This window comes from Paramagnetospirillum magnetotacticum MS-1, assembly GCF_000829825.1.
GTDB classification, from domain to species: domain Bacteria; phylum Pseudomonadota; class Alphaproteobacteria; order Rhodospirillales; family Magnetospirillaceae; genus Phaeospirillum; species Phaeospirillum magnetotacticum.
Window position 1 is genome coordinate 1 of the sequence record NZ_JXSL01000027.1, and the last position, 114,666, is coordinate 114,666.

Here is a 114,666-nt window from a genome sequence, read left to right on the forward strand (position 1 = left end):
ACGGGCGATACGGTCCGCTATCACCTGATGGACGCCAGCGGCAATCAGGTGGATAGCCTGACCACGGCCCACGGCACGGTCAGCATCAATACCGCCACCGGCGATTACACCTTCACCCCCACCGGCGATTCCAGCCTGGGTGTCGGCCAGACCCTGGGCGACAGCTTCAAGGTGGTGGCCGTGGACAATCACGGCGCGGCCTCGGCCCCCAGCACCGTGGCGGTGACCATCACCGGTTCCAATGACGGCCCGACCGTCAGCGTGGCCAACGTCACCACCGCCAACGACCATACCGCCATCACCGGCCATGCGAGTGGCGCGGATGTGGATACGGGCGATACGGTCCGCTATCACCTGATGGACGCCAGCGGCAATCAGGTGGATAGCCTGACCACGGCCCACGGCACGGTCAGCATCAATACCGCCACCGGCGATTACACCTTCACCCCCACCGGCGATTCCAGCCTGGGTGTCGGCCAGACCCTGGGCGACAGCTTCAAGGTGGTGGCCGTGGACAATCACGGCGCGGCTTCGGCCCCCAGCACCGTGGCGGTGACCATCACCGGTTCCAATGACGGGCCGGTGGTCGATCTGGTATCGGGTGGTCACGGAACCGAGGACAACGCCATTCGCGGCGCGGTCAGCGCCCATGACGTGGATACGGGCGACAGGCTCAGCTACTCGCTGGTCGACAGCCATGGCAACGCGGTCGCAAGCCTTGCCACCGACCACGGCACGGTCAGCATCAATCAGGCGACGGGTGAATATACCTTTACGCCCAATGCCAATTGGGCGGGCAACGATAGCTTCAATGTTCAGGTGTCGGACGGCCATGGCGGCACCTTGACCCAGGCGGTCAACGTGCATGCCGATGCCGTGGCCGATGCCCCGACGCTCAGCCTGCAGTTGGGTGGCGGTTCGGCGGTGACCCTGCCCGGCGTGTCCGAGCATGTGACCATCGATACTTCCAACATGCATGCCACCAATAGCGGCTTTACCGTTTCCGCCCTGAATCTGGACGGCAGCGCGGGGAATCTTTCGACCCATAGCGGGCCGGCCGGGTTCGGCGTTACCGGAAACGCTTCGGGCGACCAGACGGAATTGGGCCAGTCCGGCGGCCATTCCGAGAAGATCGTCGTCAATTTTGACAATGACGTTTCCTCGGCCAATGTCTCCTTCGCCTGGCTCAACAACCAGGAACACGCCCATTACGACCTGTATCAGAACGGCGTGAAGGTGGGCGAGGGCACGGTCACCGGCATCACCGACAACGTCGATCCGGCCATCAGCCTGACCGCCGCCAATGGTGGCAGTTTCGACCAGATCGTCTTCTCGGCGCCCAGCGGCGGCGACAACGACTATCTGATCCACTCCATCAGCTACGACGTGGCCGAGCCGGGTGAGAGGGTGGTCAATTATCCTCTGAACGTATCGTCCGGCTTGACAGATACCGATGGTTCGGAGCGCTTGGCGGTGACCCTGAACGGTCTGCCCGAGGGCGCGGTCGTTATGGATGCGAACGGCACTGTGGTCGGCACCAATACCGGTAACGGGACCTGGTCGCTGCCCGGTGGTCATATCGATGGCCTGACCCTGCAGGTGCCAGCCGATTCCCACGCCTTCACCCTGGGGGCCGTGGCGACCTCCACCGAATCCGATCCCAACGCGGCTTTGGCCACGGCCAGTACCTCGGTCAGCGTCGCAGTGGCGGCTTTCGACCATGCGCCGGTGGCCGGAGACGACAGTCATATCGATAATATGGCTCAGGGACCGGCCCTGTCGGTCGCCATGGGAACCACCGTGGACGACGTGCATACCACCACGACCACCACCACCGTGGTGACCGGCAATCAGGTGAGCTGGGGCGGCCTGGACTCCATGTCCGACCCGACCACCGCCACGCCGACCACCACCGTGTCCAACGACCTCAACACGGCCAATAACGGCACGGCCAATGCCGATGTGATCAGCGTCGGCCATGACAACAATGCCAGCATCAGCACCGGAGCCGGTGACGATCAGGTGACCATTGGCCACAGCGTCAATTCCAAGATCGACCTGGGCGCAGGGACCAATGCCCTGGACGTTGGCGCCGACGTCAACGCCTCGGTGGTTGGCGGAGCGGGCAACGACACCGTCCGGGTGGGTGGTGCGCTGAACAGCAATATCGATCTGGGTAACGGTGATAATCGCCTGCAGGTGGGGGGCGATGCCAGTGCCTCCATCAGCACCGGTTCGGGCAGCGACGACGTCAAGATCGTCGGTAGCCTCAACAGCAATGTCAGCCTGGGATCGGGCGACGACGACCTTCAGATTGGCGGTTCCGCCAATGCCAGCATCGATGCGGGCGAAGGCAATGACCGGGTCCTGGTCGGCCGTGATCTTAGCTCCACGGCCAATCTGGGCTCTGGTGACGATTATCTGGAGGTCAAGGGCAACGACTGGGCATCCATCAATGCTGGTGCTGGCAACGACACCGTCAAGATTGGCGGGGCCATCAGCGCCAATGTGGATATGGGTTCGGGTGACGACCACCTGACCATCACCGGCCAAAATCTGTGGGCGACGGTGAGCGGCGGGTCGGGCACCGACTCCATCGAACTGACCGGCGTAACCAAGGCGCAGTGGGATGCCAACGTCAACGGCATCAAGGGCTACGTCAAGGACTTCGAGAACATCAAGTTCTCCGACGGGCAGGTGATCGGCGACGCCACGGCCTTCCAGGCCACCACCACGGTGACCACCACCACCACGACCCATAGCTACGAGACGCCCATCACCGTTCAGGCGACTCTCAACGACCGCGACGGCAGCGAGACGCTGTCGCCGGTGACCATCGCCAATATCCCGGCGGGCGGCCATCTGGAACTGAACGGTCAGGCTCTGACGCCGAATTCGGACGGCAGTTATACGCTTAACGTGTCTTCGGGTTCGCCGGTGACGGTGACCCTGGTCACCGACGCGCCGGTGTCGGCCAATAGTCTGAACCTCACCACCACGGTGCATTCGACCGAGGCCCATGGCGGTGACGTTTCGGTCACCACCCTGGTGGGCGTGGGCAGCAATGCTGGCGAGACCGTGGTCGATGACCGCATCGCCACCGGTACCGACCACAAGGTTGTGATCAACGCTTCCGACCTGCTGGCCAACGACACCGATGCCGATGGCGATGCCCTGAGCATTACCGCGGTCGGCGGCGCCCATCACGGTACGGTCAGCATGGATAATGCCGGTCACGTGACTTTCACCGCCGAAGCCGGTTTCAACGGAACCGCCACCTTCGACTACACGGTCAGCGATGGCCACGGCGGCACCGATACCGCCACCGTTTCCGTGAATGTGGTCGATCCCAATCACGCGCCGGTGATCGACGCCGCCCATACCACGGCGACGCTGAACATCGACGACGCCCATGCCAACACCACCAATATCGGCCAGGTGACCGCCACCGACGTGGACGGCGACACGCTGAGCTACTCGGTGCTGGCGGGCGGGACCCATCACGGCAGTCTGGTTCTGGACGCCAATAGCGGCTCGTTCTTCTACAATGCCGACGATACCAGCTGGAGCGGCACCGATACCTTTACCGTCCAGGTCAATGACGGCGAGGGCGGCACCGCCACCCAGAGCGTATCGGTTCATGTGACCGGCGGGTCCCAGGGCGGCAAGAGCGGCGGCGGAACCGGCAGCGGTCATGCCGTCGGCTGGGGCGATGGCGGCGGCCGCGATGAGAGCTGGGGCGCCAACGGATCCTGGTCCATCGATGCCATCTCCGGCGGCGGCTCCAATGGTGGGCATGTCGTCCATGCCAGCGACAACGGCACGGATTGGAGCAGCAGCTGGAGCGCCTTGGACGTCGGAAATGGCGGCCATGCGGGCACCGGCGACCGCTTCAGCATCGCGGGCGATAACCGCCATGACGAGTTCTATAACGGTCATAGCGGCGACACCCTGATCGGGGCGGCTGGCAACGACTACATGTCCCTGGAAGGCGCTGACGGCAAGCAGCATATCAGCGGCTACGACCACATCCAGATGGGCGATGGCGACAACGCCATCCTGGACATGACCACCAGCCACTACGATTACGGAAACCTGACCGTGGCCGGTGGCACGGGCCACGACGTCATCTGGTCGGCCAGCGGCGACGATCTGCTGGTCGCGGGCAATGGCGGCGACACCATCCATGGCGGTGCCGGCAACGACACCATCGTGGCGGGCGCTGGCAGCGATAACCTGATGGGCCAGGATGGCAGCGACACCTTCATGTTCGACTTCGGCGCCGGTCACGACATCGTCAATGGCGGTGCCGGGGCAACCTGGACCGACACTATCGACCTGTCCACCGACATGCATGACGGTGCCAGCATTACCATCACCACGGCCGACAACCATAGCTGGACCGTGGCGTCGGACGGCGATCATCACGCCGCAGGCGCCATCGAGCTTGGTCAGGACAAGGCGGGCACCATCACGGTGCACTCCAACCATGGTGATACGCAAATCGAGTTCACCAATATCGAGACCATCAAGTATTAAGGATGGGGTGAACGCGTTATCGGGCCTGCCCGCCTTGGCCAAGGCGGGCAGGCCCATTTTCGTGGGGGCGGGGAGGGGGAATGGACGAGGATAGGGCATCGGGCGCGCCGCAGATCCGGGGATATCGGCTCCACCGATTGGTGGCGGTGACGGATTTTTCGGAGATCTGGCTGGCCGAGGATCTGGCGCTGCGCCGGGCCGTGGCGATCAAGGCCTTCACGCCCAAACCCGACGAGAACGGCATCATCGCGCCTTTTCCCATCGCCGAGTGGCGGCGCCGCTTCTACCAGGAAGGCCGGTTGCAGGCCGGATTTGATCATCCCAATATCGTGCCGGTGATTCGCTTCGATCACGCCGAAGATGGACGGCCGTGTCTGCTGATGCAGTATCTGCCCCAATCCCTTCGCGATGAAATCGGAGCCGATATCTTTGACGGGCGCCCGGTGGAGGATGGTGTTCCCGCCTGTTCCGCTTCGCCCGCCCGGACCAGGGAGGTTTTGCTGCAGGTGTTGGCGGGGCTGGTGGAGATCCACCGGCGTGGAGTGGTTCACCGCGATCTCAAGCCGCGAAACCTGCTGCTGATGGGCAGCGACGGCGCGCGGGTGAAGATCACCGATTTCGGCATGGCCAAGCCGCCGGACGAGCCCGATGCGCCGGGAACGGAATGGTTCGGCACCCGCGAATATATCAGTCCAGAACAATACGCCAATGCCAGCCGGGCCACCGACCGCTCGGACATATTCTCGCTCGGCGTGATCGGCATCCGTATGCTGACCGGCCATTTTCCAGACCGTCGGCGGCTGGCGGCGGTGGACGGAATCCCGTCGGACTTCGCCGATCTTCTGGCCCAGTGTCTGGAGTCCGATCCCGCTGGGCGGCCCGATGCGGGCCGAATGCTGGCCCGTCTGGCGGCGATCACCTTGCCTAATGCGCCATCTCGGGCGCATGATGGGTTGCTAACCCAGGCGGCCGGATTGCCATGATTTCCTCCATAGCCTCGACGACACTGCTCAGTGGCCTTGCCACCCAGTCGCGGGTTGCCCAGACCGCCGCCGACAATATCGCCAATGTCACCACGCCCGGCTATCAGGCCGAGAGGGGGCAGGTGGTGTCGGTCAGCCCGGCCGGGGCCTCCTATGTGCCGCTGCCGCCGGAGGGCGAGGTGGATCTTGCCCGCCAGGTGATCGACCTCGATCAGGCGAAGCAAGCATATGTCCTGGCCGCCCGGACCTTTTCCAGCATCGCCAAGACGGAGAAGGACGCCCTGAACGTCCTGGCCTGATCCCATTATCTGCCATACGGAATTTCTCCCCCATGACCCATAAGCCCAAGGCCTATCTCGCCGGTCCGGCGGTGTTTCATCCGGCGGCGAAGGCCCTGCTCGACTATCTGGCCGAGATGTGCGGCCAGCACGGTATGGAAGGCGTGGCGCCGTTCGAGCCCGAGGCGGAGCATTCAGCCCTGCCGCCAGCCGAACTGGCGGCCCTGATCCGCTCTGGCAATATGGCGCGGATCAAGGAATGCGATGTGGTCATCGCCTGCGTTTCGCCCTTTCGCGGGCCCGGGGCCTGTCCGGGAACCACCTGGGAGATGGGCTATGCCGAGGGGCTGGGCAAGCCGGTGGTGGCCTGGTCCGAGGATATGCGCCCCTACAAGGATCGGGTCCCCCACGACCAGGATGAGGATGGGCGTTCGTTCTGCCGCCAGCACGGGATGCTGGTCGAGGATTTCGGTCTGGCGGAGAATCTGATGTATGCGGCTGGGCCTTGCGTGGTTCAGCCGGATTTCGAGGCGGCGCTCAAGATTGCGGGGGAACTGGCAGGCTCTCATCGGCCAGCGGCAGGGTGAAGCGGAAAACGCTTCCCGCGCCGGGATTCGATTCCACCCAGATATGACCGCCCAGGCGGGTGATGATCCGCTTGCAGATGGTCAGTCCCACACCGGTTCCGGCATAGCTGGAATGGGGGTGAAGGCGGCGGAACAGCTCGAACACATCCTGCTCCTTGGGATCAAATCCGATGCCGTCGTCGCTGACCGAGAACAGCCACTGGCGGTCTTGGCGCACGGCCGCCACCTGGATGTGGGGGGCACAGCCCTCCTTGCGGTATTTGATGGCATTGCCGATCAGATTCTGGAAAACCTGGATCAGCATGACCGAATCGGCGGTGACGTTAGGCAGGGGGATGACCGTGATCTCCGCCCGGCTGGAATCGATGGCTTCGCGCAGATTGGTTAATGCGCTTTCACAGGCGGACATGGCGGAAATTTCCGCCATCCGCCCTTCGCTGCGGCTGATGCGCGAATAGGCCAGCAGATCGTTGATGAGCTGATTCATGCGGATGGCGCCGCCGGTGACCAAATCCAGGTACTCCCGCCCGCGATCGTCAAGCCCCTCTCCGTAATCGCGCTCCACCAGTTGGGCGAAGCAGGCGATGGTGCGCAGCGGTTCTTGCAGATCGTGGGAGGCCACGAAGGCGAAGCGTTCCAGCTCGGCATTGGCCTCGGTGAGGGTTTCCACGGTCTTGGCCAGATTCTCCGCGTGCAGACGGCCGTTTTCCTCGGCCCGGACGCGATCGGTGACGTCGCGCACGATATGAAAGCCGCCGCAGGGGCGGCCATCGGCTCCGGCCAGGGAGCCATAGCTGGTCTCAAACCAGCCCGTATCGCCGTCCGCGCTCAGAGATTGCAACTGGACGAAGGACTCTCCGGCCAGGGTCCGGTCCCAGCATTCCGAGAACAGGCGAAGGCGGTCAGGGGCTTTGGCGAAAATCTCTTCGAGGGGCATGCCGATCTTGACGTCCGTCTGGAAGAAGCTCCAGCACACCGACTGATAACGGGGATTGAAGGCAGTCAGCCGTTTGTCCCTGTCCCAGGCGGCGATCAGATCCTGAGAGTCCCGCATGATGCCCGACAGACGGGCGTTGAGTTCGGAAAGATCGCGGTTGCTTTGTTCCAGCGCCCTGCCGCGCCGGTTCAACTCGCCCTCCCAACGGCGGAGCAGCACCAGCAGCATGACGGCCGTCACCAGAATAAAGGCGCAGCCCTTGGCCAGTTCCAGCAGGGAGGCCAGCCCAGGAGGCTCGCCCACGCTGATCCACACAGCCAAGGACGACAGGAAAATCCAGCTTAGTCCAACTGCGGCATAAATGCCGGTAATGCGCCAGGCAACTCGCACGGCGGGCAATCCTCTGGGAAAGGAGAGGAGCGGGAAGGACGATGCTACCAGAGTACGAAGATGACAGCACGGACGCGGAGTGTACGGGATTGGCCGACCTAAAAGAAGTAAGTAGTGTCACTGTATGGCAATGTACGTATATTCTTAAGTGTATTCAAAAATTCATCATATCATGCAAAACGAGCATGCCTTATTGGATCTAACAAAGGTTGTGCCTGAGTGGTTTTGGTCGTCATGCTGCGTTCCTAGTTGGGGTGAACAACAGTTTGTTGTCTCAAATAGAACCGCAGGAGGACGCCGTGAGGCTCGCCAATATTGGGGTAACGTACAAAATCATGGTTCTGGTTGCCGTCATGGCGCTGATGACTGGGGTCGTCGGCTCTATCGGCTACAGCAATGTCGGCAAGCTCGGGGCGCTGACAAAGGATGTGGATATGCTGGGTGACCTTGCCCTCAAGGCGTCTCGGGTCAATCAGCTGGTTCTAACCCTCAATCGTGCTGAATACCGATTGGGGATGGATCCCTCCGTTGAAACCATGAAAATCGTTCAAGATGCATCCGCCGGGTACAAGGCTCAGTTCGAAGCAGGTATTGCCGAATTGAAGGCCGATGCCTCCGATCAGGAAAAGGAACTGCTGCGCAAGGCCGAGGAGGATTACAAGGCTTATCTCGCCGAGTTGGAGGACACTTTTGCCAAGGTCCGCCAGCACGGCCGCGACGTTGATTCAAACGAGGCGCGCAGCGTCATCATCAGTTCCGTGACGTCGAGCCGGCCGGTTGCCGACCGGCTTCAAGCTTCCATGAGAGCCATAGGCGACCATTTCGACGCTAGGTCAACGGAGGGGGTGGCTAACGCCAACAAGGTCGCGGATTTCGCAAGAACCATGACATTGCTGGTGGCGCTGATCGGCATCTCGCTTGGTGCGCTTTTCGGCTTTTTGATCGGGAATTTCGGCGTCAGCGCTCCTATCGGAAAAGGGGTCGATTGCTTGCGTCAACTGGCCGAAGGAAATCTGGATATCACCATCTTTGGCGTTGGCCGCAAGGATGAGATCGGTGACATGGCCAATGCCGCCCAGGTGTTCAAGGATAACGCCATCCGCGTTGCCGCCTTGCGCAAGGAGCAAGAAGACGCCAAGGCGCGGGCCGAAAACGAGCGCCGGAGAGGCATGCTGGAAATGGCCGATCAATTCGAGAATGCCGTGATGGGGCTCGTCAAAGGCGTTTCGGCCCAGGCGAGCCAGATGCAGGGAGCATCGCAGGGCTTGTCGTCCTCGGCGCAGCAGAGTCAGGCTCAGGCCACGACGGTTGCCGCCGCCGCCGAACAGGCTACCGCCAATGTCCAGACCGTGGCCAGTGCGGCCGAGGAATTGTCTTCCTCCATCAGCGAGATCAGCCGTCAGGTCGCCGAGGCGGCCAGGATTTCGCAAATGGCCTCAGAAGAGACCGACCGAACCAACCAAATGGTCCGGGGATTGGCCGAGGCCGCGGATAGGATCGGTCAGGTGGTCAGTCTGATCACCGATATCGCTTCCCAGACCAATCTTTTGGCATTGAACGCCACCATCGAGGCCGCGCGGGCGGGCGAGGCAGGAAAAGGCTTCGCCGTGGTCGCCAATGAGGTGAAGCACCTGGCTACGCAGACGGCACGGGCCACCGAGGAAATCAGCGCTCAGATCGGAACGGTGCAGGAGGAGACGCGCCGCGCCGTCGAGGCTATCCGCAGCATCGGTTCCGTGATCGAGCAGGTTCGTCAGATTTCTTCCGGCATTGCCTCGGCTGTCGAGGAGCAAGGCGCCGCCACCCAGGAAATTGCCCGCAATGTTCAGCAGGCAGCCCAGGGAACACAGGAGGTGTCCTCAAACATTATCGGCATCACCGAGGCCGCCAATGCCACAGGCGCGGCGTCACAACAGGTTCTGGCTGGAGCCGGAGAACTGGCTCGGAATTCCGAACATCTGCGCAGCGAGGTCGGCCGTTTCCTCGACGGCGTCCGAGCCGCTTGATTTCCGATGGTTTCCCTATCCCGGCGAAGGCGAGGAAAGCCTTCGCCGGGATATACGGTCCTTGGTTCAGTCCTGTGGGCGAGCGGCCGATCCCGTCGATATAAAACATGATGATCCAGATCACGCACCGCATCCAAATCGACGAGAAGGAAATCGAGGAGAGTTTCGTCCTCTCCTCGGGGCCGGGCGGGCAGAACGTCAATACGTTCAGGGGCTCATAGCTAGGCCAAGGAGAAATCGCAAAAATATCTATTGAGAGGTGCAAACACATGGTATTCACCGTGTGTTAGCTGCGGATACTGACACGAGGAAATATGTGATGCGGCGCGTCACCTTAATGGTATTGGCAATGCTGTCGCTAACGGCATGCGATCCTGCCGTCAATCCGGTTATGGCGTTGGGTCAGAATGTCAATAGCGGCACCGTTCCGCTCCAAGAATATAAAGTATATTTCAAGGAGCCTGTGTCTGAAGTTTATAAGGCAACATTAGTTGCTGGAAATAGAAATGAGTTAAATGTTATTGATGATGGTGGCGGCAATTTTGTTGTCATTGTGCACTATGATTTCAGTATGGTGAAGAATGTTTGGGGAGGTCAATTCAGAGTTGGGCTTGATAGCATTGGTGGAAAAACAAGGCTAACGGCAAGCTTCTATGAGAAGAGTAAATATGTAACAAATTCCGTGTTAAATCCATTTGTTGAAGATATTAACTTCATTCTCTCATCTTCAGGTGTGGTGGGTGATCGAAAGTCGGGGGCGCGTTGATATGCTGCGGGCAGGCGCGCGGTGGGGGGCTGCCGTAGGAGTGATTGCGCTGTTTCTGGCGGGGTGCGTTGCGCCTGTGGCCAGGGGGAGTGCCGATGCGCCGCAGGCTATTGTGGTCGTGGCGCCGATCAAATCCAGTGATGGGGCTTATGTTTCCCCGATCAAGGCTGACGGTACTTTGGCGCAGTGGGTTGCCGAGGGTATAGGGCGTGTGGGCGAGTTCAAGCAATACGAGGACGGAAAGCGCGTCAGAGATTTCTTGATGCCGTCTGGCCCGAGTATAATCATCGGTGGTTACGCTGACAAGCGGGCGCAGGAACGAGTGGTGGAATCGTTTGGTGGTTGGGACTATATCAGGAAAACTTCTGATATATCTTTTAATACATTAGATGATCTTCGTGAATTTATTTCTTCATTTAAAGAGCGCGGCGTATATCAATCCGCGCGGGTGGCTGCCTCGTGGCTTTATCCCGAATTTTCAGCCTGCGGTCGAAAAACGTCTTGCTGAAGTAGATTCGTGTGTTTGATGCTGATCCCATGATCCAGATCACGCACCGCATCAGCATCGACGAGAAGGAAATCGAGGAGAGCTTCGTCCGCTCCTCGGGGCCAGGCGGGCAGAACGTCAACACGCTTGCTACGTCATAGCTAGACACATCACCAGCCAGTGGACGAACTCCCTGCGCCGTCGATATAAAGCCGGATGATCCAGATCACGCACCGCATCGCCATCGACGAGAAGGAAATCGAGGAGAGCTTCGTCCGTTCGTCCGGTCCAGGCGGCCAGAATGTAAATAAAGTCGAGACTGCGGTTCAGCTACGCTTCGACGCCCGCCGGTCACCGTCGCTGCCTGATGATGTGAGCGTGCGGCTTCAGAAGCTGGCGGGAAGCCGTCTGACCTTGGATGGCGTGATCATCATCATCGCCCAGACCCACCGCAGCCAGGAGCGCAACCGGGCCGAGGCGCTGGAGCGGCTGGTGGAGATGATCCGCGAGGCCGCCAAGCCTCCACCGCCCAAGCGCCGCCCCACCAAGCCCACCAAGGGGTCGCAGGAACGTCGGCTGGAAAGCAAGGGGAAGCGCGCTGTCACCAAGCGGCTGCGCTCGGAACGGCCGGAATAGGGGGGGCTGGTTTGCCGATTCTCGATACCTTTTATGCCAAGGGCGCGACCAGCCAGGCGGCCTATCGCAGCAAGGACGAGGCGGCGTTCTGGGTCAGGGCGCGGCGCAACCGCCTGCTGGCCGGGTGGGTTTGCGATCTGACGGATGAAGACAGCCAGAATTACCATCGCCTGCTTCTCGATGCCGATTTCGCCAGGGTTTCCACCTCGGCGACCGAAGGATTCCTGATGCTGAAGATCCGCAACGACCTTATGGGCTTTGGGATCTTTCTGTCCCCGATCCAACTGCAGGATGTCTGTCGCGGGTTCGAGCAACAGGCATTGCTGGACCTGGGATCGGTGTGAGGGGTTGGTGCCTTCCATTCTTTTCGTCATCCCCGCCTGCGCGGGGATGACGATCTTTTTGCGGGAATGCCCCCTTTATCCAATTGCCATTCAAACGCTCATCCCATCCGCTTGACTCTACAACCCCAGTAGTCTACAGATTAGTGGTGTTTAGAAAGAAACACACGAAAGTCTGTGTGGAACTGGAGGGTGCGATGATCGGATTTCATGAGGATGAGGCGCGGCGCTTGGCTCTGGCCACCCTGTTCGCGGTGGTGCTGGCCTTGGGGCTGGCGGCGATGATGCCCGGCGCCCAGGCCGCAGAAAGCCGTACCCTTCTCAACGTCTCCTACGATCCCACCCGTGAGCTGTACCAGGCGCTGAACGAATCCTTCGTGCGCCAGTGGAAGGCCAAGAGCGGTGAGGACCTCAAGATCAACCAGTCCCATGGCGGTTCGGGCAAGCAGGCCCGTTCGGTGATCGACGGGCTGGAAGCCGATGTGGTGACCCTGGCGCTGGCCTATGACATTGACGCCATCGCCGATAAGGCCAAGCTGCTGGATACGGGCTGGCAGAAGCGGCTGGCCTATAATTCAGCGCCTTACACCTCGACCATCGTCTTCCTGGTCAGAAAGGGTAACCCCAAGCAGATCAAGGATTGGGGCGATCTGGTGAAGCCCGGCGTTTCGGTGATCACCCCCAATCCCAAGACTTCGGGCGGGGCGCGCTGGAACTATCTCGCCGCCTGGGGCTATGCGCTGGACCGCAACAACGGCGACGCTGCCAAGGCCGAGGCCTTCGTGGCCGCCCTGTTCAAGAATGTGCCGGTGCTGGATTCGGGTGCGCGCGGCTCCACCGTCACTTTCGCTCAGCGCGGTCTGGGCGATGTGCTGCTGGCTTGGGAGAACGAGGCCCATCTGGCCTTAAAGGAGTTCGGATCGGGCTTCGAGATCGTCACGCCGTCGCTGTCCATCCTGGCCGAGCCGCCGGTGGCCGTGGTCGACAAGGTGGTGGACAAGCGCGGCACCCGCGCCGTGGCCCAGGCCTATCTCGAATACCTCTACACCAGTGAGGCCCAGGAGATCATCGCGCGCAACTTCTACCGCCCTCGCGACCCGGACGTGGTGAAGAAGACCCAGGGTACCTTCGCCCCCGTCAAGCTGTTCACCATCGACGACGTGTTCGGCGGCTGGACCAAGGCCCAGACCACCCACTTCGCCGATGGCGGCGTGTTCGACCGCATCACCGCGAAGAAGTAGGAGCAGGGCGCGTGGCCACCCTTGTCCTGAAGTTTTCCCTGCCGCGCAGAGCACCCAGCGTCATTCCAGGCTTCGGCCCGACGCTGGGTCTCACCTTGGCCTATCTGTCGCTGATCGTGCTGTTGCCGCTGGCGGCGCTGGTGATCAAGGCGGCAGGGACGACCTGGGCTCAGTGGGGTGTGATCTTAAGTGATTCCAGGGTGCTATCGGCGCTGAGCCTGTCTTTCGGTGCCGCCCTGGTTGCCGCGCTGATCAATGCGGTGTTCGGGCTGCTGGTGGCCTGGGTTCTGGTGCGCTATCCCTTTCCGGGGCGCCGTTTCGTCGATGCCGTTGTCGATCTGCCTTTCGCCCTGCCGACCGCCGTGGCTGGCATCGCGCTGACCGCCCTTTATGCGCCCAATGGCTGGCTGGGCAGTCTGCTCGAGCCCTTGGGGGTGAAGGTGGCCTTCACGCCCTTGGGCGTGGTGGTGGCCATGGTGTTCATCGGGTTGCCCTTCGTGGTGCGCACGGTGGAACCGGTGCTTCACGATGTGGACATGGAACTGGAGGAGGCGGCCGCTTCCCTGGGCGCAGACCGGTTGCAGACCTTCGTGAAGGTGATCCTTCCCTCCATTCTGCCCTCCCTGCTGACCGGTTTTTCCCTGGCCTTGGCGCGCGCGGTGGGCGAGTACGGCTCGGTGATCTTTATCGCGGGCAATCTGCCCGGCATATCCGAGATTGCGCCTTTGCTGATCGTCACCAGGCTGGAACAGTACGATTACGTGGGCGCCACCGCCATCGCCACCCTGATGCTGGGGATATCCTTCTCTTTACTGCTGGCGGTCAATCTGTTGCAGAAATGGCGCCGTGGGCGCATGGGGGGCTGAGGCCATGAGCATGAACGCGACCCGAGAGCCCGCATGGGTGCGGTGGTGTCTGACCCTGCTGGCCCTGGCGTTTCTGGCCCTGTTCCTGGCGGCCCCCCTGGCCGCCGTGCTGGCCGAGGCCTTCGCCAAGGGCTGGGGCGCCTATCTGCGCGCGCTTTCCACCGACGATACTTGGTCGTCCATCCGCCTGACCTTGCTGGTGGCCGCCATCTCCGTGCCGCTCAATATCGCCTTCGGGCTGGCGGCCAGCTGGGCCATCGCCAAATTCGATTTCGGCGGCAAGAGTCTGCTGATTTCGCTCATCGAGCTGCCGTTTTCGGTGTCGCCGGTGATTTCGGGTCTGATCTATGTGCTGCTGTTCGGGCTGCAAGGCCTGCTGGGGCCCTGGCTTCTGGATCACGATTTCAAGGTTATCTTCGCGGTGCCGGGCATCGTTCTGGCCACAGTCTTCGTGACCTTTCCCTTCGTGGCGCGTGAGCTGATTCCCCTGATGGAAGAGCAAGGACGCGAAGAGGAAGAGGCGGCGCTTACCCTGGGTGCTTCGGGGCTTGCCACCTTCTGGCGGGTGACGCTTCCCAATGTCCGCTGGGGATTGCTGTACGGCGTCTTGCTGTGCAACGCGCGGGCCATGGGAGAGTTCGGTGCCGTCTCGGTGGTTTCCGGCCATATCCGCGGGCTGACCAACACCATGCCGCTGCACGTGGAGATCTTGTACAATGAATACGATTTCGTCGGCGCTTTCGCGGTCGCCTCTCTCCTTGCCGTTCTGGCCCTTGTCACGCTGGTGCTCAAAGCAGTACTCGAGTGGTGGCACCGGGACGAACTTGCCGCCATTGGCCATTGAAGGGTCGGACATGATCGAGGTTGAAAATATTTCCAAGCGCTTCGGCAATTTCGCCGCGCTGGATCAGGTGTCGCTCAGGGTGGCTCAGGGCAAGCTGGTGGCGCTGCTGGGGCCGTCGGGCTCGGGCAAGACAACGCTTTTGCGCATTCTGGCCGGTCTGGAACAGCCCGATGACGGTCGTGTCCGATTGGGCGGCGTGGACGCCACGGGGCTGGGAACGCGGGACCGCAGGGTGGGCTTCGTCTTCCAGCACTACGCCCTGTTCCGTCATATGAGCGTGGCCGACAACATCGCCTTCGGCCTGCGGGTGCGGAAGGGTGCCGACCGCCCGTCCAAGGCCGCCATCACCGAGAAGGTCCACACCTTGCTGGAACTGGTGCAGTTGGAAGGCTTGGCCGGGCGCTATCCCAGCCAGCTTTCGGGCGGCCAGCGCCAACGCGTCGCCCTGGCCCGCGCCCTGGCGGTGGAGCCGCGCCTGCTGCTGCTGGACGAGCCCTTCGGTGCACTGGATGCCCAGGTGCGCAAGGATCTGCGCCGCTGGCTGCGTCATCTGCACGACGAGATGGGCCTGACCGGGGTTTTCGTCACTCACGATCAGGAAGAAGCCCTGGAAGTGGCCGACGAGGTGGTGGTCATGAACAAGGGCCGCATCGAGCAGATCGGCACGCCTTCGGAAATCTATGACAGCCCCGCCACGCCCTTCGTCTATCGCTTCCTGGGCAATGTCAACGCGTTGCCCTGCCGGGTGGCGGGTGGGCATGCCCAGTTGGGCGGCCTGCATGTGGGCGAAAGCCGGGCGGATGGCCCCGGCACCGCCTTCGTGCGTCCCCATGACGTGGAAGTGCTGGAACTCTCTCCCGACGCTCCCCAGGCTCGAATCCGTCAGGTGATGGTGCTGGGCCCGGTGGTGCGTGCCGAGCTGGAACTGCCCGACGGCACCATTCTGGAAGCCGAGGTTTCGCGCGACATCAAGGACAAGCTGGGCCTGCGCCGGGGCCTGGAGGTTTCGGTCTTCCTGCGCAAGGCGCGGGTTTTCGTGGGGGAGAACGTCTGAGGCGTTTCGGGGCCGTTCCGCCTACTTATAGAGCCCGATATAGGTGATGACGCCCTTGTCGGGGACGTTCTTCACATAGGTGATCTTGGGTTCGATGCGGTTGCTGGCCGGATTGAGCCAGTGGTATTCCACCCAGCCCTCGCCCTTGTCCCGGGCCACCTGGATGATTTCCTGGACCAGCAGCTTGCCGTTGCTGTCCTTGACGTTGAGGACGGACTTGCCCTCGTTCCGGGGATTGGGCGGATAGATCAGCCAGGTGCCGTTGGCGTCGATGACGTTGACGTAGATCTCGCCGAAGCGGAACTCACCCTCGCGATGGAAAGCCTCTTTTGCCTTTTCGACGCCATTGGCGGCGACCAGGGCGGCGGCCTTGATCGTCAGGGCCTGGATCTGATCCTGGGTGGGACGCTCGGCGGCCAGAGCGGACGCGGCGAATCCGAGGGCGAGGGGCAGGACAAGCAGAAGGCGGCGGCGCATCAGGAAAATCCCAGTTCGGTCAGGGTGGAGGTCAGGCGGTCGCGCGACATGGGTTTGAGCAAGACGCTGTCAAAGCCGCAATCCAGGAATTCCTGAACCTCCTCGGGCATGGCATGGGCGGTGTAGGCGGCGATCTTGACCCCTGGGCCGCCCAGGTTCTCCGCGCGGATACGCTTGCAGACCTCCTGGCCGCTCATGGTGGGCATGCTGACGTCGAGCAAGATCAGCGACACGGTATTGCTACTCAGGAAGCTGAGCGCCGCCTCGCCGCAATCCACATCCGAAACCGTCCAGCCAGCCTTGGTCAGCAGGCGGGTGGCCAGGATGCGGTTGACGTCGTTGTCATCGACGACCAGGGCGTTTTTCATGAGGAGCTCTCGGGCTGGTGAAGGGGCAAGGTGAAGTGGAAGACGGTGCCCTTGCCGACGGTGGACTGGACGCCGATGGTGCCGCCCATTAATTCGACAAGGTGCCGTGCCAGGGTCAGTCCCAGGCCGGTTCCACTATGAGAGCGTGTGAGGAACGAATCAACCTGCCGGAATTTCTCGAAAATGGCATGGAGCATTCCCTCGGGGATACCGGCGCCGGTATCCGAAACGCGGAAGATCAGATGGCCGGGCTCCAACTCGACGCTCAACGAGACTTCGCCTTTTTCCGTGAATTTGACGGCATTGGACAACAGGTTGTGGATGATCTGGCGCAGCCGCAGAGGATCGGCCCGGATGGTTTCAGGGCAATTGTCGCTGACCTGGCTGGACAGCGTGATTCCCTTAGCCTGGGCGGCGGAGTGGTGAACCGAGGCGGCCTCGGCCACCAGGGGGGCCAGCTTCACGTCCTGTACCGCCAAGGTCATGGCGCCAGCCTCTATCTTGGCGATGTCGAGGATGGAGTTGACCAGTTCCAGCAGATGACGGCTGCTCTTTTCGATGATATCGGCGTTTTCGCGGGTCTCGTCGTCGGCGGCTTCGTCGCGGATCAGCTCGGAAAAACCGATGATGCCGTTCAAGGGCGTGCGTAATTCATGGCTCATATTGGCCAGGAATTCGCTTTTCATGCGGCTGGCTTCCTCGGCCCTTTTGCGTGCCTCGTCCAGCCGGACGAAGGATTCGCCGATGCGGTCGGCCATCTGGTTGAAGGATATGGCCAGGCTGGCCATTTCGTCGTGGCCCTGGACCGGCAGCCGGTATTCGGTTTCCTGCTCGCTGAAGCGATGGATGCCGCCCACCACGGCGGTGATGCGCCGGGTCAGGAACGAGGCCATCCACACGGCGATGCCGACCACCAGGGCGATCATGATCACGGTGGAGATGGACAATTCCCGCGCCAGACTTTCCACCTGGGAGGTGATCAATGCCATCACCGCGTTGTACTGGGCCTCCAGATCACGGTTGCGCAGCGCCAGGATCTGGTCGGTATGCTCCTTCTCCCTGGAGGCGGCGGCGTGGAAGTCGTCCACATTGGCACCGATGGTGACGAAGCCGAAGCCGCGCTGCGACTTTCCATAGGGGCCGGTATAGTAGGGAATGGTCGCCGCCGTGGTCAGCTTCCACAACCCGCTCCACGAGATCTCGAACGATCCCGATCCGCCCTGGCTGGTGAGATCCATCCAGCCGGTGCACTGGGGCGCGTGGTTGAGGTAACGGCAGTCCAGGCCCAGCAGACCCTGCTTGACCAGTTCCGGGGCGCCCTTCTTCTTCAGGGATTGATCGAGGAAGGTTGGCGCGGTCTTGAGGAACTCGCCGATGGGCTTGCCGCTCTCCTTCCACTGGGCGTAGAGCCCGGTATCGAGCCACGGCACCGCCGGTTCGCCCGTCCGAGGATCGTATCCGGTGATGAAATAGTGGCGGGGATGAACCACCGAACGGCCCTTGTAGTCCCAGATGAAGGCGTAATTGCCAGACGCCGCGTCGGCGATGGGGGAATAGCGGTCATTGGTGGGCAGGATGTGGTCGGTGAATTCCATCAGGTGGTCGTGGTCAAGCGCCAGGCTGACCCAGCCCACAGTCTTGCCGCCGCGCACCACCGGGCTGACCCAACGCACCAATCCGCGAAAGCGGGTGCCGACGGGATTCTCGGTACCGGCGAAGGCGGCCTTTTCCGGGGCGAATTCGATGTTCTTCGCCGCCGCCGCCTTGGGGGTGAAGGGGCCGATGATGGGGGACGGCACATAGGCGCCGATCACGTCGGAGACGTAGATATTGTCAGGGCCCAGATCGCGAAGCGCGCTGAAATAGGTCTCGGCCTTGACGAAGGTGTTTTCACGCCGCGATACGTCGCGAAGCTCCGGGCTGACCAGATCCGAGGTGGTGACCTTGACCTTCTCGCGGCCATCCAGGCCGATGAAGGTCATTTCGAGAAAGAGGGGCCGCTCCACCTTCTGGCCGCCTTCGGTGACCGGGCGGTAGTTGAAGTTGCGCCGGTTTTCCTCGATGGAGGACTGGATCGGAGGCGCGTCGTAATGGGGGACCGCCTCGGGGCCGGGCACCCATTTGGTGCCGTCCGGGGTGACGACCCAGGGATAATGGCGCTCGATCAGACGGCTGCGGCCCTGCAGGAAGCGGCGATAGGCTTCCTCGCTGGGCTCGATCAAGGCCGCCGAGCGGATGTCGCCGTCCCGGTCGTAGAGAAAGGTGGCCACATTGCGCGCGGTGTCGGTGGTCAGCCGTTCCAGGCTTTCCCTGGCCGCGTCGTCCAAGGCCTTGATGGCCGAGTTGGTGGTACTGCTGACCACCAGTTCGGTGGTCTCGCGCATGGCCCGAGTCATGCCGGTGACGTTCTCGGAGACCCGTTCCGCCAGCCATGCCTGCCCCCGCCAGGCGAAACCCGCCAGGACCAGAAGCGGGATCACCTTGATCAGGACGAAGATGAGGATGAGTTTGGCACGAATGCCGAAATGGACGAGAAGGGGCATGACGATCCGGTCGTTGCTGCGGTCTTGCCGGGAAAAGCCCCAAACCTTATCCCGAATAGGCGAACTGTACAACTTAGGTATGTTGTTTTCCAGCCTGTTAATTGTATGAGCCCAAGGATGAAATTGGTGGTTGCCCGAAAACGCGGCTTCATTAGGATGTGGCGCTTGGAAGGGCGACACAGTCTCTATTGAAGCAGGCGGCATGAACCGACGGGTGGGGGAAATCGTAGGGCAGGTTCTGGCGCGTCTTCGCCCCAAGGCGAAGTCGCTGATCATTACCGTCTATGGCGATGCCATTTCGCATCATGGTGGCAGCGCCTGGCTGGGCAGCGTCATCAATCTGGTGGAGCCCTTGGGCCTGAATGAACGTATCGTGCGGACCTCGGTGTTCCGCCTGTCCAAGGAGGCATGGCTTTCCTCCATGCAGATCGGGCGGCGCAGCTATTACCGTCTGACCGAGATGGGGCGCCGCCGCTTCGAGGCCGCCCACAACCGCATCTATCACTATAACGGCAAGCCCTGGGACGGTCGCTGGACCCTGGCGGTGACCAATATCGACGGCATGGATGCCGAACGCCGGGATTCCCTGCGCCGCGATCTCGGCTGGCTGGGTTTCGGCCAGCTCGCCAGCGGCGTCATGGTCCATCCCGATCCCGATCAGAGTGCCGTGCGCCAAGCCCTGGCCGAGGCGGGGGTTCAGGACCGTGCCGTGATGATGACCGCCGCGGCCGAGGATTGGGTGACGCCAGAGGCGTTGCGCGACCTGATCCATACCTGCTGGGACCTGGAGCGGCTGGCCAGTGATTACAACGAGTTTCTCGATACCTTCCGTCCCTTGTGGCAGGTCCTGTCGGGTAATGGCGATCTGGATCCCCAGATGTGCTTCGTGGTGCGCACGCTGTTGATGCACGGCTATCGCCGCGCCTTGCTGCGCGACCCCATGTTGCCCGACGAATTGCTGCCCGCCAATTGGCCGGGGACCTCGGCCCGTGTTCTGTGCCGCAATCTCTACCGTCTGGTCCAGGCGGCGGCCGAAACCCATGTCATGGGCATGCTGGAAACCGCCGAGGGCCCTGTGCCCGAGGCCCATCCCGCCTATTACACCCGCTTCGGCGGACTGCAATCGGCCGACTGAACTTTCTTGAGTGTCATCCCGAGCGAATGCGAGGGATCTCATTCTGGAACGGCTTTTCCATATGGGCGCCAGAGATCCAAGCGGAGATTCCTCGCTTTCGCTCGGAATGACATATCGTGGAGAGATTGTTTGCTAGGTAAACAATCTTGTTGCCAAAGTCGTTGACCTAGTCAACAATGCCCGGAAATGGAATGAGGGTATCGCCATGCCGGGGAGTCAGGCCAAGTCCATGGAGCGCGAGGAGGGGGCGGGAACCTCCTTCGGTCCCATGACCGAGGAACTGGGCTTTCATCTGCGCCGAGCCCAGGTGGCGGCGTTCAAGCATTTCGCCCAGAGCGTCACGGCGGCCGAAGGCATCACGCCGGGCCTTTACGGCATGCTCCAGGTGATCGCCAACAATTCCGGCCTGACCCAAAGCGCGCTGGCCGAGGTGATGGAGGTGGACCGCTCGTCCATCGTCAAGGTGGTCAATGCGCTGGAGGACAAGGGGCTGATCCGCCGCGACGCCGCCCCCAACGACCGCCGCTCCTACCATCTGCGCATGACCGCCGAGGGCAAGCTGGCCCTGGCCCGTATCGAGGCTGCGGTGGCGCGCCAGGACCGTGAATTCTCTGCCGGGCTGTCCGACGACGCCCGCGCCCTGCTGATCAGCCTGCTCAAGCGTTTGACCTGATAACAAAAGACCAAAAGCTTCCGAGGGAGGAAGACCGTGAAAAGCATCCTGCGATTGACCCTCAACGGCCGCGCCCGCGAGGATCTGGTGCCCGATAACATGCTGCTGCTGGACTACCTGCGCGAGGTGACCAATCTCACCGGCACCAAGCAGGGATGTGATGGCGGCGAATGCGGCGCCTGCACCGTGCTGGTGGACGACCGTCCCCGGCTGGCCTGTTCGACGCTTGCCCATCAGGTGGCGGGCAAGAGGGTGGAGACGGTTGAAGGCCTGGCGACCCAGGGCACCATCTCCAGGCTTCAGGCCGCCTTCCACGAGAAGCTGGGCACCCAGTGCGGCTTTTGCACGCCCGGCATGCTGATGGCCGCCGAGGCGCTGCTGCGCAAGAACCCCGATCCGTCCCGCGATGAGATCAAGGCCGCCCTGGCGGGCAATCTGTGCCGCTGCACCGGCTATGTGAAGATCATCGAATCGGTGGAAGAGGCGGCCCATGCCCGCTCCTGCATGGAGGCCGCCCAATGAGCCCGAAATTCCCGAAGAACGGCACGGTCGGCGCCCGCACGCCTTTGGTCGATGGTGTCGAGAAGGTGACCGGCAAGGCCAAATACACCGCCGACATCGCCGCCAACGGCGCCCTGGTGGGGCGCATCCTTCGGAGCCCCGTCGCCCATGCCCGTATCATCTCCATCGACACCTCGGCGGCCGAGGCGCTGGACGGCGTCCATGCCGTCTGCACGGGCGCTGAAACGCCGGTCCCCTATGGCGTGCTGCCCATCGCCGAGAACGAGTATCCGCTGGCCCGCGACAAGGTCCGCTATCGCGGCGATCCCGTGGCCGCCGTCGCGGCCGTTGATGAACTGACCGCCGAGAAGGCGATCAACCTCATCAAGGTCGAATACGAGGTTCTGCCCGCCTATATGACGCCCAAGGCGGCCATGAAGGAGGGGGCCGTCGCGCTCCACGACGACAAGCCCAACAACATCCTGCGCGAGGTCCATGCCGAGTTCGGCGATGTGGAGGCGGCCTTTGGCGAAGCCGATCTGATCCGCGAGAAGGTCTACACCTTCGCCGAGGTCAATCATGTCCACATGGAACTCAACGCCACCCTGGCGGAATACGATCCCGTCCGCGACATGCTGACGCTCAACACCACCACCCAGGTGCCCTATTATGTGCATCTCAAGGTGGCGGCCTGCCTGCAGATGGACTCGGCCCGTATCCGGGTGATCAAGCCCTTCCTCGGCGGCGGATTCGGCGCGCGTACCGAATGCCTGCATTTCGAGATCATCGCCGGTCTGCTGGCCCGCAAAGCCAAGGGTACGGTGAAGCTGGTCCAGACCCGCGAAGAGACCTTCATCGCCCATCGCGGCCGTCCCTGGACGGAAGTGAAGATGAAGATCGGCCTCATGAAGGATGGCAAGATCGCCGCCCTGGCGCTCGAAGCCACCCAGGCGGGCGGCGCCTATGCGGGCTATGGCATCATCACCATCCTGTACACCGGTGCCTTGATGCACGGCCTCTATCACATCCCGGCCATCAAGCATGACGCCTGGCGCGTCTATACCAACACCCCGCCCTGTGGCGCCATGCGCGGCCACGGCACGGTGGATACGCGCGCCGCTTTCGAGGCCCTGCTCACCGAAATGGGCGAGGAACTGGGCATCGGTTCGCTGGAAATCCGCCAGATCAATCTGCTGCCCCAGATTCCCTATACGACCATGTATGCTCAAAAGGTCATGAGCTACGGCGTGCCGGAATGCCTGGAGAAGGTCAAGGAAGCCTCGGGCTGGGCGACCCGCAAGGGCAAGATGCCCAAGGGCCGGGGGTTGGGTATCGCCCTGTCCCACTTCGTCTCGGGCACCTCGACCCCAAAGCACTGGACCGGCGAGCCCCATGCCACCGTCAATCTGAAGCTCGACTTCGATGGCGGTATCACGCTCTTGACCGGGGCCGCCGATATCGGCCAGGGCTCCAACACCATGGCTACTCAAGTTGCGGCCGAGGTGCTGGGCGTGCGCATGAGCCGCATCCGGGTGATCTCCGCCGACTCTGCCCTGACCCCCAAGGATAACGGGTCGTACTCGTCGCGCGTCACCTTCATGGTGGGCAATGCCTCCATCTCGGCGGCGGAGGAGTTGAAATCCATCCTGGTCAAGGCGGCGGCCAAGAAGCTGGACGCCAGAGAGGAAGACATCGAGGTTATCGACGAAGTGTTCATGGTGGCGGGCAGCCAGGATCCCGGCCTGACCTTCCAAGAGGTGGTCAAGGCCGCCTTGATCGATACCGGCACCATCACGGTGAAGGGCACCTTCACCTGCCCCATCGAGTTCCAGGGCGACAAGAAGATCAGAGGCAGCGCCATCGGCGCCACCATGGGCTTTTGCTATGCCGCCCAGGTGGTCGAAGCCAGCGTCGATGAGATCACCGGCCGCGTCACCGCCCACAAGGTGTGGGTGGCCGTGGATGTGGGCAAGGCGCTCAATCCGCTCGCCGTCGAGGGCCAGACCCAGGGCGGCGTATGGATGGGCATGGGCCAGGCCCTGTCCGAGGAAACCCGCTGGGACGATGGCCGCATGATGCACGGCAACATCCTGGATTACCGAGTGCCGACCATGGCGGAAAGCCCCGATATCGAAGTGATCATCGTGGAAAGCCTGGACCCCAACGGGCCCTTCGGCGCCAAGGAGGCGTCCGAGGGCATGCTGGCCGGTTTCCTGCCCGCCGTCCACGAGGCGGTCTATGAGGCGGTGGGGGTGCGCTCTGTCAAATTCCCCTTAAGCCCAGAGACCATCACCGAACTGCTTGACGCAAGGGATGCTGCAGAATGAACATCCTTCCCGATTTCCGCACAATTCGCCCCGCATCCCTGGCCGAAGCAGTGGCCGCCCTGGCCGCTCCGGGGGCCGAACCCTTGAGCGGCGGCACCGATCTTCTGCCCAATCTGCGCCGCGGTTTGGGCAAGCCCGAGACTCTGGTGGATCTCACCGGCATCACCGGATTCGCCGCCATCTCGGTGGGAGCCGACGGGTCCTTGCGTATCGGCGCGGGCGCCACGCTGGAAGACATCGCCGAGGATGCCCGCATCCTGGCTTCCTGGCCGGCCATCGCCCATGCCGCCAGTCTGGTGGCGGGGCCCAGCCACCGCGCCGCAGCGACCTTGGGCGGCAATCTGTGCCAGGACACGCGCTGCGTGTTCTATAACCAGTCCGAGTGGTGGCGGTCCGGCAATGGCTTCTGCCTCAAATACGAAGGCGACAAGTGCCATGTGGTGGTCAAGTCTGACCGCTGCTATGCCACCTATCACGGTGACGTGGCTCCGGCCCTGATGGTGCTGAACGCCACGGCCGAGATCGTCGGCCCCAAGGGCCTGCGCCAACTGGCCATGGCCGATCTATTCAAGGAGAGCGGCGCCGAACACCTCGCGCTGGAATCGGGTGAAGTGTTGGCTGCCGTTTTGGTGCCGCCCGCTAGCGGTTGGGTCGCCGCCTATTCCAAGGTCCGCGTCCGGGACGCCATCGACTTTCCCCTGGCCGGGGTGGCCGTGGCGATGAAGCGTGATGGCAACGCCATCGCGGGCTTGCGGGTCGCCATCACTGGCACCAATTCGGCGCCATTGATGGTTGCCACCGATGCCTTGTGGGGCCGTTCCTGGAACGACGAGACCGCCGAGGCTCTGGTCCAGGCGGTGCGCAAGGTCTCCAACGTCTTGAAGACAACGGTCGCCGGGGTCAAATACCGCCGCAGGGTCCTGCTGGCGGTGGCCCGCAAGCAGATGGACGATCTCTGGAACGGGAAATAGCCCCATGTGCCTCGACGCCATCAAATGCGACCCCGCCGATATGGCCGCCGATGATTGCGAGGTTCTGGCGACCGCTTTGAAGTGGATGGATGGGGGGCGCCGGGTGGTCATGGCCGTGGTCATGGCCACCTGGGGCTCGGCGCCTCGGTCCATCGGCTCCTATATGGCGGTGGACGCCGACGGCACCTTCGCCGGATCGGTCTCGGGAGGCTGCGTCGAATCCGCCGTCATCTCCGAGGCGCGCGATCTGGAGGAAGGTGAGGCTCCCCGGTTGCTGTCCTTTGGCGTGGAGGACGAAACCGCTTGGGCCGTCGGCTTGCCCTGCGGCGGCAATATCCGGGTGGCGGTGTTCCATCCCGAACGCGATCTCCTGGAAGAGGCGGTGCGGAGCCAAGCATCGCGCAGGCCCACCGCCCTGGTCCTTGACCTGAACAGCGGCGCTCAGGCGCTGGTCGGTGATGCGGGGGTGATCGGTCCGCTTTCCCTCGACGAGACACGGTTGGTGGCGGCCCAGATGCATCTGGGCCAAGGCACCTGCGGCGTGGTGGCCGACGAAGTCTTCGTGCGCACCCACGAGGCGCCCTGGACCCTGATCGTCGCGGGCGCCGTCCATATCACTCAGGTGCTGGCCGGGATGGCGCGTCAGGCAGGTTTTGCCGTCACCGTGGTCGATCCCCGCCGCGCCTTTGCCGACGAGGCGCGCTTTCCCGGCACGACCCTCATTTGTGGCGAGCCCGACGAGGTGCTGGCTAGTATCACGCTCGACCGCCGCAGCGCGGTGGTGAGCCTCACCCATGTGCCACGCCTGGACGACGCGGCGCTTAGGGCGGCATTGGGCTCGGAGGCCTTCTATATCGGCGCTCTGGGCAGTACGCGGACCCACGCCAAGCGCTGTCAGCGGCTGGAAGATCTGGGACCGGCGCTAAAGCGTATCGCCGCTCCGGTGGGCTTCGACATCGGCGCGCGCACTCCGGCCGAAATCGCGGTGTCCATCCTGGCCGAGCTGATCGCAGCGCGGCGCGGCAAGCCCATGCGGGTCCGGGGCTGATATTCATTCGCGAAAACCAAAAGGCCCCCGGATTTCTCCGGGGGCCTTGGCATTTTCACCCTTAGGCGAAGGAATTAGCCGTTGACGGCATCCTTCAGACCCTTACCGGCGGTGAACTTCGGGGCCTTGGAGGCCGCGATCTTGATGGTGGCGCCAGTGCGGGGATTGCGGCCTTCCTTGGCGGCGCGCTGAGTCACCGAGAAGGAACCGAAACCGACCAGGCGGACATCGTCGCCGGCCTTGAGCGCCGAGGTAATGGCAGCAAAGGTCGCGTCGATCACATTGTCGGCGGCAGCCTTGGACAGACCGCTGAGCTCGGCAACCTTGTTCACCAGATCCTGCTTGTTCATGAGACCCCCAATGGAATTGTCGTTAGCGGTTGAAAATGACACGGCCATGGCGAACGTCAACAATTCTGTTGCATGCCGACGCCTCGGCCGAAACCCGAACCCCAGGCGGAGGGCCCACTTCATGGGGGCTTCCGGCCAACGGGGAGTTAAGCAATGTGTCCGTTTTTGCGCAACAATACAACCGTCCTGTCCCGAATTGCTGGGGGTTTTCCCCAGGATTTATCAGGCGCCGAACACTTCATCAGGTATGGACCCTAGCTCCGAGGCATTCTTGCATAGGTCGGCCAGATGCCTGGATTCGGGCAGCATCCAGTCGCGCACGAATTCGGCCACGGCGCGGATGCGGGCGGGATGGGCGGCATGCTCGGCCTTGGCTTCCAGCCGCGCCCAGGCAGAGCCGAAGGCCAGCAAGCCGGTGAGCCGCAGATAGGACGTGGCGGTCAGGCCGATATCCTTGCGCGACTGCATGACGGTTCCGGCGTCCATCCAGGCGGACAATGCCTTGTCCAGGGCACCCGCGAAGGCCGGGGAGGCGAGGCGCATGGCGTCTTCCACCTCGGCCTTGAACTCGGCCAGAGCCCGGCCATTGTCCAGGCGGATGACCCGTCCGGCCACTGTGGCGGCCTGAATGCCGTTGGTGCCTTCGTAGATGCGGGTGATGCGGCCATCGCGAAGGATCTGTTCCACCCGGTATTCGCGCAGGAAGCCATAGCCGCCATGCACCTGGATGGCGTGGTCGGCGGCTTCCATGGCGGCTTCGGTGGCGAAGGCCTTGCAAACCGGGGTCATCAGTTCCATCAGGGCGGGCTTCTCGCCCAGTTCCAGGTCCACCAGGGTGCGCATCACCATGGCGCGGCAGCCCATGGCCAGCGCCATCTGGGTCAGCAGCATGCGGCGCACGTCACCATGCTTGGCGATGAAATCGGGACCGGCATCCTTGCCCGCACGGCCCTGTTTGCGTTCATTGGCATAGGCGAGCGAGCGTTGCAGCGCCACTTCGGCCAGACCGACGCCTTGCACGGCAACGTCAAGGCGCTCGGCATTCATCATGGTGAACATGCGGGCCAGCCCTTCGCCGGGCGCCCCGATGATCTCGGCCTTGGCCCCGTCGAAGGCCACCTGGCAGGTGGGCGAGGCATGCATGCCCATCTTCTCTTCTAAGCGAACCACCTGAATGGCATTGCGCGTGCCATCGTCAAGGTGGGAGGGGCAGAGAAACAGGGACAGGCCCTTGACGCCCGCGGGCGCATCCGGGGTACGGGCCAGGACCAGATGCATGATCTTGCCGCCCGTGAGGTTCTGGTCGCCGCCTGAAATGAAGATCTTGCCGCCCGAAATGCTCCATGAGCCATCGGCCTGGGGGCTGGCCATGGTGCGCACCAGGCCGAGGTCGGAGCCCGCCTGGGCCTCGGTCAGGCACATGGTCGCCAGAACCTCACCGGCGGCGAGGCGGGGAATCCATGCGGCGCGTTGCGCCTCGGAGCCGCTGGCCGCCAGGGTCCGCATGGCGCCATGGGCCAGCGACAGCACCATCTGATAGGTGATGCAGGCCCCCGACAGCATCTCGGACAGGGCCGAGGCCAGGATATGGGGCAGACCCTGGCCGCCGTCCTCCTCCGGCACGGCGAGGCCCTGCCAGCCGTCGCCCGCGAATTGGCGATAGGCCTCCACGAAGGGCTGGGGCATGACCACGCGGCCATCCACCAGCTTTGTCCCTTCGGTGTCGCCCAGCGGGTCCAGCGGCGCGATGACCTCATCGACCATGGCGGCCGCGTGGGTCAGTACGGTCTCGGCCGTCTCGTCATCCCAATGGGGCAGGCGGGACGCCTCGGCCCCGTGACGCAGAGCGAACAGCAGGTCGGGAAGGGGGGTGCGGTAATCGATCATGGGTGTCTTGTCCCTGGGCTTTCTCTCCCGTCATCCCGGCCTTGAGCCGGGATCCAGGGGGAGCGGCTCCTGGATCCCGGATAGCGCTGGCGCGCTTCCGGGACGACGAATTTCATATGAACCGGGGTGATGCTTAAACCTACCCCATCCGGATCACATCGGGGTCGTCCCCCGGGGCGTAGAGCTTTTCCACCAGATGGGCGCGATTGGTCAACACGGCCCGCTGGTTGATATAGCCCTTGTCGGTGATCTCGTTGGCGTCGATGGAGGGCGGGGCATCCATCAGCAAGGCGCGGGTGATGCGGTGCGAGGTTCCCTTGCCCTCGGCGGCCAGGGCCTTCATGGCGGCCAGCACCTTTTCGCGGACTTCCGGGCGCTTCATCAAATCCTTGAGTGGCGTGTCGGGGGCCGCGTCGGGGCACAGGCGCAAACATCCGGGCAGACTGGCGAAACCCAGAAGTCCCACCGATTCACGGTCGTGACCGGTGATTACCGCGTCCTGAAGAACCGGCGCGGCGGCGTCGATGGCCGACAGGCGCAGCGCTCCCACATGCACCCAGGTGCCCGAGGTCAGCTTGAAATCCTCGGCCACCCGGCCGTCAAAGACGATGCCCTTGGACGGATCATCGGGATCGGCCAGCTTGCCGGCATCGCCGATCATGTACCAGCCGTCCTCGTCGAAGGCCTTGGCGGTCAGGTCGGTGCGCTTGAAATAGCCCGGCGTGATGTTGGGGCCCTTGATACGCATCTCCAGCTTGCCGCCATTGGGGATCATCTTGATCTCGCAGCCAGCGGCGGGCAGGCCGATGATACCGGCCCTGGGAATGTCGAAATGAACGGTGGTGATCATGGGCGAGGTCTCTGTGGACCCCCAGGACGACACCATGCGCACCTTGTGCCCCAGCGTGCGGATGGAGAGCTGCTCCATCTTTTCCCAAAGATTCTGGGGTAGCGCCGCACCGGCATAGAAGATGATCTTCAGGTTCTTGAAGAAGCTGTTCCTGAGTTCGTCATCCTTCTCCAGCATGGGGATCAGCATGTCGAAGCCGCGCGGCACGTTAAAATACAGCGTCGGCGAAACCTCCTTGAGATTGGCCGCCGTCTTCTCCACCAGACCGGGCATGGGCTTGCCCTCGTCGATATAGAGCGTGCCGCCGTGGCGCAGCATCATGTTGAAGTTATGATTGCCGCCGAAGGTGTGATTCCAAGGCAGCCAGTCCACCAGCACCGGATGGCTTTCCAGCAGGAAGGGCCAGGCCTGACGGATGGCCTGCTGATTGGAGCACAGCATTTTCTGGGTATTGATCACGCCCTTGGGCATGTCGGTGGAGCCCGAGGTGAACAGGATCTTGGCCACGGTGGTGGGCCGCACATTGGCGAAGGCGTTCTCGACCTCCGGGCCGGGCGTGGCGGCCAGCAGCGTGTCGAAGGTTACGCCGCAGGCGATGGGATTGACGCTGGTCACCACCTCGACGCGGGCCAGTTCGGGGATCACCAGGGCATCGGCGAAGCGGGCGCCGTCCGCGGCATAGACCAGGCCGGGCTTCAGCAAATCGGCGATGTAGCGCAGCTTGGAGTGGTCCTGGGAGATCAGCGAATAGGCGGGCGAGATGGGCGCCACCGGCACGCCCACATGCATGGCGGCCAGCGCCAGAAGAGCGTGGTCGATGCTGTTGTCCGACAGGATCATCACCGGCCGGTTCTTGTTGAGGCCCCGGTCCAGCAGGGATTGGGCGATGGCTTCGACCTTCTTCAGGGTCTCGCCCCAGCTGACCTTGCGCCAGCCATCGGCAGCCCTTTGGGCCAGGAAGGTCTGGTTGGGGATGCGCTCGGCCCAATGGACCAGCAGGTCGCCAAGGCAGCGCGAATAGGGCTTCAGGCTGTCAGGCGAGCGGATGATGAATGCGCCGTCTTCCAGCTTTTCCACTTCCACCCGCGCGGGTGCGAAATTGATGGGTGCCCAGGCAACCGAATTCATGAGAAACCTCCCTAGCCGCCTTTAAAGGACCGCTCTTCTTGTCTTCCCTGCGGGGTCTTCTACAGGCCGAGATAGGCCTGACGGACTCCGTCATCGTTCAAAAGGCCGCTGCCGGTGCCCGAAAGCACCACGCGGCCGTTTTCCAGCACATAGCCTCGGTCGGCCAGCTTCAGCGAGGCTGATACGTTCTGTTCCACCAGGATGACCGTCATGCCCTCGGCGTGCAGGGTCTTGATGATCTTGAACATCTCGCTGACCACGGCGGGCGCCAGGCCCAGCGAGGGTTCGTCGAACATCATCAGGCGGGGTTGGCCCATCAGGCAGCGGCCGATGGCCAGCATCTGCTGTTCGCCGCCCGACAGCGTTCCGGCGGCCTGATCCGAGCGCACCTTGAGCTTTGGGAACATCTCGTAGCAGCGTTCCAGCGTCTCCTTGCGCTTGGCCTTGGCGCGCGGCAGAACGGCGCCCATGTCCAGGTTTTCGCGCACGCTCATACTGGGGAAGATCTGGCGGCCTTCGGCCACCTGGGCCACGCCCAGATCGCAGATGATGGAACTGGCCCGGCCGGTGATGTTCTGGCCCTCGAAGGAGATGGTGCCGCGCGACGGTCTCTTCATGCCAGCGATGGCGCGGATCAGCGAGGTCTTGCCCGCGCCATTGGCGCCGATGATGGCCACCACCTCGCCCTCGGCCACGTCGAGGGACACGCCGTCCAGGGCCTGGGCGTCGCCGTAATGGAGGTCGAGATCACGGACTTCCAGCATCATTCGTGATCCTCTCCCAGATAGCATTCCAGCACCTTGGGATGGCTGGTGACTTCGGCCGGAGTTCCCTCGGCGATTTTCTCGCCGTGATGGAGCACCACCACATGGTCGGACAGCGCCATGACGGCGCGCATGACATGTTCGATGAGCAGAATGGTCAGCCCGGTTTCCTTGTTGAGGCCGGTGAGGATGGCCACCATGCGGTCGCATTCCACCGGACGCAAACCCGCCATCACTTCGTCGAGCAGCAAGAGCTTGGGCCGTGTGGCAAGGGCCTTGGCCACTTCCAGGCGCTTGCGGTCGGGCAGGGTCAGGGTCTGGGCCGGGTCCTTGGCCCGATCACCAAGTTCGAGCAGATCGAGGATGGCGCGCGACGCGGCGCGAGCCTTTTCCACATCGCCATTGTCGTGGCGCAGCGCGCCCACCATGACGTTCTCTTCCACGGAGAGGCCAGCGAAGGGCTTGACGATCTGGAAGGTGCGGCCCACTCCGGCGCGGCAGATGGCCGCCTGGCCCAGCCCGGTGATGTCGTGGCCATCCAGCACCACCTTGCCGTCGCTGGGCGGAAGGGCGCCCGCGATCAGGTTGAAGGTGGTGGTCTTGCCCGCGCCGTTGGGGCCGATCAGGGCGACGATGTCGCCACGGGGCACGGTGAACTCGACCTGATTGACGGCCCGCAGACCGCGGAAGCTCTTGCCCAAATTCTCGACACTGAGCATGGGAGTGGCGGCGGTATTCATCGTCCGTCTCCCTCCAGGCGCAGAGCCTTGCGCAGCCACGGCCACAGCCCGCCCGGCTTCAAGACCAGGATCAGCATCAGACAAATGCCGTAGGCGATCTGCTTGACGCCGTCGATACCGATATGGGCGCCCAGGATGGTCAGGCCCTCGCCCAGAGCGGTCAGCACCACGGCGCCCAGGATCGGCCCGAACAGGGTGCCGATGCCGCCGATGATGGTCCCCAACATCAGCTCGATGGAGCGATGCATGGAGAAGATGCTCTCGGGATAGAGATTGTTGTTGAAGAAGGCCAGGAACATGCCGCCCAGGCTGGTCATGGCCGCCGAGATCAGCACGGCGATCATCTTGTTCTTGAAGACATCGATGCCCAACGCGTCGGCGGCGTCCTGATCCTCGCGGATGGCCTGCCAGTAATAGCCGATGCGGCGCATCAGCAGCGTCCGGCAGAACCAGAAGGCCGCCGCCGTCATCCCTAAGATCACGTAGTAGAACATGGTGGTCGAGCCGCGCAGCAGCCACAGATTGTTCGGGCTGTTGTTGGGGGCGGGCGGCAGGAACAGGCCCGAGGAAGCTCCCACCCAGCCCCAATGGTCGAACAGAACACGGGTGAACTCGGCGAAGGCTATGGTCAGCAGGGCGAAATAGACGCCCATCACCTTGAAGCGGAAGCCCAGCGTACCGATCACCGCGCCCACAGCGGCCGAGACCGCCATTCCGGCGAAGGCGCCGATCCAGGGCGGCGTGCCGTAATGGACGAACAGCGCTCCCCCGGCATAGGCCCCCAGGCCCACATAAAGGGCGTGGCCCAGGGAGAACTGCCCGGCGAAACCCATCATCACGTTCCAGCTCATGCCCAGATAGGCCTGGAGCAGGACGGTGATCAGGATCGACAGCACGTAATCGCCCGCCGTGAGCGGCGCCAGGGCGAGAATGGCCAGCAGCCCGAGGAGCAGGACCGCGCGGCGGTCTTGGAAAAGGGCGCTCATGGCTTCTTCCCCAGGATGCCTTGCGGACGCAGCAAGAGGACCAGGATCAAAAGGCCGAAGCTGAACATGCTTTTCAAGGAGGGCGCGATCAGCACGCCCGACAGGGCCTCGGACAGGCCCACCAGAATGCCGCCCAGCAGGGCGCCGCCCAGGCTGCCCAGGCCTCCCAGGATGACAATGATAAAGCCCAGCAAGGTGTAGTCGGATGATAGATGGGGATGCACGTCCACCAGCAGCAGAAGCAGGCAACCGGCGGCGCCGACGCAAGCGGTGCCGATGCCAAACGTGATGGCGTAAAGCTTCTCAACGTTAAGGCCCACCACGCGGGCGCCCACCGGATTGTCGGCACAGGCGCGGATGGCGGTTCCCGTGGTGGTGTACTTAAAGAAGGCCCAAAGCAGGGCGGCCACGCCGCCCGCGGTGAAGGCGGCGGTGACACGCACCTTGTCCAGCACCAGCGGCCCCAGCGAGTAGCTCTCGAAGCTGGCGTCAAGCTGGATGTTGCGGGCATCGGGGCCGAACACCATGAGGACGATATTGGTGATGATCATGGCCACCGAGAGCAGCAGCAGGAACTGGATATGCTCGGTGACGCCCAGGAAGTGGTTGATCAAAAAGCGCTGCAGCAGATAGCCGACCACGAACAGCAAACCGGCCACCAGCGGCAGGGCTGGCACCGGTTCGATTCCCATCTTGGTGTAAAGCAGGAAGGCGGCATACATGGCCACCACCATCATGTCGCCATGGGCAAAATTGACCACGCGCATAACGCCGAAAATTACCGACAGCCCCAGGGCCATCAGGCCGTAGACCAGACCGGTCAACAGACCGGCGCTGATCACGTTCATGAAGAAAGTGGCGTCCATCCCGGCTCCTGCCCAAGCGATTTCCCGTGAGCCCTGAATTCCGGGCGAATGAAGAAGGTTCATCCGCCCGGAACGTTCAGAGGTCCTAGCCGCGTCCCTTGAAGGGCGGCATGGGGAAGATGGGCTTGGCTTCGGCCGAAGCGGCGGGCAAAGTCACCGTCGGCTTGCCGCCCAGATTCTGCACCGCCGCCGAGATCAGGTTCATGTTCTGGCCATTGGCCTCGAACTTGATGGCGCCGCCCAGCATGACGCGCTGGCTGAGATTGGTGGTGCGCAGTGCCTCGGTCAGCGCCTGCGGATCGTTGGAACCGGCCCGCTTATGGGCGTCGGCGGCGATCAGCACGGCCTCGAAGGTGAAGCCGACATTGAGGTCGCAGCTTTCCTCGGGGAAGGCCTTCTCGAAGGTCTTTTCCAGAGACTTGGCCATTTCCTGCTTGGGGTCGAACCACGGCACATTGGTGGTGCAGTATTCGGCGTATTTGCCCAAGGCCTTGAAGAACTGCTTGTCGTACATGCCGGGAGCGCCGGGGCTGATGATGCCCATGGTCTCCACCTGCTGCTTGACCATTTCGCGGACCAGCAAGATGGCGTCGTTGAGGCGCGTCACCGTCATGATGAAGTCGGCCTTGGCCGCCTTGGCCTTGGACACCTCGATGGACAGGTCACGGGCCTTGGGATCGTAGGCGATGGTCTCGACGATGGTGAACGGCATGTCGAGCTTGGGCATCAGGGCATTGATGCCGCCCAGCATGGCCATGCCGAAACTGTCGTTGATATGCAGCAGGACGGCGGTCTTGGGGGTCACGCCGGTGGCGGCGAAGATGTCCTTGTAGAGCAGCAGTCCGCCCTTGCCCAGCATGCCGGCCGAGGGAAAATTGCGGAATACATACTTGAAACCCTGCTCGGTCAGCTTGGGCTCGGAGGCGATGTTGACCACGAAAGGCACGCCCTTGGCCTCGGCCACGCCAGCCACCGCCAGGGTGGTGGCGGAATCGAAACAGCCCATCAGCATGTTGGCGCCTTCGCGGATCAGCTTTTCCGCCTGGGTGCGCCCCACATCCGGGTTGGACTCGGTGTCGGCATTCATCAATTCGACCGAATAACCCATGTCCTTCAGCATGGGCAGGCCGATCTCGGCGCCGCGCTGGCAGGCCTGGCCGATCAGGGCAAGGTGGCCGGAGCGGGGCAGCAGAACGCCCAACTTCAGCGGCGTGGCGGCCCTGGCAGAGCGCAGCGGCAATCCGGTGCTGGTGACCAAGGCACCGGCCGCCGCGGCCGTGGTGAACTGGCGGCGGGTAATGGTCCGTGACGCGGACAGACTCGTGGTGTTGTCAGACATTGGGACGTCCCTTTCGCAGTCGAAAGCCTCCTGGGTCGCTCTTTGGCGACTTTGATGCATATGACTGTGAGGCAGTCGCCAGCATTCGTCAAGGGCATTGTTGGGAACAAAAACTGTTGTGCTGCACAACAATATAATCGAGACTCTTTCCAAACTAGGCCGCTCCCTTGCCCGCAGCCCTCGGGAATGCGATAAAGGCAGCCCATTTTTCTTGGATGTCTGGACATGCTCTTAGCCGCCGCGATCCGCGCCGCCATCCCCGGCGTGCTTACCGAAGCCGAGTTCCCCGAACTGCCCAACTACTATCGTGGCAAGGTGCGCGAGAACTATGACCTGCCCGACGGGCGGCGCATCCTGATTTCCACAGATCGCCAGAGCGCCTTTGATCAGGTGCTGGCGGCGGTGCCGTTCAAGGGGCAGGTCCTGACTCAGACGGCACGCTTTTGGTTCGAGGCGACCAAGGATATCTGCCCCAACCATGTGATCGAATATCCCGACCCCAATGTGGTGGTGGGCAAGCGTCTGGACATGCTGCCCATCGAGATGGTGGTGCGCGACTATCTGACGGGCTCCACCGACACCTCCATCTGGTCCATGTACAAGGCGGGGCGGCGGAATATGTACGGCCTCGACTTCGCCGACGGCATGGTGAAGAACGACAAACTGCCTTTGACCATCCTGACGCCCACCACCAAGGCCGATGTTGGCGGCCATGACGCCCCCATTTCGCCCGCCGATGTGGTGGCGCGCGGGCTTCTCACCCAGGCTCAGTGGGACGAACTGGCGCGCCTGTCCCTGGCCCTGTTTGCCCGTGGGCGCGAGATCGCGGCAAAGCACGGGCTGATCCTGGTGGACACCAAGTTCGAGTTCGGGGTGGACGGGCAGGGGCGCATTACGCTGGCCGACGAGATCCTGACCCCTGATTCCAGCCGCTATTGGAAGGCCGACAGCTATGCCGGGCGCCATGCTCGGGCTGAGGAGCCGGAAAGCCTGGACAAGGAATTCCTGCGCATCTGGATCGCCGCGCGTTGCGATCCCTATACCCAGCCCATTCCGGTCATTCCCGACGACACCCTGGTGGAGTTTTCCGCCAAGTACATCTCGCTGTTCGAGACGGTGACTGGCTTGCCCTTTGAGGCGCCGTCATCAGCAGAGACGGTCAAGGATCGCATCCGCCGCAATCTGGCGCGCTATCTGCCCTGACGAAAAAAGCCCCTCTCCCGCCAAGGAGAGGGGCTTTCCCCTTGTGGCAATTGTCTGCGTCAGCCCGCGGTGACGTAGGCTCGCATGGCTTCGGCCTCGAATTCGGCGCGTTCTAGGCTGTTGGACACCAGATCGCGGATGGAGACGATGCCCTTCATCTGGCCATTATCCATGACTGGCATGTGGCGGAAGTGATGGGTGGACATGGTGCTCATCACCGAGGCCACCGTGTCGCTTCCCTGGCAGGTCAGCGGATTGCGGGTCATGTGATCGCCGACCGGTTCCGCCAGGACGGGGGCGCCGTGGGCGGCCAGACAGCGGGTGACGTCGCGCTCGGTGAAGATTCCCAGGGTATTGTCCTTCTCGTCCACCACCAGAACCGCGCCCACCTTGAAGGCCGCCATCCCCTGGACGGCGTCGATCATGGCCTTGGAAGGCAGGATCTTGAAAATCTTATTGCCCTTCTTGGCAAGGATATCGGAAACCAGCATCGACGTTCCCCCGTGACTGCATCAGATGCGGTCAGGATAACCTGAACGGGCGATACCACAAGCGGGGATAAAGGGTAATGCCCTCCCGGGAAGGGGCGAGAGGGCTATAGCAGCCCCATGGCCTTGAAGCTTGAATGGCCCTTGCGTCCGACCACCACATGGTCGTGAAGCGCGATACCCACGGCGGCCAGGGCGTCCTTGACGGCGCGGGTCATCTCCATGTCGGCCCGCGACGGCTTGGGGTCGCCGCTCGGGTGATTATGAACCATCACTATGGCGCTGGCGTGAAGAGCCAGGGCGCGTTTAACAACCTCGCGCGGGTAGAGCGGGGTATGATCCACGGTTCCGGTCTGCTGGACCTCGTCGGCGATCAGGGTGTTCTTGCGGTCGAGAAAGAGCAGGCGGAACTGTTCCGTGGGCAAGGTGTTCATGGCGGTGCGGCAGTAATCGAGCAGCACGTCCCAACTGGAGATCACCGAATTATTGAGCACCGGGGCGCGGGCCAGCCGGATGGCGGCTTCGCGCACTACTTTCAGAACAGCGGCGGCCACGTCCTTGATGCCGTCGATGGTCTTGAGGTCTTCCACATCGGCGGTGATCACGTCGGCGAAACTGCCAAAGCGTTTGATCAGCGCCTTGGCCAGCGGTTTGGTGTCCCTCTGCGGAATGGCGGCGCCCAGCAGAAGTTCCAGCAATTCATAGTCGGGCAGGGCCTCGGGGGCATCGAGAAAGCGGGAGCGCAGCCTTTCCCGGTGGCCCTTGTGCTCCGCCGTCTGACCCGTCGAGGGGGATGCCCCGGCGAGTTTCGTCATGCTGCGTTCTCCCAACTCTCAGCTGTCCTCAACGAATATCCATAAAGCGACGGATGCACAAGCCGATCCCGTGCAGGGACGGGTGTTGACGGCCATTCCTGGAACTGGTGTGTTGCAAGATCAACCCTCTGAATGCCGGGGACGGCCGCATTGCCCAATTATGCCATCGTAGAAAGACCTGGATTTTCGGTGCTTCTGGATCATGTGCGATGGCTTTCGGCTTTCGCAGTCCTGTGCGGCCATTCCCGCAACGCGCTGTTCCTGCCCTATGTCCAGTTTCCCGATCTGGGACTGGCCGGAAAGGTTTTTTACGCCCTGACCAATCTGCAGAACGAGGCGGTCATCTGCTTTTTCGTCATCAGCGGTCTTCTGGTCGGCGGTAAATTGCTGGACTATGCCGGGCGTTCCGAATTTCCCCTGCGGGCCTATGTCATCGATCGGCTGTCGCGGCTTTACGTCGTGCTGATTCCGGCCCTGGCCTTGAGTTATGGCGTGGCGGCGCTTGGCTACTGCCAAGGTGATGGGGTCTCGGAATGGCTGGGGGCGGTGTTCTACCTCCAGCATATCCTGGTGCGCAATACGGCCTGCAACATGCCTTTGTGGAGTCTGGCCAACGAGTTCTGGTACTACGCCCTGGGGTTGGCGGCGGTGCTGGCTTGGCGGGGAAGCCGCCTTGCCTTGGGAGCCGGAATCGCCGTGGCGGCGCTGTTGCTGCTTGCCGATTCATGGAACAGCCAGAACGTCCTGCTCTATCTGCCCTTTTGGGCGGCGGGGATGATGGTGTTCTGGTTGCCGCGCCCCGTGACCGGGCGATGGGCGGCTCTGGCTCTGTTTGGGGCGGCTTTGCTTGTGTCGCGTAGTCACATTCTGGACGGCATTTTCTGGCTGCGCGATGCCTTGATCGCCATGGCTCTGGTTCTCTTCCTGGCGACGGCGGCCCATAAACCGTCTTCGGGCCATCCAGGTCGTTCGGCCGATTGGGGGCGGCGGTTGGCCGGATTTTCCTTTACCCTCTACCTGACCCATTGGCCGGTGCTGCTGCTTTATACTGGCTGGGTGGAGGCCAATTACGACGCGCTTTATCCGCTGGACCCCAGGCGGATAGGGTCCTACGCCACATGGTTTGGAGCGGTTTTGGTGTGTGTGGCGTTCGCGGCATCGGCGGCGCTGGTTACCGAGGCGAAAACCGCCCATGTCAGGGCATTCGTCCGCACCAAGCTTGGGGCCTAGAGGCGGGCGCGGAAGTCTTCCAGCCAGGCCAGACGGCTTTCCAGCAGGGCCATGTCATGGTCCAGCCATGCCGCCAGGGCGCTGCCACCCTCGCCATCGCTGCCGCGCAGATCGGCAAGGCGGGCCAGTTCGCTGTCGACGCCTTCGATCAGCAGGTCGATCTGGTGGGCGCGTTCCTCCGCCTCCATCAGGCCGAGGAAGCGCATCTTCAACGCCACCACCAGCTTGGACAGGTCCGAGCCGGGGCGAAGCCGGGCGGTCAGCAGGCTGTGCAATTCGCGCCGCCCGGCCGCCGAGATGGCAAGCATGGCATCGTCTTCCATGCCCTGGCCGTCGTCCACGGCCTCGACCAGCCCTTCATAGCGCAGCAATTCGATGGAGATGCCCATCAATTCCAGGCTGGGGCCCATGATCCGGCTGGTGAAGTGCCGCACCGACCCGGCCAGTTCGCTGTAGCGCATGGGCTGGGACGCGATGGTTCCCAGCGCGCACAGGCGCACGGCTTCCTTGGGGGTCAATGTGTTGTCGGCGAACATGGCTTGTTCCGCTTCACGAAAGGTCCTTCCAAATATAGGGGGTAAACGCTCTCGCGTCCACAAATACGACGGGAGGGCTTGCAAAGCCCGGCCATTTCGCCGAGCTTGTCGCCATGACTTCAGGGATGACCGACGCAGCCGAAATCTGGGTGCTGGCCGATGATCGGGCTGGCAATGTGGCCCAATGCCTGGGGGTGGCCGAGGCGCTGGGGCGGAGCTTCGCGGTAAAGACACTGCGCTATGACCGGCTGGCGCGCCTGCCCAATCTTTTGCGCGGAGCCGGGCTGACCGGTGTGACGGATGAGAGCCGGGCCGGTCTCGCCGCCCCCTGGCCGCGTCTGGTGATCGCCGCCGGGCGGCGTACCGCGCCCGTGGCGCGCTGGATCAAGCGGCAATGCGGGGCCCGGCTGGTGCAGATCATGGATCCCGGCTTTCCCGGGCGGGGAGATTTCGACCTGATCGTCTCTCCCGCCCATGATGGCCGCAAGGCTGGCGGCAATGTGATGGCGGTGCTGGGGGCGCCCCATCGGGTGACGCCCCAGCGTCTGGCCGCCGAGGCGGAAAAGTGGGCTCCGGCATTCGCCCATCTGCCGCGCCCCTGGGTGGCGGTGATCGTGGGCGGCGCCACCAAGAACCGGCCCTTTCCGGCAGAGATGGCCGAAACCTTGGGCCGCAGCGTCGCCCGGCTGGCCGCCAAGGCGGGTGGTTCGGTCCTGCTCACCACCAGCCGCCGCACCGGCGCCAATCAGGAAACGGCCCTGGCGGCGGCATTGCCCGAGCCGCGCTGGCTGCACCTGTATTCCCAAGGCGGCGAGAATCCTTATTTCGGCTTCCTGGCCCTGGCCGATGCAATCATCGTCACGGGTGATTCCGTCTCCATGTGCTGCGAGGCCTGCGCGGCGGATGCCCCCGTCTTTCTCTGGGCGCCCGAGGGCTGGGTGGCGGCCAAGCATGCCCGCCTGCATGCCCAGCTTTATCAGGCCGGTCTGGCCCGGCCGTTGGATGGGGCGGCATCCCTGGAGGGGTGGGAACGTCCCCGTCTCAATGCCGCCCAGGAGGTCGCCCGGGTGATCCGCGAGCGTTTGTTGCCATGAGGGGGCTGGTCGCCCTGTTGCTGGTACTGCTGCTCGCCATGCCTGCCGGGGCCGAGACGCGGCAATTGCACGGCATCAAGGGCGATGAGGACCAGCGGGTCCGCATGGCGGCGCAGGAATTCCCCTGGAGCGCCATGGGGCGGCTCAATTTCTTCAGTGGCCATTGCAGCGCCAGCCTGATCGGGCCGCGCCTGATCGCCACCGCCGCCCATTGCCTGTGGAACAGCCGGACCCAAAAGCCCTTTCCCGTTTCGTCATTCACCTTCGTGGCGGGATGGGACCGGGGGGAATATCTGCGTGTCTCCAAGGTCGCGGCCATCCATGCCGCCCCCAACTGGGTGCTGGACGGTGAATCCCGTGGCTTGGCCAGCCGGGCCGACGACTGGGCGCTGATGGAGCTTGAAGAGCCCCTGGGCGATGAGATCGGCTGGATCGCGCTGGGCGCGCCCCAGGCGGGCATGAAGGTGGCGGTGGCGGGCTATGGCCGCGACAAGGCCCAGGTGCCGCTGGCCCATCTGGGCTGTCATCTGACCCGTCAGGCGCTGCCCGGCGTCTTCATCCATGACTGCGATGCGGTCCAGGGCGAGTCGGGCGGCCCGGTCCTGGGCTGGAGCGAGGGCGAACTGCGTCTGGTGGCGGTCAATGTGGCGGTGATCCCCTCCCAGGGTGAAGCCGGAGTGGCCACCGGGATCGATGCCCTGCGCCCGTTGGCGGTCCGCCTGGGCGCCGCCAAATCCACCCGGGCGGGACCGGTCTCGCGCCCGGCAAGCCTGGATGTGGGAACGGCGTTGCGGTAGCGGGCTTGCGACAAAGTCCCGCTTGGCGGTCGGGCTGCCGCCCGCACCGGCCTGGGACCAAGCCCCAGACCCCCTTTTCTTTCCATCAATAAATTAACTGGGGTTTCAGGGGCTGAGCCCCTGATCGGGTCGGGGCGGAAAGCCCCGTCACGCAGTGATCTGGAGCCGTCAGTCGCTCAGCTGCAGCACGAATTCGGTGAGGAAGGGGGCGTTGCGCCGCCGTTCGGAATCGGTGCGGCCGAAATTGGCCAGCAGCCTGCGCATCCAGGTGCCGTCCAGGCGTTCGAATTCGAAATGGGCCCTCATGGCCAAATGCTCGCCCACGTAATCGGGCAGCTTGGAAGTCCATTTCATCAGGCCGTCGCGGAAGGCACCCTCGCGGGCCTGATCCATGCGGCCCGAGGGAGCGAATTCCTGGGTGTAAAGCTGGCTCAGTTCCCGCCAGCACTTGGCCATGACATCGGCTTCGAAGCGGATCAGATCCTGCAGCAGGATCAGGTTGTCCTCATTGGGCGGCTCGTAATTGCTGCGCGTCGCATCCTCGCGGAACAGCGGCCAGGGATTGTCCTCGGGCTTTTGCGGCGGGGCCTTCTTGCCTTTGGGCGCCTTGGCCCCGCGGAACGAGGCCCAGCGGGCATCCCAATTGTGCAAGATGGGATTGTTGACCTCGCTGCCCTGCATGATCTCGATGATCTTCTCGCCGCCGACTTCGGCCCAGTTGTAGCTGTGGGCCAGGGTCTGCATGTGCCGGGTCTGGCGCATCTGCGGCAAAACAAACTTGTTCAGAACCTCGCGGTAGGCCACGCCGAATTCGGGAGCCAGCAGGAAAGGCAGGCGCAGTCCCCGCGACGGCTGGCTGATGCGGAAAATGCTGAGAATCTTCTCGGTATAAGCGCAGATGGTGTCGTCGAACAGGGTGGGGAAATCGGTGAAGGGCTTGTCCGGTTCGTTAGCACCGCTGGTCGGCGCGCCGGGCAGCGGGGCCTGGAACTTGGGCATCATCTTGCCCATGCGGTCTCCGGGGGAACCCAACTGGGCGGCGAACAGGGGCGGGGGCTCGCGCACCGGGGCCTGCGAGCGGACGGTGCGGGTGGGCGCGGCGATGGCGCCACGCGCCAGCAGCGCCTGGAAGCCCGCCTGGGCGCTTTCCGCCTCGGTCATCTGGGGCGGCCCCAGCAATTGCATGGCGATGTCGGCCAGGACGCGCAGATCCTCCTCGCGGCCATCGCCGGGGGGCAGCAGGGACTGGAAGTTACGCTCGCGCGCTTCCTTGAGCTTGCCCAAACCGTAGCGTTCGATGGATTTGGTGAGAATCACCGAGAAGACCACACTGAGTTGCTTCTCATTGGCCCATTTGCGCGCCTCGGGGTCCTTCAGCGTCATACGGCGCAGCATCAGGATATGGGGGATTTCCAGGTGGCGCGTGGCCGCAATAAGGCTGGCAACCTTCGTCTCAAAGGTTTTTGCCCCCTCTCGCGGATCGGAACCCGTCATGCGCGTCCTGTCGGCCTTGGTGGCCGCTCCTTCCCAGAAACCGTGACCGGATCACCCCCCAGGTGATCTCGTAACGCCCCCCAATCCCAATGGGGATAGCTCATGATCGGGGCAGGGCGCAAGCCTGTTCCGTCACGCCGTGACTGATTGTGACGGAGCTTGGGAAAACCCTAGGGGATAAACCTTACGGACTAGTTCGGATGACCTCACCATGGCGGGTGCAGCCCGGCAGGCAAAGCTCGAGAAAAGCGCCAGCCACGTCGTCCGGTTGTGCCAGTTTCGACGGATCTTCGCCGGGAAAGGCGATGGAGCGCAGCCGGGTGGCCACCACGCCGGGGTCGAGCAGGTTGGCCTTGACCGCAGTCACCTTGGCGATCTCGGCGGCCCAGGTGCGGACCATGGTTTCCAGAGCCGCCTGACTGGCGGCATAGGCTCCCCAGAACGGCTCGGCGCCCTGAGCCGCGCCCGATGTGGTGAAGACCGCGCGTCCCAGGGGCGCCATGCGCAGCAAGGGGTCACAGGCGCGGATCAGCCGCCAGTTGGCGGTGACGTTGACGGCGAAGGCCTCTTCCCAATCATCGGGAGAGTGCTGAGCGACGGGGGTAAGTCCGCCGCCGATGGCGCCCGCATTGCCCACCAGGATATCCAGGCGGCCAAAGCGCTGAAAGATGGCGGCGGCGACCTGTTCGATGAGGCCGGGCTTGCGCAGATCCTCGGGCACCAGGACCAGCGGCTTGCCGCCCATTGACCGGATCTGGTCGTCCAGTTCCTCCAGCGCCCCTTGCGTGCGGGCGATGGCGACGATTTCGGCCCCCTCGGCGGCCAGACGTCTTGCCACGGCCGCGCCAATCCCGCGCGAGGCGCCGGTCACCAGCGCCACGCGGCCCTCGAGAGGCCCGGTCATCAGTGGCTGTCCTCGGCCAGCAGGGAAAGCTGCTTGGTGTCGGTCTTGGCGTTGATGTAGTCGGTGGGCTCCACCGGATAGTCGCCGGTGAAGCAGGCGTCACAGAACTGCGGCTCGGCCGAATTGCGGCCCGGTTCGCCCACCGCGCGGTACAGGCCGTCGATGGAGATGAAGGCCAGCGAATCCACGCCGATCAATTTGGCCATGCCGTCCACGTCGTAGCGCGCCGCCAGCAGCTTCTCGCGCTCGGGCGTGTCGATGCCGAAATAGCAGGAATAGGTGGTCGGCGGGCTGGAGATGCGCATGTGCACCTCGGTGGCACCAGCCTGGCGCACCATTTCGACGATCTTGCGGCTGGTGGTGCCGCGCACGATGGAATCATCGACCAGGATGACGCGCTTGCCCGCCAGGGTCGCCCGGTTGGCGTTATGCTTCATCTTGACGCCGGTATGACGCACGCTGTCGGTGGGCTGAATGAAGGTGCGGCCCACATAATGGTTGCGGATGATGCCCAGTTCGAAGGGAATCCCGGCCTCGGCGGCAAAGCCGATGGCCGCGGGCACGCCGGAATCGGGAACCGGCACCACCACGTCGGCATCCACCTGGCTTTCGCGGGCCAGTTCCGAGCCGATGCGCTTTCTGGCCTCGTAGACGCTGGTGCCTTCCACCACGGAATCGGGCCGGGCGAAGTAGATGTATTCGAAGATGCACAGGCGTGACGGACGCTTGGTGAAGGGCTTGACCGAACGGATGCCCTCGGCCGACAACACCACGATCTCGCCCGGTTCTACATCGCGGACGAACTCGGCGCCGATGATGTCGAGCGCGCAGGATTCAGACGCCAGAATCCAGGCCTTATCCAACCGGCCCAGACAGAGCGGACGGATGCCCAACGGATCGCGCACGCCGAACACCGCGTCGGTGGTGGCCGCCACCAGGGAATAGGCGCCCTCGATCTGGCGCAGCGCGTCGATCAGGCGGTCCTCGACGGTGGAATACAGGCTGATGGCGATGAGGTGGATGATCACCTCGGTATCGGTGGTGGATTGGAACAGGCAGCCGCGCCGCACCAACTGGCGGCGCAGCGCCATGGCATTGGTGAGATTGCCGTTATGGCCCAGCGCCAGACCGCCGAATTCCATCTCGGCGAAAAGCGGCTGCACATTGCGCAGCAGGGTCTCGCCCGTGGTGGAATAGCGCACATGGCCCACCGCCATGGAACCCTTCAGCTTGCGGATGACCGATTCGGACCCGAAATTATCCTCCACATGGCCAAGGCCACGGTGGTTGTGAAAAGTCGTGCCGTCATAGGAGACGATGCCCGCCGCTTCCTGGCCGCGATGCTGAAGGGCGTGAAGCCCCAGCGCCACATGGGCCGCCGCTTCCGGATGGCCGAAAATGCCGAACACGCCGCATTCCTCGCGGAGATGGTCGTCGTCGAAGGGGTGGGTGGTCAGCATGGGATTTAGGTCCTGGTTTCGCTGCGGGGGGGGGCTTCGGTTCGGGCGGAAGGTTATTGCTGGGTGCGGATCAGCCGTTCCATCTGGGTCCGGCTTTCATTGTCATAGGTCTGATCGGGTTTTGCGGCGGGTTTGCCCGGCGCCTTGCCATCAGCGGCCGGATGGGCGTTGGCTGCGGCGGGCTGGGGCGAAATGAATTTCTGGAAGGTCTTTTCGGCTTCCATCAACTGGCGGGCTTCGGAAGAGGCCTCCTTGGCCTTGCCCTCGGCCTTGCCCTCGGCCTTGCCCAGACCTTCGGGGGCGAGGCTCTGAAGGGTGGCGGCACCGCGCATCAGCCAGGGACGCGAGCGGCTCTGGGCCAGCCAGTCGGGCTGCTGCTCGGGGCTGTCGAACAGCCAGGCCGCCGACATATAGGCCAGCGACACCAGCACCGCGCCGCGCGCCAGGCCGAAGACGAAGCCCAGGGACGAATCCACCGAGTTCAGCGCGCTTCGCTTCACCGTGTCCGAGACCCGCTTGGTTAACAGCGACAGTATCAGCAAGGTGACCAGGAACAGACAGGCCCCGGCGGCAATATCGGCCACGATGGTGCTGCCGATATGGGAGCGGAAGAAGGGCTGGGCATGGGGAAAGCCATACAGGGCGGCGAAGACAGCGCCCACCCAGGAGGTGATGGACAGCACTTCCTGGACAAAGCCGCGCAGGAAGGCAAAGCCCGCCGAGCCGAGCAGCACCACGGCGACCACAATGTCGACAGCGGTGGTGTTGAGGTTCCCCATGGCCTCTTCCTGTTATACGGCAGGCTGCTCTTGCAGCCTGCCTGGTGTCCCTCAGGCGCCGGGCGCGCGCCTTAAGCGCGCTTGGCTCCCGCGCCCCGCACGCGCAGGCGTGCGATCGCAAAATTTGCCAGCGAAGCCGGCTGGCGCGCCGGCCTTTGGCCGCAACTCCTCGCTGGGCAAGAAGCCCAACTCGTCGGCTTAATCCGGTCACTCGTGCCGGAACAGCCCCAGCACGTCCTGCAAATGGCCTATGGAGCGGATGGCGAGAGGCGACGCCGCGCCCGCTGCTCCTCCGCCCTTGTCCTTGCGCGGCCGGGCCGGTACCAGCGCCTGATCGAAGCCCAGCTTGGCGGCTTCCTTCAGGCGGGTATCGGCCTGGGCCACCGCCCGGACCTCGCCAGACAGCCCGATCTCGCCGAACACGACCATGTCGGCGGGAACGGGCACATCGGACGCGGACGACACCAGCGCCGCGGCGACCGCAAGGTCGGCGGCAGGCTCGGCGATCCGCAATCCTCCGGCGACGTTCAAATAAACGTCATTTCCCGACAAAGCAAGCCCACAGCGGGCATCAAGCACCGCCAGCACCATGGACAAACGGTTAGTGTCCCAGCCTACCACGGCGCGCCGGGGCGAGGACAGCGAGCTTGGCGCCACCAGGGCCTGGATTTCCACCAGCATGGGGCGCGTGCCCTCCATGCCCGCGAAGACGCAAGACCCCGACACATTGCCGCGCCGCTCGGCCAGGAACAGGGCAGACGGATTGGCCACCTCCGACAGCCCGCCTTCGGTCATCTCGAACACCCCGATCTCGTCTGTGGCGCCAAAGCGGTTCTTGACCGCACGCAGGATGCGGAACTGATGGCCCCGGTCGCCCTCGAAATAAAGGACGGTGTCGACCATGTGTTCCAGCACGCGGGGCCCGGCGATGGTGCCTTCCTTGGTGACATGGCCCACCAGGAACAGCACGAAGCCCCGGCGCTTGGCCAGCCGGATCAGTTCGGCGGCGCAGGCGCGGACCTGACTGACCGTGCCGGGCGCCGATTCGATGTTGTCGGCATAGACGGTCTGGATGGAATCGATGACCACCACCTGGGGGGCGTCGGGCTGATCCAGGGAGGCGATGATGTCGCGCAAGGACCCGGCCGAGGCCAGTGCCACATTGGCCTTGGCATAGCCCAAACGGGCGGCGCGCATGCGCACCTGATCCACCGCTTCTTCGCCCGAGATATAGGCGACGGAAACCTGGGCGGAAAGCCGTGCCGTGGCCTGAAGCAAAAGGGTGGACTTGCCGATACCGGGATCGCCGCCCACCAACAGGCAGGACCCAGGCACCAGCCCGCCGCCGCACACCCTGTCAAGCTCACCGATGCCGGTCAGCCAGCGCGACAGCGGCGCGGATGAGCCCTCCAGCCCAACGAACTCGATGCGCTTGCCCTTGCCCGCCGTCAGGCCCTTGGGCACTTCTTCGCGCGCCGCTTCCTCGGTGATGGAGTTCCAGGCGCCGCACGATTCGCACTTGCCCGCCCATTTGCGGGTGACGGCACCGCAATCCTGGCAGACGAATTGGGAGGAGGGGGCTTTGGCCAAGAGAGCTGTTTTCCTCGCCGAGACGCGATTCCGGTAAAAGGACAGTAACATGGGAACATTGGGGCAACAAATGAAAAGCCCGCAATGCCATTTCAAAGTTTTGGGGCTGGACATCCATTTGCCTTCCGGGGATGATTCTCCGATTGGAAGGGGGGGATATGGGTATCCGTCAAGTGTGGCGCTGCCTATTGGTGTTCGCGATGACTGGTCTGATCACCCGGGGCGTGATCGCGCAAGAGGTGTCTGTACCTGCCGTGACCATCGGCGCCTATGACTACCCTCCATTCGGTTTTGCTGAAAATTCCCAACAGACTGGCTACAGCCTGGACATCCTTAAAGAGGCCGTGCGCCGGGCTGGCTTGTCCTTTTCCATCGAGGATTTTCCGGTTGTCCGCGCGACGGAATTGCTGCACGGAACCCCGAATTTCATCATTGCGGGCACCTTGACCCCGGAAGCGGTGGTCCGCTACGGATCCTCCCATTGGCCCTTCTGCTTTGAAACGGCATCCCACGCCCTGCTCGTCAAGGCCGACAGTCCCTATAACCGCCTGGAGGACATTCCGCGATCCGCCAGTATCGGCGCCTTTTTGGGATACACCTTGAAGAAGCACTTCACCGAACTGGGATATGATCTCCAGCTTGCCAGCGAAAATTGGCAGGTGGCGGAAATGTTGGTGCGCGGGCGGGTCGAGGCTTGGGCCACCTTCGAATCTTCCGCCTACTATCTGATGGAGGCCAAGAATATCCCCCTGAACTCGGTCAGGAGCATCCCCATCAAGCAATTTCCCTTTTGCGCCATCGCCAGCCGCGGAACCAATCCGGAGGTCTTGACCCGTTTGCGGGCGGCTTATCTCTCCATGGAAGCCGATGGCACCCGCAAGGCGATCCGCAGCCGTTATGCCCGGTTCCTGGGGGCGGACAATCCCTATTCCGCCATTCCTAAATTGCCCTAAGCCCTGAGTTCCATGGTGATCGGCCCCACGGCGCGACCGTGGATGAACTGGTCGACGAACTCGTTGCCGGAATGGTCGATGTCACGCGCGGCGCCGACCCAGATCAGCTTGCCCTTATAAAGCATGGCGATGCGGTCGGAGATCTTGCGGGCCGAGGCCATGTCGTGGGTGATGGACAGCGCCGTGGCGCCCACTTCCTTGCAGCACTTGACGATCAGGTCGTTGATCACGTCGGCCATGATGGGGTCCAGCCCGGTGGTGGGCTCGTCGAAGAAGATGATTTCCGGGTTGGTGGCGATGGCGCGCGCCAGGGAGACGCGCTTTTGCATGCCGCCCGACAGTTCCGACGGCGACAATTCGCCGGTGGAGGCGGCAAGACCCACCTGGGCCAGCTTCTCGATGGCGATGTCGCGGGCCTTGGCCCGCTCCATCTTCTGGCCCTGGATCAGGCCGAAGGCCACGTTCTCCCAGACCTTCAGCGAGTCGAACAGGGCACCGCCCTGAAACAGCATGCCGAACTTCTTCATGATGCGGTCGCGGTCCTTGGCCCCCATGCCGACGACCTCTTCGCCATCGATCCTGATGGAGCCGGTCTCGGGGCGCAGCAGGCCCAGGATGCATTTCAGCATCACCGACTTACCGGTGCCCGAGCCGCCGATCACCACCACGGACTCGCCCTTGGCAACACTGAGGTCTATGCCATCCAGCACCACTTTGGGGCCAAAGGCCTTGTGGACACCGGTAAGCTCGATCTTCGGAGGCTGAGTGCTCATGGCTTATTTCCCGAAGAACATGGCGGTGATGATGTAGTTGAACACCAGGATCATGATGGCCGCGGACACCACCGCATTGGTGGTGGCCGCGCCCACGCCCTGGGCGCCGCCCTTGGAGTAATAGCCGTTATAGCAGCCCATCAGCGTGATCAAGAAGCCGAACACGGCGGCCTTGGTCAGGCCCGAGATCACGTCCAGCGGCTCGAGGAATTCCCAGGTACGCGCGATATAGGTGGCCGAGTTGAAGCCCAGCTTGTAGACACCGACGATATAGCCGCCGAACACGCCGATGATGTCGGCGATCAGCACCAGGAAGGGCAGCATCAGGGTCCCGGCCAGGATGCGCGGCGCCACCAGATACTTGAAGGGATTGGTCGATAGCGTGGTCAGGGCGTCGATCTGCTCGGTGACGCGCATGGTGCCGATTTCGGCGGCCATGGAGGCGCCGATGCGCCCCGCCACCATCAGACCGGCCAGGACGGGCGCCAGTTCGCGGGTCACCGAGAGGACCACCACGGTGGCCACGGCGCCCTCGGCGGCAAAGCGCGAGAAGCCCGAATAGGATTGCAGCGCCAGCACCATGCCGGTGAACACGGCGGTCAGGCCGACCACGGGCAGCGAGAAATAACCGATCTCGACGAATTCGCGCAGGATCAGGCGAGGATAGAAGGGCGGGCGGACCGTGTGCGACACCGCCATGGCGGTGAAGGCCGACAGCCGCCCCACATGGGCCAGGAATGCCAGGAAGACCCGGCCGATGGTGGCCAAGAATGAGGTCATGATTTTGCCGTCTCCGTGCCGGTCCAGCGGCGATGATGGCGGCGCCCCAGGGAGGTGAGGATCTCGTAGCCGATGGTACCGGCTTCGTCCGCGACACGATCCGGGCTGAGATCCGGGCCGATCAACTCGATCCAGGCGCCGGGATGGGCATGCTCCGCCGGGACGTCGGTGACGTCGAAGGTGGTCAAATCCATGGAAATCCGTCCGGCCACCGGCACCTTCATTCCCCCGATCATGCCATGTCCGCGATTGGAGAGGGACCGGAACCAGCCATCGGCATAACCGACCGCCACGACCGCCAGCTTTCGCTTCCCCTCGACACGGTGGGTGGCACCATAGCCAACGGTCTGGGGGCTGTCAACGTCACGGACCTGGACGATTTTTCCTTGCAGTTTAACCACTTGGCTCATGGGATTGGGGCGGCCCGGCATGGGGTTCAGCCCATAGAGGGCGGCGCCAGGGCGCACCAACCCTAAGTGAAAGCCGCGGCCCAGGAAGATGCCCGACGAGGCGGCGATGGATTGGGGCAGGGCGGGAAGATGGGATGCCAGCCGCCGCAGCGTCGTCAGCTGCCGGGCATTCATGGGCGAATCGGCGTCATCGGCGCAGGCCAGGTGGCTCATGACCAGAATGGGGCGGATGGCGGCGGTGATTTCCGGCTTGGCGGCCAGGCGTTCCAACTCGGTCTCGGATAAGCCGAGGCGGTTCATGCCGGTGTCGATATGGATGGCCGCCGCCGGTGCGCCGCTGCCCTTCTTGGCAAAACCGGCCCAGCCGGTGATCTGGGCCAGGGAGTTCAGGACCGGGATCAGATTATGGGCGGCGAACTCGCCCTCATCGCCGCCCAAAGGTCCGCTCAGCACATGGATCACCGCGGCGGGCAGGATCCGGCGAAGGGCGATGCCTTCATTGACGCAGGCCACGAAGAAGGACTGGCATCCAGCGGCGGAGAGGGCCGGTGCAATGTGTTCCATACCCAGCCCATAGCAATCCGCCTTGACCACGGCGGAAGCCTCGGCGGGGGCAACCAGGGCGGAAAGCCGCTTCCAGTTGGCGACGATGGCCGCCACATCGATGGTCAGCAGGGCGGTGGCGCGGGCAAGGTCGGTCATGGTCTGTCCAGGCAAAACGGAGTGCGCACCATCCCTCTCTTCGCACGCGAAGACAAGTCTCTGTTCAGCGCTGCCGCAGGTAACGGCGAAGTTGCCACAGTCCCACACCGGTGACGGCCATTCCGGCCAGGGCAAAGAAGCCGAGGATGGCGCCCAGGAAAAGGTTGAGCGCGACATCCGCCGATCGGGAACCGGTGGCATCCAATCCGATGGCAAAGGCATTAAGAACCAATTGCGCCGCTGGCAGGCCAGCAATCACCATGGTGGGCAGGCCGATAGCCAAGAGGATGACGGCGGCAGCCAGCCGCAGATGTGGAGAGGACTTGGATGTCTGGCGCATGGCAAGACTGCGGCGCAGGCCATAGCGGAATTTCCAACTGCCTGAAAAGGCGGGCAGGGTCGGGTGATGCCGGAGCAGGGCGGCGATGGCCTGTTCGGGAAGATCGGGCGCCCGGCGGATGGCGGCGATCAACTCGGCATCGGCCGTGCCGGGCCGGGCTGTCCTGAGATCCGCAAGCAGGCTTTCCATAGCGGCTTGGGCCAAGGGGCCCCGCAAGCTCCTGTCCACGAGATATGCGCCCAGGGTCGCCAGAGCCAGGATTGCAGCAATCACGATATAAGGGGCGGTCATGAAAGTCTGGTCCAGCAAGCTCAGTACCCCGGTGGCTCTTCGTAATGGTCGCTGGCGGCCAGATTGCCGAATTTGGTGTATTCGCCCTGGAAAGCGAGGCGCACGGTGCCCACGGGGCCGTGACGCTGCTTGGCGATGATCACTTCGGCGGTGTTGTGGACCTCTTCGCAGCGCTGCATCCACTTGGCATGGCGCTCGTTGAATTTTTCCTGGGCCTCTTCCGGGCGCTGGCCCGGCTCGGCGCGTTCTAGATAGTATTGTTCGCGGAAGACGAACATCACCACGTCGGCGTCTTGCTCGATGGAGCCCGATTCGCGCAGATCGGCCAGTTGGGGCCGCTTGTCCTCGCGCTGTTCGACGGCGCGCGACAACTGGGAGAGCGCGATCACCGGCACCGACAATTCCTTGGCCAGGGCCTTCAGGCCGCGGGTGATCTCGGACACTTCCTGCACGCGGTTCTCGGAATTGGAGGACGAGCCCCGCAGCAATTGCAGATAATCGATAACGATCAGGCCCAGACCGTGCTGACGCTGCAAGCGCCGCGAACGGGTCCGTACCGCCGAGATGGTCAGCGCAGGAGTATCGTCGATGAACAGCGGCAGGCGATGCAGGTTCTGGGCGGCCACCACCAGGCGCTCGAACTCCTCGTTGGACATCTCGCCCTGGCGGATCTTGTGGCTGTTGATCTCGGCCTGCTCGGCCAGGATACGGGCCGCCAACTGTTCCGACGACATTTCCAGGGAGAAGAAGGCGGTGATGGCGCCATCGACGCCCTTCTTGCGGCCGAGCGCGTCCACCTCTTCCTTATAGGCATAGGCGGCGTTGAAGGCGATGTTGGTGGCCAGCGCGGTCTTGCCCATGGAGGGGCGTCCGGCCAGGATGATCAAGTCGGAATCGTGCAGGCCGCCCAGCTTGGCATCCATGTCGATCAGCCCGGTGGGCACGCCCGACAGCTTTCCCTGGCGTTTGTGGGCGGCCTCGGCATTGGCGATGGCGCCCACCAGGACGGTCTTGAAATCCTCGAACCCGCCCTCGGTTTGGCCTGTGGTGGCCAGATCATAGAGCTTGGCCTCGGCCCTGCCGATCTGATCGATGGCCGGCACGTCCAGATCGGGGGCGAAGGCGTCGTTGACCATGTCCTCGCCCATGCCGATCAGCGAGCGGCGCAGATGCAGGTCGAAGACCAGCTTGCCGTAATCCTCGGCATTGATCACCGAGACCACGGCATTGGCCAACTGCGCCAGATAATTGGTTCCGCCGATCTCGGCCAGCCCGCCATCATTCTCGAAATAGGTCTTCAGCGTCACCGGATTGGCCATCTGGCCGCGCTCGATCAGCTTGCCGCAGGTGGCGAAGATGCGCCCATGCACCGGGTCGGCGAAGTGTTCGGCCTTCAGGAATTCCGAGACGCGTTCATAGGCGCGGTTGGACAGCAAGATGGCGCCCAGCAGGGCCTGCTCCGCCTCATAGTTGTGAGGGGGCACGCGAAAGCCGAGTCCCTCGGTGGGGGCGGCGGGATGGTCTGGCTGGAAAGCGGTCATGACCCGTGCATGTTAGCAGAAGCGGCGCCGTAGCGATGCGGCATCCATCTTATTTCGGCCTGTGGATAACGGGGATATCGGGGGCAACCATTTATTTTTCGTCATCTCTGACGAGGCATCGCCGAGATCCGGGATCCATGGTGCCGTTTCCCGGTATGGATCCCGGATAAGCCTGGCGGGTTTCCGGGATGACGTATTCTTGTGACGCAAAAGAAAACGGCGGCCGGACCGAAAAGTCCGACCGCCGCATCCTTTGAAAGATGTCGAGGCTTAGGCCTCGGCGGCTTCCTCGGTGACTTCATCGGCCACGTCTTCCTCGGCCGGAGCCTCCTCGGCTTCCTCAACCTCGGTCGCGGCGGCTGCGGCGGCGGCAGCGCGCTCGGCTTCCTCGGCGGAGCGGGCGACATTGATGGTCACCACAACCGACACTTCCGGGTGGAGCGAAACGCGCACGCCGTAGGAGCCCAGGGTCTTGATCGGCTGGTCCAGGTTGACCATGCGACGCTCGATGGTGTAGCCCGAGGCCTTGACCGCATCGGCCACGTCCTTGCCCGACACCGAGCCGTAGAGCTGGCCGCTCTCGCCCGCCTGACGGACCATCAGCACCGACAGACCAGCCATCTTGTCGGCCACGGCCTGAGCCTCGTCACGACGCTTGAGGTTCAGGGCCTCGAGCTGGACGCGCTGCTTTTCGAAGAAGGCCAGATTGGCCTTGGAGGCGCGCAGCGCCTTCTTCTGGGGCAGCAGAAAATTGCGGGCAAAGCCGGGCTTGACGTTGACCACGTCGCCCATCTGGCCCAGCTTCTCGATCCTCTCGAGCAGGATGACTTCCATCTTATTCCTCCTTGCCGCCGCCGCTTGATCCGGCGCGGCGGAATCTCGTCATGAACCTCACCAGCCCCAGGCCGGCCACGGGAATGAACACCCAGGCCGAGGCCAGGAACAGACCTCCGTATAAGCCCGCAAGGATCAACCTTGCGTTAGACCGGCCAGCGGCCCATCCGTGTACCGCCGCCAGCCCCAGAAGGCCGAACGGCATCAGCGTCACCAGAACCGCGCTGCGGGCCACGTAACCGAGGTCGCCCTCGGCTGTGGCCCCGGTGGCCATCGCGGCTGCCAGCACCACACCCAGCCACAGCGGAAGCTCGAGCTCCCGATAGGATGGAGTGGGCCGCCGGTTTCTGCCGAGTCGGACCAGGAAGCCCTGGGCCGTCACGGCATTCACCACCGCCATCGCCAACCACGAGCCAGCGACCATGGCCGGGAAGAACGGAACCCACCACTCAGAGGCAGACTTACGCTGCCCGGGGGTGAGATCGGGAGCCATCATGTCCAGGGTGCGTCCGATGGTATCGGCCACCCAGGCCTGAAGGCCTCCATTCTCCACGCCGTCCGGTCGGTCCGGGATTAGCAGCGCGCCGATTGCGATCAGCGCCAAACCAATTCCGGTCAGCCAGCTCAGCACCAGACCCGGCGGATACCACTCGACATTGTTGTCGGCATTCGCACGCCACAACAACGCCTGACGGACCACCACCAGGCTTGGCAGCAAGACCACCACGGCGAAGGGCAAGGGGGCAAAACCTCCTGCCGTCAACGCCACGGCGGCCGCTGCGGCCAGACCCGCCAACAGAACCGCTCCATTGCCCCGGTAAAGCCCCACCATCATCAAAGGCAGAGGCGCCAGGTAAGAGAGCAGCATTCCGGCGGCAAAGCCTTTTGCCAGCGACAGGAACAGGAGAGACGATACCAATCCTGCCGCCAGCGGAACGCCAAACGACCTGGTCACGGTGACCCGGCCGAACCTGAACTCACTTCACCACATAGGGCAGCAGACCCAGGAAGCGGGCGCGCTTGATGGCCTGGGCCAGTTCACGCTGCTTCTTGGCAGACACCGCGGTGATGCGAGACGGCACGATCTTGCCACGCTCGGAGATGAACCGAGACAGCAGCTTGATGTCCTTGTAATCGATCTTCGGCGCACCCTCGCCCGAGAACGGGCAGGTCTTGCGGCGGCGGAAGAACGGACGACGCTGGGCTCCGCCTGCAGCGGCGGCGGCGGCGGGGCGGGGACGCTCGGTCTTGACCTCGGTCATTATTCGCCTCCTTCCATACGGCGGGGTTCACGGTCGCGGCGCGGACGATCCTCGCGGTCGCCACGCGGGGGACGGTCATCGCCCTCGCCACGGCGGGGACGGTCGTCGCGGGACTTGGACTGCATCATGGCCGACGGACCCTCTTCGAGTTCCTCGACGCGGATGGTCAGGGTGCGCAGCACGTCTTCGTTAATGGACATCTGGCGCTCCATCTCCTTGACGGCGGCGGACGGCGCATCGATGTTCAGAAGGACGTAGTGGCCCTTGCGATTCTTCTTCACCCGGTAGGCGATGTTGCGCAGGCCCCAGTACTCCTTCTTGGAGACCGAGCCGCCGCCCTGGGCGATGATGTTGGAGAGTTCGTCGGTCAGGGCTTCCACCTGGGGGGTGGAGATATCCTGGCGCGCGATGAACACGCATTCGTACAAAGACATTCGAAAACCCCTTATGGCTTTTCTCTTCCCATATCGTCCCCAATGGACGAACAGGCATAGCCGTAACCCCCTTTCGGGAGCCGGCAAGGGTTGGAAGCCGCGCACTATACACAAATCGAATCGGGATGCAAGCGGATGCGGCGCGGGGCCAAGGATTGCTTGACAGGCGGCGGTGCTTTCTCCTTTCTTCTCGCCCACCAATCGTTTCGAGGGGAGTTTTCCATGACCCGCGCGTTCGTCTTTCCCGGCCAGGGATCCCAGGCTGTCGGCATGGGCCGCGAATTGGCCGAGGCCTTTGCCCCCGCCCGCCAGCTGTTCCAGGAAGTGGACGACGCCCTGTCGCAGAAGCTCTCCACCCTGATGTTCGAGGGTCCCGAGGACCAGTTGACGCTGACCGAGAACGCCCAGCCCGCCCTGATGGCGGTGTCCATGGCCGTGGTCCGGGTGCTGGAGGCCGAGGGCGGGTTCGATCTGGCCAAGGCCGCCACTTTCGTGGCAGGTCATTCGCTCGGCGAGTACTCCGCTCTGGCCGCTGCCGGGACGTTCAGCGTGGCCGATACGGCGCGCCTGTTGAAGATCCGCGGTCAGGCCATGCAGAAGGCCGTGCCCGTCGGCATGGGCGCCATGGCCGCTCTGCTGGGCTCGGAATTGGAGCAGGCGCGTGAAATTGCCGCCCTGGCCGCCGAGGGCGAGGTCTGCGAGGCCGCCAATGATAATGGCGGCTCCCAGGTTGTGCTGTCCGGCCATAAGAGCGCCGTGGACCGCGCCATCAAGATCGCCGCCGAGAAGGGGATCAAGCGGGCCATTCCGCTGCCAGTGTCCGCCCCCTTCCATTGCGCCCTGATGCAGCCCGCCGCCGATGCCATGGCCGAGGCCCTGGCCAAGGTGGAGATGAAGGCGCCCCGCATTCCCCTGGTGGCCAATGTCACCGCCGCCCGCGTCACCGATCCGGCCGCCATCCGCGACCTGCTGGTCCGTCAGGTCACCGGCACTGTGCGCTGGCGCGAAAGCGTGCTGTTCATGAAGGCCGAGGGCGTGACCTCGCTGGTGGAACTGGGCGCGGGCAAGGTGCTGGGCGGTCTGGCCAAGCGCATCGACAAGGAACTGACCGGCTCTTCGGTGGGCGCCCCCGCCGATATCGAAGCCTTCCTCGCGTCTCTTTAAGTTAGGGGGAACCCATGTTCGATCTTACCGGCAAGACCGCCCTGGTGACCGGCGCTTCGGGCGGCATCGGCGGCGCCATCGCCAAAGCCCTGCATGCCCAGGGGGCCACTGTCGGCCTGCACGGCACCCGGCGCGAGGCTCTTGACGCCCTGGCCGCCGAACTGGGCGAGCGCGTCCATGTGCTGCCCGCCAATCTGTCCGACGGGGCGGCTGTCGAGCAACTTGCCAAGGATGCCGAGGCCGCCTTGGGCTCCATCGACATCCTGGTCAACAACGCGGGCCTGACCAAGGACGGTCTGGTGCTGCGCATGAAGGACGAGGACTGGCAGACGGTGCTGGACGTCAATCTCACCGCCGCCTTCCGCCTGTCGCGCGCCGCCGTGAAAGGCCAGATGAAGCGCCGCTGGGGCCGCATCATCAACATCACCTCCATCGTGGGCGTCACCGGCAATCCGGGGCAGGTCAACTATGCCGCTTCCAAGGCGGGCATGATCGGCATGAGCAAGGCCCTGGCCCAGGAAGTGGCCAGCCGCAACATCACGGTGAATTGCGTGGCGCCGGGCTTCATCAGTTCGGCCATGACCGACGTGCTGTCCGATGACCAGAAGACCAAGCTGAACGCGGGCATTCCCGCCGGGCGGATGGGTACGGCCGAGGAGATTGCCGCCTCGGTGGTCTATCTCGCCAGCGCCGAGGCCGCCTATGTGACGGGGCAGACGCTCCACGTCAACGGCGGCATGGCAATGATCTAACCAAGATGCCGTCTTGGCATCTTGGTTGGGCCCAAGGGGCCGCGCACCTTAATGCGGCGGGGGGACAAGGATGTCCGCCCGCCGGTTGAGGGCGATCTAAAAGGTGTCAAAAATAAGGCTGCCGATGCTGGCAATGCCAAAAAAAGTATGGTACAGACGGGCACTTTCCGCCTGTTGGGGCACGCACCGGACCGGCGCATTAAACAGTTTTCCCTTTGACGAGACTTTTCGAGGATTCGCAAATGAGTGACGTGGCTGAACGGGTTAAGAAGATCGTCGTCGAGCATCTGGGCGTTGAAGAGGCCAAGGTGACCGAGAACGCCTCCTTCATCGATGACCTGGGCGCCGACAGCCTCGACACCGTCGAGCTGGTGATGGCCTTCGAAGAAGAATTCTCCGTTGAGATCCCCGATGACGCCGCCGAGAAGATCCTCACGGTCAAGGACGCCATCGATTTCATCACGGCGAATTCCTAAACGGATTTGCGGACGCCGGGCCGCCCATGGCGGGTCCGGCGTTCTTATCCTTTGTCCCAGACACTTTCCGAAAGCCAGGGTTCCATGAGACGTGTCGTCGTCACCGGCCTCGGCCTGACCACTCCGCTCGGTAACGGTGTTAACACCAACTGGGAGCGTCTGATCGCCGCCCAGTCCGGTATCCGTCGTATCGACGCCTTTGATGTTTCAGACCTCGCCGCCCAAATCGCCGGTGTCGTGCCGCGCGGAACCAATCCGGGCGAGCTTGATCTCGATGCCGTCGCTCCCGCCAAGGACCGCCGCCGCATGGACGATTTCATCGTCTATGGCTTGGCCGCAGCTTCCGAGGCCGTGGAGGATTCCGGTTGGATGCCCACCGATTCCGAATCGCTGGAACGGACCGGCGTGATGATCGGGTCGGGTATCGGTGGTCTTCCCAATATCGCCGACGGCGCCATCACGCTGGAGAAATCCGGTCCGCGCCGCATCAGCCCCTTCTTCATTCCCGCCGCCCTGATCAATCTGGTCTCGGGCCATGTTTCCATCCGCTACGGCTTTAAGGGGCCGAATCATGCGGTGGTCACGGCCTGCGCCACGGGTGCCCACGCCATCGGCGATGCCGCCCGTCTGATCATGTTCGACGATGCCGACGTGATGGTCGCTGGCGGTACCGAGGCGGCCGTTCACCGTCTTGGCATTGCGGGCTTCGCCGCCGCCAAGGCGCTGTGCACCAGCTATAACGATCGTCCCACCGAGGCCTCGCGCCCCTGGGACAAGGATCGTGACGGCTTTGTCATGGGCGAGGGCGCCGGTATCGTGGTGCTCGAGGAACTCGAGCATGCCAAGAAGCGCGGCGCCAAGATCTATGGCGAGGTGATCGGCTACGGCATGTCCGGTGACGCCCATCACATCACCGCTCCCGCCGAGGACGGCAACGGCGCCGTGCGCGCCATGCGGGCCGCCATCAAGCGGGCCGGGGTGTCGCTGGACGAGATCGACTACGTCAATGCTCACGGCACCGCCACCATGGGCGATACCATTGAGCTGGGCGCGGTCAAGCAGGTGTTCGGCGATCACGCCTACAAGCTCTCCATGTCGTCTACCAAGTCGGCCATCGGCCATCTGTTGGGCGCGGCGGGCGCGGTGGAAGCCATCTACTCTTTGCTGGCCATCCGTGATCAGGTCGCGCCGCCGACCCTCAATCTGCACAATCCGGATGAGGGCTGCGATATCGATCTGGTTCCGCTGAAGGCCAAGCAGCGCAAGATCAAGGTGGCGCTGTCCAACTCGTTCGGGTTCGGCGGCACCAACGCCTCGTTGGTGTTGCGCGGCTACTGAGCGTTTTGACGCTGTATGTTCAGGCAAGGCCCCCGATCATCCGGGGGCCTTTGTCTTGTCTGGAGGATGAGCAATGAAGCCGTGGATGAAGATCGTCGCCGGTGTCCTGGCCATCATCCTGATCGGGCTCGGCTGGGCCGCCTGGGAAGGCCATCGCCGTTTCACCGCGCCGGGACCGTCGCCTAAGCCGGTGATCGTGATCATCCCCAAGGGGTCGGGCACCGAGCTTATCGCCCACTCCCTGGAAGGGGCCGGGGTGATCTCGTCGCGCTACGTCTTTGCCGCAGGCGTGAAATTGCGCCGCGTCACCCTCAAGGCCGGTGAATACGCCTTTCCCGCCCAGGTCTCGCCGGAAGAGGCCATGCGCATCATCGCCGACGGCAAGGTGGTGATTCACAAGCTGACCGTGGCCGAGGGACTGACCACGCGTCAGGTGCTGGATATGGTCAGCGAGGCCGATTTCCTGGCCGGTCCCATCACCCGCAAAGTGTCCGAGGGCCACCTGCTGCCCGAGACCTGGCACATGGTCCGCGACGAGTTGCGCGACGACGTCATCGCCCGCATGGAAAAGGCCATGACCCAGACGCTCGACGTGCTGTGGGTGGCCCGTGCCCCCGGTCTGCCGCTCAAAAGCAAGGAGGAGGCGCTGATCTTGGCCTCCATGGTCGAGCGCGAGACCGGCACCGAATCCGAACGCCCCCGCGTCGCCGCCGTGTTCTACAACCGTCTGGCCCGCAATATGCGGCTTCAGTCGGACCCGACAGTGATCTACGGCGTCTCGGACGGCCTGGGCGAACTGGACCACCCCCTGACGCGGGCCGAACTTCAGACCAATCACCCCTGGAATACCTATACCATCGACGGTCTCCCCAAGACCCCCATCGCCAATCCCGGCCGCGCTTCCCTGGAAGCCGTACTGCACCCGGCCAAAAGCGACGAACTCTACTTCGTCGCCAACGGCACCGGCGGCCACACCTTCGCCCGCACGCTCGACGAACACAACGCCAACGTGGCCAAGTGGCGTCAGATCGAGAAAGCGGGGAAGTAGGGGGCCGGTCTCCGCCCGCCCCCGCCATAAGGCAAGGCCTTTTGGAAACCCAGGGCAATAAATATTCGCCGAACCTGGGTCATTGCGGCGGAAGGCGCCGCAAATTCCAAAGCTGTTGGTCAGAGCGAAGTTCTGGGCACGCGCACGATGCGCAGCAGGTTGGTTGACCCGGCGGTTCCAAATGGCATGCCCGCGATGATCACCAGTGGCTTGCCGTCCTCGGTGAAACCCTCTCGGGTCGCGATCCCTGACGCCTTGGCGACCATGTCCTCCACATTGGCGGCATCTTCAGTGTGGACGGAATGGACGCCCCAAGCCAAGGCAACGTGGCGGGCCGTGGCGGCGTTGGGGGTTAAGCTGAGGATGGGCGATGCCGGGCGTTCACGAGCGATCCGTAAGGTGGTGAAGCCCGAAGTGGTGTAGGCGACGATGGCGGCGACCGACACAATGCCGGTCACCTGGCAGACGGCGGCGCTGATGGCGTCGGCGTCGTTGGCCTCGGGCTTGGCGCAACCGCTGCCCAACCCGTCGAGATAATTGGGATCGCTTTCGGCCCGGCTGATGATGCGGCTCATCATGGTGACGGCCTCGACCGGATAACGGCCCGAGGCGGATTCCGCCGACAGCATCACCGCATCAGCTCCGGCAAAGACGGCGGTGGCCACGTCGGACGCCTCGGCCCGCGTCGGGGTGGGCGCCTCGATCATGGATTCCAGCATCTGGGTGGCGACGACCACCGGCTTACCGGCAGCGCGACACGAGCGGATGATGCGCTTTTGCAGGCCGGGCACATCCTCGGGCGGCAATTCGACGCCCAGATCGCCGCGAGCCACCATCACCGCGTCGGACAAGGCGACGATCTCGTCGAGGCGGTCGATGGCCGAAGGCTTTTCCAGCTTGGACAGGATGCGGGCGCGCTCGCCAATCAGGGCGCGGGCCTCTTCCACATCCTCGGGCCGCTGCACGAAGGACAGCGCGATCCAGTCGATACCCAGTTCCAGGGCGAAGGCAAGGTCGTGCCGGTCCTTCTCGGTCAAGGCCGACAGGGGAATCACCGCATCGGGGACGTTGACGCCCTTGCGGTCGGACAAGGGACCGGCCACCACCACCACCGTCTCGGCGAAGTCCGAACCGCAAGCCTCGACCCGCAGCCGGACCTTGCCGTCATCTAGCAAAAGCTCCGAGCCGGGGGTCAGGGCCGACAGGATTTCCGGGTGCGGCAGCGGGGCGCGGGTGGTGTCGCCCGGCTCTGGCGACAGATCGAGGCGGAAGGTCTGGCCCGGCTTCAGGACCACCTTGCCCGCTTTGAAGACGCCAAGCCGCAGCTTCGGCCCTTGAAGGTCGGCGAGGATGGCGATGGGGCGACCCAGTTCGGCCTCCAGGCGGCGGATTTCCTTGAACCGCTCCAGGTGGTCGTCATGGCTGCCATGGCTGAAATTGAGACGAAAGACATCGGCGCCAGCCTCCCACAGCGTGCGGATCATTTCCGGGCGGGAACTGGCTGGCCCTAAGGTGGCGACGATACGGGTATTGCGCTTCTGTCTCATGGGGAGCTGTCCTTGTCGGCGATCAGAATCGCCCGGAAATCGTTGACATTGGTGAGTGTCGGGCCGGTTACCACACAATCGCCCAAGGCCTGGAAGAAGCGGTGGGCGTCGTTGGCCGCCAGACTGTCCTTGGGCTTGATCCCCATGACCCAGGCGCGCGATAGGGTGTTGGGCGTGATGATGGCGCCTGCGATATCCTCCATGCCATCGACGCCATCCGTATCTCCGGCGATGGCATGAATTCCCGGCTGTCCGTTCAAGGCGACGGCCAGGGACAGCAGGAATTCCACGTTAGGGCCGCCGCGCCCTTGGCCCCGGACGGTCACCGTGGCCTCGCCGCCCGATAGCAGCACGCAGGGTGGCGTGAAGGGCTGGCCGCGCTTGGCCACCTGAAGCGCTACGTTGGCCATGACCGTGCCCACATCCTTGGCCTCGCCCTCGATGCTGTCGCCCAGGATATGGGCGGCGAATCCGGCGTCTTGCGCCAGTCTGGCCGCGGCTTCCAGTGCTATCTGAGGTGCGGCGATGATGCGCGTCTCGGTCTTGGCCAATCTGGGGTCGCCCGGCTTGATGCTTTCGCCCAGTCCGCCCTCAAGAATGTCGAGAACCTTGTCGGAAACCACGATGCCATAGCGCCGGATGATGGCCAGGGCATCGGCGCAAGTGGTGGGATCGGCCACTGTCGGCCCCGAAGCGATATCCATGGGATTGTCGCCGGGGACATCGGAAATCAGCAGCGTCACCACCCGGGCCGGGTGGCAGGCCGCCGCCAGACGGCCGCCCTTGACGGCCGACAGATGGCGACGGACGCAGTTCATTTCGCTGATGGTCGCGCCGGATTTGAGCAGGGCGCGGCTGACGTCCTGCTTATCTTCCAGCGTCAGGCCATCCAGCGGCAAAGGCAACAACGCCGAACCACCACCCGAGATCAGACACAACACCAGATCGTCGGCGGATAACCCTGACACCAGATCCATCATTCTCCGAGCGGCATTCAGCCCGGCTGCATCGGGAACGGGATGAGCCGCCTCGACAATGGTGACGCGGGCGCACGCAACATTATAGCCGTAGCGGGTGACCACCAGCCCGGACAACTCGCCCGACCAGTTGTCCTCGACCGCTCGGGCCATGGCTGCAGATGCCTTTCCGGCTCCGATGACGATCAGGCGCCCCTTGGGGGCGGCGGGCAGGTGCGCCGGAACGCAATGGGCCGGCTGGGCGGCAGCGACGGCCGCATCGAACATCCGTCGCAGCAGATCCCTGGGGGATTGGGTCATGATCGATCCATCCGTGGCTTGGGTGAAAGGCCAACGGGGCGAAGGTCTTCCTCCTTCGCCCCCCTGTCGTCGGGCCTATTCGTTATCGGCCTTGATTGCCGCGATTACGGCATCGGTGACGATCCGCGTGGTCGCCTTGCCGCCGAGGTCTGGCGTGTGCAGCGCCGGATCGGCGGTGACCCGCTCGATGGCCCGCATCAGTCGGGCCGAGGCCGCCGTCTCGCCCAGATGGTCCAGCATCATGCAGGCGGTCCAGAAGGTGCCGATGGGGTTGGCAATACCTTTGCCGGTGATGTCGAAGGCGGACCCATGGATCGGCTCGAACATGGACGGGAACTTGCGCTCCGGATTGAGGTTGGCGGTGGGCGCGATGCCAAGCGAGCCAGCCAGCGCCGCCGCCAGATCGGACAGGATGTCGGCGTGGAGATTGGTCGCCACGATGGTGTCCAGGGTTTCCGGCTTCAAGGTCATGCGCATGGTCATGGCATCGACCAGCATCTTGTCCCAGGTAACGTCAGGAAACTCGGCGGCCACCTCGGCGGCGATCTCGTCCCACATCACCATACCGTGGCGCTGGGCGTTGGACTTGGTGACCACGGTCAGCAGCTTGCGGGGACGCGACTGGGCCAGTTTGAAGGCGAAGCGCATGATCCGCGTCACCCCGGCGCGGGTGAAGATGGTCACTTCGGTGGCGACCTCCTCGGGGAAGCCGCGATGGGAGCGGCCGCCTTGGCCCGCGTATTCACCCTCGGAATTCTCGCGGACGATGACCCAATCCAGATCCTGGGGCCTCACATTGCCCAGCGGGCTCTTGATGCCCGGCAGGATGCGGGTCGGGCGCACATTGGCGTACTGATCGAAGGGCTGGCAGATGTTGAGGCGCAACCCCCACAAGGTGATGTGATCGGGAACGTCGGGCGCGCCCACCGCGCCGAAATAGATGGCGTCGAACTTTTTCAGCGTGTCACGGCCGTTCTCCGGCATCATCACGCCGTGTTTCTTGTAGTAATCCGAGCCCCAGTCGAAGGACTCGACATTCAGGCGAAAGCCTCCATCACGCTTGGCAAGGGCATCGAGAACCTCCAGGCCAGCGGCCACCACTTCCTTGCCGATTCCATCGGCCGGAATGGCCGCGATAGCATAGGTCCGCATCATGCTTTCTCCCACATGTCTCTATTGAGCCCAGCCGACCGACAATGGGCTCCACCCGCCGCGGTTCGGTATTACGCCCCCAAGGCATTCGCCAGGGCGGTAAAACTGTCCGTGTAGAGATCGAACCAAGGTTCCGGTGAGATATCCGGTTTGGCCGCGGGTCCGAATTCAAGAGGTCGGGCAACGAATGCTGTGCGCATTCCGAAGGCGCGTGCCGCCTTCAGATCGTATTTATGGCAGGCCACCATCAAAATTTGATCGGGACGGCACCCCAGATAGTCCACTGCGACCTGATAGACGGCAGGCGACGGCTTGTAGGTGTGAGCCAATTCGGCCGTCAGAACGGCATCGAAGGGAAGGCTCGCGTGCTTGACCACCGCGACAACCGCCGCCATACCAGCATTGGACAGCGTCGACGTCAGGAAGCGCCGCCTTAGCCGTGTAAGCCCCTCCACACTGTCCGGCCAGGGATCGAGGCGGGTCCATACCCGATTCATCTCCTCGCGCTCGTCAGATGTGAATCTCCCGGAGAGGCCACGACGCTCCAGTAAGATATCCAGCGCCTCGCGATAGATGGCATCGACCCGCAGCCAGGGCCGCTGTCCGGAAATGACCTTGTCGAGGCCGATGCGGTAAAGATCCCGCCACTCCGCGGACAGCGCCGCCCAGTCGAGGTCAAGGCCCTTGGCACGGTTCACCGTCTCGCCCATGCGCAAGATGGGCTGAAAGAAGTCGACGCAGGTGCCCTGCACGTCAAAGGCAAGCGCCCGTATGCCGTCTAGTCCCGTCGCACTGCCTTCCGCCGCAGAGACCTTGGTCGCCACAGCGGTCATCGCAGCCGCTCCTGCCAAGAAACCGCGCCGTGTCATCGTGATTCCTTCTTGCATAGCTCCCTCCTATCCAATATTGCGCTGGGAGCGGGCCAGCAGCAGGGTCGTCACCGCTGAGACAGCCAGAAGCCCGGCGACGAAATAAAGCCCGCCCATGAAGCTGCCGGTCAGGTCCTTGATCCAGCCGATCATGGCGGGACCGGCGAAGCCGCCCAGATTGCCGATGGAATTGATGGTGGCGATCCCCGCGGCGGCGGCCGAGCCGGACAGGAACATGGTCGGCATGCTCCACAATGGCGGCTTGGCGGCGCTGATGCCGATATTGACCAGGGTCAGGGCCAGGATGACGGTGACGACGCCGTCGGCATTGCCCGCGAAGACAAGGCCAGCGGAGGCCACCAGACAGGCGCCGACCACATGCCAGGTCCGCTCGCCGGTGCGGTCGGAATGACGCGCCCACAAGACCATGGCGACGACCGAAACCGTCGGCGGGATCATGTTGAGCAGGCCCACCGTCATGGACGACACGCCAAGCTGCTTGATGATCTGCTTGATGATCTGCGGCGCCCAGATGCCCAGGGTGTAAAGACCGGCTGAGGTGCCGAAATAGATCAGGGCCAGGGCCAGAACGCGAGGGTCCGCCAATCCGCGCCAGACGCTGTGCTTGGCATGACCGGACTTGGCCGCCGCCTCTTCGTTCATGGCGTTGACCAGCCATTCGCGTTCGTCATCGGCCAGCCATGCGGCCTTTTCCGGGCGGTCGGTCATGAAGAAGAACACCACCACACCCAGGATCAGGGCGGGAATGGCCTCGATGATGAACATCCACTGCCAACCGGCCAGCCCCATGACGCCGTTCATCTCGAGCAAGGCGGCGGAGATGGGAGAGCCCAGAGCGGTGGAAATGGGGGCAGCGGCCATGAAGAACGCCGTGACCCCGGCCCGGTGGCGGGCGGGGAACCAGTAGCTGAGATAGAGGATGATGCCGGGAAAGAACCCCGCTTCGGCCGCGCCCAGCAAGAAGCGCATGACGTAGAAGCTGGTGCTGCTCTGGACGAAGGCCATGGCACCGGAGATCAAGCCCCAGGTGATCATCACCCGGGTGATCCACAGGCGTGCGCCGACCTTGTTCAAGATCAGGTTGGACGGCACTTCGAACAGGAAGTAGCCGAAGAAGAAGATGCCTGCGCCAAAGCCGAAGACCGAGGATGAAAAGCCGAGTTCCTTGTTCATGGTCAACGAGGCGAAACCGATATTCACCCGGTCGATATAGGCGATGAAATACAGGAGCATGATAAAGGGGACGATGCGCCAGCTGATCCTGCGCAGCACGCGCTTTTCCAAATCCGTATTCATTGGACAGACTCCTCGCCCAGCATTGTTTTATCTTTGGCGCGGTATCACGCCTGATCTTGACGAGCATGGTACGCGAGCAATCCGGCGGGCTTAAACAGCACAGGTTTATACAAAAAAATGATATAATCCCGCAGCCAGGTAAGGGACGCCGATGGCAACGAAAAGTCCCGACGAGGCGACCTCATCGGGACATGGTGCGGGAGCGGCGCTGAATTCAAGACTTAGCGGATAAAGCCCACCTGGCTCTTGATCCGCTCGAGAATCGGACCCTTCTTCTCGTTGAAGCGGGCCTTGTTCTGCTCGAACAGATTGTTGCCCTTGGTGTCGATGGAGATGATCAGGGGGCCGAATTCATTGACCTTGTTGACCCACATGGTCTCCGGCATGCCCAGGTCCTGCCATTCGGCGCCTTCTATCCGTTCGACCTTGGTGGCGGCAAGCACGGCGCAGCCACCGGGGAACACCGCATGCACCGCCTTGTCCTCGGCGCATCCGGCAACCGTTTCCGGCCCCATGCCGCCCTTGCCGATGATCAGCTTGACCCCGGTTTCCTTGATGAACTGCTTTTCGAACTTCTCCATGCGCATGGAGGTGGTCGGGCCGATGGAGACCATCTCGAAGTCGCCCTCATCGGTCTTTCGCACGATGGGACCGGCGTGGAAGATGGCCCCGCCCTTGAGATCGACGGGAAGCTGGCGCTTTTGTTCGATCAGGCGGCGGTGGGCCACGTCGCGGCAGGTCACCAGGCGGCCGGTCAGATAGACGATGTCGCCGACATTGAGATCCGCCAGATCTTCGTCCTTGATGGGCGTCGTCAGGATCTTCTTCACAGCACCACTCCTTCATGCGAGACGATTTCGTAGGACAGGTCCGCATTGAAGCGGATGCGGCCACGGCGATGGGCCCAACACCCGGTGGAGACGGCCACGCCGATGGTGGACGGATGCCGCGCCGAGGATTCGATGTTGACCCCCATCACGCTGCTGTTGCCGGTCAGGCCCTGCGGGCCGATGCCCAGCTCGTTCAGGCCGTCTTCCAGCAGGGTTTCCATCTTGGCGGCATTGGCGTTGTCATGATGGGACCCCACGGGACGCAAGATCGCCTTCTTGGACAGGCGCGCCGCCGTCTCCGCCGAGGTCGAGACCCCAACCCCGATCAACAAGGGCGGGCAGGCGTTGATGCCACGCGAGGTGACCACGTCGAAGACGAAATCGACGACGCCCTCGTATCCCTGGCCCGGCATTAGCACCGTCGAAGCGCCCGGAAGGGTGCAACCGCCGCCAGCCATGTAGACGTCGATGATCACGCCGTCGTCGTTCGGGACGATCTCCCAATCCAGCCACGGAATGCGTGACCCGGTATTGGTGCCGGTATTCTTTTCGTCGAAGGCTTCCACCGCATTGTGCCGCAGGGGACCCAGCTTGGTGGCGCCCAGGGTGGCATTGCGCAGGATTTCTTCCAACTCGCCCAGCAGGGGGAACTTGGCTCCGGCGGTGATGAAATACTGGATGACGCCGGTATCCTGGCAGCTCGGCCGGTTCAGCTTGTCCGCCGCCTCCTGGTTTTCAGCCATGGAATCGAACAAGACGTTGGCCATGGGGTTGGTCTCCGCCTCCCGTAGATCGGCCAGCTTTTCCTTGATATCGGTGGGCAGCCGCTTACCGATATAGGATGTAAACTTGGTCATGATGTCGGTCATGACCTCGACGGGCGCCTGACTTGTCACGCTCAACCTCCTTGGGCATTGCAGATACTTGGCGCGACATCCGCGCTTGATCCTGGAGGTGATCGTAGTCTTGTGATCCGGCCGCGATAAATCGCGCAGGTTTATACAAAAAAATGATACAATCCGGGCCGGGAGGAGAGGTCGTGGATCTGCATCAGCTTCGGTGCTTCATCGCGGTGGCGGAGGAGCTTCATTTCGGCAAGGCCGCGCAGCGTCTCGCCATGCTGCCATCGGCCTTGGGCCGCCATATCCGCATGCTGGAAGAAGACCTCGGCACGCGCCTGCTGACGCGGACCACCCGCAATGTGGCGCTGACCGACGATGGCGCCGTTTTGCTGGACGATGCCCGCGCCCTGCTGGCCCAGGCCGAGGCCATCGCCAAGCGGTTCCGGGGACGCGGACGGGACCGGGCCACGACACTTAAAATCGGGGCCATCGACAGCGCCTCGGCCGGGCTGATCCCTCTGCTGCTTCACGACTTTCGCCAAAAGCGCCCCGATGTGGTGATCCAGCTTGTCGAGGACAAGTCGATCCGCCTGCTCCCGCGCCTTCTATCGGGGCGGATTGATCTTGCCCTGGTCCGCCCGCCGGAACATCCGGATAAAAGTATCGAGCTCCTGTTCCTGTTCCACGAGACGGCGGTTGTGGCGGTTCCCGAGCATCACTCCTTGGCTGAGTACGACAAGGTGACGGTTCAGGATTTGGCCGACCAGCCCCTGATCGTTCCAGAACGTCGATCCCGTCCGCACAGCCATGACCTGACCATGAAGCTGTTCGCCGAAGCTGGCTTGCAGGCGCGGGTCGCCCAGTTGGCGGAAGAGAAGCAGACGATCGTCAATCTGGTCGCAGCCAATATCGGTGTCGCTATCGTGCCGCGTTGGACATCTCGGATGGCTGTCACCGGGGTGCGATATATCCCCCTCGAAGTGACCGCCGGAGGCGGCATGAACAAGCTTCCTCTGGCCGCCGCATGGGTTCGGGGGACGCGGGATCCTATTCGCGATGAGATGCTCGAAACCCTTCGAGAACGTCTTGGAATCTATGCCGAGTTGGCCTGAGTGGTCTCGCCGCATCTTGCGGCCCATTGATGATTGCGATGTCTCGATCTAAGACGGCATCGCGACCGCGACTTCGACCACGTTGCCGGGTTCATGGTATGCCAGGGTATCGAAGGACAGCCGACGAGCTATGGCGATACCACGGCCGTGGGAGTGGAATGCCCGCTCGGGTGAAATGTCCATATAGGGACGCCAGTCGAATCCCGGTCCCTGATCGCGAACGGTGAAGCGCAATCCCTGGGGTTCACGGCTCACCGCGATACTGGCGCGCCGGTCTCCCAGATCCGGACGCGCCAGCCGCGCCTCGATCTCCTCGATCAGGCGTCCCGAAGTCAGGAACTCGGTCTTTTCCTGGTAGCTGATTTCCAGATTGCCGTGCTCGATCGCGTTGACCATCAGTTCCGATAGGCCGGTCACAACGTCGGGGGCCCAGGGGCATAAACTGGCCAGGGCAACCGCCAGCCAATCCGCCTCAGCGAGGGTGCGGAAGGCGAATTCGCCTTGTTCCAGAAGCGCCAGGGTCCCACTTTGTCGGCGAAGATCGGTCCGCAGCTTCTGGGCTCGGCGATGATCGGCCACCGCCGCCTTGACCACCGAACTCAGAATCTGCAATTGCAGCGGCTTGACCAGATAATAAAAGACTCCGGCCTGAATTCCCTCGGCGATATCTTCGGACGAACCGAAGGCGGTCTGCATGATGACCGGAATCTGAGCCAGTCTGATATCTGACTTCAAATGCCGCAGCAAGGTCATGCCGTCCATCCGCGGCATCTGGCGATCGAGCAGGATGGCGTCGAAGCGTTCGGGCTCGGCTTGCAGGCGCTCAAGGGCGACGAGACCATCCTCTGCCTCGGCGATGGCGTAGCCTTCGGCTTTCAGCATCGTATCGAGCAGTTTGCGGTTCATGGGCATATCGTCCACCACCAGCAGACTGGCACCGTGCCCGGGCAGCAACTCGGCCGGACCGGTGAAGGGATGGAGCGGTCGTCCGTTCACCAAGACCGGATAATCGGGAAAGGTCGCTGAAACCAAAAGCAGGTCGTCGGCGCAATCTGGATTGCTGGCCAGAAAGGTCTTGCCAAGGTGTCGGGCCACCTCGGCTTCGCCCGTCTCGCCAGCCCGGGCCACCTGCTCCTCTATCCAACCGGCCAGGGCCGTTTCCGTCATGCTGCCCTCTGCGGCCTGCTCGACCAAGGCGTCGCTGTAGATCAACAGGCGGTCGCCTTTGCCGATGGCCACTCTCCCCAATTGGCGTCCAGCATCTTCGGTCAGCCCAAAGGGCAAACCCGACAGCTTGAGCGCCTCGCGGCGTCCATCGGCACGCAGCAGAACAGCGTTTCTGAGCCCCGCCGCCACATAGCTGAAGCAGCCCTCCACCCGGTCGAACACGCCATAGACGCCAGCGACGAAATGGTGGTGGTCGCGATCCACCGAGACCAGTCGGCAGTCGAGCAACGCCGCCATTTTCAGTGGATCATCGGCAAAAGAGGGTAATGGCGACAGAACGGAATGGGTCGAGAAGGCGCGAAGTGCCGCGCCTATTCCGTGGCCGGACACGTCGCCGAAGAACAGCGCCACCTTGCCGCCACCCAGCAGCCATGCTTGCCACAAATCGCCGCCAACCGCCGAGCAGGGACGCGAGAACCAGTCAAAGGCAATCCCCGCTGCCGTCCTTATGGCCTTCAGAGTTTCGGTGCGGGGCAACACCGAGGTCATCAGTAGGGCCGCCTCGGCCAGTTCGTTCACCATGCGGGTATTGTCGAGGCGCATGGCGCGGCTCATCAGTGCATTGGCGGTATGGACCGACACCCTTGACACCAACTCCCGTGGGTCGAAGGGCTTGTGGATGACGTCGGTGGCGCCGGCATCGAAGGCAGCCAGGACCTCGTCGCGCGCCGTCATAGCCGTCTGGATCAGAATCGGCAGCCCGGCCAGCGCTGGATTGCTCCTCACCCGCCGACAAACCTCAAGGCCGCCGATCCCCGGCATCACCAGATCGAGCAGGAGGCAATCCACCCGCTGGCTGGACAGCGCCGCGAGAGCCGCCTCGCCGCCATCGACGCATTTCACCTGCGTGAAACCGTGCCGGGCCAGGAGGGCGGAAATCATCATCCGGTTGGTTTCGAGATCATCGACCACCAGAATCGAGGCGTCTAAGACCGATCGTTCCCCCGACGGCGGCGCCGATCCCATATCAGCGGACGATGGTGAAGAGCTTACCGAAATCGACGACTTCGAGGATGCGGTCGACCTGCGGCGGCGGCTTGACCAGAGTAAGCGTTCCGCCAGCTTTGGCCAAGCGCTCGCGCAGCAGGATCAGCATGCTGAGCGCCGCCGAATCCAGACTGCCGATGCCGGTCAGATCCACCTCGACCGAGCTGGCGCCGGACGACACCACCGCGTCGACCACCGTGCGGAAGGCCATGTTCTCGGAAAAGGAAAAGTCGCCGGAAAGCTTGATGGTCAGGACGTTGCCGTTCCGGGATAGTGTGTGGTTCAGGGGCATTGTGGCGTTCTCCGGTCAGCGACGGACCATGGCAAGGAAGGATTGGGTCTGGCGGTCCAGAGTCTCGGAGGCATCCTGCAGCGAATCGGCCGACCACAGAACCTCGATAGCCCCTGCGCCGGTCTTGAGCGAACCCAGCGTCACCTCGGAAATGGCAGAGGACACATGCACCATGTCGTCGGCCACGCCGGTCACGTTGCGGGTGATTTCGGCGGTCACCGCCGATTGTTCTTCGATGGCGGCGGCGATGCCGGTCGAGATGTTGTTGACCGACAAGATGCCGCCCCGGACCCGCTCGAAGGCCGTCACCGCCACGCGGGTCTGTTCCTGGATGCCAGCGATGCGGCTGGCAATCTCCTCGGTGGCCTTGGCGGTCTGATTGGCCAGATGCTTAACCTCGCCCGCCACCACCGCGAAGCCCTTTCCGGCTTCGCCAGCCCGTGCAGCCTCGATGGTGGCGTTCAAGGCCAGTAGATTGGTCTGGCTGGCAACATCGCCGATCATGCCAGCGACATGGCCGATCTCCTGAATGGAATCGGACAGCAGCTTGATTTGCTGTGCCGCGCCGTCCACATCGTTGACGGCGTCGCCCGACACCTCATTGGCATTGGTGACCTGGCGGGAAATCTCCGCGATGGAGGCTCCCAGTTCTTCGACTGCGGCGGCCAGCCCTTCGACTTTCTGGGTGGTCTGCAAGGCCGTGTCGGCCACCCCCAGGGAGCGCGAGGTTCCCGATTCCTGGCGCTGGGCCGAGGTCGAGGCCGAATTGTAGATCGATCCCACCGCCTCCTTGACCACGGTGATCACCGAGCCCACTTCGCGCTCGAAGGTTTCCGCCATGCGGACTTTTTCCGTCACCGGCATCCAGGTGAGCAGAGGGCCCACATAATGGCCCTTTCGGTCAAGGATGGCGCTGACGTTCAGTTCGATGACCTCCTGCCCGAGACTGATATTGGCCACGTGCGGAAGCTTGGTCGGATCTTGGAGGATGCGCCGGGCATGCTCGGGATTCTTATGGAAGATATCGACCGATTTGCCGACCACCTCGGCCGCAGGGCAGGGCAGATGACTTTCCAGGGTGGAGAGGAGTTCGCGGCTGGCCTTGTTCTGGTACGAGATGGTGAGATCCGGCCCCGAAGCCATCATCACGCGCGCCGTCATCTGGTCGAGCATCTGGCTTTGCTGGAATGAAGCCACCGAGGTTTCGCGCAAGCAGCCGAGCGAGGTGATCATGTTATCTATTTCGGCCATGCCGGTGTGGGACGGCAGCTCCTGATCGGTGTCGCCCGTAGCGATCGCCTTCATAGCCGATTCGACCCCGCCCAAGGCGCGGGTGACGCTGCGCACCACCGGTATACCGACGATGGCGGCGGTCAGCGCCGCCAATAGGCCCAAAGCCAGAACCAGGGTGGTCGCCCGGCCAGAGCTTTCCACCGTGGCCTCGGATTCCCCGGCCAGCTTGATGGCGACCTCGTCAACCCGGGCGCGGACCAGATCGACGCCGTCCTTGACCTCGCCCTGAATTTTGTCGGAAACCGCGTCGAAGGAGGGCATCAGCGGGTTACCGGTTCCTGGCCCGCCAGCGACATAGGCCTCGGCCATACGCCGGCCGGTGGCGTAGTAGGGCTCGAAATCCTGGCTCATCCGCGCCAGGAGGGCATCCGCCTCGGTCAATCCCCCGGCCTTGGCGGTGGCGCGGGCCTGGGCCAACGTCTCACGGAACGCCTTGGCATGCTCCTCGGCTTCGGCGAAGCCGCTATCCAGCCCATCTTGCCCCCGTGTGGCAGAGACATCGCTGAAGAATTGCTGGACCTGAACAACCTCAAGCCGAAGGCTGTAAAGTTGGCCGAGCAGCACCACTTCCTTCGCGGTGAAGCCCTTTACCGAACGGGAGTTTTCTTCCACCGCCGCATTCAGAGTGCCGATGGACCTCTGGGCCACCACCAGGGCCGCCGCAAAAGTCACCAAGATGAAGGCCAGCATGGCGAACAGACGGAAACGCAACGTCATGGGTCCAGTCCTTCCGTGGGGGCCGCGTCAGCAGAATGGCCGCAGAAATTTTCATTCCCTGCGAATGGGTATAGCGAAGGAAATGCTTAAACGGCAATCGGATATTTTAAAATCCATCCCTGGTTGGAGGGGCAGGATGATGCCGGGATTTATAGCTACATTAGTATCGCCTTATTCGCACTATTCCGTTTCGCGGTGAGGCAGCCCGCCAAGCGCGCTTCACGAGCGCAGCGCTTGGGTTATTGGCTGACCGACATGGCCGCAAAGCGGAACGGATGCTGTGGGACCGGTCGGGTGGACCAATTCGTAGACCTTGCCGGTGGGATCGATCCAAATCCCAGGGCACAAAGCCGCTCTTGTGATTTGCGTATTTTTGCGTGGCAACATACCCCCTTTGTATTACACGATAATGCCCTACTAAGGCTCCGTCCTCGTTTGCCTGGGGGGACAATCGCACGTCATCCGACAGGGGGCACCCGTGCAGGGGAATGAGCGGCAAATTTTCAAGCTCCAACTATTCTCCTCGGCGATTATCGTCGCGGTGATGGCCCTAGCATTGGGGGGGCTGTTAATCACTCAGGCCCGCAGTGAATACGACGCCAGCCTCCTCGCCTTGGAAGAGCAGGAAACCCAGGCGATGAAGGAAGAGTTGATCCGCCAGGTCGAGACTGCCAAGAACTTCCTGAGAACCATGCAGGCCAGCACCGAGGAAGTCCTCAGGCGGCAAATCACCGATCAAGTCGACCAAGCCTATGCGCTGAGCAGTGCGCTCTATGACCGCGAGCAGGGACGCTTGGGAGAAGGCGAGGTGAAGCGTCTGGTGATCGAAGCCCTTCGTCCCATCCGCTTTTTCAACGGAAAGGGATACTATTTCGTCGATGACATGGACGGGAATTGTCTGCTGCTGCCCATCAATCCGAACCTTGAGGGCACATCGCTCCTGAATAATCGGGACGATGCCGGAACCTATATCATGCGAAGCCTGATCAGTGCGGCCAACAATCCCAGCGGAGAAGGGTTCTCGCGCTATCGTTGGTATGCGCCGGGCAGCGGTAAGAAGATGCTCGAGAAGATTGCCTATGTCCGTAAGTTTGAACCCTATAATTGGCTGATCGGTACCGGGCAGTATATTTCGGACGTGGACCAAGTGCTTCAAGCCGAGGCCCGAAACCGGCTTCGGGGATTGCGTTTTGGACCCCATGCCAAGGGGTATTTCGTGATCTATGGCCCTGGGGAGAAGGTCCTGGTCTCTCCGTCGCGACAGGAGAGCGAGGATCATTTGATTGATGAGCTCCCGTCAGATGGGCGGGCCGTCGCCCATACGATCTTCGATCAAGGACAGAAAGGGGATGGTTTCGTCCGCTATGACTGGGCCATCGATGGAGGCACATCGAACAAGTCGACAAAACTGGTCTATGTCTCCAAGGTTCCGGATTGGGACTGGGTCATCAGCGCTGGCCTATACCTCGACGATCTGGCCGCGACTATAGCAAGCCGCAGAGCCGCGCTGGACGAAAGCATCCGGAATAAGGTGCTGGTAACCGTACTCGCCGCCTTGACGGGGATTGTCATTTCACTGGCAATCGGATGGAAATTCTCCCACATCTCTCACCGGATGGTGGAAAGCTTTCACAGTAACATTGCCCACAAAAATCAGGAACTGGAGGCCAAGACCCGGACCCTCGAGCAATCCAACGCCGATCTCGAGCAGTTCGCCTATGTCGCATCCCATGACCTTCAAACCCCACTGAGAAACATCGTCCGTTTCGCTCAGTTGCTGGAGCGTCGCTACAAGGGCCGCATCGATTCAGACGCCGATGCCTTCATCGGCTTCATTGTCGATGGCGGTAAGCACATGACCCAGTTGATCAGCGATCTCCTTGAATTTTCCCGCGTGTCTCGGCAATCCGCCCCGCTGACACCGATATCCGCGACCGAAGCCATCACTCAAGCGCTTAAAAATCTCGAGCTTGAGATCGCCAAATCTGAGGCAGAGGTGAACGTTGATGATTTGCCACTGGTAATGGCCGATCAGACCTACTTGGTCAGTCTGTTCCAGAATCTGGTGGGCAATGGCATCAAGTATGGTGCGGCGGACAGAAAGCCTGTGATCTCGGTTTCTGCAATGCGCGTATCCTCAGGCCGCTGGCGGTTTGCCGTGACCGACAACGGGATCGGTATCGAGCCGCAATATCAGGAAAAAGTATTCGAGATTTTTCAACGCCTGGACCCGACCTCCCGCAGGGAAGGCACCGGTATCGGTCTGACACTCTGTCGGCGGATCGTTCATCGTTTCGGTGGAGCCATCTGGCTGGAATCCATTCCCGGCGAGGGAACGACATTGTTCTTCACGCTTCAGGATGGTTCCGCCGCGGCCTGACCAGGGCAGCTTGATCCTCCCCCGCATGGCGCGACGCTTCATCGACCGTATTCGCATACGGTGCCGGATGCCGTCATCGAATGATGCCTGTTTCCCCTTAGGCCCCCAGCAGCTTCAGCCTCTCCGCCGTCACCAGGGTGATGCCCTTTTCGGTGCGGTGGAAGCGCGATGCGTCCAGCGCCGCGTCTTCGCCGACCACCAGGCCGGGCGGCACCACCGCGCCCTGGTCGACGATGCAGCGCTTGAGGCGGGCATGGCGGCCGATATCGACGTTGGGCAGGATCACGGCGTCTTCGACCACGCAGAACGAGTTGACGCGGACATTGGAGAACAGCATGGAGCGCCGCACCACGGCGCCCGAGACGATGCAGCCGCCCGCCACCAGGGAATCCACCGCCATGCCGCGCCGGTGCTCGGAATCGAACACGAATTTGGCGGGCGGCGATTGCGGCTGGTCGGTCCAGATGGGCCAGCTCTCATCGTAAAGGTTCAGGGCGGGCGTCACCGTGGTGAGGTCGATATTGGCCTCCCAATAGGCGTCGATGGTGCCGACGTCGCGCCAGTAATGTTCGCGCGCACCTTCGTGCATGACGCAGGAATCCTGGAAGTGATGGGCAATGACCCGGTGGCTCTTGACCAGGGCGGGGATGATGTCCTTGCCGAAATCGTGGCTGGTCTCGGCCGAGGTGGAATCCTTGATCAGCAGGTCGTGCAGCAATTGGTAATTGAAGATGTAGATGCCCATGCTGGCCAGGGCCTGATCGGGATGGCCGGGCATGGGCTGCGGATTGGCGGGCTTTTCGTCAAAGCGGATGACCCGGTCGTCCTCGTCCGCGGCCATGACGCCGAAGCCCTTGGCGGTTTCCAGCGGCACTTCGATGCAGCCGACGGTGACGTCGGCCCCGGCCGCCAGGTGATGGGCCAGCATCTTGCCGTAATGCATCTTGTAGACATGGTCGCCAGCCAGGATCAGCACGTGTTCGGGCCGGTGGGCGCGGATGATGTCCAGATTCTGGAACACCGCGTCGGCGGTTCCCTTGTACCAGTCCTCGCCCTGGGTGCGCTGCTGGGCGGGAAGCAGTTCGATGAACTCGTTGAATTCGCCGCGCAGAAAACCCCAGCCGCGCTGGATATGCTGCAGCAGGGAATGGGCCTTGTACTGGGTCAGAACCCCGATGCGGCGGATGCCGGAATTGATGCAGTTGGAAAGGGTGAAGTCGACGATGCGGAACTTTCCGGCAAAGGGGATGGCCGGTTTGGCATGCCAGTCGGTGAGGTCCATCAGGCGCGCGCCGCGCCCTCCGGCCAGAATCAGCGCCAGGGTGCGGCGCAGACGCTCGTTGACCTCGATATCGATGGCGGTACCGCGCTCGGTGGGATCAAACATTCATCACCCCTTGGACGTTCTTCATTGGCGATGACGGTGCCACATTCCCCTCGAGCGCACAATCGCGGGCGGCGCGATGCCGCCATGTGGGGGCACGGCCTCTCTCGACGGCGGGCCTAATCCGGGATAGGCTGAGGGTAGGAGTGCTTCAACCTCCGAACGGGGTTCCCGATGCGCGTTCTCTTCGTTTCCTCCGAGGTGTTTCCCCTGGTCAAGACCGGGGGGCTTGCCGATGTGTCGGGGGCCTTGCCCGCCGCCCTGACCGAGTCGGGGGAGGACGTCAAAATCCTGCTGCCCGGCTATCCCGAGGCCATCAAGGCTTCGGGCGCCAAGAAGTCCGTCGGGTCTCTGGGCGATCCGTTCGGCCTGGGGGCCGAGGTGCAACTGCTGTCGGGCAAGCTGCCCGATAGCGGCGTTCCCGTCTGGCTGGTGGATTGTCCCGCTCTGTTCGAGCGTGATGGTGGCCCCTATCAGGATTTGCAGGGCCGTGACTGGCCCGATAACGCGCTGCGCTTTGCCTTGCTGTCGTGGACGGCGGCCCATCTGTGTACCGAGCATAGCCCGGTGAAATGGCGTCCCCAGGTGCTGCACGCCAATGACTGGCAGGCGGGACTGGCGGCGGCCTATCTGCAGGCCTGGAATGTGGCGCAGCGCCCGGCGACGGTGTTCACCATCCACAATATCGCCTATCAAGGCCAGTTTCCGCCCGAGATGGTGGCGCGCCTGGGCTTTCCGCCCGAGATGTATGCCATGGAGGGGTTCGAGTATTACGACACGCTCTCCTTCCTCAAGGCCGGGCTGTTCTATTCCGATCGCATCACCACGGTCAGCCCGCGTTACGCCAAGGAAATTCAGACTCCGGCCTTTGGCTGCGGCATGGATGGGCTGTTGTCCTATCGCGCCGCCGATCTGACCGGCATCCTGAATGGCGCCGATTATCAGGTGTGGAATCCTGCCACGGATCCCCATCTGGATCATCCCTTCGCCCCCGGCGATGCGGCGGGCAAGGCGCGCAACAAGGCGGCGCTTCAGGCGGAACTGGGGCTGGCCCAGGACCCGGATGCGCCCTTGATGGTCATCGTCAGCCGCCTCAACGATCACAAGGGCATGGATCTGGTTCTCGCCGCCCTGCCCAATATTCTGCGCCTGGGCGCCCAGGTGGCGGTCGTCGGGACCGGCGATCGTCCGCTGGAGGACGGGTTCCGCGCCGCGGCGGCCGCCCATCCCGCTCAGGTGGCGGCGCGCATCGGCTATTCCGAGCCCCTGGCCCATCGCATGATGGCGGGCGGCGACATGCTCTTGATGCCGTCGCGCTTCGAGCCCTGCGGCCTGACCCAGTTCTACGCGTTCCGTTACGGCACGGTGCCGGTGGCCCATGCCACGGGCGGGCTGGCCGATACCCTGGTGGATACGGGTTACGATACCCTGATGACCGGCAAGGCCAACGGCTTCGTCTTCGAGCATTGCAATGCCGGGGCCTTCCAGTGGGCGGTAGAGCGCGCCGTGGGGCTTTACGCCAAGAAGGATCAGTGGACCCGCATCGTCAAGGCTTGCAACGCCCAGGATTTCGGATGGAGCCGTTCGGCGGCTTTGTACCGCGAGCTCTATAAATCGCTGGCCGGGAACGGCAAGGGGAAGAAGAAGGCATGAGCGGGAGTGCATCAGGATTTGTCCTGGTCGCCGATATCGGTGGCACACATGCCCGCTTCGCCCTGGTGGGCGAGGACGGGGAGGCGGTCAATCCTGTCGTGTTGCGCTGCGCCGATTACGACGGCCCGGCTCCGGCCATCAAGGCCTATCTTTCCGATCAGGGCGCGGGCGCCGCACCCAGACGCGGTGCTTTCGCCGTGGCCTCGGTCATTGACGGCGATCGTATCGAACTGACCAATTCGCCTTGGCGCTTTTCCATCTCCGAGACCCAAAGGGCCGTGGGGCTGGAGCGGCTGGAGGTGGTCAACGACTTCACCGCCGTGGCCCTGTCGGTACGCCATCTGAAGCCTGAACATCTGTTGACCATCGGCGGCGGCGCGGCGCAAGCGGGTCTGCCCATTGCCGTGCTGGGGCCGGGAACGGGGCTGGGGGTGTCGGCCTTGATTCCTGGCGAATCCGGTCGGTGGACAGCCCTGGCCACCGAGGGCGGACACGTCACCATGGCCGCCGCCAGCGAGCGCGAGGCCCGCATCCTCGACCGCTTGCGCACCCAGTTCGACCATGTTTCCGCCGAGCGGGTCCTGTCGGGCCAGGGGCTGGTCAACCTCTATCAGGCGGTCGCCGCCCTGTCGGGGCATCAGGCGGTGTTCTCCACCCCCGACGTCATCACCAAGCGCGGGCTGGACGGATCGTGTCCCATCAGCCGCGAGGCGGTGGAGACATTCTTCGCCATGATGGGGACTGTGGCCGGAAATCTGGCTCTGTCTCTGGGGGCCAAGGGCGGCGTGTTCATCGCGGGCGGCATCCTGCCGCGCATGGCCGATGCCTTCCGCGCCTCCTCCTTCAGGACCCGCTTCGAGGCCCATGGGCGTTTCCAGCCCTATCTGGCCGCCATCCCCACCTGGCTGATCACCCATCCGCTGCCCGCCTTTGTTGGACTTGCGGGGTTGATCCGGCCAAAGGCCGACCATCGGACTTTGGCCTAGGCGCAACGCGCCGCGCGGCTTATGCCGCGGAAGCCAAGGGCGCTCGCGCCCGCCCGGCGTCTGAGGGCGGCGTCAGGCCGCGCCCAAAAACGCATAGGCCTATTCCATCCCGGCACTTGCATTGCGATGCAACATGCACGATATCTGAATTATCGAAGCATGTTCGCGAGCCCTGTCATGTTGGTGTCCGCATTCCGTGTCGGTGAGTTTGATGGCATGTCGCCCCGCAGCGATGCGGCGGTGCTGCGCATCTGCGATCCCACCGACGACTGGCGGGCCCAAGGCCGGGGCTTGGCCCAGGCCGGTTGGGGTTCCACCCTGACCTTGGCGTTCTGGGACATGGATTCCTCGGCCCTGGGGGTCAAGGGCCATCTGATCACCCGCCTGTGGGGCCGCAACCGCGCGGTGTTCGAGGCGCTGGCCGGGCGGCTGTTCGGGTCCGACATTCCCTGGCGTCCCTTCATCGCCGCCGATGCCGTGGCCATCGCCGCCTTTGCCGATTCTTTGGCCGACAAGGGCATTGCCGAGCTTTTCGTGGTCTGCCGCAATGGCCGTGGACGGTCGGGCACCGTGGGCCGCTGGCTGGCCCATCGCCTCGGCGCCCGTTTCACCACCAGCGGCGATGACCGGGATTCCGGCCATATCCGCGAGACCCTGGACCGGATCAATGGCTCTGCCGCCAACCGGATCGAGCCGACCCTGATTCAAGCCGCGTAAAGCGTCTGGAATCCAAATCGGTTCCGGGGTACACAGGGCCTTCCTTTTCCCCTGCGTGAAGGCAACGCCCTTGAAAGCCGCCGTCATCGTATTCCCCGGCTCCAACTGCGACCGCGACGTCGCCGTGGCGCTGGAAGCAAGCATGGGCTCCAAGCCCCTCATGGTGTGGCATCGCGACACCCAATTGCCCGACCTGGACCTCATCGTGGTTCCCGGCGGCTTTTCCTATGGCGATTACCTGCGCTGCGGCGCCATGGCGGCGCATTCGCCGATCATGCGCGAGGTCAAGGCCCAGGCCGACAAGGGCACACGGGTGCTGGGCATCTGTAACGGCTTCCAGATCCTGACGGAGACGGGGCTGTTGCCGGGTGTCCTGATGCGTAACCGTAATCTCAAATTCATCTGCAAGGACGTCTATCTGCGGGTGGAGAATGCCGGGACCGACTTCACGCGCAAGCACAAGCTGGGCGACGTGGTGCGCTATCCCATCGCCCACGCCGAGGGCAATTACTTTGTCGAGCCCGAGACCTTCCGCGCCATGGAGGGCAATGGTCAGGTGGCGTTCCGCTATTGCTCCAAGCATGGCGAAGTGTCCGACGCGGTCAATCCTAACGGCGCTCTGTCCAATGTGGCGGGTGTTTATAACGCGGCCAAGACCGTGCTGGGCCTGATGCCCCATCCCGAACGTCTGGCGGAAGATCTGCTGGGCGGCCGCGACGGCAAGGCCATGTTCGATTCGCTGGTGGAGGCGTTACGTTGAGCAAGATCACTCCGGAAGTCATCGCCCAGCACGGCATCAAGCCCGACGAGTACAAGAAGATCCTGGAGATCATGGGCCGCGAGCCCAATCTCACCGAGCTTGGCATCTTCTCGGTGATGTGGTCCGAGCATTGCTCGTACAAGTCGTCGAAGAAGTGGCTGAAGACCCTTCCCACCAAGGCGCCCTGGGTGATCTGCGGCCCCGGCGAGAATGCGGGCATCATCGATATCGGCGATGGTCAGGCCATCGTCTTCAAGATGGAAAGCCACAACCACCCCAGCTTCATCGAGCCCTATCAGGGCGCGGCGACCGGCGTGGGCGGCATCTTGCGCGATGTCTTCACCATGGGCGCGCGTCCCATCGCCAATATGAACGCTCTGCGTTTCGGCGATCCCTCGCACCCCAAGACCCGTCATCTGGTGGCGGGTGTGGTGGCCGGTATCGGCGGCTATGGCAATTGCGTCGGCGTGCCCACCGTGGGCGGCGAGACCAATTTCCATCCCAGCTATAACGGCAATATCCTGGTCAATGCCATGACCGTGGGTCTGGCCGACAAGGACAAGATTTTCTACTCGGCCGCCGCCGGTATCGGCAATCCGGTGGTCTATTTCGGCTCCAAGACCGGCCGCGACGGCATCCACGGCGCCACCATGGCGAGCGCGGAATTCGACGAGAAATCCGAGGAGAAGCGTCCTACCGTGCAGGTGGGCGACCCCTTCACCGAGAAGCTGCTGATCGAAGCCTGCCTGGAACTGATGTCCACCGACGCCATCGTGGCCATCCAGGACATGGGCGCCGCGGGTCTGACCTCGTCCTCCTTCGAGATGGCGTCCAAGGGCGGCCTGGGCATCGAGATGGATCTCGACGCCGTGCCCATGCGCGAAGAGGGCATGAGCGCCTACGAGATCATGCTGTCGGAATCCCAGGAACGCATGCTGATGGTCCTCAAGCCCGGTCGCGAGGCCCTGGCCAAGGCCATCATGGACAAGTGGGAACTGGACTTCGCCGTGGTGGGCGTGCTCACCGATACCGGCCGCATGGTGTTGAAGCGCCACGGCGCGGTGGTGGCCGATCTGCCCATCGATCCGCTGGCTCTGGCTTCGCCCGAATATGACCGTCCCTGGACCGCACCGGCCAAGCGCCCGGTGGTTGACGCCAAGGACGTGCCCCAGGTCTGCGTCGCCGAGGCGCTGAAGACCTTGGTGGCCTGTCCCGATCTGGCCTCCAAGCGCTGGATCTATTCCCAGTACGACCACATGGTCATGGGCGACACGGTGGGCCGTCCCGGCGGCGATGCCGCCGTGGTGCGCATCCATGGCACCGACAAGGCGGTGGGCATCACCACCGACGTGACGCCGCGCTATGTGCTGGCTGATCCTTACGAGGGCGGCCGTCAGGCGGTGGCCGAGGCCTATCGCAATTTGTCGGCGGTGGGCGCCCTGCCCATGGCCATCACCGACAATCTGAATTTCGGCAATCCCGAAAAGCCCGAGATCATGGGCCAGATCGTCGAGGCCATCCGCGGCATGGGCCAGGCCTGTACCGAGTTGGACTTCCCCGTCGTCTCGGGCAATGTCTCGCTCTATAACGAGACCCAGGGCACGGCCATCCTGCCGACCCCGGCGGTGGGCGGCGTCGGCCTTCTGGAAGACGTCAACAAGTCGGCGACCGTCGCCTTCAAGCAGGCGGGGTCGTCCATCGTGCTGATCGGCGAGACCAAGGGCTGGCTGGGTTCGTCGCTTTACCTGCGCGAGATTGCCAAGCGCGAAGACGGCGCCCCGCCGCCCGTGGCTCTGCACCGCGAGCGCCGTGCCGGTGAACTGGTCCGCCAGTTGATCGGCGACGGCCTCGTCCTGGCCTGCCACGACGTTTCCGATGGCGGCTTGCTGGTGGCGGTGGCCGAGATGGCCATGGCGTCCGAGGACAAGATCGGCGCCAAGCTGGATGCGCCCCATAACCTGGCTCTGCACGCCTGGTGCTTCGGCGAGGATCAGGGCCGCTATATTCTGGAAGTGTCCGACAACGATCTGGCCAGCGTGCTGGAAGAGGCGGCCGAACACGATACTGCGGCCCGCGTCATCGGCAAGACCGGCGGCCCGGCCATCAGCGTCGGCGGCAGCGCCGTTCCGGTCTTCGAACTGGCTGAAGCCAACGAGGGCTGGCTGCCCGGCTATATGGGCGAGGAAATGTCGGGTCACTAAAGGCTCTCGACCGTTCCATCCTCTTGAGACGAGAAGGCCCCTTCAAAGGGGCCTTCTTTTTGCCCGTGTCCCTTCTCTTCCTGGGGACATAGCATTGTTGCGGGCGCGAAGGCGGAACCGTATTGTGGGGGCGGAAGGGTATCTTTCAGGAAAGAACGACGCGCATGCCCATGGAAGCCAGTGAGATCGAGGCCCTGATCCGTCAGGGTATTCCCGACGCCCGCGTCATCATCGAGGATTTGAAAGGCGACGGCGATCACTACTCGGCCCTGGTGATTTCCGAGGCCTTCCGCGGCAAGAGCCGCGTCGCCCAGCACCAGATGGTCTTCGCTGCCATGCAGGGCAAGATGGGCGGCGAGTTGCATGCCATGGCGCTGCAGACCACGACGCCCGACAAGGTTCCCGATTTCGCCAAGGCGTAGGGGGCCCGCGCTTGCGGGATGGCCCCCGGCTGCCTACATCTCAATAACGATCCGTCACGATCATTTCCGAGGAAGTTTGACCGATGAACAATCCCGTTTTCGACCGCATCCGCCAGGACATTTCCGAAAATGATGTGGTCCTTTACATGAAGGGCACGCCCATGTTCCCGCAGTGTGGCTTTTCGGCCGCCGTGGTGCAGGTGCTGACCAATCTGGGCGTCAAGTTCAAGGGCATCGACATCCTGGTCGATCCCTCCTTGCGCGATGGCATCAAGCAGTTCACCAACTGGCCGACCCTGCCGCAGCTTTACGTGAAGGGCGAGTTCGTCGGCGGCTGCGACATCGTGCGCGAAATGGCCGAATCGGGCGAGCTGAAGCAGCTGATGGCCGATAAGGGCGTGGCTTCGGCCTGACCCATTTCGCTTTGCCAAAGAAAAACGGCCCGGAGTTTCCTCCGGGCCGTTTCGTCTTGAACAGGGATCCGTCTTAGCGCGAATAGAATTCGACGACCAGATTGGGTTCCATCTGAACGGCATAGGGGACATCGCCCAGCTTGGGGATGCGGATGAACTTGCCCTTCATCTCCTTGTGGTCGACTTCCAGATAATCGGGAATGTCGCGCTCGCCCGACTGGGCGGCTTCGAGGATCAGGGCCATGTCCTTGGACTTGGTCTTCACCGAGACCACGTCGCCTTCGTTGACACGATAGGACGGAATGTTGACGCGCTTGCCATTGACCAGGATGTGGCAGTGGTTGACCAGCTGGCGGGCGGCAAACGGGGTGGGGGCGAACTTGAGGCGATAGACCACCGCGTCCAGGCGGCATTCCAGCAGGCCGATCAGGTTCTCGGAGGTGTCGCCACGGCGGCGCACGGCCTCGTCATACAGACGGCGGAACTGCTTCTCGCTGATATTGCCGTAATAGCCCTTCAGCTTCTGCTTGGCCATCAGCTGGGTGCCGAAATCGGACGGCTTCTTGCGGCGCTGGCCGTGCTGGCCGGGAGGGTTCTCCTTGCCGCGGTTCAGCGGGGACTTGGAACGGCCCCACAGATTGGCGCCCAGGCGGCGGTTGATCTTGTACTTGGCTTCAATACGCTTGCTCATGGTCTTCCTTCTGGCCGAATTGATCAGCCTATTCGGTTTGTCCCGATAGTCCTGGTCCGCCCACTATGGACGGGGAGGGGTGGGCGCGCCAAACGGCCGGCCACCCGCTTTCTCGGGAGGAGAAGGGGCGAAATATACGGATCAGGCGGGCTGTGTCAACCTTTCTCGCCCTTCTTGTGGCGATAGGTCACCAGTTCGTGGACGATGCCATGTAGGGTCTGGATTTCCTGGCCGGTGAGGTTGGCGCGCTGGAACATGTTGCGGATGTTCCTCACCATCACCGGGCGCTTGTCGGGCACGCGCAAAAAGCCGCAGGAATCCAACTCGCGTTCCAGATGCTCGAAGAAAAAGATCAGCTTTTCCTTGGAGGCCGGGCCTTCCGATCCCTTGGTCATGGCGGGCAGGGTCTCGGCCGCCTCGCACTGGTGCCATTCATAGGAGATCAGCAGCACCGCCTGGGCCAGGTTCAGCGAGCAGTAGTCGGGATTGAGCGGCACGGTCAGCACGGTATCGGCCACCGCCACGTCGTCGTTCTCCAGCCCCGTCCGCTCGGGCCCGAACAGCACGCCGAATTTGAGGCCCTCGGCATCGGCGGCTCGCATATGGGCGGCGGCTTCGCGCGGCGTGTCCACCGGCTTGGTCATGTAGCGGTCGCGGCCCGTGGTGGCCCAGACCCGGTTAAGGTCGGCTACGGCGTCTTTGGTGCTCTCGAACACCTTGGCGGCCAGCAAAACACGGTCGGCGCCCGAGGCGGCCGCGATGGCCTTTTCGCTCAGCCAGCCCTCGCGCGGGGCCACGATGCGCATGTCGCTAAGGCCGCAATTGAGCATGGCGCGGGCCGCTGTGCCGATATTCTCGGACAATTGCGGCCGGACTAAGATGATGGCGGGACCGCTCATCACTCGTCCCGGAAACGGAACAGCATGAAGGTGATGGAATCCTGAAGGGCCTCCAGCGAGGCTTCCAGCACATTGGTATGCACGCCTACCGTGGTCCAGCGATGGCCCTTGTCGTCCTCGCTTTCGATGGTGACGCGGGTCTTGGCGGCGGTGCCCACGGTGCTTTCGGTGATGCGCACCCGGTAGTCCTTGAGTTCCATCGCGGTCAGTGCCGGATAGACCCGCGTCAAGACCTTGCGCAAAGCCACGTCGAAGGCGTGGACCGGGCCCGTGCCTTCGCCCACTTCCATGTATTCGACGCCGCCCACCTCGACCTTGACCGTGGCTTCGGACAGGGTGATCCACTCGCCATGGGCGTTGCGGCGGCGCTCGTCGATGACTCGGTAGCGTTCCAACTGGAAGTATTCCGGCACTTCGCCCAAGGCGCGGCGCACCAGCAGTTCGAAGCTGGCGGCGGCCTGATCATAGGCGTAGCCCTCATGCTCCAGACGCTTGACCAGATCCACCAGATCGGTGGCTTCGCGGGCGTCGAAGGTGACCTGCATCTGATCCACCACGCGGACCAGGCTCTCGCGTTTGATCGAATCGAGGTCGACGCCAATTTCGGTCAGGCGCGCCACCAGATTGGAACGCCCGGCCTGATCGGACATGACGATATGGCGCAGATTGCCCACCGAAGCCGGGTCCACATGTTCGTAACATCTGGGGTCCTTGGCCACGGCGGAGACGTGCAGGCCGCCCTTATGGGCGAAGGCCGAGTTGCCCACATAGGGCTGGCCGCGATTGGGGGCGCGGTCCAGCACCTCGTCGAGCGCACGCGAGACCGAGACCAGATTCTTCAGGTCCTCGGGGGCGATGCCGGTGTCGAAGCCCATCTTCAGCGTCAAAGCCGGGATGATGGAGATCAGATTGGCATTGCCGCAACGCTCGCCCAGCCCGTTCAGGGTGCCCTGGACCTGACGCACGCCCGCCTCGACCGCCGCCAGCGAGTTGGCCACCGCCGTATCGGAATCGTTGTGACAGTGAACGCCCAGATGGCTGCCGGGGATGCCGCCCTTGATCACTTCGCTCACGATGCGTCGCATCTCGTGGGGCAGGGTGCCGCCATTGGTGTCGCACAGCACCACCCAGCGCGCACCCGCGTCATAGGCGGCCTTGGCCGCCGCCAGGGCGTAAGCCGGGTTGGCCTTGTAGCCGTCAAAGAAATGCTCGGCGTCGAACATCACCTCCTCGACCTTGGTCAGGGCGTGCTGCACAGAATCGGCAACCATGCGCAGATTCTCGTCCAGTTCGATGCCGAGAGCCACGGTGACCTGGAAATCCCAGCTCTTGCCCACCATGGTGGCGACACGGGCCGGAGTGACCAGCAGGGCGTTAAGCCCCGGATCGTTATCGGCCGAGCGTCCGGCCCGGCGCGTCATGCCGAAGGCGGTGAGACGCGAGCGCTTGAAGGCGGGCGGATCGGCAAAGAAGGCGTCGTCGGTGGGATTGGCGCCCGGCCAGCCACCCTCCACATAGTCGATGCCAATTCGGTCAAGCTCGCGCGCGATCCGCACCTTATCGGCGGCGGAGAAGTCCACTCCCTGAGTCTGCGCGCCATCGCGCAAGGTGGTGTCGTAGAGATAAACGCGCTCGGCCATGACGATCTCGATCTGCCCGGAAAACATTGGGAAAGGGAGGAAACATGCCCCATCAGGGGGGCATTGGGCAAGGCCTTACCGTTTACCGTCATGCCGTTGTTTCGGTGGCGCGCATGGCATCTGATCTGGCGGCATAGGTTGTAATACGGATGAACCTGTTCATCCGTATTTACAATTTGTTAGCATCTGTGTCTTATTTCACAGTTCCTTAGGAAAAGTCCGGGCAGAATGCCCCGCGAATAACGCAGGCAGATGCAGGACCCAGACCATGAAAACACTCAAGATCGCGGCTTTGGCCGTTGTCCTGGTGGGGGCCAAGTCTCTTCCAGCCATGGCCGAGATGGCCGGTGCGGCAGCCCTGGGACATGAAAGCTATGGTGTCGCATCCTGGTACGGAACGGGATTCAAGGGCAGCCGTACCGCCAGCGGTGAGAAATTCGATCCAAAAGCTTTGACGGCGGCCCATCCGACTTTGCCCTTCGGCACGCTGGTCGAGGTATCGCGCCGCGACAAGAAGAAGTCGGTGATCGTTGTGGTCACCGATCGCGGTCCCTATGTTCAGGGGCGTTCCATCGACCTGTCACGGGCGGCAGCCCGGCGGCTGAGCATGAGCTATCTGGGCGCCGTACCGGTCAGGATGCAGGTGGTGGGGATGACGGAATAGGGAGTCAGATGACCCCTTTTTCCTTCAAGGCCTCGATCTCGGCCTTGCCGAGACCCAGCAGCCCGCCATAGACCCGGCCGTTGCCCTCGCCCAGACGGGGGCCGAGATGCTCGACTCTTCCGGGTGTGGCCGACAGTTTGGGCACTACGCCCGGTACCACCACGCTGCCCAGCACCGCATCGGCCACCTCTTGCAGATTGCCGCGGGCCTGGAACTGTGGATCCTCGAAGATGTCGGCGATGGTGTTGAGCGGCGCGGCGGGCACCTCGAAGTCCAGGCAAAGCGCCATCACTGTTTCGCGCGGGCGGCCCGCGATCCAATGGCCGACCAGGGCGTCCACGTCCACGCGTTCGGCCAGCCGGTGGCGCAACAGGCCCCATTTGGCTTCCTCGGCCAGTTCCGGGCGTTCCATGGCCTCGCAAAGACGGGCGAACATACGGTCGGTGGTGCATGCCAGGGCCACCCATTTGCCGTCACCGCAGCGGAAATGGCCGTGGGGGCAGGCATTGACGGTGCCCGAGCCTTCCCTTTCCCTAACCTTGCCGAACATGGCGAAGGCCGGGGCGATCTCGTCCAGCGCACGGAAGACCGATTCATAAAGGGCAAGGTCGATGATCTGGCCTTCGCCGGTGGCATCCTTGTGGCGCAGCGCCAGCAGCACGCCGATGGCGCCATAAAGCCCGCTCATGTAATCGGCCAGCGAAGTGGAACCGGGGGTGACCGGCACATCGCCCGGCATGCCCGCCAGATAGGACAATCCGCCGAAGGCATGGGCGATGCGGGCGAAGCCGGGGCGGTCCTTATAGGGGCCGGTCTGGCCATAGCCCGAGATGCGCAGCAAGATCAGCCCCGGATTGGCCCTGCGCAATTCCTCCCAGCCCAGCCCCCATTTCTCCAGGGTGCCGGGGCGGAAATTCTCGGCGATGACGTCGGTGCGGGCGACGAGTTTGAGGAACAGTTCACGGCCCTCGGGCTTGCGCAAGTCCAGCGTCACCGATTCCTTGTTGCGGGCTTCGGAAAGCCACATCAGCGAATCGCCGTCCCGTCCGGTGATGGAACCGAAGCGGCGAAAGGAATCTCCGCCCTGGGGTTGCTCCACCTTGATCACCTCGGCGCCGAACTCGCCCAGGATGGCGCAGGCATAGGGCGCGGCGATGAAGGTGGCGATGTCGAGGACGCGAATGCCGTCAAGGGGGCGTTTGGCGTTGGTCATGCTTGTTTCCTCAGTTTCATCCGCTCGACCCGGATGACCGTCCAGGGCAGGGCGAAGGCCTCGCGCAGCCAGGCCATATACCATTCCGGTCCGGGATTGGTCTCGGGCCAGGCGGCGGCGGGCCGCGCCTTCAGGCCGAGACGGTGAAAGATGTACAGCGCGCGCGCCATGTGGCAGGCATCGGTGATGATCAGAAGCCGCGTCCATCCCCGCGCCTCGATCATGGGCCGCGACATCAGGGCATTGCCGATGGTGTTGCGGGAGGCATCCTCCACATGCAGCCGGTCGGGATCGAGACCCGATTGCAGAGCCATGGCGCGCATCACATGGGCTTCGGGCGTGGTGTGACGCACCGCGCCGCCGCTCATCAGAAGATGCGCGACTTTTCCGTCCCTGGCCAGCCGCACGCCGAGCTCGACCCGGCGGGCCAGGGCCGGGCTGGGGCTGCCGTCGGGGCGCACCATGGCGCCCAGGATGATGGCAGCATCGAAGCTATCGACAGGGGAGGCGGTCATCATTAAGACTTGAACGATCATCTCTGGAGAATGTCATGGACAAGCGCCGCAACACCGATGTCATCGTGAAGACCCTGGCCCTGGAAGGCAAGCGGGTCATCGATGTGGGCTGTGGCGACGGCGCCCTGGTGCGTCTGATGGCCCGTTTCGGCGCCCATGTGCTGGGGGTGGAATGCAGCCCGCGTCAACTGGCCAAGGCCCGCGCAAGCGCCAAGGTCAGCGACGAAGAGATTGTCGAGGGCGTGGGCCAGGCCCTGCCCGCCGATGACGAAAGCGCCGATGCCGTGGTCTTCTTCAACTCGCTGCATCACATCCCTATTTCCCATCAGGCCAAGGCCATGGCCGAGGCGGCCCGTGTGCTCAAGCCGGGCGGCGAGGTCTATGTCTCCGAGCCGCTGCCCTGGGGAGCCTTCTTCGAGGCGGTGCGGCCCATCGATGACGAAACCTGGGTAAGGGGGGCGGCGCTGTCCACCGTCAAGGGCGCCTGGGTCCATGGGTTGGAGGAGGCCAGCGAGTTCACCTATATCCACCCCTTGGTGCTGAAGAGCTTCGAGGCCTTCCGCGACAAGATCATTTCGGCAAATTCAGAGCGTGAAGCCAAATTCACGGAACTGGATCACGAGATGCGCGAACGCTTCGCGCTCCTGGCAAAGCCCGCCGAGGATGGCGGCTTCGCCTTCGAACAGCCCATGCGTGTCAACCTGCTGCGCAAGGAATAGTCTATGGGTGCGCATAGTCCCTTTCCCCCTCTGTTCGCCGAGGCGGTGCAGTGTTTTCAGCGTGGCGATCTGGATGGTGCCGAGAGGCGCTGTAAACGTCTGATCGAGGGAAATCCGCAATTTCCCCCATCCTTCGACTTGCTGGGCAATATTCACCTGCGGCGCGGCGCCTTCGCCGAAGCGGAAGCGGCCTTCGAGGGCGCGTTGCGGATCGATTCCGCCAATCCGGAGTTTCGCGTCAATCTGGCGACGGCTCAGTCGCGCAGGGGGCTTTTCCAGGAGGCGGCCGCCAATACCCGCCTTGTGCTGACCCGGTTTGCCGGTCATGCCCGTGCCCTGTCGGTGCTGGGACCGGCGCTTCGCAATCTGAAGAAGTATGATGAGGCGGTGGAGTGCGGCAAGGCGACGGTGGCCGCCGTTCCCCAATTCGCGCCCGCGCATGCCGAACTCGGGGCGGCTCTGGCGGGAGCGGAACGTTATGAGGAGGCGCTGGGCTGTTACGAGCGGGCACTGGCTTTGGCGCCCGACTTTGCCGAGGCGTGGTGCGCCAAGGGCAGAGTGCTTTTTGCCCTGAAGCGGGAGAGTGATGCGGAAAAGGCCATGCGCGAGGCCTTGCGCTGCAAGCCCGACCTTGTTCCGGCCCATATGGGTTTAGGGGAATTCTTGGCTGCGATGGGGCGTCATGACGATGCGGCGGCGCATTTCCGCCGCGCTGTGGAGATTCAACCTGCCAATGCGGACGCGGCCTGCGCGCTTGGAGCGGAACTGCAGGCGGCATTCCGTATCGAGGCCGCCACCGAAGCCTATCGCCATGCCTTGGCGGTCGATCCCGATCTGGTGGCGGCGCTGGTCGGCTTGGGGCGGGTTCACCTGGAGGCTGGGCGCGACCATGAGGCGGTGCCCCTGTTGGAACGGGCCTACCGTCTGAGCCCCGACGAAGGCGGAATCCTTGATATGCTGGTCCTGGCCCGATTGCAGCTTTGCGCCTGGGACGGCCTGGAACCGCTAAGAGCCGCGCTGCTGGAGCGCATCCGCGCCGACCGCATGGTGGTCAATCCCTTTGTGGCCATCCTGGCCGATGCGGATTCCGCCCATCAGGATCTGGCGGCCCGGCAATGGGCGAGGATTGTCACCCCGGCCGATGCCCCGCTATTCCGGCATGTCCCGCCTGAACCGGAGCCGGGACGGCGTCTGCGCATCGGCTATATGTCCTCCGACCTTCATGACCACCCCTTGGCCCATCTCATGGTGGGTATTTTCGAAAATCATGATCGCGCGCGCTTCGAGATGCGCGCCTACAGCCTGGGCTACGACGACGGAAGTCCCATGCGCCGCCGCATCGCCGCCTGTTTCGATGAGGTGGTTCAGATCGACCAGATGGGAGGTGCGGAGGCCGCGCGGCGCATTCAGACGGATGGAATCGATATTCTCGTGGACCTCAACGGCTACACCAATCACGGCAATCCAGCCGTCCTTGCTTACCGTCCGGCGCCGATACAGGTCAACTTCCAGGGATATGCCGCCACACTGGGGGCTGATTTCATGGATTACATCATCGGTGATCCGGTCACCTTGCCCCTGTCCGAGCAGCCCCATTTCGCCGAAGCCATCGTCCAGATGCCCTATAGCTATCACCCTGGTACGGTGACTCGATCTATGGCGGAGAGCGTTCCGAAACGCTCCGATTTCGGGCTGCCCGAAGCCGGATTCGTATTCTGTTGCTTCAACAACGCGGGAAAGTTCACGCCCGAGGTGTTCGCGGTGTGGATGCGGCTGTTGAAGGCGGTGCCGGATTCGGTTTTGTGGCTGCTGGACCGTAACGGAACGGTGAAGGACAACATCCTGGCGCAGGTGGATGCCCATGGCGTGGATCGCGGGCGCGTGGTGCTCGCTCCTCGGGTGCCGCTGCCTTTGCACCTTGCCCGCCAGCAACTGGCCGACCTGTTCCTCGACACCTTGCCGTACAATGCCCATGTGACCGCCAGCGACGCCCTTTGGGCGGGTCTGCCGCTACTGACCTGCCTGGGGCACGCCTTTGCGGGAAGGGTGGCGGGAAGCCTGTTGAAAGTCCTGGAACTAGATGAGCTGATCACCACGGATCTGGAGCAATACGAGGCCAGGGCGCTGGAATTGGCGCGCGACCGCGGGCGGCTCGATGGGTTGCGCGCCCGTCTGATGGCGAATAAGGCCTCGTCGCCGCTGTTCGATGTCGCCCTCTATACCCGCCATCTTGAAGCGGCGTATGCCAGCATGTGGGAGCGGTGGTGCGCGGGCCGAGCGCCGGAACCCTTCGTCATAACCCCATGAAAAAACCCCCGCAGGCTCGCACCGGCGGGGGTTTCAAACTTCTGGCGGAAGGCCCGAAGCTTAGCCGTGAATGGCCTTGTACTTGGCCAACAGGGCATCCTTGCTCTCGGATTCGTGCTGCACGATACAGTCCGCCGGGCAGACCATCTGGCACTGCGGGCTGTCTTCGGCGCCGACGCACTCGGAGCAACGGGACGCGTCGATCACATAGATCACGTCGCCGGACGAAATGGCCTGATTCGGACAGGCGGAGACGCAGGCGTCGCAGCTGGTGCAGTCGTCGGTAATCTTCAGAGACATGGGTTTTTCCTCTCTCCTGGCAACCCCACAAAGGCTGTCCCCGGCCCCCGCGTTGATCGCGGGTGGCCGGGGTGCGCGCGGATATTACGCCGCTTGGCCCAGACGGGCCAGCTTTTCGTGACGGAAAGCGCCCCACAGCGCGGCGCCGATGGCGCCCGCATAGATGGAGTCCGGATGGGAGACGGCCTTCAGATTGACCTTCTCCTGCTCCGCCGCCTCGTTGAGCGCCGCGACCAGGCCCGTATCCAGGGCCAGACCACCGGTGACCTGGACGATGCCGTCCACGGCGCCGATGGACTTCAGCAGCTTGGCCAGACGCACCGCCATGGACACGTGAATGCCCTTGAGGATGTTCGAAGCCGAGATGCCGCGCGACACCATGTTGATGACGTCGGTCTCCGCCAGCACGGCGCAGATGGACGACACCTTCTCGGGGTCATCGGCCTTCATGGACAGCGAGCCGATCTCGTCCTGGGCGATGCCCAGATAGCGGGCGATGTTCTCCAGGAACTGGCCCGAGCCCGAGGCGCACTGGCTGGTCATCTTGTAGGACAGCACCTTGCCCACGCCATCCATGCGGATGGCGCGACCGTTCAGCGCACCGATATCGAGCACGGCGCGGGCTTCCGGGTTGAGATAGAGACCGCCGCGGCCATGGGTGGTCATGGAGTAGAAATGGCCGGTGGCGAAGCTCAGGTTCTCGGCATCGCCGGTGGACGCCACATAGGCGACGTCCTTGGCGTCGACGCCAGCCGACTTCAGCATGTGGTTATAGGTCTCGGTGGTCAGCTGGAAGGGGTCGCGGTTACGGATACGCGAGGTTTCCTTGCCCAGCCACTCCACCTTGTCGCCATTGACCTTGAAGACGACGGTCTTGATGCAGCCCGAACCGATGTCAACACCGGTAGTGATAAGTTCAGACATGGATGTCTCCTTTCTTCCCGATCAGTTGACGACCGCGCGCACGGCGAAGGTGGCCCCGCCGAGAGCGCCGGTGTAGATGGAGTCCGGGTCGATGTTGATGGTCACGTCGCCGTAATTCTCCTTGATCAGCTTGCGCAGCTCGCGCACCGCCGCCTCGTTCTTGGCGACGCCACCGGTGAAGGTGAACTGGTCCTTGACGCCGCCAGCGCGCGACAGGATGGACATGGCGCGCAGGATGATGGCGCGGTGCAGACCGGCCAGGATGTCTTCGCGCTTTTCGCCCAGAGCCAGACGGTCACGCAATTCGGCGCCCGCGAACACGGTGCAGGTGGAGTTGATGCGGACCTGCTTGTTGGACTTCATGGCCAGCGGCCCCAACTCGTGCAGGCCCATATTCATCTCGTCGGCGATATAGCCCAGATAACGGCCGCAACCGGCGGCGCAGCGATCGTTCATCTGGAAGTTCTCGACGATGCCCACGGGATCCACCTGGATGCCCTTGGTGTCCTGACCGCCGATGTCCAGAACCGTGCGGGTTTCCGGATACATCATATGAGCGCCCAGGCCGTGGCACAGGATCTCCGAGCGGATATGCTCCTTGGGGAAGGGCAGGCGGACGCGGCCATAGCCGGTGCCGACCACATAGGTCTCCTCCAGCGGAATGGCCAGAGCCGACTGGACGGGAGCCAGGATCGAGGAACCGGTCATGGTGCCCTTTTCCAAGGCGCGGACGAACTTGCCCTCCATGTCGCCCGACGGCGGACGGTTTTCCACTTCGATGATCGACTTGTCATAGACGTTGAGGATCAGGTCGAAGCCGAGACCGGCCTCCTTGCAAACGGCCTCGCCGTGGCTCATGAACTCGGCGCCCGCCAGATCGCGGAAGAAGTCCGACTTGCGCTTGACGCCGGGGGCGTACTGCTTGGCCGAGCTGTCACGCAGGCGCGAGAAGGTGCCTTCCAGAGCCTCGATCACCGTCTTCTCGCGGCCCGCGAAGCGCGGGCCCTTGATGTTGGCGATGCAGGTCTGCTGCAGATCCTCGAGCTGCTCGAGGAACTGCACATGGCGGAAATTGCGCTCCAGATCCGACAGGATGTCGTCGACCTTGCCCGCCACTTCCGGCACGCCGCCCAGGGCGCGGCGGAACAGGGTGAGGCGGGTGTCGATCAGCGCTTCCTGCTTGGAAACGGCGGCCGCGGTGTCGTAGTTGGAACGCGAATTGGTGATGCCGCGTCCCAGGATCTGCAGGTTCTCGTCCATGACCACCGCCTTGGTGGTGGTGGAACCCAGATCGATGCCGATGAAACAACGCATAGTGGTATTCCTCCCTTACGCAGCGACGGTCTTGGAGCCGCCGCCGCGGCGCTTCTGCTCGATCATCTGGAAGTAGCTTTCCAGACGGTTCTTGACGTTGGCCGCCGAGAAGTAGCGCGGATCGACCAGATCGGTCTCGATGAAGGCGCCGGGACGGCCGGTGCGGCGTTCCACTTCCTTCATGATCATCAGCTGACCAGCCGAGAAGCTGTTGCAGCTCTTGATCGAGTTGATCAGCAGGCCGTCGGCCTCGTATTCCTCGACATACTTGGCCAGCAGGTCGACACGGGTCGGCAGGTTCAGGTTGGTGTAGCAACCCAGGCAGTAATCGGCCAGCGACTCCAGGGGGTTGTCCGGATCGTGACGGAAGCCCTGGTCATACAGACCGCCCACCTTGGTGTAGGAAGAGGCGACCACGACCGCACCCTCGTCATAGAACATCTTCCAGAATTCGCGGAAGTTGGTCCAGTTGGGCGGGCCTTCGACGATCAGGCGATACTTCTGGTCGTTGAAATAGGTGCCCTCGGGGGTCATGGGGCCCTGGTGGTTCTCGATACGGCCCTGCACTTCCTTGCGCAGCATCTCGTAATAGGAGACCGCGTCCTCGGTGCCGCGGAAGGCGGTGAAGATCGGGCCGATATAGTACACGCCACCGAAATAGGCATCGATGGGCGAGGGCTTGACCTTGCCCTGTTCCAGGCACCACACCAGATCGTCCTCGGCCTTGGCGGAGTTCTTCAGGTACTGGCGCAGACGGTCGATGTCGAACTTGACGCCCGAGACCTGCTCCAGGCCCGGAATGACCACTTCCTTGAGCTGCTTGACGATGTAGTCGCGCATGTTCTTGGTGGAGTGGCCGTCGCCCTCGTAAGGAACGTGCAGCATCAGGGTCGGGCACTTGTACTCTTCACGCAGCAGTTCGAACCACTTCATGAAGGTGTAGCAGCCGGTATAGCTGAGCATCAGCACGTCCGGCACGGGATAGGGCTTGCCGTTGGGCGCGATATTGCCCTTGGACATCTGGCCGATATCGGCCTTCACATAGGTGCAGACGTCCTCGGAATGGCCCGACTTCTCGGCTTCCATGATATAGCCGCCCGAGGCCTTGCGCATGCCGGCCTGGATGGCGTTGATTTCGGGCAGGTTGTTGACGATGTCGAAACACATCAGCAACTCGTTCAGGTTGCCCGGAACGAAGGTGTTGGACACTTTGCGGCCGGTTTCATGCTTGGACGTGATCGCTTCGTAATTGCGCGCGATCATGGCCTTTTGCATGTCCATCGACGGCTCTTTGACGGCTTCAGGCTTGCTCATGATGTCAGCTCCACAGCTTGATGGAATCGGCGAAAGTGCCAGCCTGCTCGCGGATCGGCTGCATCTGGCCCGAATTTTCGGCGTATTTGAAAGCGATGTAGGGGATACCGGCTTCCGACAGCTTGTTGCAGACCATGGGGCGGTCCAGCAGGGCCGGGTCGCAGAAGCTGGGCGTGGCGTAGATGACGCCCTCGGCGCCGCAGGCCTTGACCGCGTCCACATGGAACTGGCCCTTGACCTTGCCGTCGGGGACGTATTTGCACGAGGTTTCCACCGAGTTCTCGAGATAGGTGATGGCCAGGGCCTCCAGCGGATTGCCGGTGGTGGGGACATCGACCATCAGGAACCGGTTGTTCAGCGAGTAGTCGTCATCGACCACATAGCAGCCCGCCATCTCGATGGACTTGATGAGGTTCAGCGGAGGCTGCTCGCAGAACGAGCCGTAGATGGAGATACGCACGTTGTCACGCTTGGGCCGGTCTTCCTTGGCGGCGGCGGCCATGTAGTCCTTGAGCATCTGGTTATGCTCTTCCACGTCCATCATCAGGCCAGCGCGCATCAGCACATAGACCTCGGAGGTGGGGGCCAGCCAGGGCTGCTTGGCACGGAAGGCGTAAACCTCGCGGATCAGGCGGCGGTTTTCGTTATACAGGCCGATGGAGCGCTGGATATCGGCGTCGGAGATCTTGCGGCCCGTGAGGGTCTCAAGACCTTCCTTCAACTCCTGCAGCTCCTGGATGTAATAGGTGCCGCCGATGGACTTGTCGTAGTTCTGGGGCGTGTCGAAGAACTTGGACCACACATTCGGGAACATCAGCTTCCAGATGCCCGACAGGTTGCGGATCACGTCGCAGACGAACGGGAAGATCATGCCGTCGACGAAATCGAGGCGGTTGGTGACGCCCAGTTCGATGGTCGAGCGCGGAATACGGCAGATATAGCTCTGGTAATAGGCGTCGCCGTGGATGACTTCCATCTGGTCGCCGCCGCCGAAGATGCCCAGCGGCAGGCAGCCCGCCGCATGGATCATCTCGATGGGCGAATAGACCGGCAGGAAGCCGATGACCTTGCGGCCTTCCTTGGCGGCTTTCCACTTGCGGGCATAGTTGAAGTTCAGGTCTTCGAACATCTCCTGGCACACGGCCATGATGTCGGCGACGCTTTTATTCTTTCCAGACATCCTATCGGTCCTCCCAAAGTGCCGGCCTCTTTTCGAGAAAGGCGTTCAGTCCCTCGACGGCGTCGCGGGTGGCCATCAGGCCGTTGAGATAAAGGGCTTCAACTTCGGCGATCTTGGCTTTGACCCGCTCGTTCATGCCGAGACGGGCGGCCTTGACCGCGAAACGCAAGCTGGCGGCCGAGTGCTTGGCCGGACCAGCGTCGAACCAGGCGAGCGCCGTGTTCTCCGGATCGTCCACCACGGCGTTGGCGATCCCTAACCGGGCCGCCTCGGCGCCGTCGATGGAGCGGCCGGAATAAAGCAGATCCTCGGCCGCCACGCGGGGCATGCGCTCGGGCAGCAGGCAAGACGCCGCTGGCGCGAACACGCCCAGCACGATCTCCGGCTGGCCCAGCTTGGCATCGGGCGAGACGAACATCATGTGGCCCGCCAGGGCGACTTCGAGGCCGCCGCCCAAACACTGGCCGCGCACGGCGACCAGGATGGGCAGGGGGAAGTCGACCATGGCGATGACCAGCTTGTGCAGGCTGGCCAGCATGGCGGCGCACTGATCGGGCATGTGCTCGGCCACCGAGGCGCCGAAGCTGAAATGCGGCCCCTCGTGGTCGATGAGCACGCCGCGCAGGGCCGAGTCCTCATGGGCGTCCGCCAGGGCGGCCGTCAACGCCGCGATCATCTCGGCATCGACGATGTTGGCCTTGGGACGCGAGAGGCGCAGCCGGAGCAGCTTCCCCTCGCGGTCCTTCCAGACCTTCAGGCAGTTGGCGATGGCTTCGGCCATATCAGTGGCCTGCCTTGGGGATCAGGGACTCGATCAGCTCGGGCGTCCAGGGAGCGCCCTTGGCCAGGGCCTGGCGCAGAGCCACGAAGTCGATCTCGCGGTCGTCCTTGGGGCCCTCGTTGAAGGCCCTAAAGCCGGTACGGGCCTCGGTCATCATGTTGAGGCCCAGCCAGTCGCGGCTGTTTTCCTTGTTGGCGTTCCAGGCGTTCAGCTTGGGCTTCCTGAGTTCCTGGATGGTCTTGGTGAAGCAATCGGGGAAGGTGTGCAGGATCTTGGCGCAGATCTCCTCGACCTTGGCGTCGAGCAGCGACAGATCGATGGTGCCCTTCTTCAGCACTTCCTTGCCCGCCGCCAGTTCGGCGCCGGTCTTGGACTCGCCGTGGATGATGCGGCCGAACTCGTCGAGATAACGGTCGGTGATCACCAGCGGGTTGGGAACAAACTTGCCGTCCACCTTGAGCGCCGGGACCACGTCCATGATGATGCCGGTGCGGTAGGCCTTGTGGGCAGACCAGGGCTCACAGAGCGAACCCGAGACCATGGCCTGCTCGCAGCCGATCATGACCGGCAGGAAGTCGGTGGCGCCGCCGATGGGGGCCGAACCGTGCTTGGGGCCCGCCTGGCCGAACTTGGCCAGATCCTGGGCCACCGAGAAGTCGGCGGCCATGCCGATTTCCTGGCCGCCACCGATGCGCATGCCGTTGACGCGGCAGATCACCGGCTTGTCACAGCCCAGGATGGCCGAGACCATGTCGTTGAACAGCCGCATATACTGGCGGTATTCCTGCGGGTTGCCAGCATAGTACTCGGCGTATTCCTTGGTGTTGCCGCCGGTGCAGAACGCCTTGTCGCCAGCGCCGGTGAACACCACGGAGGACACGTCGCGGGCGTTGGAGGCGTCGCGGAACGCCATGATCACGCCCTTCACCATGTCGGTGGTGTAGGAATTGTACTGCTTCTGGTTGTCCAGCGTGATCCAGGCGTTATAAAGGCCCTCGGCCACGCTGCCGTCGATGCGCTTGGCCGGGCGCTTCTCGTAGAGTACGCCGGGGACGATCTGCGTGGGGACCAGATTGTGATCGTTGAGGTGGGCGGGCGCCGTTGCATCGACGATGGCCGCGGTTTCCTTCTTCATGACCAGGACTCTCCCTCTCTTGAATTTCTTTTAGGTGTTCGGGCACAGGACGGCGCGGCGCGACAACTTGTGGTCGTGCACGGCGGCGAAAGTGTCGTTGATGCTGTCCAGCGGGCGGCGCTCGACGAAGTTCTTCACGTTGATCTTGCCAGACAGGACCAGATCCAGGGCGCCGGGATACAGATCCGGCGGACAGCCCCAGTTGCCCAGCGCGCGGGCGTGGAAGGCCATCAGGTTGGACAGGCGGAACTCGGCCTTGTTCATGGTGTAGCCCACCACGCAGATGGTGCAGCCATGGACCATCAGGTCGAAGGCGCTCTGCTGGCCCGGAACGGAGCCGGAGCATTCCATGATGATCCATTCGGTGGAGCGCAGGCCATTGGCCTTGGCGAAGGCGCCGATTTCCTTCTTGATCTCGCGGGTCGATGGGAAATCCTTGGGGTTGATGGTCAGCGCGGCGCCCGCCGCCTTGACCGCTTCCAGCTTGACCGGGTCGATGTCGAGCGCCACCACCTTGGCGCCCATGGCGGTGGCCACCTGGACGGAATAGCCGCCCACGCCGCCGCAGCCGATGACGATCACCAGATCGCCTTGGCCAATGCCAGCCTGCACCGCGGCCTGATAAGGAGTGGTCAGCGCGTCGGCGACCACCGAGACCTCGGAGAGTTCCAAACCGGTGGCCTTGAGACGGGCCTCGTCCACTTCGCACAAGCCGTTGGCGGGGACGGTGATATGGGTGGCGAAGCCGCCCTGAAGATCGTTGCCCGGCATCTTCTGCGAGCGGCAGATGGTGCCCTTGCCGCGCTTGCACAGATCGCACTGGCCGCAGGGGATGACCGCCGAAATGATGACGGCCTTGCCGACCCAGCTTTCGGCCCCCGAACCGGCCTTGATCACCCGGCCGCTGATCTCGTGACCCAGAGCCAGGGGCAGGGCGTGGTTGGTGCGCACGCCGTTGAAATAGTAATCCAGATCCGTATGGCAGACGCCGCAGCCCGCGACCTCAACCAGCACCTCGCCAGCCCCAGGCGCAGCGAGCTCCATGGGCTCCTTGACCATGGGCTGGCCGACGCCAGTCATCATCCAACGATAGGCGGAAATGCTCATTCCGTTTCCCTCTCTCTTTCCCGTTATCTCCAGACCGTCACGACCATGCGCCACGGGCTGCCCTTGTATTATTCCGTAAATGCGTACCACAATACCGAATTAGCCGTCAAGTGAAGCTTGTGGTCTTGTGGTCCGACCCAAATGGGTGGTATTGACCTAGTCTCGCCTGCGCGGGGGAGAGTATCTTCCGCTGGGTGAGTAATCCCCCTTATATCGGGCCGTCTTGATGGCTTGGAAGCGGGGGCGGCTTAAACACTGGCCAGGCCCGATGCGAAGGAATTCGAGGGCCTAATCTGGGGAAACAGAATATGACGACGAGTTCCGGATCTGGGTCTGTCTCGATCGCGATGTGCGGCAGTGGTGGCGCCGGCGTGATGACGGCCGCCAACATGTTCCTCGACGCCGCAGCCGAGGCTGGGTATTACGCGCTTTTCGGTCGCTCCTCCGGCCCGCAGATCAGAGGCGGCGAGGCCGCTGCTCTGGTCCGTCTGGGTGTCGAGCCCATCACCTCGGTGGATGATACCTTCGATATCATGCTGGCCATCGACTGGCAGGGCGTTCAGCGCTTCGCCGCCGAGCTGCCGCTGTCGAAGAACTCCCTGGTGATCTGCGATCCCTCCGCTGGTGACGTGCCCGAGGTTTACGTCAAGACCGGAGCCAAGATCGTCCATCTCCACATGAAGGATCTGGCCAAGGAGATTCCCGGTGGCCGTCCCAACATGATCGCGCTGGGCGCCGTCGCCGAACTGATCGGTATTCCGGTCGGCCCGCTGACCGAGGTGCTGGGCAAGTCCCTGAAGAAGAAGCGCGCCGATGCTTATGAGGCTTCGGTGGCTGGCGTGAAGGCCGGTGCCGCCGCTGCCGCCACCCTGGGTGGTTCCAAGCGTCTGGCCGCCGCCAAGGCCAAGGACGCCAAGCGCTGGACCGTCACGGGCAATTACGGCGCCGGTCTGGGCGCCATCCGCGGCGGCGTGCGCTTCTGCGCCGCCTATCCCATCACCCCGGCCACCGAGGTGCTGGAATATCTCGCCAGCGCCCTGCCCAAGGTTGGCGGCGTGTTCGTGCAGGCCGAGGACGAGCTGGCCTCCATCAACATGTGCCTGGGCGCCTCTTACGGCGGCGAAGCCTCCATCACCTCGACCGCCGGTCCCGGCCTGTCGCTGATGACCGAGGGTCTGGGTCTGGCCGTGGCGTCCGAGACCCCCGTCGTGGTGGTCGATGTGCAGCGTGTCGGTCCGTCGACCGGTATCGCCACCAAGTGCGAGCAGTCGGACCTCAACATCGCGGTCTACGGCCTGCATGGCGACGCCCCCCATCTGGTGGTCGCGCCCAATTCGGTCGGCGACTGCATCTTCACCACCCAGTGGGGCGTCTATCTGGCCGAAAGCCTGCAGACCGCCTGTCTGGTGATGAGCGATCAGGCCCTGGGCCAGAGCCGCGCCATCATCGACGCTCCCGCCGACGTGGCCTTCGTGGGCAAGCGCCTGGCTGCCGTCGCTCCGGCCGAGGGTGAGGTGTTCAAGCGCTACGCCAACACCGCTTCGGGCATTTCGCCCATGCCGATCCCCGGCCAGCCGGGCTGCCAGTACACCTCGGACGGCCTCGAGCATACCGAGACCGGCACGCCGTCCTCGCAGTCCTCGGATCACACCCTGCAGCTGGACAAGCGTCAGCGCAAGCTGACCAATTTCGATTACGGCAACCATTGGGCCACCATCGAGGGTGAGGGCGACATCGCCGTCATCACCTGGGGTTCGTGCACCGGTGCCGCCCGCGAGGCGGTGGAGCGGGCGCGTGCCGACGGCGTCAAGGCCAAGCTGATCTCGCTGCGTCTGATCTCTCCGATCCGGCCGCAGCACATGGCCGACGCCTTGAAGGGCGTGAAGAAGATCCTGGTGGTCGAGCAGAGCCATCAGGGCCAGTTCACCCGTTACCTGCGTGGCGAGTACGATCTCCCGGCCAAGCCGGAATCGCTGTCTCGTTCCGGTCCGCTGCCCATGCGTCCCGGTGAAATCCACGCCCGCCTCCTGTCGATGGGGAAGTAAGTCATGACCAGCTGCGAATCTACCGCCACCTACACCGCCAAGGACTTCAAGTCCGAGGTCAAGCCGGTCTGGTGCCCTGGCTGCGGCGACTATGCCGTGCTGTCCTCCATCACCAAGGCTTTTGCCGATCTCGGCCTTGCCCCCCACCAGACTTCGGTGGTTTCGGGCATCGGCTGCTCGTCGCGCATTCCGGCCTATACCAACACCTACGGCATCCACTCCATCCACGGTCGCGCGCTCGCGGTCGGTCAGGGCCTCAAGCTCGGCCGTCCCGACCTGACCGTGCTGGTGGCCGGTGGTGACGGCGATGGCTTCTCCATCGGCGGCAACCACTTCCTGCATGCCTGCCGCCGCAATGTCGATATCACCTATATCGTCATGGACAACCGGGTCTATGGCATGACCAAGGGCCAGCCCTCTCCGACCACCGAGTCCGATTGGGATGCCTCGGCCATGGCGCCGCCCGGCGGCACCGGCATGACGCCGTTCCATCCGCTGGCCATCGCGCTGGCCTCGGGCGCCAACTTCATCGCTCGCGGCTTCTCGGGCGATCCGAACGGCACCGCCCAGATCATCGCCGAAGCCATCAAGCATCCCGGCTTCTCCTTCGTTGCGATCATGAGCCCCTGCATCACCTTCCGTGAAGAGCAGCGGGACTGGAAGAACACCATGCGCAACGTCAACATCGAGCCGACTACCGATCCGGCCCAGGCGGCGCGCCGCCTGATGACCGATGACGGCTTCAACTGCGGTATCCTCTACCGCGGCGACCGTCCGGCCTATGGCAAGGAAAAGAAGGCGACCAATGCGGTGTCCGATCTCGATCGGGAATTCACCCTTTGAGTCGTGCCCCTGATTTTGGGGCGGTAAAGACCTCCGCCGAGCTTCTCTCCGTCGCGCGAGCGATGGAGGAACGCTCGGCGGAGCGCTACCGCGAACTGGCCGAAGCGTTCGAGGCGTCGTGCAACAACCCCGACACCGCCCAGGCCTTCGCGGACTTAGCCGATATCGAAGACGGCCACGCCGCCGACTTCCCGGCCTCGATCGGGCCCCGGCCCGAAACCGTGCCCTGGGGTGAGGACGATCCCGAGATCGCCGATCCCGACGCCGTTCACTACCTGATGTGGCCGTGGCACGCCTTCGACCTGGCCCTTCGCCACGAGCAGGACACACTGGCCCTGTTTTCCGCCCTGGCGGACAAATCCCCCTTCGCCGATGTCCGCGCCGAAGCCCTGAGTCTGGTCGAGCGCGAGAAGGGCCACATCGTCACCATGCAAACCCGCCGCGACGCACTGCCTGTGCCCCCCGACGACTGGGAATACGACGACGACGACCCCAACTGGGAAGCCGGAGACTAAGCATGCATACGACCATCCTGCCCGAGGGCTGGGAAAAGCCGATCGGTTACGCCAACGGTATCCTGGCCGAAAAGGGAAGGATGCTCGCCCTGGCGGGCCAAGTGGGCTGGAACGCCCAGCAGGTCTTCGAAAGCGAAGACCTCGTCCCCCAATTCGAACAGGCCCTGAAGAATATCCTCGAAATCCTGAGCGCCGCCGGTGGCAAACCGGAACACATAATCCGCATCACCGCGTTTTGCATCGACCGCCCCCGCTACCTCTCCGTTCGCAAGGAGTTGGGTGCCATCTGGCGCAAGCTCATGGGCAACCACTACCCCGCCATGAGCATGATCTTCGTCGCCGACCTGTTGGATCACCCGGCCAAGATCGAACTGGAAGCGACGGCGGTTATTCCGGACTGAGGCGCGCCCGCTTCTGTTCTCATCGTCACCCTCGGGCTTGACCCGAGGGTCCATGGGGCCGCTGGCAAGGTGCTTGGGGCGCCGCCCCCGATTCACCACCAAGTCACCAAGGACACCAAGAGAGCGGAGCAGACGGTTCCGCCTCTCTCTCCACCTCCCTCGGGCTCGCCCGGAGCGCGGGCGCCCCGCCCGCTTTAAGGAAACGAAGGGACTCGTCCCTTCGCGCATCCCTGGTTGTGGGGGGAGGCGGAAATGGACTCTGACCCCGTTTTCTCCCGTTTTCTCGACCTAATTTTCAGTTCGACGGCGGGGTCGGCGCTGGGCGACTTAACCCCAATCTCGATTGGCGGCAACATTTGGCCTGCCGCACCGCAAGCATTGATGGTAGCGGCAGGTTTCGCCGTCATCCCGTATGACTATTTCTATGGTGTGCTCGGGACGGTCTCTTTCGTTCTCACTGCAATTTATGCAATGAAAATTTCCGTGCTCTATTCTCTCGGCCACCAGATCCTCCTCTTAATAGTAATAATATTAACGGCCGCGATTGCGCTCGTAGCTGCCGGCTTCATAGCCGCGATCGTAGCTGCTCGTGTATCCAGAGATGACCGCAGACGAATTGTAGCTGACGACTGTGCGAATAAGAGGGGGCTTGCGATCCCTGGGGTGATCGGCGTAGCCGTCTTCATAGCCTTTGTTGTACCCAATGCGGGCGGCTTCATCAGGATCCATTGCGACATCCCAGTATGAATCCGATATTTCATATGTGAAATATCTACATTCCCAATTTGATTGAATTATACGCAAATTTATCAGCTTTGAATACTAAATCCCCATTCAAGCGTAAAATAGAACAGAGTCTTCTTAGCGTTATCCCCTCAATGCGTGGGGCGCAAAGTGGCGCTTAAAACGAGTGGGGATGCGCGAAGGGACGAGTCCCTTCGCACCCTTAATCCTTCCTTCCCTTAACTGCCCGCCCCCCCCCAAAAAAAAACGGAAGCGGGGCCGGCAGTCGGGCAACTGCCGGCCCCTTTCGGGCGGGTCGGGAACGGGAAGGGCGACCCGCCGATGGCGGCAGGGTAGGGGGGATTACCCGAGCCGACGCTGGAAGATGAGGCGCTGGGAGGGCTTGAAGCCACATCGGGCGAGGAAGCCCAGCAGTTCGAAGCTGTTCCAGGTGAGCTGGGTCTGAACCTTCTCGACGCCGAGCGAGGAGAGGTTGGTGAGCAGCTGGCTCATCAGGGCGCGACCGACGCTATGGCGGGCATAGGCGGGATCGACGCCGATGGTGTCGAGCACGGCGGTGGTCTGGGCGCGGCCGAACTCACCGTATTCGGTGCGCGCCATGACGAAGCCCGCGAACAGGTTGTCGATCTCGGCCACCAGGGAGACGCGCACGCCGGATTCCTTGGTCACTTCGGCGATCTTGCGCTTGTAGTAGGTGGAGCGGTCGCGGCGCGTGACCTTGCGGTCCACCGAGACGATGAAGGGATAATCGGCCTCGGTCAGCGAGCGCACGGGAACGCGGTCGCGCGACAGGGCGGCGTAGTCGTCGCCGGAAGGATCCGACAGGTCGACTTCGTCGCTGTCGCGGACTTGGGTGGCCAGAGGGGCCTCGAAATCCGAGACGTTGTCGGTGGAGCGTTCCAGCACCAGACGCGGCGCCAGTTCGAAGCCCGCGGACTGGAAGAAGCGGGTGATGCCGTGTTCGGTCCAGTCGGCCTGGCTGACCAGTTCCTTGATGCCGCGCTTCTTCAGGGCGTCTTCCAGGGCGGCCATCAGCTTGCGGCCCAGGCCCTGACCGCGCTGGTCGGGATCGATGCCGATGGTGTCGAGCACGCCCACGGGGCCAGCTCCGCCGAATTCGCCGTCCAGGATCTGGGCATAGGCATAGCCCTTGAGGACGGGGCCGTCGGCGGCGGCCAGGGTGACGAAGCTGCCGGGCTCGGCCGAGACGGCGGCCAAACGCTTCTCATGGTAGTTGCGGCGCGGCTTGCCGGTCAGGCGGCGATCCAACTCGATGACGCGCTCCAGGTCGGCGGCAGCGATGTCGCGGATGGTGGTGCTCATGAACTCGCGAACCTCCCTCTCGTGGGTCCACCGGTCTGGTTCTGGGTGGGAGCCGGGTCTTGACGGCATCCCTCGGCGGGCGGTACCCTGTTAAATGAATAATTCGGTACTATAATACCGAAATAGAATCGGCGGTCAAGAGGAGCGTGTCATGAAGTGGGAATTTCCTGGAAGGGTGGCGGTTGTCACCGGCGGAATGCGCGGAATCGGGCGCACCATCGCCGATGGTTTGCTGGCCGGAGGCGCCGAAGTGCACGTCTTTGACCGCGAGACCGGCGAGCTTCCCAAGGGCATGACGGCGCATGCGGTGGACGTCTCCAATTCGGACTCGGTCAATGCCGCCTTTGCGGCCATCGGCAAGCCGGTCCACCTTCTGGTCAACAATGCGGGCATCACGCGCGACCGCACGCTGCTCAAGATGAGCGACGAGGAATGGGCTTCGGTGATCACCGTCAATCTCACCAGCGCCTTCAACACCATCCGCGCTGCGGGTCCCGGCATGGTGCAGGCCGGGGTGGGGCGCATCGTCAACATGATTTCCATCAACGGTCTGCGCGGCAAGATGGGCCAGGGCAACTATGCCGCTTCCAAGGCGGGCATGGTGGGTCTGACCAAGACGGCGGCCAAGGAGCTGGGGCCCAAGGGCGTGACCTGCAATGCCGTGGCGCCGGGCATGGTGCTGACCGAGATGACCTTGAAGCTGGACCAGCAGTTCAGAGACAAGGCCCTGGCCGAGGCGGCGCTTTCCATCCTTCCCGACACCACCGACATCGCCAATGCGGTGCTGTTCTTGCTGTCCGACGCGGCGCGCTGCATCACCGGCGAGGTGATCAAGGTGGATTCGGGCCAGTATATCTGACCGGGTTGCATCCTTTTGGGGCGAGTCCTACCATCGGGATTATTCTTGAAACCGGTAAAGGGGGCGGTCATGAGGGCTCGGTTTGTTGCTTTGGTCGTGGGTGGGATGCTGCTGGCGTCGTATTCCGGGGTGGCGAAGGCGGACGGGCTGGCTCAGCCCACCCCTTCCGTGACCGACACCTATGTCAAGGGGGCGGTCAGCGGGGCCAAGCAGTATATTAGGAACTATCTGGCCATAACCCCTGACTGCACCAGCATGGGCAATTCCAAGGTCGCTGTGATGACAGAGCCGGGGCATGGTCAGGTGATCGTGGAGAACGGGGAGAGTTATCCCGACTTCAACGGGGACAATGTCCGTGTCCGCTGCAACGACAGAAAGGTTCCGGCCGTTCTGGTCTTCTATCAGTCCGAGTCGGGCTATGTCGGCGCCGATCGCATGGTGCTGGACATTGTCATGGCCAGCGGCACCTTCTACCGCCACGAATTCACTATCAACGTCCGGTAATACCAAATCCCGACGAGCAGGACTCATCGGGATTTGGTATTAAGACGCTTCACATAATCGCCACAATGCGGGGCCATCTTTGAGGAAACTTGGGATGGCCTTTTTGCTGTCCTGGTTAAAGGGACCCAAAGGGTTTTGTTAAGAACCATTCGCTAGACTGGTGATCAAGGGAAGCAGGCGAAAGGACGACGCCATGTGGTCTTGCCTCTCCGTTACAACCTTGTCGCGCCGAACAGGCGGGCTAGTCGCGCCGATTTCTCGGGCGCGCATGACAGGGGCGCGGAAATTCTCGAACTCCCCTGATGAATTCCGCGTCGTTGATCCAAACATAAGGAAGTGACCGGTCTGACCCTCTTATCCATGGAGTGACGATATGCCCAGCAATGATGATATCTTCACCCGATACTCGCGAGCCTATGAGGGTCGCAAGGACGTGGAATTCAGCCTTCTGGACTATCTCGAGGGCTGCCGCGACGATCCCATGATGTATGCCAGCGCGGCCGAGCGTATGATCGCCGCCATCGGCGAGCCCGAGGTGATCGATACCGCCAAGGATGCGCGGCTGTCGCGCGTCTTCATGAACCGCACCATCAAGGTCTATCCCGCCTTTTCCGATTTCTACGGGATGGAAGAGACCATCGAACGCATCGTCGGTTACTTCCGCCATGCGGCCCAAGGTTTGGAGGAGCGTAAGCAGATCCTCTACCTGCTGGGCCCGGTGGGCGGCGGCAAGTCGTCGCTCGCTGAGAAGCTGAAGGCGCTGATGGAGGTTCACCCCATCTATGTGCTGAAGGCCGGGAAGGAAATCAGCCCCCTGTTCGAAAGCCCGTTGGGGCTGTTCGAACCCGAAGGCATGGGGCCGATCCTGCTGGACAAATACGGCATCCCCAGGCGGCGCCTGCCGGGGCTGATGAGCCCCTGGGCGGTCAAAAGGCTGGAAGAGTTCGGCGGCGACATCTCCAAGTTCAAGGTCGCCAAGATGTATCCGTCACGCCTGAAGCAGATCGCCGTCTCCAAGGCGGAGCCGGGCGACGAGAACAATCAGGACATCTCCACCCTGGTGGGCAAGGTCGATATCCGCAAGCTGGAGATGTTCAGCCAGAACGATCCCGACGCCTATTCCTTCTCGGGGGGGCTCAACCGCTGCACCCAGGGCCTTCTCGAATTCGTCGAGATGTTCAAGGCCCCCATCAAGATGCTGCACCCCCTGCTGACCGCCACCCAGGAAAGCAATTACATCGGCTCGGAGAATATCGGCGCCATGCCCTTTTTGGGCACCGTGCTGGCCCATTCCAACGAGGCGGAGTGGCAGACCTTCAAGAACAACCGCAACAACGAGGCCTTCATCGACCGCATCTGCGTCATCAAGGTCCCCTACTGCCTGCGGGTGGCCGAGGAGCAGAAGATCTACGACAAGCTGATCGACACTTCGGAACTGGCCAATGCCCCTTGCGCGCCCGGCACGCTGGAGATGCTGTCGCGCTTTTCCGTGCTGTCGCGCCTCAAGGAGCACGAGAACTCCAATCTCTATTCCAAGATGCGGGTCTATGACGGCGAGAACGTCAAGGAGACAGACCCCAAGGCCAAGCCCATGCAGGAATACAAGGACGCGGCCGGGGTGGATGAGGGCATGGACGGTATTTCCACCCGCTTCGCCTTCAAGGTCCTGTCGTCCACCTACAACTACGACACCCACGAGGTTTCGGCCGATCCGGTGCATCTGATGTATGTGCTGGAGCAATCCATCAAGCGCGAGCAGTTCCCCGAAGATACCGAGAAGCGCTACATGGAGTTCATCAAGGGCGAACTGGCGCCCCGCTATGCCGAGTTCATCGGCAACGAGATCCAGAAGGCCTATTTGGAGAGCTATCACGATTACGGCCAGAACCTGTTCGACCGCTACGTGGATTACGCCGATGCCTGGATCGAGGATCAGGACTTCAAGGACCCCGATACCGGCCAGATGCTCAACCGCGATCTGTTGAACCAGGAACTCTCCAAGATCGAAAAGCCCGCTGGCATCGCCAACCCCAAGGACTTCCGCAACGAGGTGGTGAAGTTCGCTCTCAGGTCGCGTGCCGCCAATGGCGGGACCTCGCCGTCCTGGACGTCTTACGAAAAGATCCGCGAAGTGATCGAACGGCGCATGTTCAGTCAGGTGGAGGAACTGCTGCCCGTGATCAGCTTCGGCTCCAAGAAGGATTCCGACTCCGAGAAGAAGCACTCGGAATTCGTCGAGCGCATGATGAGCCGCGGCTACACCGAACGCCAGGTCCGCCGTCTGGTGGAATGGTATATGCGGGTCAAGCAGGCGGGTTGAAGTAAGACCGGATTCCAACGAGCCCGGCTCGGTGGAATCCGGTTAGGCCCAAGGGGCCGCGCGCCTTGTGGCGCGGGAGGCAAGGGCGCTCGCGCCCGCCCGCCGATTGAGGGCGGGCATGGAGCAACAGGGCAAGGGAAGCGGCCGATGAACATCATCGACAGACGCCTTAATCCCAAGGGCAAGAGCCTCGCCAACCGGCAGAGGTTCTTGCGCCGCGCCCGTGCCCAGATCGTCAAGGCGGTGCGCGATGCTTCCGGGTCGCGCTCCATCCAGGACATCAATAACGGCGAAAAGATCTCCATCCCCGCCGACGGCCTGCGCGAGCCCAGCTTTCGCCGTTCGGCCGATGGCGGGGTGCGCGATCATGTGGTTCCCGGCAACAAGGACTTCGTCGAAGGCGACCGCATCAAGAAGCCGGACTCCGAAGACGGCGGCGGCGGCGGTTCCGAGGGCAGCCCCGATGGCGAGGGCCAGGACGACTTCGCCTTCGTGCTGTCGCGCGACGAGTTCCTGGACATCTTCCTCGATGATCTGGAACTGCCCGATCTGATCAAGAAGAAGCTGAAACAGACCGAATCCACCACGCCGACACGGGCGGGCTATTCGGTGACCGGCTCGCCCGCCAATCTCAATATCGTGCGCACCATGCGCAATTCGCTGTCGCGCCGCATCGCGCTCAATCGCCCCAAGCCCAAGGAATTGAAGGATCTTGAGGACGAGATCAAGGCGCTGGAGGAATCGGGGGAAGACCCCGAGCGCCTCTCTCAACTACGCGTGGAGTTCGACCGCCTGGCGGCCAAGGCGCGGCGCATTCCCTATATCGATCCCCTGGACGTGCGCTATTCCCGTTTCGAACATGTGCCAAAGCCGGTGACCCAGGCGGTGATGTTCTGCCTGATGGATGTGTCGGGCTCCATGACCGAGCATATGAAGGATCTGGCCAAGCGCTTCTTCATGCTGCTCTATCTGTTTCTGACTCGCCGCTACCGCCATGTGGACGTGGTCTTCATCCGCCACACCCACGAGGCCGAGGAGGTGGACGAGGATACCTTCTTCTATTCCACCGAGACCGGCGGCACCGTGGTGTCCACGGCGCTGGAAGAGATGGCGCGGGTGGTCAAGGATCGCTATTCCCCCGCCGACTGGAACATCTACTGCGCCCAGGCCTCGGACGGTGACAACACGTCCTCGGACAACGCCAAGACCGCCGGTCTGCTGGAAGAGGTGATCCTGCCGGTGACCCAGTATTTCGCCTATATCGAGGTGGGCGCCGAGTACAAGGACTGGCTGGGCCGCGATTCCGACCTGTGGCGCACCTATAAGCAGGCGGGCCGCGAGGCCGAGAATTTCGCCATGCGCCGCGTCCGGGTCCGCAGTCAGATCTTCCCCGTCTTCCGCGACCTGTTCGCGCGCGAGCGGGGCGACAGCGCCGCCTGGCGCCTGGGCGAGGAGACGGCGCCATGAGCGAACTTCTCTTCACCGGCGCCGACTGGGATTTCGAAAAGGTGCAACGGGCCTATGATGCCATCGAGCAGATTGCCAAGGGCGAGATGGGTCTCGTCACCTACCCCAACCAGATCGAGGTGATCACCGCCGAGCAGATGCTGGACGCCTATTCCTCCATCGGCATGCCGCTCATGTACAAGCACTGGTCCTTCGGCAAGCATTTCGCCCGCGACGAGACCATGTACCGCAAGGGCATGCGGGGCCTGGCCTATGAAATCGTCATCAATTCCAGCCCCTGCATCAGCTACATCATGGAAGAGAATTCCATGGCCATGCAGACCCTGGTCGTCGCCCATGCCGCCTTCGGCCACAACCACTTCTTCGCCAACAACACCTTGTTCAAGCAGTGGACCGACGCCAAGGGCATCCTGGATTACATGGATTTCGCCAAGGGCTATATCGCCAAATGCGAGGAGCGGCACGGCCACGCGGCGGTGGAGCGCGTTCTTGATGCCGCTCACGCCTTGATGAGCCATGGCGTGCACAAATATCCTCGAAAGCGCACCCCCGATCTCAGGGACGAGGAAAAACGCGCCGCCGACCGCCGCGCCTATCAGGAACAGATGTTCAACGATCTGTGGCGCACGGTGCCTAAGAAGGCGGCGGCCAAGATGGATTCCCAGGAACTGGCCGAACGCAAGCGCAGGCTTGGCCTGCCCGAGGAGAACCTGCTCTATTTCCTGGAAAAGCTGGCGCCCAAACTGGCCGACTGGCAGCGCGAGATCATCCGCATCGTGCGCAAGATCAGCCAGTACTTTTATCCCCAGAAGCAGACCAAGATGATGAATGAGGGCTGCGCCACCTTCACCCATTACACCATCGTCAACCGGCTGCACGAGATGGGCAAGCTGTCGGACGGGGCCATGCTGGAAATCCTGCATTCCCACACTTCGGTGGTGTTCCAGCCTGATTTCGACGATCGGCGCTATTCGGGCATCAACCCCTATGCGCTGGGCTTCGCCATGATGAACGACATCAAGCGCATGTGCGAAAGCCCCACCGACGAGGACCGGGAATGGTTCCCCGATTTCGCGGGCAATAATGATCCTTACGGAACCTTGCGCCAGGCCTGGGCCGATTACCGCGATGAAAGCTTCATCTTGCAGTATCTGTCGCCCGCCCTGATCCGCAAGATGAGGCTGTTCAAGATTCACGACGAATCCGACAGCCCCCATATGAATGTCGCCGCCATTCATAACGAGCGCGGCTATCGCGAGGTGAGGAAGGCCCTGGCGCGCAATTACGACATCGCCCATCTGGAACCCGACATCCAGATCGTCGACGTGGATCTGGCGGGCGACCGCCGCCTGATCCTTCATCACTTCGTCGAGAACGGCCAGATGCTCGACGAGTCCGAGACCGTGCGGGTCCTGCGCCACATCGCCAATCTCTGGGGCTATGAGGTGCGGCTGCTGGAAATCGAATCGGGCACCGATGTGGTCTTGAAGACCTATGACGACGTGGCGCCGGCGGCCGAATTATGAATTGTCATCCCGAGCGCACGCGAGGGATCTCATCCTGGAACGGCATTTCCAGCTTGGAATCAGCGTCCCAGACGGAGATCCCTCGACTTCGCTCGGGATGACAAAGCTGGCCTATAGATGCGCCTTCTTCTCCGCCATGATGGACAGGGCCGCCGCCACCCGCCGTAAGGGGGGGCGCCAGCCTCCGGCCGGGTCGGGCCGGAACACCCTGACCGAGGCGTACCACGGGCTGTCTTCGCGCTCAGGCGGCCAGCGCCAGTCGAAGCCGTGGGGCAGCAGCGCCAGGACAGGCTTACCCAGGGCGGCAGCCAGGTGAAGCTGGGCGGTATCGCCGCCCACCACCACGTCGAGCCCTGAAATCAGGCCAGCCATTTCGGCCAGATCAGCGGGCTGAGGGGTCGGGCGCTCGATCAGGGCGTCGATGCCTTCCGATGCGATATGGTCCAGGTCGTCTTCCTCGGCCAGGGCCAGAAGCGAAATGGCCGGGTCCATGCCCAGGCTCAACATATGGCCGAGCGAGCAGGCCAGACCGGCGCGGTGGACCGTGCCGCGGCCGCGTCCCCAGGTCAGCCCCACCCGCAGCCGGTTGTCACGCAAGGAGCGGCGGCCGCGCCCGGCCAACAGATAGCCAGCCGAGGGACT

107 protein-coding genes (1 of these 107 only partly in view) are annotated in these 114,666 nt (G+C 63.1%); 52 read left to right on the forward strand and 55 right to left on the reverse strand.

Annotated elements, in window-relative coordinates:
• The 4 genes from CCC_RS08730 to CCC_RS08745 all read left to right on the forward strand — a co-directional run.
• Window positions 1-4,539 (forward strand): beta strand repeat-containing protein (locus CCC_RS08730; protein ID WP_041040894.1); only part of this gene is annotated, 4,539 nt, incomplete at its 5' end.
• A gap of 80 nt (window positions 4,540-4,619) precedes the next feature.
• On the forward strand, window positions 4,620-5,522 hold the full coding sequence (locus CCC_RS08735) for a serine/threonine-protein kinase (protein WP_052473055.1): 903 nt from the start codon (window positions 4,620-4,622) through the stop codon (window positions 5,520-5,522).
• The gene (locus CCC_RS08740; protein ID WP_009868209.1) at window positions 5,519-5,821 is read left to right on the forward strand and encodes a flagellar basal body protein; all 303 of its coding nucleotides are present in this window, start codon (window positions 5,519-5,521) and stop codon (window positions 5,819-5,821) included. The genes CCC_RS08735 and CCC_RS08740 overlap by 4 nt, the downstream gene beginning before the upstream one ends.
• A gap of 32 nt (window positions 5,822-5,853) precedes the next feature.
• Entirely contained in the window at window positions 5,854-6,387 is a 534-nt protein-coding gene (locus tag CCC_RS08745; RefSeq protein ID WP_009868210.1) for a nucleoside 2-deoxyribosyltransferase, read from the forward strand.
• Here CCC_RS08745 and CCC_RS08750 read toward each other — a convergent pair.
• A complete protein-coding gene (locus CCC_RS08750; RefSeq protein WP_041040904.1) occupies window positions 6,338-7,714 on the reverse strand; it encodes a sensor histidine kinase in 1,377 nt (458 codons plus the stop codon). The two genes, CCC_RS08745 and CCC_RS08750, sit on opposite strands and share 50 nt — an antisense overlap.
• Before the next feature lie 299 nt (window positions 7,715-8,013).
• Between CCC_RS08750 and CCC_RS08755 the strand changes: the two genes are divergently transcribed.
• From CCC_RS08755 to CCC_RS08785, 10 genes are all read left to right on the forward strand, one after another.
• Window positions 8,014-9,720, forward strand: a complete 1,707-nt coding sequence (locus CCC_RS08755) for a methyl-accepting chemotaxis protein (RefSeq protein ID WP_041040906.1) — start codon at window positions 8,014-8,016, stop codon at window positions 9,718-9,720.
• Between the two features lie 319 nt (window positions 9,721-10,039).
• Window positions 10,040-10,486, forward strand: coding sequence for a hypothetical protein (locus CCC_RS22130; RefSeq protein WP_152619744.1), 447 nt, complete (start codon window positions 10,040-10,042; stop codon window positions 10,484-10,486).
• A 40-nt stretch (window positions 10,487-10,526) separates the two neighbouring features.
• Entirely contained in the window at window positions 10,527-10,994 is a 468-nt protein-coding gene (locus tag CCC_RS22135) for a hypothetical protein (protein ID WP_152619745.1), read from the forward strand.
• Window positions 10,995-11,023: 29 nt separating this feature from the next.
• Window positions 11,024-11,134: a peptide chain release factor-like protein gene (locus CCC_RS21725; protein ID WP_082036563.1), complete on the forward strand. Its 111-nt coding sequence runs from the start codon at window positions 11,024-11,026 to the stop codon at window positions 11,132-11,134.
• 55 nt (window positions 11,135-11,189) lie between these two features.
• A complete protein-coding gene (gene arfB / locus CCC_RS08760) occupies window positions 11,190-11,609 on the forward strand; it encodes an alternative ribosome rescue aminoacyl-tRNA hydrolase ArfB (protein WP_009868213.1) in 420 nt (139 codons plus the stop codon).
• 11 nt (window positions 11,610-11,620) lie between these two features.
• Window positions 11,621-11,953: an ATPase inhibitor subunit zeta gene (locus CCC_RS08765; protein ID WP_041040908.1), complete on the forward strand. Its 333-nt coding sequence runs from the start codon at window positions 11,621-11,623 to the stop codon at window positions 11,951-11,953.
• A 194-nt stretch (window positions 11,954-12,147) separates the two neighbouring features.
• Window positions 12,148-13,191: a sulfate ABC transporter substrate-binding protein gene (locus tag CCC_RS08770; RefSeq protein WP_041040910.1), complete on the forward strand. Its 1,044-nt coding sequence runs from the start codon at window positions 12,148-12,150 to the stop codon at window positions 13,189-13,191.
• A gap of 11 nt (window positions 13,192-13,202) precedes the next feature.
• Window positions 13,203-14,057 (forward strand): sulfate ABC transporter permease subunit CysT, encoded by an 855-nt coding sequence (gene cysT / locus CCC_RS08775; protein WP_009868672.1) that lies wholly within the window; start codon window positions 13,203-13,205, stop codon window positions 14,055-14,057.
• A gap of 4 nt (window positions 14,058-14,061) precedes the next feature.
• On the forward strand, window positions 14,062-14,901 hold the full coding sequence (gene cysW, locus CCC_RS08780) for a sulfate ABC transporter permease subunit CysW (RefSeq protein WP_009868673.1): 840 nt from the start codon (window positions 14,062-14,064) through the stop codon (window positions 14,899-14,901).
• A gap of 10 nt (window positions 14,902-14,911) precedes the next feature.
• Window positions 14,912-15,955, forward strand: a complete 1,044-nt coding sequence (locus tag CCC_RS08785) for a sulfate/molybdate ABC transporter ATP-binding protein (protein WP_009868674.1) — start codon at window positions 14,912-14,914, stop codon at window positions 15,953-15,955.
• Window positions 15,956-15,976: 21 nt separating this feature from the next.
• Here the strand turns inward: CCC_RS08785 and CCC_RS08790 are convergent, their stop codons facing one another.
• The 3 genes from CCC_RS08790 to CCC_RS08800 are packed head-to-tail and all read right to left on the reverse strand — an operon-like array spanning window position 15,977 to window position 19,343.
• Entirely contained in the window at window positions 15,977-16,432 is a 456-nt protein-coding gene (locus CCC_RS08790) for a cache domain-containing protein (RefSeq protein WP_009868675.1), read from the reverse strand.
• On the reverse strand, window positions 16,432-16,800 hold the full coding sequence (locus tag CCC_RS08795; RefSeq protein ID WP_009868676.1) for a response regulator: 369 nt from the start codon (window positions 16,798-16,800) through the stop codon (window positions 16,432-16,434). The genes CCC_RS08790 and CCC_RS08795 overlap by 1 nt, the downstream gene beginning before the upstream one ends.
• Window positions 16,797-19,343 (reverse strand): sensor histidine kinase, encoded by a 2,547-nt coding sequence (locus CCC_RS08800; protein ID WP_041040912.1) that lies wholly within the window; start codon window positions 19,341-19,343, stop codon window positions 16,797-16,799. Before CCC_RS08800 ends, CCC_RS08795 begins: the two co-directional genes overlap by 4 nt.
• 202 nt (window positions 19,344-19,545) lie before the next feature.
• On the opposite strand from CCC_RS08800, the gene paaX reads away from it, so the two are divergent.
• The 6 genes from paaX (at window position 19,546) to CCC_RS08830 (ending at window position 25,998) form a co-directional block, all read left to right on the forward strand.
• Window positions 19,546-20,478, forward strand: a complete 933-nt coding sequence (gene paaX / locus CCC_RS08805) for a phenylacetic acid degradation operon negative regulatory protein PaaX (RefSeq protein ID WP_041040914.1) — start codon at window positions 19,546-19,548, stop codon at window positions 20,476-20,478.
• A 205-nt stretch (window positions 20,479-20,683) separates the two neighbouring features.
• Complete coding sequence (locus CCC_RS08810) at window positions 20,684-21,151, forward strand: MarR family winged helix-turn-helix transcriptional regulator (protein ID WP_009868680.1); 468 nt, start codon at window positions 20,684-20,686, stop codon at window positions 21,149-21,151.
• A 36-nt stretch (window positions 21,152-21,187) separates the two neighbouring features.
• Window positions 21,188-21,673, forward strand: coding sequence for a 4-hydroxybenzoyl-CoA reductase subunit gamma (gene hcrC / locus CCC_RS08815; protein ID WP_041040916.1), 486 nt, complete (start codon window positions 21,188-21,190; stop codon window positions 21,671-21,673).
• Entirely contained in the window at window positions 21,670-23,979 is a 2,310-nt protein-coding gene (gene hcrA, locus CCC_RS08820; RefSeq protein ID WP_009868682.1) for a 4-hydroxybenzoyl-CoA reductase subunit alpha, read from the forward strand. Before hcrC ends, hcrA begins: the two co-directional genes overlap by 4 nt.
• Window positions 23,976-24,950 (forward strand): 4-hydroxybenzoyl-CoA reductase subunit beta, encoded by a 975-nt coding sequence (gene hcrB, locus CCC_RS08825; protein ID WP_041040918.1) that lies wholly within the window; start codon window positions 23,976-23,978, stop codon window positions 24,948-24,950. The genes hcrA and hcrB overlap by 4 nt, the downstream gene beginning before the upstream one ends.
• Before the next feature lie 4 nt (window positions 24,951-24,954).
• Complete coding sequence (locus CCC_RS08830; RefSeq protein WP_009868684.1) at window positions 24,955-25,998, forward strand: XdhC family protein; 1,044 nt, start codon at window positions 24,955-24,957, stop codon at window positions 25,996-25,998.
• A gap of 74 nt (window positions 25,999-26,072) precedes the next feature.
• Here CCC_RS08830 and CCC_RS08835 read toward each other — a convergent pair whose 3' ends face one another.
• The 8 genes from CCC_RS08835 to CCC_RS08870 all read right to left on the reverse strand — a co-directional run bounded on the left by CCC_RS08835 (window position 26,073) and on the right by CCC_RS08870 (window position 34,908).
• On the reverse strand, window positions 26,073-26,348 hold the full coding sequence (locus CCC_RS08835) for an HU family DNA-binding protein (RefSeq protein ID WP_008614941.1): 276 nt from the start codon (window positions 26,346-26,348) through the stop codon (window positions 26,073-26,075).
• Window positions 26,349-26,570: 222 nt separating this feature from the next.
• The gene (locus tag CCC_RS08840; protein ID WP_009868685.1) at window positions 26,571-28,235 is read right to left on the reverse strand and encodes an acyl-CoA dehydrogenase family protein; all 1,665 of its coding nucleotides are present in this window, start codon (window positions 28,233-28,235) and stop codon (window positions 26,571-26,573) included.
• Window positions 28,236-28,374: 139 nt separating this feature from the next.
• On the reverse strand, window positions 28,375-30,213 hold the full coding sequence (locus tag CCC_RS08845; RefSeq protein WP_041040920.1) for a feruloyl-CoA synthase: 1,839 nt from the start codon (window positions 30,211-30,213) through the stop codon (window positions 28,375-28,377).
• A 59-nt stretch (window positions 30,214-30,272) separates the two neighbouring features.
• Window positions 30,273-30,977, reverse strand: coding sequence for an ABC transporter ATP-binding protein (locus CCC_RS08850; RefSeq protein WP_041040922.1), 705 nt, complete (start codon window positions 30,975-30,977; stop codon window positions 30,273-30,275).
• A complete protein-coding gene (locus CCC_RS08855) occupies window positions 30,977-31,717 on the reverse strand; it encodes an ABC transporter ATP-binding protein (RefSeq protein WP_009867618.1) in 741 nt (246 codons plus the stop codon). The genes CCC_RS08850 and CCC_RS08855 overlap by 1 nt, the downstream gene beginning before the upstream one ends.
• A complete protein-coding gene (locus tag CCC_RS08860; protein ID WP_009867619.1) occupies window positions 31,714-32,703 on the reverse strand; it encodes a branched-chain amino acid ABC transporter permease in 990 nt (329 codons plus the stop codon). Before CCC_RS08860 ends, CCC_RS08855 begins: the two co-directional genes overlap by 4 nt.
• Window positions 32,700-33,569: a branched-chain amino acid ABC transporter permease gene (locus CCC_RS08865; protein ID WP_009867620.1), complete on the reverse strand. Its 870-nt coding sequence runs from the start codon at window positions 33,567-33,569 to the stop codon at window positions 32,700-32,702. Before CCC_RS08865 ends, CCC_RS08860 begins: the two co-directional genes overlap by 4 nt.
• 85 nt (window positions 33,570-33,654) lie before the next feature.
• Entirely contained in the window at window positions 33,655-34,908 is a 1,254-nt protein-coding gene (locus CCC_RS08870; RefSeq protein ID WP_009867621.1) for an ABC transporter substrate-binding protein, read from the reverse strand.
• 225 nt (window positions 34,909-35,133) lie between these two features.
• On the opposite strand from CCC_RS08870, the gene CCC_RS08875 reads away from it, so the two are divergent.
• Window positions 35,134-36,111 (forward strand): phosphoribosylaminoimidazolesuccinocarboxamide synthase, encoded by a 978-nt coding sequence (locus CCC_RS08875; RefSeq protein WP_009867622.1) that lies wholly within the window; start codon window positions 35,134-35,136, stop codon window positions 36,109-36,111.
• A gap of 59 nt (window positions 36,112-36,170) precedes the next feature.
• On the opposite strand, the gene CCC_RS08880 is transcribed toward CCC_RS08875, so the two are convergent.
• The gene (locus tag CCC_RS08880; protein WP_009867623.1) at window positions 36,171-36,602 is read right to left on the reverse strand and encodes a CBS domain-containing protein; all 432 of its coding nucleotides are present in this window, start codon (window positions 36,600-36,602) and stop codon (window positions 36,171-36,173) included.
• A 104-nt stretch (window positions 36,603-36,706) separates the two neighbouring features.
• On the reverse strand, window positions 36,707-37,414 hold the full coding sequence (radC, locus tag CCC_RS08885; protein WP_052473057.1) for a RadC family protein: 708 nt from the start codon (window positions 37,412-37,414) through the stop codon (window positions 36,707-36,709).
• Between the two features lie 189 nt (window positions 37,415-37,603).
• Here radC and CCC_RS21155 point away from each other — a divergent pair, with 189 nt between their 5' ends.
• Entirely contained in the window at window positions 37,604-38,644 is a 1,041-nt protein-coding gene (locus CCC_RS21155) for an acyltransferase family protein (protein WP_009868638.1), read from the forward strand.
• Here the strand turns inward: CCC_RS21155 and CCC_RS08895 are convergent.
• On the reverse strand, window positions 38,641-39,180 hold the full coding sequence (locus CCC_RS08895) for a transcriptional regulator (RefSeq protein WP_009868637.1): 540 nt from the start codon (window positions 39,178-39,180) through the stop codon (window positions 38,641-38,643). The two genes, CCC_RS21155 and CCC_RS08895, sit on opposite strands and share 4 nt — an antisense overlap.
• Before the next feature lie 125 nt (window positions 39,181-39,305).
• Between CCC_RS08895 and CCC_RS08900 the strand changes: the two genes are divergently transcribed.
• Both CCC_RS08900 and CCC_RS08905 read left to right on the forward strand, forming a co-directional pair.
• Entirely contained in the window at window positions 39,306-40,274 is a 969-nt protein-coding gene (locus tag CCC_RS08900) for a mitochondrial fission ELM1 family protein (RefSeq protein ID WP_009868636.1), read from the forward strand.
• The gene (locus tag CCC_RS08905; protein ID WP_009868635.1) at window positions 40,271-41,071 is read left to right on the forward strand and encodes a trypsin-like serine peptidase; all 801 of its coding nucleotides are present in this window, start codon (window positions 40,271-40,273) and stop codon (window positions 41,069-41,071) included. Before CCC_RS08900 ends, CCC_RS08905 begins: the two co-directional genes overlap by 4 nt.
• A gap of 168 nt (window positions 41,072-41,239) precedes the next feature.
• Here the strand turns inward: CCC_RS08905 and CCC_RS08910 are convergent, their stop codons facing one another.
• The 5 genes from CCC_RS08910 to radA all read right to left on the reverse strand — a co-directional run bounded on the left by CCC_RS08910 (window position 41,240) and on the right by radA (window position 47,298).
• On the reverse strand, window positions 41,240-42,466 hold the full coding sequence (locus tag CCC_RS08910; protein WP_236686344.1) for a hypothetical protein: 1,227 nt from the start codon (window positions 42,464-42,466) through the stop codon (window positions 41,240-41,242).
• Between the two features lie 283 nt (window positions 42,467-42,749).
• Window positions 42,750-43,469: an SDR family NAD(P)-dependent oxidoreductase gene (locus tag CCC_RS08915; protein WP_009868633.1), complete on the reverse strand. Its 720-nt coding sequence runs from the start codon at window positions 43,467-43,469 to the stop codon at window positions 42,750-42,752.
• Window positions 43,469-44,929: an amidophosphoribosyltransferase gene (gene purF / locus CCC_RS08920; protein ID WP_009868632.1), complete on the reverse strand. Its 1,461-nt coding sequence runs from the start codon at window positions 44,927-44,929 to the stop codon at window positions 43,469-43,471. The genes CCC_RS08915 and purF overlap by 1 nt, the downstream gene beginning before the upstream one ends.
• Window positions 44,930-44,982: 53 nt before the next feature.
• Entirely contained in the window at window positions 44,983-45,708 is a 726-nt protein-coding gene (locus CCC_RS08925; RefSeq protein WP_009868631.1) for a CvpA family protein, read from the reverse strand.
• Window positions 45,709-45,915: 207 nt separating this feature from the next.
• On the reverse strand, window positions 45,916-47,298 hold the full coding sequence (radA, locus tag CCC_RS08930) for a DNA repair protein RadA (protein WP_041040929.1): 1,383 nt from the start codon (window positions 47,296-47,298) through the stop codon (window positions 45,916-45,918).
• A gap of 200 nt (window positions 47,299-47,498) precedes the next feature.
• On the opposite strand from radA, the gene CCC_RS08935 reads away from it, so the two are divergent.
• Entirely contained in the window at window positions 47,499-48,251 is a 753-nt protein-coding gene (locus CCC_RS08935; protein ID WP_160295530.1) for a substrate-binding periplasmic protein, read from the forward strand.
• Here the strand turns inward: CCC_RS08935 and CCC_RS08940 are convergent.
• The 9 genes from CCC_RS08940 to rpsF form a co-directional block, all read right to left on the reverse strand.
• Window positions 48,248-49,024 (reverse strand): ABC transporter ATP-binding protein, encoded by a 777-nt coding sequence (locus CCC_RS08940; protein WP_041040932.1) that lies wholly within the window; start codon window positions 49,022-49,024, stop codon window positions 48,248-48,250. The two genes, CCC_RS08935 and CCC_RS08940, sit on opposite strands and share 4 nt — an antisense overlap.
• A 3-nt stretch (window positions 49,025-49,027) precedes the next feature.
• Complete coding sequence (locus CCC_RS08945; protein WP_009868627.1) at window positions 49,028-49,804, reverse strand: MlaE family ABC transporter permease; 777 nt, start codon at window positions 49,802-49,804, stop codon at window positions 49,028-49,030.
• Window positions 49,801-50,916 carry an alanine racemase gene (alr, locus tag CCC_RS08950; RefSeq protein WP_009868626.1) on the reverse strand — a complete coding sequence of 372 codons (1,116 nt, stop codon included), beginning with the start codon at window positions 50,914-50,916 and terminating at the stop codon, window positions 49,801-49,803. Before alr ends, CCC_RS08945 begins: the two co-directional genes overlap by 4 nt.
• A gap of 64 nt (window positions 50,917-50,980) precedes the next feature.
• Window positions 50,981-51,547: a hypothetical protein gene (locus CCC_RS08955; RefSeq protein WP_152619746.1), complete on the reverse strand. Its 567-nt coding sequence runs from the start codon at window positions 51,545-51,547 to the stop codon at window positions 50,981-50,983.
• Window positions 51,548-51,567: 20 nt separating this feature from the next.
• Window positions 51,568-53,088 (reverse strand): replicative DNA helicase, encoded by a 1,521-nt coding sequence (locus CCC_RS08960; protein ID WP_041040933.1) that lies wholly within the window; start codon window positions 53,086-53,088, stop codon window positions 51,568-51,570.
• Between the two features lie 270 nt (window positions 53,089-53,358).
• The gene (gene rplI / locus CCC_RS08965; protein ID WP_009868622.1) at window positions 53,359-53,922 is read right to left on the reverse strand and encodes a 50S ribosomal protein L9; all 564 of its coding nucleotides are present in this window, start codon (window positions 53,920-53,922) and stop codon (window positions 53,359-53,361) included.
• Between the two features lies 1 nt (window position 53,923).
• Window positions 53,924-54,877, reverse strand: coding sequence for a hypothetical protein (locus tag CCC_RS08970; protein WP_041040935.1), 954 nt, complete (start codon window positions 54,875-54,877; stop codon window positions 53,924-53,926).
• A 22-nt stretch (window positions 54,878-54,899) separates the two neighbouring features.
• Window positions 54,900-55,184 carry a 30S ribosomal protein S18 gene (gene rpsR, locus CCC_RS08975; RefSeq protein ID WP_041040937.1) on the reverse strand — a complete coding sequence of 95 codons (285 nt, stop codon included), beginning with the start codon at window positions 55,182-55,184 and terminating at the stop codon, window positions 54,900-54,902.
• Complete coding sequence (rpsF, locus tag CCC_RS08980) at window positions 55,184-55,618, reverse strand: 30S ribosomal protein S6 (RefSeq protein ID WP_041040939.1); 435 nt, start codon at window positions 55,616-55,618, stop codon at window positions 55,184-55,186. Before rpsF ends, rpsR begins: the two co-directional genes overlap by 1 nt.
• Before the next feature lie 222 nt (window positions 55,619-55,840).
• On the opposite strand from rpsF, the gene fabD reads away from it, so the two are divergent.
• The 5 genes from fabD (at window position 55,841) to mltG (ending at window position 60,396) form a co-directional block, all read left to right on the forward strand.
• Complete coding sequence (fabD, locus tag CCC_RS08985; RefSeq protein ID WP_041040941.1) at window positions 55,841-56,782, forward strand: ACP S-malonyltransferase; 942 nt, start codon at window positions 55,841-55,843, stop codon at window positions 56,780-56,782.
• A gap of 14 nt (window positions 56,783-56,796) precedes the next feature.
• Window positions 56,797-57,534: a 3-oxoacyl-[acyl-carrier-protein] reductase gene (fabG, locus tag CCC_RS08990; protein ID WP_009866977.1), complete on the forward strand. Its 738-nt coding sequence runs from the start codon at window positions 56,797-56,799 to the stop codon at window positions 57,532-57,534.
• Between the two features lie 242 nt (window positions 57,535-57,776).
• Entirely contained in the window at window positions 57,777-58,010 is a 234-nt protein-coding gene (locus CCC_RS08995) for an acyl carrier protein (protein ID WP_008615764.1), read from the forward strand.
• A gap of 84 nt (window positions 58,011-58,094) precedes the next feature.
• Window positions 58,095-59,348: a beta-ketoacyl-ACP synthase II gene (gene fabF, locus CCC_RS09000; protein WP_041040944.1), complete on the forward strand. Its 1,254-nt coding sequence runs from the start codon at window positions 58,095-58,097 to the stop codon at window positions 59,346-59,348.
• Window positions 59,349-59,421: 73 nt separating this feature from the next.
• Window positions 59,422-60,396, forward strand: a complete 975-nt coding sequence (gene mltG, locus CCC_RS09005) for an endolytic transglycosylase MltG (protein WP_041040946.1) — start codon at window positions 59,422-59,424, stop codon at window positions 60,394-60,396.
• A 119-nt stretch (window positions 60,397-60,515) separates the two neighbouring features.
• On the opposite strand, the gene pyk is transcribed toward mltG, so the two are convergent.
• The 7 genes from pyk to ttdA all read right to left on the reverse strand — a co-directional run bounded on the left by pyk (window position 60,516) and on the right by ttdA (window position 68,284).
• On the reverse strand, window positions 60,516-61,943 hold the full coding sequence (gene pyk, locus CCC_RS09010; RefSeq protein WP_041040948.1) for a pyruvate kinase: 1,428 nt from the start codon (window positions 61,941-61,943) through the stop codon (window positions 60,516-60,518).
• Window positions 61,940-63,220 carry a glycerate kinase type-2 family protein gene (locus tag CCC_RS09015; RefSeq protein WP_041040950.1) on the reverse strand — a complete coding sequence of 427 codons (1,281 nt, stop codon included), beginning with the start codon at window positions 63,218-63,220 and terminating at the stop codon, window positions 61,940-61,942. The genes pyk and CCC_RS09015 overlap by 4 nt, the downstream gene beginning before the upstream one ends.
• 75 nt (window positions 63,221-63,295) lie before the next feature.
• A complete protein-coding gene (locus tag CCC_RS09020; RefSeq protein ID WP_009868941.1) occupies window positions 63,296-64,375 on the reverse strand; it encodes a tartrate dehydrogenase in 1,080 nt (359 codons plus the stop codon).
• A gap of 68 nt (window positions 64,376-64,443) precedes the next feature.
• Window positions 64,444-65,259 carry a haloacid dehalogenase type II gene (locus CCC_RS09025; protein ID WP_201773297.1) on the reverse strand — a complete coding sequence of 272 codons (816 nt, stop codon included), beginning with the start codon at window positions 65,257-65,259 and terminating at the stop codon, window positions 64,444-64,446.
• Between the two features lie 9 nt (window positions 65,260-65,268).
• Window positions 65,269-66,558, reverse strand: a complete 1,290-nt coding sequence (locus tag CCC_RS09030) for an MFS transporter (protein WP_041040951.1) — start codon at window positions 66,556-66,558, stop codon at window positions 65,269-65,271.
• A gap of 221 nt (window positions 66,559-66,779) precedes the next feature.
• Window positions 66,780-67,388, reverse strand: a complete 609-nt coding sequence (ttdB, locus tag CCC_RS09035) for a L(+)-tartrate dehydratase subunit beta (protein ID WP_011385543.1) — start codon at window positions 67,386-67,388, stop codon at window positions 66,780-66,782.
• On the reverse strand, window positions 67,385-68,284 hold the full coding sequence (gene ttdA / locus CCC_RS09040; protein WP_082036565.1) for a L(+)-tartrate dehydratase subunit alpha: 900 nt from the start codon (window positions 68,282-68,284) through the stop codon (window positions 67,385-67,387). Before ttdA ends, ttdB begins: the two co-directional genes overlap by 4 nt.
• Window positions 68,285-68,427: 143 nt before the next feature.
• Here ttdA and CCC_RS09045 point away from each other — a divergent pair, with 143 nt between their 5' ends.
• Window positions 68,428-69,342, forward strand: coding sequence for a LysR family transcriptional regulator (locus CCC_RS09045; protein WP_009868936.1), 915 nt, complete (start codon window positions 68,428-68,430; stop codon window positions 69,340-69,342).
• Between the two features lie 48 nt (window positions 69,343-69,390).
• On the opposite strand, the gene CCC_RS21730 is transcribed toward CCC_RS09045, so the two are convergent.
• Genes CCC_RS21730 through CCC_RS21160 form a run of 3 tightly spaced genes read right to left on the reverse strand, consistent with a single transcriptional unit; the run spans window position 69,391 to window position 73,858 of the window.
• Window positions 69,391-71,535: a response regulator gene (locus CCC_RS21730; RefSeq protein ID WP_082036566.1), complete on the reverse strand. Its 2,145-nt coding sequence runs from the start codon at window positions 71,533-71,535 to the stop codon at window positions 69,391-69,393.
• A gap of 1 nt (window position 71,536) precedes the next feature.
• Complete coding sequence (locus CCC_RS09055; RefSeq protein ID WP_009868933.1) at window positions 71,537-71,848, reverse strand: STAS domain-containing protein; 312 nt, start codon at window positions 71,846-71,848, stop codon at window positions 71,537-71,539.
• Between the two features lie 15 nt (window positions 71,849-71,863).
• Window positions 71,864-73,858, reverse strand: a complete 1,995-nt coding sequence (locus CCC_RS21160) for a methyl-accepting chemotaxis protein (protein ID WP_052473062.1) — start codon at window positions 73,856-73,858, stop codon at window positions 71,864-71,866.
• A 478-nt stretch (window positions 73,859-74,336) separates the two neighbouring features.
• On the opposite strand from CCC_RS21160, the gene CCC_RS21165 reads away from it, so the two are divergent.
• Window positions 74,337-76,238: a cache domain-containing protein gene (locus CCC_RS21165; RefSeq protein WP_082036567.1), complete on the forward strand. Its 1,902-nt coding sequence runs from the start codon at window positions 74,337-74,339 to the stop codon at window positions 76,236-76,238.
• A gap of 97 nt (window positions 76,239-76,335) precedes the next feature.
• Here the strand turns inward: CCC_RS21165 and glgC are convergent, their stop codons facing one another.
• Window positions 76,336-77,625: a glucose-1-phosphate adenylyltransferase gene (gene glgC, locus CCC_RS09070; protein ID WP_009868930.1), complete on the reverse strand. Its 1,290-nt coding sequence runs from the start codon at window positions 77,623-77,625 to the stop codon at window positions 76,336-76,338.
• Between the two features lie 171 nt (window positions 77,626-77,796).
• On the opposite strand from glgC, the gene glgA reads away from it, so the two are divergent.
• The 7 genes from glgA (at window position 77,797) to grxD (ending at window position 84,774) form a co-directional block, all read left to right on the forward strand.
• Entirely contained in the window at window positions 77,797-79,275 is a 1,479-nt protein-coding gene (glgA, locus tag CCC_RS09075) for a glycogen synthase GlgA (protein ID WP_009868929.1), read from the forward strand.
• Window positions 79,272-80,261 (forward strand): glucokinase, encoded by a 990-nt coding sequence (gene glk, locus CCC_RS09080; protein ID WP_009868928.1) that lies wholly within the window; start codon window positions 79,272-79,274, stop codon window positions 80,259-80,261. Before glgA ends, glk begins: the two co-directional genes overlap by 4 nt.
• A gap of 177 nt (window positions 80,262-80,438) precedes the next feature.
• On the forward strand, window positions 80,439-80,978 hold the full coding sequence (locus CCC_RS09085; protein ID WP_041040954.1) for a hypothetical protein: 540 nt from the start codon (window positions 80,439-80,441) through the stop codon (window positions 80,976-80,978).
• Window positions 80,979-81,048: 70 nt separating this feature from the next.
• A complete protein-coding gene (gene purQ / locus CCC_RS09090) occupies window positions 81,049-81,738 on the forward strand; it encodes a phosphoribosylformylglycinamidine synthase subunit PurQ (RefSeq protein WP_041040956.1) in 690 nt (229 codons plus the stop codon).
• Window positions 81,735-83,939, forward strand: a complete 2,205-nt coding sequence (gene purL, locus CCC_RS09095; protein WP_009868925.1) for a phosphoribosylformylglycinamidine synthase subunit PurL — start codon at window positions 81,735-81,737, stop codon at window positions 83,937-83,939. Before purQ ends, purL begins: the two co-directional genes overlap by 4 nt.
• A 164-nt stretch (window positions 83,940-84,103) precedes the next feature.
• Complete coding sequence (locus tag CCC_RS09100) at window positions 84,104-84,361, forward strand: BolA family protein (protein WP_041040958.1); 258 nt, start codon at window positions 84,104-84,106, stop codon at window positions 84,359-84,361.
• 83 nt (window positions 84,362-84,444) lie between these two features.
• Window positions 84,445-84,774: a Grx4 family monothiol glutaredoxin gene (gene grxD, locus CCC_RS09105; protein ID WP_009868477.1), complete on the forward strand. Its 330-nt coding sequence runs from the start codon at window positions 84,445-84,447 to the stop codon at window positions 84,772-84,774.
• Between the two features lie 73 nt (window positions 84,775-84,847).
• Here the strand turns inward: grxD and rpsD are convergent, their stop codons facing one another.
• The 3 genes from rpsD to cimA all read right to left on the reverse strand — a co-directional run bounded on the left by rpsD (window position 84,848) and on the right by cimA (window position 88,004).
• Window positions 84,848-85,465: a 30S ribosomal protein S4 gene (rpsD, locus tag CCC_RS09110; RefSeq protein ID WP_041040960.1), complete on the reverse strand. Its 618-nt coding sequence runs from the start codon at window positions 85,463-85,465 to the stop codon at window positions 84,848-84,850.
• Window positions 85,466-85,620: 155 nt separating this feature from the next.
• Window positions 85,621-86,364, reverse strand: a complete 744-nt coding sequence (locus CCC_RS09115; RefSeq protein WP_009868475.1) for an RNA methyltransferase — start codon at window positions 86,362-86,364, stop codon at window positions 85,621-85,623.
• Complete coding sequence (gene cimA, locus CCC_RS09120; protein ID WP_041041383.1) at window positions 86,364-88,004, reverse strand: citramalate synthase; 1,641 nt, start codon at window positions 88,002-88,004, stop codon at window positions 86,364-86,366. Before cimA ends, CCC_RS09115 begins: the two co-directional genes overlap by 1 nt.
• 268 nt (window positions 88,005-88,272) lie before the next feature.
• Between cimA and CCC_RS09125 the strand changes: the two genes are divergently transcribed.
• Window positions 88,273-88,668: a septal ring lytic transglycosylase RlpA family protein gene (locus tag CCC_RS09125; protein ID WP_009868473.1), complete on the forward strand. Its 396-nt coding sequence runs from the start codon at window positions 88,273-88,275 to the stop codon at window positions 88,666-88,668.
• 4 nt (window positions 88,669-88,672) lie between these two features.
• On the opposite strand, the gene CCC_RS09130 is transcribed toward CCC_RS09125, so the two are convergent.
• Both CCC_RS09130 and CCC_RS09135 read right to left on the reverse strand, forming a co-directional pair.
• A complete protein-coding gene (locus CCC_RS09130; protein WP_009868472.1) occupies window positions 88,673-89,881 on the reverse strand; it encodes a CaiB/BaiF CoA transferase family protein in 1,209 nt (402 codons plus the stop codon).
• Window positions 89,878-90,399, reverse strand: coding sequence for a YdcF family protein (locus CCC_RS09135; RefSeq protein WP_009868471.1), 522 nt, complete (start codon window positions 90,397-90,399; stop codon window positions 89,878-89,880). Before CCC_RS09135 ends, CCC_RS09130 begins: the two co-directional genes overlap by 4 nt.
• Window positions 90,400-90,431: 32 nt before the next feature.
• On the opposite strand from CCC_RS09135, the gene CCC_RS09140 reads away from it, so the two are divergent.
• Both CCC_RS09140 and CCC_RS09145 read left to right on the forward strand, forming a co-directional pair.
• Window positions 90,432-91,115, forward strand: a complete 684-nt coding sequence (locus tag CCC_RS09140; RefSeq protein WP_009868470.1) for a class I SAM-dependent methyltransferase — start codon at window positions 90,432-90,434, stop codon at window positions 91,113-91,115.
• A 3-nt stretch (window positions 91,116-91,118) separates the two neighbouring features.
• Window positions 91,119-93,422: a tetratricopeptide repeat protein gene (locus tag CCC_RS09145; protein WP_052473066.1), complete on the forward strand. Its 2,304-nt coding sequence runs from the start codon at window positions 91,119-91,121 to the stop codon at window positions 93,420-93,422.
• Between the two features lie 60 nt (window positions 93,423-93,482).
• Here the strand turns inward: CCC_RS09145 and CCC_RS09150 are convergent, their stop codons facing one another.
• From CCC_RS09150 to had, 8 genes are all read right to left on the reverse strand, one after another.
• Window positions 93,483-93,722 (reverse strand): YfhL family 4Fe-4S dicluster ferredoxin, encoded by a 240-nt coding sequence (locus CCC_RS09150; RefSeq protein ID WP_009868468.1) that lies wholly within the window; start codon window positions 93,720-93,722, stop codon window positions 93,483-93,485.
• 84 nt (window positions 93,723-93,806) lie between these two features.
• On the reverse strand, window positions 93,807-94,646 hold the full coding sequence (gene bcrD, locus CCC_RS09155; protein ID WP_009868467.1) for a benzoyl-CoA reductase subunit D: 840 nt from the start codon (window positions 94,644-94,646) through the stop codon (window positions 93,807-93,809).
• Between the two features lie 21 nt (window positions 94,647-94,667).
• A complete protein-coding gene (gene bcrA / locus CCC_RS09160; protein WP_009868466.1) occupies window positions 94,668-95,960 on the reverse strand; it encodes a benzoyl-CoA reductase subunit A in 1,293 nt (430 codons plus the stop codon).
• A gap of 15 nt (window positions 95,961-95,975) precedes the next feature.
• Window positions 95,976-97,274 carry a benzoyl-CoA reductase subunit B gene (gene bcrB, locus CCC_RS09165; RefSeq protein ID WP_041040962.1) on the reverse strand — a complete coding sequence of 433 codons (1,299 nt, stop codon included), beginning with the start codon at window positions 97,272-97,274 and terminating at the stop codon, window positions 95,976-95,978.
• A gap of 4 nt (window positions 97,275-97,278) precedes the next feature.
• Entirely contained in the window at window positions 97,279-98,454 is a 1,176-nt protein-coding gene (gene bcrC / locus CCC_RS09170) for a benzoyl-CoA reductase subunit C (RefSeq protein WP_041040964.1), read from the reverse strand.
• A gap of 1 nt (window position 98,455) precedes the next feature.
• Window positions 98,456-99,235 (reverse strand): cyclohexa-1,5-dienecarbonyl-CoA hydratase, encoded by a 780-nt coding sequence (locus tag CCC_RS09175; protein WP_041040966.1) that lies wholly within the window; start codon window positions 99,233-99,235, stop codon window positions 98,456-98,458.
• Window position 99,236: 1 nt separating this feature from the next.
• Complete coding sequence (gene oah / locus CCC_RS09180) at window positions 99,237-100,370, reverse strand: 6-oxocyclohex-1-ene-1-carbonyl-CoA hydratase (protein WP_041040968.1); 1,134 nt, start codon at window positions 100,368-100,370, stop codon at window positions 99,237-99,239.
• 30 nt (window positions 100,371-100,400) lie between these two features.
• Complete coding sequence (gene had / locus CCC_RS09185) at window positions 100,401-101,477, reverse strand: 6-hydroxycyclohex-1-ene-1-carbonyl-CoA dehydrogenase (RefSeq protein WP_041040970.1); 1,077 nt, start codon at window positions 101,475-101,477, stop codon at window positions 100,401-100,403.
• A gap of 374 nt (window positions 101,478-101,851) precedes the next feature.
• Between had and CCC_RS09190 the strand changes: the two genes are divergently transcribed.
• From CCC_RS09190 to CCC_RS09210, 5 genes are all read left to right on the forward strand, one after another.
• Window positions 101,852-103,522, forward strand: coding sequence for a 2-oxoacid:acceptor oxidoreductase subunit alpha (locus tag CCC_RS09190; RefSeq protein ID WP_041041386.1), 1,671 nt, complete (start codon window positions 101,852-101,854; stop codon window positions 103,520-103,522).
• Window positions 103,523-103,525: 3 nt separating this feature from the next.
• Window positions 103,526-104,365 (forward strand): 2-oxoacid:ferredoxin oxidoreductase subunit beta, encoded by an 840-nt coding sequence (locus CCC_RS09195; RefSeq protein WP_009867167.1) that lies wholly within the window; start codon window positions 103,526-103,528, stop codon window positions 104,363-104,365.
• On the forward strand, window positions 104,362-104,880 hold the full coding sequence (locus tag CCC_RS09200) for a ferritin-like domain-containing protein (protein WP_041040972.1): 519 nt from the start codon (window positions 104,362-104,364) through the stop codon (window positions 104,878-104,880). Before CCC_RS09195 ends, CCC_RS09200 begins: the two co-directional genes overlap by 4 nt.
• Window positions 104,881-104,882: 2 nt before the next feature.
• The gene (locus CCC_RS09205) at window positions 104,883-105,281 is read left to right on the forward strand and encodes a RidA family protein (RefSeq protein WP_009867165.1); all 399 of its coding nucleotides are present in this window, start codon (window positions 104,883-104,885) and stop codon (window positions 105,279-105,281) included.
• Between the two features lie 252 nt (window positions 105,282-105,533).
• Window positions 105,534-106,028, forward strand: a complete 495-nt coding sequence (locus CCC_RS09210) for a hypothetical protein (RefSeq protein WP_152619747.1) — start codon at window positions 105,534-105,536, stop codon at window positions 106,026-106,028.
• Window positions 106,029-106,367: 339 nt separating this feature from the next.
• On the opposite strand, the gene CCC_RS21735 is transcribed toward CCC_RS09210, so the two are convergent.
• Window positions 106,368-107,348, reverse strand: a complete 981-nt coding sequence (locus CCC_RS21735) for a GNAT family N-acetyltransferase (RefSeq protein ID WP_082036569.1) — start codon at window positions 107,346-107,348, stop codon at window positions 106,368-106,370.
• Between the two features lie 151 nt (window positions 107,349-107,499).
• On the opposite strand from CCC_RS21735, the gene CCC_RS09225 reads away from it, so the two are divergent.
• The 5 genes from CCC_RS09225 to CCC_RS09245 all read left to right on the forward strand — a co-directional run bounded on the left by CCC_RS09225 (window position 107,500) and on the right by CCC_RS09245 (window position 114,024).
• Window positions 107,500-108,207 carry an SDR family oxidoreductase gene (locus CCC_RS09225; protein WP_041040977.1) on the forward strand — a complete coding sequence of 236 codons (708 nt, stop codon included), beginning with the start codon at window positions 107,500-107,502 and terminating at the stop codon, window positions 108,205-108,207.
• A gap of 69 nt (window positions 108,208-108,276) precedes the next feature.
• Entirely contained in the window at window positions 108,277-108,711 is a 435-nt protein-coding gene (locus tag CCC_RS09230; RefSeq protein ID WP_152619748.1) for a hypothetical protein, read from the forward strand.
• Between the two features lie 373 nt (window positions 108,712-109,084).
• Entirely contained in the window at window positions 109,085-111,031 is a 1,947-nt protein-coding gene (locus tag CCC_RS09235) for a PrkA family serine protein kinase (protein ID WP_041040979.1), read from the forward strand.
• 147 nt (window positions 111,032-111,178) lie between these two features.
• Entirely contained in the window at window positions 111,179-112,498 is a 1,320-nt protein-coding gene (locus CCC_RS09240) for a YeaH/YhbH family protein (protein WP_009867734.1), read from the forward strand.
• Entirely contained in the window at window positions 112,495-114,024 is a 1,530-nt protein-coding gene (locus CCC_RS09245) for a SpoVR family protein (protein ID WP_041040981.1), read from the forward strand. The genes CCC_RS09240 and CCC_RS09245 overlap by 4 nt, the downstream gene beginning before the upstream one ends.
• 111 nt (window positions 114,025-114,135) lie before the next feature.
• On the opposite strand, the gene CCC_RS09250 is transcribed toward CCC_RS09245, so the two are convergent.
• Window positions 114,136-114,666 carry the final stretch of a tetratricopeptide repeat protein gene (locus tag CCC_RS09250; RefSeq protein ID WP_009867737.1) on the reverse strand. Its footprint extends 3,093 nt past the window's final position, so 531 of the gene's 3,624 nt are visible here — the last part of the coding sequence; the start codon falls outside the window, past its right edge — the gene reads right to left on this strand; the stop codon is at window positions 114,136-114,138.

Excerpts from the sequence above, each read along its gene's own strand:
- CCC_RS08940 (WP_041040932.1), bottom strand. The coding sequence starts at position 49,024 with ATGAGCACTCAGCCTCCGAAGATCGAGCTTACCGGTGTCCACAAGGCC.
- CCC_RS08735 (WP_052473055.1), top strand. The coding sequence starts at position 4,620 with ATGGACGAGGATAGGGCATCGGGCGCGCCGCAGATCCGGGGATATCGG.
- CCC_RS09205 (WP_009867165.1), top strand. The coding sequence starts at position 104,883 with ATGCATACGACCATCCTGCCCGAGGGCTGGGAAAAGCCGATCGGTTAC.
- CCC_RS08850 (WP_041040922.1), bottom strand. The coding sequence starts at position 30,977 with ATGCTGGAAGTCCGTGATCTCGACCTCCATTACGGCGACGCCCAGGCC.
- CCC_RS08905 (WP_009868635.1), top strand. The coding sequence starts at position 40,271 with ATGAGGGGGCTGGTCGCCCTGTTGCTGGTACTGCTGCTCGCCATGCCT.
- bcrA (WP_009868466.1), bottom strand. The coding sequence starts at position 95,960 with ATGCGTTGTTTCATCGGCATCGATCTGGGTTCCACCACCACCAAGGCG.
- arfB (WP_009868213.1), top strand. The coding sequence starts at position 11,190 with ATGATCCAGATCACGCACCGCATCGCCATCGACGAGAAGGAAATCGAG.
- radC (WP_052473057.1), bottom strand. The coding sequence starts at position 37,414 with ATGACGAAACTCGCCGGGGCATCCCCCTCGACGGGTCAGACGGCGGAG.
- CCC_RS08895 (WP_009868637.1), bottom strand. The coding sequence starts at position 39,180 with ATGTTCGCCGACAACACATTGACCCCCAAGGAAGCCGTGCGCCTGTGC.
- cysW (WP_009868673.1), top strand. The coding sequence starts at position 14,062 with ATGAGCATGAACGCGACCCGAGAGCCCGCATGGGTGCGGTGGTGTCTG.
- CCC_RS09055 (WP_009868933.1), bottom strand. The coding sequence starts at position 71,848 with ATGCCCCTGAACCACACACTATCCCGGAACGGCAACGTCCTGACCATC.
- CCC_RS08840 (WP_009868685.1), bottom strand. The coding sequence starts at position 28,235 with ATGATCGATTACCGCACCCCCCTTCCCGACCTGCTGTTCGCTCTGCGT.
- CCC_RS08875 (WP_009867622.1), top strand. The coding sequence starts at position 35,134 with ATGCTCTTAGCCGCCGCGATCCGCGCCGCCATCCCCGGCGTGCTTACC.
- had (WP_041040970.1), bottom strand. The coding sequence starts at position 101,477 with ATGAGCATTTCCGCCTATCGTTGGATGATGACTGGCGTCGGCCAGCCC.
- glk (WP_009868928.1), top strand. The coding sequence starts at position 79,272 with ATGAGCGGGAGTGCATCAGGATTTGTCCTGGTCGCCGATATCGGTGGC.
- CCC_RS09100 (WP_041040958.1), top strand. The coding sequence starts at position 84,104 with ATGCCCATGGAAGCCAGTGAGATCGAGGCCCTGATCCGTCAGGGTATT.
- hcrB (WP_041040918.1), top strand. The coding sequence starts at position 23,976 with ATGAACATCCTTCCCGATTTCCGCACAATTCGCCCCGCATCCCTGGCC.
- CCC_RS08740 (WP_009868209.1), top strand. The coding sequence starts at position 5,519 with ATGATTTCCTCCATAGCCTCGACGACACTGCTCAGTGGCCTTGCCACC.
- CCC_RS09190 (WP_041041386.1), top strand. The coding sequence starts at position 101,852 with ATGACGGCCGCCAACATGTTCCTCGACGCCGCAGCCGAGGCTGGGTAT.
- CCC_RS09235 (WP_041040979.1), top strand. The coding sequence starts at position 109,085 with ATGCCCAGCAATGATGATATCTTCACCCGATACTCGCGAGCCTATGAG.
- CCC_RS08935 (WP_160295530.1), top strand. The coding sequence starts at position 47,499 with ATGACTGGTCTGATCACCCGGGGCGTGATCGCGCAAGAGGTGTCTGTA.
- CCC_RS08855 (WP_009867618.1), bottom strand. The coding sequence starts at position 31,717 with ATGAATACCGCCGCCACTCCCATGCTCAGTGTCGAGAATTTGGGCAAG.
- mltG (WP_041040946.1), top strand. The coding sequence starts at position 59,422 with ATGAAGCCGTGGATGAAGATCGTCGCCGGTGTCCTGGCCATCATCCTG.
- CCC_RS08955 (WP_152619746.1), bottom strand. The coding sequence starts at position 51,547 with ATGACCGCCCCTTATATCGTGATTGCTGCAATCCTGGCTCTGGCGACC.
- grxD (WP_009868477.1), top strand. The coding sequence starts at position 84,445 with ATGAACAATCCCGTTTTCGACCGCATCCGCCAGGACATTTCCGAAAAT.
- rplI (WP_009868622.1), bottom strand. The coding sequence starts at position 53,922 with ATGGAAGTCATCCTGCTCGAGAGGATCGAGAAGCTGGGCCAGATGGGC.
- fabD (WP_041040941.1), top strand. The coding sequence starts at position 55,841 with ATGACCCGCGCGTTCGTCTTTCCCGGCCAGGGATCCCAGGCTGTCGGC.
- CCC_RS08900 (WP_009868636.1), top strand. The coding sequence starts at position 39,306 with ATGACCGACGCAGCCGAAATCTGGGTGCTGGCCGATGATCGGGCTGGC.
- CCC_RS09245 (WP_041040981.1), top strand. The coding sequence starts at position 112,495 with ATGAGCGAACTTCTCTTCACCGGCGCCGACTGGGATTTCGAAAAGGTG.
- pyk (WP_041040948.1), bottom strand. The coding sequence starts at position 61,943 with ATGAGACAGAAGCGCAATACCCGTATCGTCGCCACCTTAGGGCCAGCC.
- CCC_RS21735 (WP_082036569.1), bottom strand. The coding sequence starts at position 107,348 with ATGAGCACCACCATCCGCGACATCGCTGCCGCCGACCTGGAGCGCGTC.
- CCC_RS08860 (WP_009867619.1), bottom strand. The coding sequence starts at position 32,703 with ATGAGCGCCCTTTTCCAAGACCGCCGCGCGGTCCTGCTCCTCGGGCTG.
- CCC_RS09175 (WP_041040966.1), bottom strand. The coding sequence starts at position 99,235 with ATGGCCGAAGCCATCGCCAACTGCCTGAAGGTCTGGAAGGACCGCGAG.
- bcrD (WP_009868467.1), bottom strand. The coding sequence starts at position 94,646 with ATGTCTGAACTTATCACTACCGGTGTTGACATCGGTTCGGGCTGCATC.
- CCC_RS09230 (WP_152619748.1), top strand. The coding sequence starts at position 108,277 with ATGAGGGCTCGGTTTGTTGCTTTGGTCGTGGGTGGGATGCTGCTGGCG.
- paaX (WP_041040914.1), top strand. The coding sequence starts at position 19,546 with ATGAACCGACGGGTGGGGGAAATCGTAGGGCAGGTTCTGGCGCGTCTT.
- CCC_RS09195 (WP_009867167.1), top strand. The coding sequence starts at position 103,526 with ATGACCAGCTGCGAATCTACCGCCACCTACACCGCCAAGGACTTCAAG.
- hcrA (WP_009868682.1), top strand. The coding sequence starts at position 21,670 with ATGAGCCCGAAATTCCCGAAGAACGGCACGGTCGGCGCCCGCACGCCT.
- bcrB (WP_041040962.1), bottom strand. The coding sequence starts at position 97,274 with ATGAGCAAGCCTGAAGCCGTCAAAGAGCCGTCGATGGACATGCAAAAG.
- fabF (WP_041040944.1), top strand. The coding sequence starts at position 58,095 with ATGAGACGTGTCGTCGTCACCGGCCTCGGCCTGACCACTCCGCTCGGT.
- CCC_RS08830 (WP_009868684.1), top strand. The coding sequence starts at position 24,955 with ATGTGCCTCGACGCCATCAAATGCGACCCCGCCGATATGGCCGCCGAT.
- CCC_RS08880 (WP_009867623.1), bottom strand. The coding sequence starts at position 36,602 with ATGCTGGTTTCCGATATCCTTGCCAAGAAGGGCAATAAGATTTTCAAG.
- rpsD (WP_041040960.1), bottom strand. The coding sequence starts at position 85,465 with ATGAGCAAGCGTATTGAAGCCAAGTACAAGATCAACCGCCGCCTGGGC.
- CCC_RS08865 (WP_009867620.1), bottom strand. The coding sequence starts at position 33,569 with ATGGACGCCACTTTCTTCATGAACGTGATCAGCGCCGGTCTGTTGACC.
- CCC_RS08800 (WP_041040912.1), bottom strand. The coding sequence starts at position 19,343 with ATGCCCCTTCTCGTCCATTTCGGCATTCGTGCCAAACTCATCCTCATC.
- alr (WP_009868626.1), bottom strand. The coding sequence starts at position 50,916 with ATGACCGACCTTGCCCGCGCCACCGCCCTGCTGACCATCGATGTGGCG.
- fabG (WP_009866977.1), top strand. The coding sequence starts at position 56,797 with ATGTTCGATCTTACCGGCAAGACCGCCCTGGTGACCGGCGCTTCGGGC.
- CCC_RS09140 (WP_009868470.1), top strand. The coding sequence starts at position 90,432 with ATGGACAAGCGCCGCAACACCGATGTCATCGTGAAGACCCTGGCCCTG.
- glgA (WP_009868929.1), top strand. The coding sequence starts at position 77,797 with ATGCGCGTTCTCTTCGTTTCCTCCGAGGTGTTTCCCCTGGTCAAGACC.
- CCC_RS08810 (WP_009868680.1), top strand. The coding sequence starts at position 20,684 with ATGCCGGGGAGTCAGGCCAAGTCCATGGAGCGCGAGGAGGGGGCGGGA.
- CCC_RS09085 (WP_041040954.1), top strand. The coding sequence starts at position 80,439 with ATGTTGGTGTCCGCATTCCGTGTCGGTGAGTTTGATGGCATGTCGCCC.
- CCC_RS08915 (WP_009868633.1), bottom strand. The coding sequence starts at position 43,469 with ATGACCGGGCCTCTCGAGGGCCGCGTGGCGCTGGTGACCGGCGCCTCG.
- rpsF (WP_041040939.1), bottom strand. The coding sequence starts at position 55,618 with ATGTCTTTGTACGAATGCGTGTTCATCGCGCGCCAGGATATCTCCACC.
- CCC_RS09030 (WP_041040951.1), bottom strand. The coding sequence starts at position 66,558 with ATGAATACGGATTTGGAAAAGCGCGTGCTGCGCAGGATCAGCTGGCGC.
- CCC_RS09225 (WP_041040977.1), top strand. The coding sequence starts at position 107,500 with ATGAAGTGGGAATTTCCTGGAAGGGTGGCGGTTGTCACCGGCGGAATG.
- CCC_RS09015 (WP_041040950.1), bottom strand. The coding sequence starts at position 63,220 with ATGACCCAATCCCCCAGGGATCTGCTGCGACGGATGTTCGATGCGGCC.
- CCC_RS09025 (WP_201773297.1), bottom strand. The coding sequence starts at position 65,259 with ATGCAAGAAGGAATCACGATGACACGGCGCGGTTTCTTGGCAGGAGCG.
- CCC_RS08785 (WP_009868674.1), top strand. The coding sequence starts at position 14,912 with ATGATCGAGGTTGAAAATATTTCCAAGCGCTTCGGCAATTTCGCCGCG.
- CCC_RS09210 (WP_152619747.1), top strand. The coding sequence starts at position 105,534 with ATGGACTCTGACCCCGTTTTCTCCCGTTTTCTCGACCTAATTTTCAGT.
- glgC (WP_009868930.1), bottom strand. The coding sequence starts at position 77,625 with ATGTTTGATCCCACCGAGCGCGGTACCGCCATCGATATCGAGGTCAAC.
- CCC_RS09135 (WP_009868471.1), bottom strand. The coding sequence starts at position 90,399 with ATGATGACCGCCTCCCCTGTCGATAGCTTCGATGCTGCCATCATCCTG.
- CCC_RS08790 (WP_009868675.1), bottom strand. The coding sequence starts at position 16,432 with ATGCGCCGCCGCCTTCTGCTTGTCCTGCCCCTCGCCCTCGGATTCGCC.
- CCC_RS21725 (WP_082036563.1), top strand. The coding sequence starts at position 11,024 with ATGATCCAGATCACGCACCGCATCAGCATCGACGAGAAGGAAATCGAG.
- CCC_RS08945 (WP_009868627.1), bottom strand. The coding sequence starts at position 49,804 with ATGACCTCATTCTTGGCCACCATCGGCCGGGTCTTCCTGGCATTCCTG.
- CCC_RS09125 (WP_009868473.1), top strand. The coding sequence starts at position 88,273 with ATGAAAACACTCAAGATCGCGGCTTTGGCCGTTGTCCTGGTGGGGGCC.
- CCC_RS09130 (WP_009868472.1), bottom strand. The coding sequence starts at position 89,881 with ATGACCAACGCCAAACGCCCCCTTGACGGCATTCGCGTCCTCGACATC.
- CCC_RS08870 (WP_009867621.1), bottom strand. The coding sequence starts at position 34,908 with ATGTCTGACAACACCACGAGTCTGTCCGCGTCACGGACCATTACCCGC.
- rpsR (WP_041040937.1), bottom strand. The coding sequence starts at position 55,184 with ATGACCGAGGTCAAGACCGAGCGTCCCCGCCCCGCCGCCGCCGCCGCT.
- CCC_RS08910 (WP_236686344.1), bottom strand. The coding sequence starts at position 42,466 with ATGCTGCGCCGTATGACGCTGAAGGACCCCGAGGCGCGCAAATGGGCC.
- CCC_RS08745 (WP_009868210.1), top strand. The coding sequence starts at position 5,854 with ATGACCCATAAGCCCAAGGCCTATCTCGCCGGTCCGGCGGTGTTTCAT.
- CCC_RS08960 (WP_041040933.1), bottom strand. The coding sequence starts at position 53,088 with ATGACCGCTTTCCAGCCAGACCATCCCGCCGCCCCCACCGAGGGACTC.
- CCC_RS08795 (WP_009868676.1), bottom strand. The coding sequence starts at position 16,800 with ATGAAAAACGCCCTGGTCGTCGATGACAACGACGTCAACCGCATCCTG.
- CCC_RS22130 (WP_152619744.1), top strand. The coding sequence starts at position 10,040 with ATGCGGCGCGTCACCTTAATGGTATTGGCAATGCTGTCGCTAACGGCA.
- purF (WP_009868632.1), bottom strand. The coding sequence starts at position 44,929 with ATGCTGACCACCCACCCCTTCGACGACGACCATCTCCGCGAGGAATGC.
- oah (WP_041040968.1), bottom strand. The coding sequence starts at position 100,370 with ATGAAGAAGGAAACCGCGGCCATCGTCGATGCAACGGCGCCCGCCCAC.
- CCC_RS08845 (WP_041040920.1), bottom strand. The coding sequence starts at position 30,213 with ATGAATTCGGTTGCCTGGGCACCCATCAATTTCGCACCCGCGCGGGTG.
- CCC_RS09145 (WP_052473066.1), top strand. The coding sequence starts at position 91,119 with ATGGGTGCGCATAGTCCCTTTCCCCCTCTGTTCGCCGAGGCGGTGCAG.
- CCC_RS08925 (WP_009868631.1), bottom strand. The coding sequence starts at position 45,708 with ATGGGGAACCTCAACACCACCGCTGTCGACATTGTGGTCGCCGTGGTG.
- CCC_RS09115 (WP_009868475.1), bottom strand. The coding sequence starts at position 86,364 with ATGAGCGGTCCCGCCATCATCTTAGTCCGGCCGCAATTGTCCGAGAAT.
- CCC_RS08770 (WP_041040910.1), top strand. The coding sequence starts at position 12,148 with ATGATCGGATTTCATGAGGATGAGGCGCGGCGCTTGGCTCTGGCCACC.
- CCC_RS08835 (WP_008614941.1), bottom strand. The coding sequence starts at position 26,348 with ATGAACAAGCAGGATCTGGTGAACAAGGTTGCCGAGCTCAGCGGTCTG.
- CCC_RS09020 (WP_009868941.1), bottom strand. The coding sequence starts at position 64,375 with ATGATGCGGACCTATGCTATCGCGGCCATTCCGGCCGATGGAATCGGC.
- cimA (WP_041041383.1), bottom strand. The coding sequence starts at position 88,004 with ATGGCCGAGCGCGTTTATCTCTACGACACCACCTTGCGCGATGGCGCG.
- CCC_RS21160 (WP_052473062.1), bottom strand. The coding sequence starts at position 73,858 with ATGACGTTGCGTTTCCGTCTGTTCGCCATGCTGGCCTTCATCTTGGTG.
- CCC_RS09240 (WP_009867734.1), top strand. The coding sequence starts at position 111,179 with ATGAACATCATCGACAGACGCCTTAATCCCAAGGGCAAGAGCCTCGCC.
- CCC_RS09150 (WP_009868468.1), bottom strand. The coding sequence starts at position 93,722 with ATGTCTCTGAAGATTACCGACGACTGCACCAGCTGCGACGCCTGCGTC.
- CCC_RS21730 (WP_082036566.1), bottom strand. The coding sequence starts at position 71,535 with ATGGGATCGGCGCCGCCGTCGGGGGAACGATCGGTCTTAGACGCCTCG.
- bcrC (WP_041040964.1), bottom strand. The coding sequence starts at position 98,454 with ATGTCTGGAAAGAATAAAAGCGTCGCCGACATCATGGCCGTGTGCCAG.
- CCC_RS08995 (WP_008615764.1), top strand. The coding sequence starts at position 57,777 with ATGAGTGACGTGGCTGAACGGGTTAAGAAGATCGTCGTCGAGCATCTG.